Here is a 113,712-nt window from a genome sequence, read left to right as displayed (position 1 = left end):
GGGCGGCGAGGTGCGCGTCGTTGCTGCAGCCGCAGCCCTTGATCGGCGTGAGCGTGCCCGCCAGCACCCGGATGTGGGCGGCGTGCAGTTCGGCGGCGATCTCCTTCAGCCCGGCGATGACGTCGTCGGCGCTCGCGTCGCTGTTGATGTCGTTGATGCCCTCGAGCACGATCGCGGTGCGCGCCCCGGTCTGGCTGATCAGGTCGTGGTTCAGCCGGGCCAGCCCGCTCACGCCGGCCGTGCGGCCGTCGGGGAAACCGCTGAACGCGTCCTGCAGGATCCGGTTGCCCGCGATGCCCTCGTCGACCACCCCGGGCACCGCGGCCTGTCCACTGGTGAGGAGGCGCTGGGCGAGGAAGTTCGGCCAGCGGCTGTTGGTGTTCGGGGTCGACGAATAGCCGTCGGTGATCGAATCGCCGAAGGCCACGACGGAACCGGCCGTGTCCGCGTCGGCCACGTCGATTCCACTGAGGATGGTCCAGAACCCGAAGGTGCCCGCCGACGGGAAGTCGCCGACGTCGGCCGTGTGGTCGCCGGTGCCGTCGGCGGTGGTGTACATGTCCTGCAACCCGATGCTGTGCGCGGGCGCGTTGGTCACGGTCCCCTTCAGGTACAGGCTCACCAGCAGGTCCGCGTCGGCCGGCACCGCGAACGGCAGCGGGTCGCTGACGGCCTGGCCGCCCGCGGGCAACCCGGCTTCCGGCTGCCCGCCGAAGGTCAGGGTGACCGGCGTGCTCACCGGCGTCGCCCCCGCCTGCCGCACCGCGACGGTGGCGTGGCCGACGACCAGCGGCCCGGGGTCGTAGGCGTTGTCGAGCCGGACGCGCACCTGGGCGCCGCCGCGGCTGGTGTGCTCGACCATCCGCAGGGTGCGCTCGGTCCACGGCCCGGCGTCGAGGCCGTCGTCCGTCGCCGCGGCCCACGTCCCGGCCCAGGGGCCCGGGGCGGGCCGGGTGCCGAGGGCGAACACGTGCAGAGCCGCGCCGTTGGTGATCACGGGCAGCGTGACGGCGGTGGCCGGGACGCCCGGGTCGAGCGGGATCGAAACGGTGTAGAGCTTGGCGGAGAACGGGTTCGGCCCGCTTGGGGTGTTCCAGCGCGGGAACGATACGGTCATCCGGTCGCCCGGCCCGAAGTACCAGTCGGGTGCGCCGAGCTGGAAGGTCCGGACGTGCCCGTCGGCGTACTCGATCGTCCCGCTCCCGGTGGACGCCGTGCCCGTGCTCGTCACCAGGAACGACAGCGCCGCACCGGAAAAGGACCCCTCGATCCGCTGGCCGTCGGCGACGACGTTGTCCCGGGTGCCGGGCGCGTAGGCGGGAAACTGCAGCGGTGCGCCGTCGACGGTGACCGTGCGCCCGGGATCCCAGCCCGCGGCGGCCAGGTCTTCGGCGATGAGGCTGTGCCCGCTCCCGTCGAGATCGGCCGCGGCCGGCTGGGCAGCGGTGCTGACGCCGACGTTGTCGAAGGCGGCGGCCAGGTTCGGGTAGCTGACGGCCGCGTCGGCCGCACCGGCCGGAGTGACGAGACCGGCGACCACCAAGGCGGCCAAGAGAATGCGCTTCACGGAGGACTCCCAGTCAGTCGCAGTGGCGGGCGGTGAACGTCCAGGTGCCGGAGCCCACGGAGAACCGGTTCGTGCCGGACAGCCGCGATGCGCCCTTCGGCGCCGTCACGCCCGTGCCCGGAACGGTCACCGTGGCCGTCGTGTTGGCGGGCACCGTGACCGTCAGGTCCAGGCGGCACCCGGACTGCGTCCACGCCGACGAAACCGGGCCGCGGACCGTGTCGATCGACGCCGACACGTGGCCGAGCCCGGCCGGAACCTGCGGTGTGAAGGCAATCGCGGAGTACCCGGGCGCGGCCGGGGTGATCCCGGCGAACTGCGTGTACAGCGCGGCGTTGACACCGGCGAACATGGCGTGGTCGTGGGTTTCCATGCCGGACTCGTACGTCCACTCCTCCCACGGGGTGGTCGCGCCGCGGCCGATCTCGTACCCGAATCCCGGATAGGTCTTCTGGTCGAGCACGGTCAGCGCGACGTCGATCCGGCCGGCCTTGGCCAGCGCCTCGGGCAGGTAGCGGGTGCCGAAGATGCCGGTGTCGAGGTGGCCGCCGTTCTTCGCCAGGATCGTGTCGGCGAGCTGCGCGCCGACGGCCGCGACCTTGTCCGGCGGCACGATGCCGAAGGCCAGCGGGAGGATGCTGGTCGTCTGGCGGCCGTCGCCGTAGGTGGTGCCGGCCGCGTTGAGGAAGTGCGTGTTGAACGCGTCGGCGATCGACGTCGCCAGCCCGGCGAAGTGGGCCGCGTCGGCGGTGTTCCCCAGGGCCCGCGCGGCTTTCGCGACGTCGCCGGCCTGCCGGAACGACAGGGCCGTGTTGACGACGGACCGCTCACTGAAGCAGTCGCCCGCCGACGGGTTTCCCTGGCCCCCGTTGGCGTTCGGGCCGCGGTCGGGCGGGCACCAGTCGCCGAAGCCGCGGTCGTCCGGCCAGATGCGGCCGGGGTAGGCTGCCGCGTTGGTGTCCACGAACGCCTTCATCTTCGGGTAGGCCGCGGCGAGGCGCGCGAGGTCGCCGTACTGCTCGTAGAGCGACCAGGCGAGGTCGACCGATCCCCCGCCCATGTCCGGCAGCTGGGCGTTGCCCGCGTCGCTGGGCAGCGCCGTGCCGGGCGGCAGGTCGAGCAGGTACTTGCCGTAGAAGCCGTCCATGCCGAAGTCGAGGACGGACGCGTCGTGGTAGGCCTGCACGTCCATGCCCGGCGGCGTCCGCTCGTCGCGGACGGGGTTGTCGGTCGGCAGGCTCATCGAGTTGTTCAGCACGGCGCGCCGGTTGTTCGCCCAGATCGTGTTCAGCAGCGGATCGGACGTCTCGACGTGGCCGGTCGCGGCGACGTCGGCGTGCGCGACCCGGCCGGCGACACTGCCGAGGTCCGGTGTGCCCGGGAAGCCGGTCAGCTCGAGGTAGCGGAAGCCGTGGTAGGTGAACCGCGGCTCGTAGACCTGTGTCCCCGCAGCCGGTCCGAGGGTGTAGGAGTCGGTGGACGCGGCGTTGCGGTTGGTGGTGGTGTCGAGCGTCCCGTCGGTCGTGAGTTCCTCCGCCGTGCGCATCCGGACGGTCGTCCCGGCCGGCCCGGCGACGCGGAGCTGCGCCCAGCCCGCGAAGTTCTGCCCGAAGTCGTAGACGTAGACGCCGGGGCGAGGCTGCTTCACCGACACCGCGCGCAAGGTCTGCACCACGCGGACCGGCGGCGCGGTGGTCGCGGTCAGAGTGGGGCTGGGCGCCGGGACCGTGCGCACCGGGTGCCAGGACGCGTCGTCGAAGCCCGGCCGGTCCCAGCCGTCCTGCTGCAGGCGCGCGTCGTAGCTCTCCCCCGCGTACAGGTCGTTGGCCGTCACCGGGCCGTCGGACCACCGCCACGTGTCGTCGGTGGTGACGGTCCGGGTCGTCCCGTCGGTGAAGGTGACGGCGAGCGCGAGGATCCCCTGTTTCGGGCCGGTCCAGCGGAAGCCGTACTGGCTGAACCGCGGGCCGTACCCGTTGCCCAGCCACAGGCCCACCGCGTTGTGTCCGATGTGGACCTGGCTTGTGACGTCGAAGGAGTCGTAGAGGTTCCGTTGGTCGTACGGCGTGCTCGCGGGCGAGAGGACCTGGTCGCCGGTCTTCTCGCCGTTGAGCCGCAGCTCGTAGAACCCGAGGCCGTAGACGTACGCCCGTGCCGACGCGACCTTCTTGTCCAGGACGAATTCGTGGCGCAGCAACGGCGCGTCCGGCGACTGGGCCAGCAGGACCGGGTCACCCTGCGGTTCCAGCTGCCCGTCGGTGACGGTGACGCCGGGGAAGCGCGGGTCCGGTGTGGACGAGAAGTCGTCGGAAAACAGTGGTGTGCCGTCAAGAGCGTGCACGGCGACGTTGTCGTAGCGGGCGACCTCGGCCGTGCCCTGGCTGACCGACGTCCGGAACCCGAGCGTTCCGGTGGTCACCCCGCCGACGGAACGGGAGTCGACCTGCGTGCCGTCGATCGACGTGACGACGGTGTCACCGTGGGCTTCGAGGCGCAGGTGGTGCGGCAGGCCCACGGTGGCCGGGGTGATGACGGCGCTCAGGTCGACCTCGCCGAGGAGCGAGAAGGCGCCGTGGCTCTTCACGTGGGGCCGCAGCAGGACCTTGCCCGGTGTCGTGGCCGCGTTCACCTGCCACATCAGGAAGTCGTCGGGGTCCGCGGCGCGGAAGAGGACGCTCGCGGCGGCGGCCTTGATCGTGAAGTCCAGGTCCAGGTCGAAGTCCTGCCACGTGTACGCGCTGCCCGCGTCCGGGCTGATCCAGCTCGCGCCCGCCCAGTCCGACGGCCCGCTCTCCCACCACGCGGACGCGGCCGTGCTCGGCGCGCCGCCACGGACGTCCCAGACCTGCACGGTCCAGTAGGTCCGCTTCCCCGCGGTGGCCGGGCCGCGGTAGGGCACGGCGACCGAGTCCCCGCTCGCGACCTTCCCGCTGTCCCAGACGTCGGCCCGGTTCGCGGCAAGGAGACCGGGACTGCCGGCGACGAGGATCCGGTACGCCGCCTGCCGGGTGTCGGACCGGCCGGAGCGCAGCTTCCAGCTCAGCGACGGCGTCCCGGACGTGGCGAGCGGGTTGACAACGTTGTCGACGCGCAGGTCGTAGGCCTCGATGCTCGCGTCGCGGTGCCCCGCGAGGGCGGCCGTGTCCGTGAACAACGTCGCCAGCAAGGCGCAGAGGAGAGCGAGCAGAACGCGTGCGGGACGACCGGACATGGGTGCTCCACTCGCTGGACAGGCAGTGTTTTTCCGACTTGAAACGTTTCAAGTCATCTTATCACCGCGACTGTGACGCACACAACAGTCCGGCTCAGTGGCCGAGCAGGCGGGCGCTCTCCTCGGCTCGCCGAAGCGCGGTCAACAACGCGGCCCGCCCGGTGTGGTCGATGTCCTCGGTCAAGGCGTCCGTTGCGGCCTCCCCGCCCAGCCGCAGCTTCTCGACCAGCTCGCGATGCACGGCCGCCAGGCTCGCGGCGTCGAAGTCCGGCCGGACGAACGTGAGCAGCAGCCGCACCTCGTCCTCGCAGCGGCGGTAGCTGTCGAGCACGTGCTGGTTGCCGGCGGCCGCGACGATCGCCCGGTGGATCGCGCTGTGCACCCCGGTCAGCTCCCGCCACGACGGCTTCGGCGTCCGCTCGGCCAGCGCCTCGAGACGTTCCACCTCGGCGAGCACCGGCCCGAGGTCCGCGCCGGCCGCCAGCGCCATGCGCAGCGCGCCGAGCTCCAGCACCTTGCGGTAGTCGAAGACCTCGTCGATCCGTGCCTTGCTCAGCGGCGCGACGACCGCGCCGCGATGCCGTTCGTGCACCACCAGGCCGCGTTCGACCAGCAGCCGCAGCGCCGAGCGGATCGTGTGCCTGCCGACGTCGAAGCGTTCCGCCAGGTCCTCTTCGCGGAAGCGGGTGCCGACCGGGTGCGCGCCGTCGAGCAGCTCGGCGCGGATCGCCGCGGCGATCCGCTCGGGCGCGGCCTGCGCAGCCATGGCTCCCCTTCGCAGATTGTGTCACAATGTACGGCAGATTGTTGCACGAAGCAGTGAGGGGCGCTCATGGAGATCGACGGGGTCCGGGTGCACGGCGAGTCCGGCCCGCCGGTGCTGCTCCTGCCCGGAGGCGCCGAGTCCTGCGACGGCTTCTTCCCCGGGCTGGTCGAAGGCCTCACCCCCACCGCGCGCGCGATCGTGCACGACCGCCCGGGCACCGGCACGTCCACTGTGGACGGTTCACTGGCAGGCGCCGCGGCCCACCTGAGCGCGCTCGTCGACCGCCTGGGCCGCGGCCCGGTCGTCGTGGTCGGGCAGAGCCTCGGCGGTGCGGTGGGAGTGCTGCTCGCCCGCGACCACCCCGAGCAGGTCGCGGGCCTGGTCCTGCTCGACCCGACCCCGATCAACGACGCCCGCACGTGCGCGAGCCTGGAACGCATGACGGTCGCGCTCGGCAGGCTGGCGTCCGTGCCCGGGCTGCGCCGCCCGTTCGCCGCGGCCTTCCGCGCCGCCGCGCTGCGCAGCGGTCGGCGGCAAGAGTTACGGCCCGACTGCGCGGCCGCGCTCGCACGCACCGCCGAACTCGACATCCCGACGCTGGCCCGTTCGGTCCGCGGCATCACCGACCTCGCCCGCGGCCTGCGGGAGACGGATCTCCCCCGGCTCTCGGCCGTGGTGGTGACGGCCGACCGCAAACCGGGCCACGCGGTACGGCGCGCCCACGACCGGCTCGCGACCGCGTTCGGCGCGTCCATCGTGAGCTGGCCGGGCGCGACGCACAGCGTGCACCTCGACCACCCCGACGAGGTCCTCACCACCGTGCGCGAGCTGGTCGCTCGCGTGGGTTCGGCGACCTGAACCACGGTCCTGGCCGCGTTCGGCGCCCCACCGCCGCGCGCGACCCACAGCGCACGAACTGCTCACCCGCGCCAGGTCCGCAACCTGAACCGCAGTCCCGGCCACATCCCGCGCCCCACCACCGACCGGCCGCACGCCACCACAGCACGAACTCGCCATCCGCGTCAGTTCGCGACCTGAACCGCGATCCTGACCGCATCCCGCGCCCCACCGCCACGCACGACCCACAGCGCTCGAGCTGCTCACCCGCGCCAGGTCCGCAACCTGAACCGCAGTCCCGGCCACATCCCACGCCCCACCGCCACGCACGACCCACAGCGCACGAACACCCATCCTCGCCCGATCCGCAACCTGAACCGCAGTCCCGGCCACATCCCACGCCCCACCGCCGCGCGACCCACAGCGCACGAACACTCATCCCCGCCGGATCCGCGACTGCGGCCCCGACCGCGTCCGGCGCCCCCGCCGTCCACCGGCCGCGCCGCGCTAGCTGCTCACCCGCGTCAGTTCCGAGACCCGAACCGCGGTCCTGACCGCATCCGGCGCCCTGCCATCAACCGGCCGCGCGCGACCCACGGCGCGCGAACACCCATCCCCAATCGGATCCGCGACCCGAGACCTTCAGGCGATCTCCAGCCGCCGCCACGTCCCCAGGAAGACCAGCGCCGCGGCCACCGAGAACGCCGAGGCGAGCGAACTCGCGGCCAGGTAGACGACCCAGGTGTTGTCGCTCAGCGTCGCGTCCAGGCCCTCCTGCGACAGGGTGGCCACGATCAGGAACCCGCCCAGGGCCAGGAACACTAGCCCGGTCAGCGCGGCGAAGGTCACGACCAGCACCCGCGGGATCTTGCGCGGGCCCTCGTACCGGCGCACGACGCCCCGGCGTGCGAGCCACCACGACGCCAGGCAGGCGAGCCCGAGGGCGATCGCGTCCGCGGCGACGGTGTCGGAGAGGCGGTGCCACTTCGCCGTCACCGTGTACGCGCCGATGCCGACCGCCCAGAACAGCACGAAGAACATCGTCACGCCGCGCCAGCGGTACGGGACCACGAGCAGGGCGGCGAACAGCACCGTCATCGCGATCGTGGTGTGCCCGCTGGGAAAGCTGTTGCCCGCGTAGTGGCCGGTGAGCGGCACGAGTGACGGCCGCGGCAGCACCCACCGCTTGAGCACCTGCGTCACGACCTGCCCGGCGACGATCACGCCCACCGCCGCGACGGCCAGGTCCGGGCGGCGGCGCAACAGGCCGACCAATGCGACCAGCACGACGGCCACGCCCAGGGAGTACACGGTGATCCGCGACAGGCTCTGGTCGGCCACGTCCTGGTCGCGAGCGGCGGCCTGGTCGGCCCCGCGCAGAGCCGCGTTCTCCAGCTCCTGCCCGGACACCGTCCAGACCGCGAGCACGTAGACCAGCACCAGGACGGCGAGACAGGCGACGGCGACGATCAGCCAGCGGCGAGCCGGGACTCCGGGCAGCAAGACACCTCCAGCGACGACGTCGCCCTTACTCTAAATGGCGTAACGACTCGTCGCCAGCCGCGTATCGCTGACCGGAACGATTTCCCCGGACAGTGTTATAGTCCCAGGGAAATCGTTCCTTCCAGCGAAACAATCCGGAATCAGGGGACCTCCAGCTTGGCCGTCAACAGTACCGCCGGGCGCAAGCCCGCCGCCCCGTCGGAGAACGCCGGCACCGAGGCCGCCGCGCGGGTCGCCGACGTGCTGCTGCTCTTCACCGGTGGCCCCCGCTATCTGGGCGTCAGCGCCATCAGCCGGGAGCTCGACCTGTCGAAGGCGGTCGTCTACCGGATCCTGCAGTCGCTCGTCTCGCGCGAGATGCTGGCCGTCGACCCCGGGGTGGCCGGGTACCGGCTCGGCCCCGCGGCCGTCGCGCTCGGGGCGAGCGCGCTGCGGCGGTTCGACGCCCGGATCGCCGCGACCCCCGTGCTGCGGCGGCTGCGGGAGGCGACCGGGGAAACGACCACACTCTCCGGCCTGGTCGGCGACGAACGCGTGTACCTCGACCAGTTCGAGAGCACCCGCGAGATCAAGATGACCGTGGAGCTGGGGCGGCGGTTCCCGCTGCACGCCGGCTCGTCCGGCAAGGTGATCCTCGCGTCCCTTCCCGAGGACCGACGGGAAGCGTTGCTGCACCAGGAACTCCCCGCGCTGACCGAGCACACGATCACCACCGCCGAGCGGCTGCGCGAGGTCCTCGGCGAGGTGGCCCGCGACGGCGTCGCGGTGTCGCTCGGGGAACGCCAGCCCGGCGCGGGGTCCGTCGCCGCTCCCCTGTTCGGGCCGGACGGCGAGGTGCACGGCTCGATCAGCATCTGCGGCCCGCAGTACCGCTTCACCCCGGACGCCGTGAGCCGCTACCGCGACCTCGTGCGCGAGGCCGCGGCGGAGATCCGGCAGAGCTGGGCCTGGCTGCAGGAGTCCGGCGGCCGGTAGGGAACCCCACCGGCCGCCCCCGGGTCACCGGCCGCGCTTGAGGTAGCGGCCCACCGGGTCGCCGGCGATCTTGCCGTCGGCGAACACGTGGTGGCCGCGGACGAACGTGTCGGTCACCTTCGCCGTCATGTCGAAGCCCTCGAACGGCGTGTACTCCTGCGTCGACTCCGACTCCGCCGCGCGCACCGTCCACCGGACGTCCGGGTCGACCAGCGCGAAGTCGGCATCGAAGCCCTCGGCGATCGTGCCCTTCTTGAGCAGGCCATAACGGCGAGCCGGGTTCTGCGACGTCAGCTGCGCGATCCGCTGCAGCGAAAGGCCGCGCTTGGTGCCCTCCCCGACCAGGCCGGGCAGCAGGTACTCGGCGCCGCCGAAGCCGGACTTGGCCAGGAAGACGTCCTCGCGGTCCGCACCGAACTTCAGCTCGTCGCGGCAGCACGCGTGGTCGCTGACGACCCAGTCGACGTCACCGGCGAGCACGTGCCGCCACAGCGCCTCGACGTCGTCACGCTCGCGCAGCGGCGGGTTGACCTTGCCGCCGATGCCCGACGCGGTGTCGACGTCGGCCAGCAGGTGCCCGATCGTCACCTCGCGCCGGAAGTCGATGTGCGGGAACGCCTTCCCCATCGTCAGCGCGGCGGACAGCGCCTTCTCCGACGACAGGTGCAGCAGGTTGATGTTGGGCAGCCCGGTCTCGTGCGCCAGGTAGGAGGCGATAGTGACGGCCAGGCCTTCGGAGTGCGGCGGCCGCGACGCGCTGTAGGCCCGCAGGCCCGACAGGGAACCGTCCTGCTCCACCAGTTTCGTGTAGGCCGTCATGATCTCCGCGGTCTCGCAGTGCAGCGAGAGCGACAGGTGCGGCGCGTACTCGGTCAGCACCTCGCGCGCCTGCTGGACCCCGCGCATCACGAACTCGAAGTGCGCGATGTCGTAGCGCTCGTCCGGCGGGATCATCAGGAAGTCGCTCTGGCTGGTGGAGCGCCCGTGCAGGCCGTGGCTGCCGTAGAACATGAAGATCTTGAACGACGTGACGCCGAATTCCTCGACCAGGTAAGGGATCTCGGAGATGTGCTGCGAGCTCATCGGCGCGAGGTGGAAGGCGTAGTCGACGTAGGCGTTGCCCTCCGACGCGCTGAGCACCTCGGGGAAGAAGTCGCGGTAGCTGCCGCCCCTGTTCAGGTAGTACTGCCCGGTGCGCATGTACGTCAGCGACGTCGTGACGCCGCCTTGGGCGCTCGCGCGGCTTTCGGTGCGGGTGTCGATGGCCAGCTCGTTGTAGATGCCCCAGTGCTGGTGCGCGTCGACCACGCCGGGGAAGGCCAGCAGGCCGCGGCCGTCGACGACGTGAGCGGCGTCGGCCGCGGGCAGGTCCGGCGCCACCCGCGTGATGGTGCCGTCGTTCACGGCGATGTCCAGCAGTTCCGGCTCGGCCCCGTCGGCGTCGTCGGGCCGCACGACCCGGACGTTCTTCACGAGCAGTTCCGTCGTTGCCATTTCTCTCCTCAGCTTGCGGGGTCGGTGGTGCGGCGCCGGGCGACGTCGCCGGCGGCCAGGTAGGCCAGCCCGAAGGCGGGCAGCAGGCCGTTGCCGGGCAGGTAGCCCGCGGCGCCGTGGCCGGAGATGCTCGCCGCGGCGCCACCGGCGGCGTACAGCCCGGGGATCGGGCGGTCCTGGGTGTCGACGACGTTCGCGTGCTCGTCAACCAGCAGGCCGCCCTGGGTGTGGAACAGCGCGGGCACCACGCGCACCGCGGCGTACCGGCCCGACAACGGACGTTCCCAGTTCGTGCGGCCGTACTCGTCTTCGCGCTCACCGCGGGCGATGGCGGACGCGGTGGCGAGTTCCTCGGCCAGCGCTTCCGGTGGCAGGCCGGTCGCCTTCGCGAGCCCGGCGACGTCGTCGGCCCAGACCAGCGCGCCGGAGGCGACCGTGTCGCGGAAGTCCTGGAACGGCCGGCACTGCTCGAAGATCGTCTCGTCGAGCACGATCCAGCCGGTCGAGCCGGGCCGTGCGGCCAGTTCGGCGGCGTACTCGGAGTAGCCGCGGGTTTCGTTGCCGAAGCGGCGGCCGTCGAGGTCGACGAGGATCGCGCCGTGGATGATCGTCGCCCAGCCGACGAGCGTCCCCGCGTTGGCCGCGACGGCGCCGTGGCCCTGGTAGGCGTCGAGGAACCCGGTGGCGGCGCCCAGTTTCTCGCCGATGCGCAGCGCGTCGCCGAGGGACTGGTCACTCCCCTGGTAGAGCGACCCGGAAATCTCCGGCAGGTGCTTGGCGACCAGGTCGGTATCGGCGCCGAACCCGTTGGTGGCCAGCAGAACCGCGCGGGTCGGGATCTCCTCCTCGGTCCCGTCGGGGTACCGGACGACGGCCGCGCGGACACCGTCCACATCGGACAGGACGTCGACCAGCTTGGCGGGGGCGAGCAGCTCGACGTTCTCGTGCTCGGTCACGCGACGGGCGAGGTGGTCGATGACGCCGGAGCCGTGGCGGCCGGGAATCGAATGGCACCGGGGCACGGCGTGGCCGGGGTAGTTGAAGTCCGTGACCAGCGACAACGGCAGCCCGGCCGAGTCCGCGAGCCATTCGACGAGCGGCCCGCTCACCTCGGCCAGAGTGCGGGCCAGCCGCGGGTCGGCCTGCCCGTGCGTCTTGGCCATGATGTCGGCGACGAACCGCTCGGGCGAGTCGCCGACACCGGCGTCGGCCTGCCAGCGGGAACCGGCGCCGGGGAACATCGCCGTGGACATCGAGGTGTTGTTGCCGCGCCGGAAGTGCTCGCTCGCCTCGACCACGAGAACGGAGAGCCCGAGTTCGGCCGCGCGCAGGGCCCCGGCGAGCCCGCCGCCCGCGCCGGCGACGACCAGGTCGGGTCCGCCGGTCACGCCTGCTCCTCGACGGCCAGCAGCCGCATCGCCAGCGCCGTCGGGTCGACGATCCGCGCGGGGAGATCGGCGGGTTCGACGTCGACGGCCGAGCAGCCGTTGATCACCGCCGTCGCGCCCAGCTCGGCCAGTTCGCGCACGGCGGTGCCGAGCGCGGCGTTCCACGTCTCGGTCTCGGCGATGGCGGAGAACGGCAGGTCCAGCACGCGGATCCCGGCGAGGTACTCGGTCAGCCGGTAGGCGGCGATGCGCTTCGAGAACTCCTCGGCGATCGCTTCGTTGCGCACGACCGCGCCGAACCGCACGCCCTTCGCGGCGAGGTAGGTGGCCGACAGCTTGAGCAGGCCGTGCACCGGCAACGACGGCTCGGCGACGGCGTCGGGCACCGCCGGGTCCAGCACGCAGTCGGGGAAGGCCAGGTCCCAGCCGTCACCGGCCTCTTTGAGCACCGCAGCGACGGCGTTCTCCGAGACACGCATGGACTCGTCGGTGTCCAGGGTCTTCGGCGCCGACGGGCCGACGTCCCGCAGCTCGATCTGCAGGCCCGGCGGCGCGAGCCGGTCGTAGCGCTCCTGGCGCCGCCGGATCTCCTCGGGCGGCAGGTGGATGGGCGTCACCGCGAGGGCACGCATCAGTTCAGCTCCTTCTCATCGGTACCGGCCAGCTCGCGCAGCGCCGCGCCCACGCGGGGCAGGCCGGGCAGGTCGTGGCCGAACGCGGCGGCCCGCTCCACGATTTGCGCAGGCAGCCACTTCCCGAGCATCTCGACCAGGTCGGACTCGGTCAGCGGGTGGTGGTCGGCGTCGCCGACCGGGTTGGGGACTTCGCGGGTGAGCGACGTGCCGTCGTCGAAGGCGACGGTCACGCGGGCCGCACGCTCGGCCGGGAGGCGGGTGGTGAGGTCGCCGGCCTCGACGAGCCGCACCCGGCTCGCGAGCGCCTGGACGTCCGGGTCGTCGAGCGGGCTGTCCGGCCCGACCTGGCCGTTCAGCGCCGCGGTCGCCACCACGAACGGCGTCGAGAACATCGCCGAGAGCCGGTTCGACCAGTCCACATCGGACAGTCCGGCCCCCAGGACGTGGGTCTCCACCAGAACGTGCGTGATCCCGTCGAGCCGGAACGCCGGGTGCGCGCGCAGGTCGAGCACGGCGTCGGCGGCCGGGTGGGTGAACGAGCACGACGCGTGCCGCTTGAAGTAGCCGCGTGTGATGTCCCAGCGCGTGCCCAGCTCCGCGGTCAGCTCCTCCGGTTCGAACTCGCCGAGCACGGTCCCGAGCGAGAGCGCGGCCGTGCCGGTGGTGCGGGCCATCCCGGCCACGGCCATCCGGGCGGCGGCGAGCCCGGACGTCGCCGAGGCACCGAGCCAGGCGTTGCGCACCGGGTTGCCCTGGGTCGCGGAGTCGAAGTGCCCGGCGATGCCCATCCCGGCCGCGGTGTCGATGGCGGCGGCGGCCGCGCCCGGCGGGAGGCCGAGCAGGCGCGCGCAGCCCGCGGCCGCACCGGGCACGCCCCAGCTGCCGTGCGGGTGCGCGCCCGCGCGCAGGGTCGTCGCGCGGCCGAACCGGGCGGCCACCTCGTAGGCGGCCAGCAGCGCCGCCGCCGTGTCCGCGCCGGCGCTGTCCAGCTCGGCGGCCAGCGCCAGCACCGCGGGGAAGCCGTGGGCGGCGGGGTGGCCCTTCGCGTACTTGTGGCCCTCGTCCAGCTCCAGCGAAACGAGCGCCACGCCGTTGAGCCAGGCGGCCGCGTCGGTCGTGACCAGCCGGCCGCCGCCGATCAGCGGCGCCGGCCCGGGAGGCGCGTTCCACGCGTCGGCCAGCGCCCGCTGCTCCGGCAGCGAAGCACCCAATGCGGTGACACCGACGACGTCCAGCACCACCAGGGCGAGCCGGTCCAGTACCGCCGCCGGGACGCTCGCGACGTCCAGTTCGGACACCCACGCGCCCAGCACGCCGGTGGCTTCGGCCGCTCGTTCGCGTTTCACAGTCCCAGGTACGCCTTCCTGACGCGGTTGTCGCCGGCCAGCTCGGCGCCGGTGCCTTCCAGCACGGTCGACCCGCTCTCGAGCACGTACGCCCGGTCGGCGATGGCCAGCGCCTGCTTCGCGTTCTGCTCGACCAGCAGCACCGCCACCCCGCTGTCGCGAATCCGCCGCACCGCCTCCAGCACGGTCCAGGTCAGTTTCGGGGAAAGCCCGGTCGACGGCTCGTCGAGCATCAGCAGCCGCGGCCCGGCCATCAGCGCCCGGCCGATCGCGAGCATCTGCTGCTGACCGCCGCTGAACGTCTGCGCGACCTGCGTCCGGCGCTCGGCGAGCACCGGGAACAGCTCGTAGACCTCCTTCAGCGACTTCGCGGCCTGCTCGGGCGTGCGGGTCCACGCGCCCATCCGCAGGTTCTCCTCGACGGTGAGCGTGCCGAACAGCGCCCGGTCCTCGGGCACGTGCACCAGGCCGTCGCGCACCAGCTGGTCCGGGCGGCGGCCGGCGGTCGGGGAGCCGTCGAGCGTGATGGTGCCCGACAGCGGCTTGAGCTGACCGCAGATGCTGCGCAGGGTCGTGGTCTTGCCGGCGCCGTTCGCGCCGACCAGCGCGACGATCTCCCCGGCGTCGAGGCGCAGGTCGACGTCGTGCAGGATCCGCATCCGGCCGTACCCGGCGCACACCTTCTCAAGCGTCAGCATGGGTCGGCTCCTCACCGAGGTAGGCGTCGATGACCCGCGGGTCGCTGGTGACCGCTTCGGGTGAGCCGACGGCCAGCACCCGCCCCTGGTCGAGCACGAGCACCCGGTCGGCCAGCCGCATGACCGCGGCCATGATGTGCTCGATGAACACGAGCGTGACGCCCTCCTGCTCGCGCAGGCCGGCCAGCAGGTCGAGCACCGGTTCGCGCTCGGCCGGGACCAGCCCGGCCAGCACCTCGTCGAGCAGCAGCACCTTCGGCCGGGTCGCCAGCGCCCGGGCCAGCTCGAGGCGCTTGAGCCCGGCGGTCGGCAGGTCGGTCGCGGCGCGGTGGGCCCACGGCCCGAGCCCGACCCGCTCGACGACGTCGAGCGCGTGCTCCCGCAAGGCCTTCGCACCCAGCCGGTGGTGCTGCGCGGCGAGGCTGACGTTCTGCGCCACCGTCATGCTCGCGAACGGCCGCATCAGCTGGAAGGTGCGGACCATGCCGGCGCGGGCGATCCGGTCGGGCGCGCGGCCGGTGACGTCCTCGCCGGCCAGCCGGACCCGGCCGGTGTCCGGGCTCAGCGCGCCCGAAATCACGTTGAACAACGTGGTCTTGCCCGCGCCGTTGGGCCCGATGACGCCGAGGATCTCGCCTTCGGCCACCTCGACGTCCACATCGGACAGTGCGTGCACGCCGCGGAACGCCTTGCCGACGCCGCTCACCTCGACGATGCTCATCGACGCCACCTCGCAGCGAGAGTTCCGACGATCCCCTTGGGCAGCAACCGCACGATGAGGATCACGAGCACGGCGTACAGCACGACGTCCAGGCCGCTGCGGCCCTGCAGGAAGCCCAGGAAGCCCGGTGGGGTCCGCAGCAGCGTCGCCGTGACGTCGGTGAGCGAGCCGATGATGATCGCGCCGACCACCGGGCCCCACACCGTGCCGATGCCGCCGATCACCACGGGCACGATCGCCTGGATCGAGATGGCCGAGCCGAACCCCAGATCGGGGTTCACGAACAGGTAGTACTGCGTGTAGAAGGCGCCGGCCACGGCGGTGATCGCCGCCGACAGCGCGACCGTCATCAGCTTGTGCCGCAGCACCGGGGCGCCCAAGGACGCGGCGGCCAGTTCGTCGTCGCGGATCGCCGTGACGTAGCGGCCGGCGCGGGAGTGCAGGAAGCCGATGCTGATCGCGACCGCCGCCCCGGCCAGCACCAGCGCCACCCAGAAGTACGCGGGCGAATCGGCCGGGAACTGGATCTGCCACAGCGACGAGCCCTGGATCAGCGGCACGCTGTAGCCGACGGACTTGTTGGCGAACGCGCTGCTCGTGACGATCAGCCGCAGCATCTCCGCGAACGCGAAGGTGGCCAGCGCGAAGTAGGCACCCTGCAGCTTGTAGCGGAAGGAGAAGTAACCGATGACCACCGCGACCGCGGCGGCCACCGCCATCCCGGCCAGCATCCCGATCCACGGCGACACGTTGTGCTTCACCAGCAGGTACGCGCTGGTGTAGGCACCGAGGCCGAAGTAGGCGGCGTGGCCGAAGCTGAACATCCCGCCGAACCCGCTCATGATGTTCCAGCCGACGGCCATCAGCAGGAAGATCAGGATCCGCACGGCGACCGCGCCCTGGGCGGCGGGCAGGATCAGCGGCAGCGGGATCGCGACGATCACGAGGATCGCGAGAATGGCCAGCTGCCGGTTCTGCGGCCGCAACGGCGGCGTCTTGACGGTCTCTTCGGAACCGGTCGGCGCCGCGATGGTGATGGTGCTCATGCGCGCCTCCCGAACAGACCCTGCGGACGGAGGAAGAGCACCAGCACGAACACCACGAACACGCCGAGCAGGGAGCTCTGGCCACCGAGGTAGATCGTCGTGAGCTGCTCGACCAGACCGATCAGCAGGCCGCCGACGAGCGCGCCGGCGACGTTGCCCATCCCGCCGAGCACCACGACCACGAACGCCGTGATGTTGAACTGCTCCCCCAGCGTCGGGGTCACCGTGACGAGCGGGCCGGCGAGCACCGCCGCGGCCCCCGCGCACGCCGTGCCGATCGCGAAGGTCAGCGTGTGCATCCGGCGGACGTTGATGCCGACCAGCGCCGCGCCCGGGGCGTTCGCGGCCACCGCGCGGATCGCCGTGCCCAGCCGGGTGCGCCGCAGCAGCCAGAACAGCAGCCCGCCGAGCACGACGGCGCCGAGGAACGCGTACAGCCGCGAGCCCGCGACCACCGCGCCCAGCAACGGGAACTGGAAGTCACCGGGCAGCGTGATCGTCTTGGGCTCGGCGCCGAAGAACATCAGCAAACCGTTCTCCAGCAGCAGTGACAGGCCGAGCGTGATCAGCAGCTGGTTCTCCAGCGACCGGCCGCCCGCCCCGGACAGCAGCCCGCGGTGCACGGCCGCGCCGAGCAGGAACAGCACCGGGACGGCCACGACGAGCGTCAGGTACGGGTGCAGCCCGGTGGCCTGCACCATGCCGAAGGAAATGAACATCGCGACCGCGAGGAACGCGCCGTGGGCGAAGTTCACGATGTCGAGCACGCCGAAGATCAGCGTGAGCCCCATCGCGATCAGGCCGTAGAGACCGCCGGTCAGCAGGCCGGTGACGACCGACTGCCAGACCACCAGGCCGCTGCCGGACTGCAGCAGCGCGACCACGATCGCCACGACGAGGACGGCGGCCACGATGCCGGCGCGGCCGAGGAAACCCTTGCGTTCCTGGGCTTTCCGGTCGGGTGGTGCGGTTTCGGGGACGACGGGCGCCCCGGTGTCGAGTTCGGTCATGGTCGCCACGCCACCCTGTAGTCGGGCCGGGATTCGGCTTTTTCGGGGGGATACACCTGCTGGACCCGCCCGTCCCGGACCTGCATCAGCACCGGGAAGGCGTTGCGGTTGTCGCCGTTCGGCGCGAACTGGATCGGCCCGCGGCCGACCGCCAGGGGCGCGACCTGGGCCGCGGCGATCGCGTCCCGCACCTTCTCCGGGTCGGTGCTCGCGGCCTGCTCGACGCCGTGCGCGATCACCTGGACCGCGTCGTAGGACAGCACCGCGCCGGTGCGCATCGGGTCGCCGTACTGCTGTTGGTACTTCTCACGCAGCGCGACGGTCTCCGGGTTGGTCGCGTCGTAGTGGTAGTTGGCGCTGAAGTACAGGTTGCCGAGCGCGGCCGCGTCGGCGACGAACTTCGGCTGGTCGTACGCGCCGTTCGAGACGCCCCAGACCGCGTTGAGGTCCGGCTTCACCGACGCGATCGCCTTGGCCGCCAGCAGGCTGTCGCGGTAGTAGCCGGCGACGGCCAGCACGTCCGCGCCGGACGCCTTGACCTGGGTGATCTGGGCGGTCAGGTCGCTGACGGTGGTGGCGTCGTAGCTGATGTTCGGCCCGATCGCGATGCCTAGCTGCTTCGCGGCCGCGTTGAAGGCGTCGGCCGCGCCGCTGCCGAAGTCGCTCTGCTCGTGCAGGAACGCGACCTTCCGGACGGGCTTGCCCGCCTGGTCCGAAACCGCTTTCAGGTACTGGGCGGCGGCCGTCGCGATCGCCTTGCTGCCGGGCTGCACGCGGAACGAGTACTTGTAGCCGTGGGCGAAGATCGCGTCCGAGGCGGTCACGTCCATCACGAACGGGACGCGGTTGCGTTCGGCCACGACGGCGACGTTGGTACTCACCGCGCTCTGGTAGGTGCCGACCAGGCTGACCGCACCGGCCGAGATCAGCCGCTGGGCCTCGCTCTGCCCGATGTCGGCCTTGCCCTGGGTGTCGCCGGTGACCAGCTCGACCTTGCGCCCGCCGAGCGACTTGATGCCGCCCGCCGCGTTGATCGCGTCGACCGCCAGCTGCGCGCCGCGGCGCATCTGCAGGCCGTCGGCCGCGTTCGAGCCGCTGACCGGGTGCAGCGCGCCGATCTTCACCGGGCCCTCGTCCCGCCCCGCGGCCGCGCCGCCGGCCCCCATCGGCGCCGAGCCCCCGCACCCGGTCGCGAGCAGGGCGCACGCGCCGAGCGCCGCGACGAGTTTTCGTGCGGTCATGTCACCTCTTCCCACTGGAAGGGCTGTCGTTCCGCTAAGCGAAACGCCAGATTTGTTGTCGGCCATCGTGACACCCGGCCCGACGTCAGGTCAACATCTGCGCATAACTTGACGGACACGCGTGATCAGTGCGAACTTGGGGAACACGGAGAGACGTCACCACGAAACACGACGTTCACAGTTGTTCCCCCCGGCGAAACGGGCAGCGATTCCCGGGCCGCCGGACGAGAAAGGCAGGTACGCCCCATGACGGGCGCTTTGTCCGGGATCCGGGTGCTCGACACCGCCACCCTGTTCGCCGGCCCGCTGGCCGCGACGCTGCTGGGCGACTTCGGCGCCGAGGTGATCAAGATCGAGCACCCGAAGGGCGACCCCGTCCGCAGCCACGGCGCGCAGCGGGACGGCGTCGGCCTCTGGTGGAAGATGCTCGGCCGCGGCAAGAAGGCGATCACCCTCTACCTCGGCTCCCCCGAGGGCCAGGAGATCTTCAAGAAGCTCGTGGCCGACGCCGACGTCGTCGTGGAGAACTTCCGCCCCGGCACGCTGGAGCGCTGGGGCCTCGGGTACGACGTGCTGCGCGAGATCAACCCCGGCCTGGTGCTCACGCGGGTGACCGGGTTCGGCCAGGTCGGCCCGTACGCCAAGCGGCCCGGCTTCGGCACGCTCGCCGAAGCGATGAGCGGGTTCGCCGCGATCACGGGCGAGCCGGACGGCCCGCCGACGTTGCCGCCGTTCGGCCTCGCCGACGGGATCGCCGCGCTGACCACCGCCTACGCCGTGATGACGGCGCTGCGGGCGCGGGACCAGACCGGGCGCGGGCAGGTCGTCGACCTGGCCATCATCGAGCCGATCCTGACCCTGCTCGGGCCGCAGATCATCGCCTACGACCAGCTCGGCACGCTGCAGCCGCGCACCGGCAACCGCTCCACGAACAACGCGCCGCGCAACACCTACCGCACCCGCGACGGCAGCTGGGTGGCCATCTCCACCAGCGCCCAGTCGATCGCCGAACGCGTGATGCGGCTGGTCGGGCGCCCGGAGCTGATCGACGAGCCGTGGTTCGCCAGCGGCTCGGAGCGCGCGCAGCACGCCGACCTGCTCGACGACGCCGTCGGCTCGTGGATCGCCGACCGCGATCGCGACGACGTCGTCAAGGCGTTCGAAGAGGCCCAGGCCGCCGTCGCGCCGATCTACACCGCCGCCGACGTCATGACCGACCCGCAGTTCGCCGCGCTGAACAGCATCACCACCGTCGAGGACGACGAGCTCGGGCCGGTGAAGATGCAGAACGTGCTGTTCCGGCTGTCGGAGACGCCCGGGCACCTCACCACGGCCGGGGCACCGCTCGGCGCGCACACCGCCGAGGTTCTCGGCCGCTACGGCCTCGGTGAGCCGGAACTGGCCGCACTGCGCGAAAAAGGCGTCATCAAGTGATCCGCAGCTGGCTCTACGTCCCGGGCGACCGGCCGGACCGGATCACGAAGGCCCTGGCCGGGCCGGCGGACGCCGTCATCATCGACCTCGAGGACGCCGTCGCCGCGGCCGCGAAGGACGACGCCCGGCGAGGGGTGCTGGACGCGCTGGGCAACGGCGCGAGCGCGTTCGTCCGGATCAACGCGCCGGGCACCCCGGCCGGTGAAGCCGACATCGCAGCGCTGGCTGGGTCCGCGCCCGCCGGCGTCCGGGTGCCCAAGTGCGAGGACCCCGGCGAGCTGCGGCGGGTCGCCGACGCGCTCGGCGTGCCGGTGTACCCGGTGCTCGAATCGGCACTGGGCGTGGAGAACGCGCTGGTGATCGCCACCGCGCACCCGCTCGTCGCCGGGATCTCGCTGGGCGAGGCCGACCTCGCCGCGGACCTGCGGGTGGCCGGGGGCGACGCGCTGACCTGGCCGCGGTCCCGGGTGGTCGTCGCCGCACGCGCGGCCGGGCTGCCGAGCCCGGTGCAGAGCGTCTGGACCGCCGTGCGCGACCTCGACGGCCTGCGCGCGAGCACCGAAGCCGGGCGGCGGGCCGGGTTCTTCGGCCGGTCGCTGATCCACCCGGCCCAGATCCCCGTGGTGCACGAGGTCTGCGCGCCCGACCCGGCCGAGACGGCGTGGGCGAGCGAGTTGCTCGACCGGCTCTCGGCGGACGAGCAGGCCGCCTGGATCGACCACAACGGACAGTTCGTCGACGCCGCGATCGTGGCGCGCGCCCGGTGGGTGCTCGCGCTCGCGGAGTCCGAAGAAAAGGAAGGCCAGCACTCATGACACGTCCCCAGGATCCGCTGCTGTCGGCGATCGCCGGCGGGGTCCGGCTGATCGAGCTCGGGCAGCCGTTCTTCACCGGCATGCCCTGCTCGCCGAACCACCCCGGGTTCCGGATGACGCTGATCCGCCGTCACGGCGACATGCGCCGCCCGGACGGCGGCTCGGCCGCCAACGAGATCATCGTGACCGGCGGGCACGTCGGCACCCACATCGACGCGCTCTCGCACGTCAGCCACGACGGCAAGCTGCACGGCGACGTCGACGCCGCCGTTGCCCAGCAGGGCGGCGTGTTCCGCACCCACGGCGCGGAAAACCTGCCCGGCCTGCTGCGGCGCGCGGTGCTGCTGGACGTCGCCGCGGTGCACGACGTCCCGACACTGGAGCCGGGCTACGGCGTCACGGCCGACGACCTGGACGCGGCCGCGAAGCTGGCCGGCACCGAACCCGGCGAGGGCGACGTCGCGCTGATCCGCACCGGCTGGGCGCGGAACTTCGACGACGCCACGACGTACATGGGCAAGGAAACCGGTGTCCCCGGCGCGACGACGTCGGCGGCGGAGTGGCTGGCGGCCCGCCGGGTCGTCGCGACCGGCGCGGACACCACCGCCTACGAGCAGATCCCGGCCGGGGCCGGGCACGCCGTGCTGCCGGTGCACCGGATCCTGCTCGTGGAGTCGGGCATCTTCATCCTGGAGCACCTGAACCTGGAGGCCGTCGCGGCCGAAGGCGTGCACGAGTTCGTGTTCGTGCTGGCACCGCTGCGGATCGTCGGCGGCACCGGCTCCCCCGTGCGTCCCCTCGCGGCGGTGACCGCATGACCGCCACGATCGTGCAGCAGCTGGCCGCGTTCGCGACGTCCGTGCGGGCCAAGGGCCTGCCGCCGGAGCTGCGGGACGACGCCGCGCGGCGCGTGCTCGACGTCTTCGGCAACAGCCTCGCCGCCACGTCGGAGCGTCCTGCCGCGGCCGTCGGCGCGCTGGTCCGGGAGTGGGGCGGCACCGGCCGCGCCACCGCGATCGGCACCGGCGACCGGCGGCCCGAGCCGAGTGCCGCCCTGCTGAACGGCACCCTCGCGCACTCGCTCGACTTCGACGACACGCACCTGCCCTCGGTGCTGCACCCGTCGGCGTCGGTGGTGCCGGCCGCGCTGGCCGTCGCGGAGTCCCGCGGCGCGACCGGGGCCCAGCTGCTGGACGCGATCGGTGTCGGCGTCGAGATCACCGTCCGGCTCGGGATGGCGGGCTACGACGAGGAACTGGGCAACTCCGTGTTCTTCGAACGCGGCCTGCACGCGACGGCGATCTGCGGCGCCCTCGGCGCGGCGGCGGCCGCGGCGATGCTGTCCGATGTGGACTCCGAGGGGATCGCCGACGCCATCGGCATCGCGGCCAGCATGGGCTCCGGGCTGCTGGAGGCGAACCGCACCGGCGGCACGGTGAAGCGGATCCACTGCGGCTGGGCGGCCCACGGCGCGGTGACGGCGGCGGGTATGGCCCGCCACGGCATCACCGGCCCGCCCACGGTCCTGGAGGGCCGGTTCGGTCTGCTGCAGGCGTTCTGCGGCGACCAGTCCGATGTGGACGCGATCGTCGACGGTCTCGGTGAGCGCTGGGAGCTGCCGGGGATCTTCTTCAAGCCGTATCCCTGCAACCACTTCACGCACGCGGGCATCGACGCGGCGCGGCGGCTGCGTTCCCGGGGTGTCGACCCGGCGGAGATCGCCGAGCTGGAGCTGGGCGCGCCGACGTCGGTGCTGCGCACGATCGCCGAGCCGCGCGAGGACAAGATCCGGCCGAAGTCCGGCTACCACGCGGCGTTCTCGGGGCCGTACACGGTCGCAGCCGGCCTGCTGGGCGGTGGCGGGCTCGGCGTCTTCCACGACGACTTCACCGACGAGGCCGCGGCGGACCCGGCCCGCCTGGAGCTGGCGGCGAAGGTCCGCTGCGTCCCGGACGCCCGGTGCGACGAGATCTTCCCCCACCAGTTCCCGGCGGTCCTGCGCGTGCGCCTGAAGGACGGCCGTGAGCTGGAGGAACGCGTCGACGCCAACCGCGGCGGCCCGCAGAACCCGCTCTCGGCCGGCGAGCTGGCGACGAAGTTCCGCCTGAACGCCGCGCGCGTCCTCCCGGACGAGGTCAGCGCGCGGATCACGGAGCTGACCTACGGCCTCGCCGAGCTGGGCGACCTCACGGAGCTGACCGGGTTGCTGCGCACCTGACGATCTACGCTGGACCGGACGCGAGTCCTGCGGCGAAGGTGGGGGAAACGTGACCCGGTTCGGCAAAACGGTCGTCGAAGGCGCTTTGGGGCGCACGAAGCCGGTGATCAGGTGGGGCCTGGGGCACGCGCTGCCGCGGGCCGTGCTGCTGCGCCAGGCCCGGCGCGGCGACCTGCAGGGCCGGCTGGTGGACGACGCCGCGGCCGGGCGGGACCTGACCGGGCTGTTCGACGAGATCCGCGCCGCCGGGCCGGTCGCCCACACCCGGTTCGGCTGGATCACGACCCACCACCCGGCCGTCCGGGAGGTGCTCGCCAGCGACGACTTCCGCACCGGCGTGCTCGGCTCCGACGGCTCCGCGCTGGGGCGGCTGATGGAGTGGTCGGCCGGGGAGTACCTGCACCCGGTCCGGCCGCCGTCGCTGCTGGCCGTCAACCCGCCCGAGCACACCCGCTACCGCAAGCTCGTCACCGGCGTGTTCACCGCGCGCGCCGTCGAGCAGCTGCGCGGGCGCGTCCAGGCGATCGCGGACGAGGTGCTCGGCCGGATCGACCCCGCCGGGCCGGTCGACCTCGTGGAGTCCTACTGCGGGCTGCTCCCGGTGACGGTGATCAGCGAGATCCTCGGCGTCCCGGCCACCGACGTGGGCAAGGTGCTGTCCCTGGGTGCCGCGGCGGCGCCGAGTCTCGACCTCGGCCTGGGCTGGCGCACGTTCCGCGAGGTCGAGACCGCGCTGGCCGAGTTCGACACCTGGCTCGGCGAGCACCTGGACCACCTGCGCCGCCACCCCGGCGACGACCTGTTCAGCCGGCTCGTCGCGGCCCGCGACAACGGCGTCGGCCTCACCGAGGCCGAGCTGAAGTCGACGGCGGGGCTGGTCCTGGCGGCCGGCTTCGAGACGACGGTCAACCTGCTCGGCAGCGGCATCGCCCTGCTCACCGAGCACCCGGACCAGCTCGCGGTGCTGCGCGAGCGGCCGGAGCTGTGGGGCAACGCGGTCGAGGAGGTGCTGCGCCACGACCCGCCGGTGCTGCTGACCGGCCGGGTGGCGGTACGCGCGACCGAGGTCGCCGGCGTGCCCGTGCCGCGCGGGGCGGTGGTGACCACGGTGCTGGCCGGCGCGAACCGCGACCCCGGCGTCTTCACCGACCCGGCGACGTTCGACGTCACCCGGGCGGGCGCCCGCGACCACGTCTCGTTCGGCGCGGGCCGCCACCACTGCCTGGGCGCCGCCCTGGCCCGGATGGAAGGCGAGATCGGGCTGCGGACGATCTTCGAGCGGTTCCCGGACTTGAGCCTGCGGCCGGGCAGCCGCCGCCGCGACACCCGCATCCTGCGCGGTTACGAGTACCTGCCGGCCACACTCGCCTAGGCGCCCCAAGGTGGCCTTCGGTGCGTCGGACGCAACCAAGGCCGCCTTCGGTGCGTGAGACGCAACCAAGGCCGCCTTGGGGCGCAGTGCCGGGGCGCGGGGCGGCCGACCTCGGACGCGCGGCGCTAGGCGCCGCTCAGTGCCTGTTCGATCTCGTCCTGGGCGAGGGCGCGGGAGCTGACGTAGTAGACCACCGCGCCGGGTGGGAGGTCGCCGTCCCAGGCCGGGTTCACGGTCAGGCCGCGCTCGCCGCGGACGGCCAGCACGGTGGCGCCGAAGACCTGCCCCAGCGTCGCGCGGCAGTGCTCGGCCGACAGCGCGCCGAGGCGTTCCGGGAGGGTGACCGAGTAGGTGCCCGCACCGCCGCTGGTCATCAGCTCGGTGTAGACCTCGGCGATCCCGGGTGACACCACCTCCTCGGTGATCATCCGCGGGGTGTGCCACTGGACGCAGGTGATCCGCGGGTCGACGTAGCCGATCAGCTCGGCCCGTTCCATGTCGCGCATCGTGACCACCACGTGCGCCGCGGTGGTGGCGTGGTCGACGAGGACCGCGACGGCGAGCGCCTCGTTGTCGTCCCGGACGTCCACGAGGACCGTGGCGGCCCGCTCGATCCCGGCCCGCGCCAGCACCTCCGGCGCGGTCAGCTCGCCGCGGACGAACTCCACGGGCTGGGCCGGCATGGGGTGCACCGTGACGTCCTCCCCCGCGCAGAGCGCCAGCCCGGTGACGCCGTCGGCCAGCAGCTGCGCCACGATCCGCTCGGTGCGCCCGGCGAGGTAGCCGACGAGCACGACGTGGCCGCTCAGCCGCACCGGTTCCATCCCCTGCATCCGCCGTCCCTTCGCTTGCTCGAGCAGCGTCGCGAGCCGGGTGAAGACCGTGGTGAGGGTCGCGATCCCGCCGACGATCACGTACGCCCCGACGAAGTGCCCGGCCACCGTGTCCGGTGAGAAGTCGCCGTACCCGACCGTCGAAGCGGTCACGACGAAGTACCACCAGTAGTTCCCCGGCTGGACGAGCTCACTGCCGGCCGGCTCGGCCAGCACCATCAACGGCCAGCTCGTCACGAAGACGAACACGACGACGGCGACCGGCAGCGCCCACCCGGCACGCAGGATCCAGCGGGCGAGGAGGCGGGACAGGATGAAGGACACGCCCCTCCTCCCGCCGCGCCGAACGTCCCTTGAGGACAGTTCCCGATCACGACATCACACGCCGGGAGCAGGCACAACGGGCTTTACCGGACCGTGACGACCACGGTCCACTGTGTCCGGACCCCTTTCACTGCCGGGTGCCGGGGCGCGCCAGCCCCAGGTGATCGCGCAGGGTCGGGCCCGCGTACTCGGTGCGGAACCGGCCCTTGCGCTGCAGGATGGGTACGACGTGGTCGACGAACGCTGTCAGCTCGTAGGGCAGGGTCGAGCCCATGATGGTGAAGCCGTCGACCGCGCCGGCGTCCTGCCACTCCATCACGTGCGTCGCCAGCTGCTCGGGCGTCCCGACGAAGTGGGACTGGCCCGCGCCGCTCTTGAGCTGCAGGGCCACCTCACGCAGGGACGCCTCCGGCTGCGCACGCGAGAGGGCGAACAGCTCCCCCGCGCGGCTCGACACGTTCGCCGTGCCGCTCCACAGCTCCGCGGGCAGTGGGACGTCCGGATCGAACCCGTCCGGGTCGAGACCCGCCGTGTACAGGATGTTCTGCCAGCGGAACTCCGGGCTCGCCAGCTCTTCCAGCCGCCGGGCCTTCTCCTGCGCCTCGGCCTCGGTGCCACCCAGCGTCACCATCAGGGCGGGGAGGACGAGCACGTGCGCGGGGTCGCGGCCCGCGGCGGCTGCCTGCGCGTGGAGCTCGGCCCGGAACGCGGCCGCCGCCTCCAGCGACGGCGGCCCGGAGAACACCAGCTCGGCGTACCGCGCGGCCAGCGCGATGCCGGCCGGCGACTGCCCGGCCTGGACCAGCACCGGCCGCCCCTGCGGCGAGCGCGGGAACGGCAGGACGCCTTCGACGTCGTAGAACTCGCCGTGGAAGCGGGGCGCGTGCAGCTTGGCGCGATCCGCCCACACCCCGCGCTCACGGTCACCGACCACCGCGTCGTCGCCCCAGCTGTCCCACGCGCGGGTCACGACGTCGACGAACTCGTGGGCCCGCGTGTAGCGGTCGGCGTGGTCCGGGTGGGCCTTCTCGCCGAAGTTCGCCGCGGCCAGCGGCGTGATCGTGGTGACGATGTTCCAGCCCGCGCGGCCGCCGCTGAGGTGGTCGAGCGTCGCGAACCGGCGGGCCAGCTCCCACGGTTTGTTGTAGGTCGTGGAGCCGGTGCCGATCAGCCCGATGTGGCTGGTGACCGCGGCCAGGGCTGAGAGCACCGAGATCGGGTCGAACTGCGTCTGCGGCAGGTGCGTGGCCCGGTACTCGGCGATGGCGATGTTGTCGGCCAGGAAGATCGTGTCCATCAGGCCGCGCTCGGCCGTGCGCGCGATGTCCGCGTAGTACGGCAGCCCGAGCACACCGCGGACGTCGTCCTCGACGACGCGCCAGGCGGACTCGTGGTAGCCGTTCGGCCAGATGAAGGCGTTGAAGTGCAGCTGTCCCGTGTTGTCCGCCATGTCAGGCCAGCCCCTGCTGCGACAGCCAGTCTTTCGCGACGTCCGCGGCTGGTTCGCCGTCGGAGTCGACGCGCTTGTTCAGCTCGCGCATGCCGTCGGTCGAGAGCTTCGCGCTCACGGCGTTGACGACGGCCGCGAAGTCCGCGCCTCGTGCGTCGAGCACCTTCTTGCTCACGGCCGGCACGACGTTCTCCGTGGGCACCATGTTCAGGTCGTCCTTGAGCGCGACGTACTTGGGGTCACCGGCCGACGGGCTCACCGAGTCCACCGGGATCACCGTGACGGCGCCGGAGTTCAGCTGCTGCACGCGCGGCCCGATCTCCTGGACGGTCTGGAACGACGCGTTCGTCAGCTTGTAGATGTCGGTGAAGCCCTTGAAGCAGGTCAGCCGCTTCTCGCACTCCGGGCCGCCGGCCAGGACGACCTTGTCGAGCTTCTTCAGGTCGCCGATGGTCGCGATGCCTTTCGACTGGGCGAGGTCGGCCTTGACGATGTAGGTGTTCTTGTCTTCGGCCGGCGCGTAGTCCAGCAGGCCGATACCGTCGGGCTCGAACAGCTTCGCCAGTTGGTCGTGCTCGCCCTTCGCGTCCTTGACCGGTTCCTTGCCGAAGCCGGTCGTGATCGCCGAGCCCTGGTACTCCGGGATGAACTGCAGCTCACCGGACTTGAGCGACGGGTAGATCAGCTCACGCGAGCCCAGGTTGAGCTTCCGGGTGACCGGATAGCCCTTCGCCTCCAGGGCGCCGGCGTAGATCTCGGCCAGGATCTGGCTGTCGGTGAAGTTGAACGACGCCACGACGATCGGCGCCCCGCCCTTGCCCGGCGCGGCCGGCTGATCGGTGCCCCCGCCCCCGCACGCGGTCAGCCCGAGGACGGCCACCGCCGCCGCGGTGATTCGGATGGTCCGGCTCCAGCGCACGTGCCCACACTCCTCTTTCCATGATCGAGACGAACGAACCCTAACCAGGGGGTACGACGAAACCCAGATGCTGGGACTTTGCCGGTCGCATAACCACCTTGGCCCGGTTTCGAAGGTTAGACGATCCGTGCTAACCTGTCAACACGGTCATGGGAGGTTAGGATCGTCGCCAACACCGGGCCGGGGCGCCCGCAGTTCACCTCACCATGACTTCGACTCTGCTACGAGCACATTGGTCCACAGTGGACAGTGAGCCGGTTTTGCTTGGGTGATGGGTGTTTTCGCCGTCGAAGGGGAATCTGTCTGAACCACTCGGAGTGATCTCCCGTGTGCAGTGGTGAGGTGGCGACCCGAGAGGAGGGGCTGATGCCCCACGTGCGCACGACCGGACGACACCGCAAACCGGCGACGATCGGACTCGTCGCCCTGCTGGGAGTCGCGGGGGCGACCGCCACGGCGATCGCCCTGAGCAGCCCGGCGAGCAACGCGGCGACCGAGAACTGCGCCGGCTTGGACACGGCGTTGCAGAACAACCTGGGCTTCATCGCGAGCCAGCAGGCGGCACCGGACGCCCAGTCCGCGGCCCGGATAGCCAACCGCAAGGCGGTGGTCGACCAGATCGAGCAACGGCGCCAGGCCGCGGGCTGTGAAGGAGCGGTGGCGGCGAACCAGGCGGCGGTCGACTGCGCGGCGGTGGCCGGAGCCGCCGACGGCACCGAGGTGGCCGAGCAGAAGGGCATGGCCGCGGACCAGAAGGGCGCGGCGGCGGACCAGGGCGCAGCCCAGAACGGCATGGGCGGCAAGAAGAACGGTGCCGCCAAGCAGAACGGCATGGCCGGGGCCGCCGAGCAGAACGGCATGGCGGACCAGAACGGCGCGGCCGCGAACGGCATGGCCAACGAGAACGGCGCCGCCGACCAGAACGGCGCGGCCGCGAAGAACGGTATGGCTGCCCAGAACGGCGCCGCTGAGAACGGGATGGCCGACCAGAAGGGTATGGCGGGCAAGAACAAGGCCGCGGATCAGAACGGCGCGGCCCAGAACGGTATGGCTGCCAAGAAGAACGGCATGGCCGAGAAGCAGGACGGCGCCGGTGCGGCCGACCAGAACGGCATGGCCGATCAGAACGGCGCCGCCGCGAACGGGATGGCCGACCAGCAGAACGTGGCGGACCAGAACGCCGCGGCCGACCAGAACGCGGCGGCCTGCGCGGTCGTCCAGCAGTGCCTGGCGCAGGAAGCCGCCGCCGTGGACGCCAACGGCATGGCCGGCCAGGAAGCGGTGACCGGCGAGGCCGGGGCCGCCGGCCAGAACGGCGCGGCTCAGAACGGCATGGCCAACGAGAACGGCATGGCGGACCAGAAGGGTGCGGCCGCGAAGAACGGTATGGCCGACCAAAACGGTGCCGCCGAGAACGGTATGGCCGACCAGCAGGGCATGGCGGGCAAGAACAAGGCCGCGGACCAGAACGGCGCGGCACAGAACGGCATGGCCGACAAGAACAACGCCGCCCAGAACGGCACGGCCGACAAGAACGGTGCGGCCGACCAGGACAGCGCGGCTCAGAACGGCATGGCCAACGAGAAGAACGGCAAGCAGAACGGCGCCGCCGCACAGAACGGCATGGCGGACCAGAACAACGCCGCCGACGAGAACGGTGCGGCCGACCCGAACGCGGCCGAGCAGCAGGGTATGGCGGCTCAGGACCTCGCCGCCGGGCAGGATTGTGCGGCTATTCTGCAGTGTGTTGCCGCTGCCGATCCCAACGCCGCCGCTGCCGAGCAGCAGCAGGGTATGGCGACCGGGCAGAACGGGGCCGGTGAGCAGCAGCAGGGCATGGCCGCCGAGCAGAACGGCGCGGCGGCGGACCAGGGCAAGGCGGCCGACCAGCAGGCAGTGGACCAGGCTGCGGCCGTTGCGGCCGACTGCGTCGCGCAAGCCGCCGGCGCCCAGGGCACAGGTGAACAGGCCACGGGTGACCAGGCCACCGACACCCAAGCCGCCGGTGACCAGGCTGCGGGGGACGTCGTCTGCCCCGGCTCGACCGTCACCCTCTCCGGTGAAGGCGGCACGCCCTCGGCGTCCAGCAACCAGTTCCCGGTCGGCACCATGCTGAAGGTCACCAACCTGGACAACGACAAGGCCATCACCGTCCCGGTGACCTCGACGTCCGGCAGCTGCGCGCTGCTGAACAACTCGGCGTTCAACCAGATCCACGAAGCCGGCAAGCAGCTCATCCGCAACGCGAAGATCCAGAAGGTCGGCTGACCAAAAACAACCAAGGGTGGGCACCGACCGAGGTGCCCACCCCGAGTTGTACGTCTCTTGTACGGCCACCTCCGACGATCAAGCCATGAAAACCACACTCAAGGCGGCGGTGGCCACCGTCGGGCTGGCCCTCACCGTCACCGGGCTGGCCGCACCCGCGGCGCAGGCCGCGTCGGCCTATCCGGTCACGACCACAGTGGACGGCCGGACCGTCAAGGACCCGGACGTCGCGGTCGGCGCGCAGCGGGTCGCGAACATGTACTCCGCCGGCACCTCGGTGACGCTGGCCTGCCAGGACACCGGCCCGGCCTACGGCGGCAGCAGCGTATGGGACCTCACCACCGACGGCCTGTGGATCCCCGACGCATACGTCAAGACCGGCTCGACGTCGATGGTCGCGCCGCAGTGCACGACACCGCACGCGTTCCCGGCGAAGGCGGACCTCAACGGCCGCGCGCACAAGGGTGACGCGTCGGACGCGGCGGGCAGCGTGGCGAACAAGTACCTGACCGGCGCTTCGGTGCCGGTGGTCTGCCAGGCCACCGCGTCGGACGAGATCTGGGACTTCACCACCGACAACCTGTGGGTGCCGGACCAGTACGTCAAGACCGGGACCGAGGGCTTCGTCGCCGGGGTGCCGCACTGCGACACCGACGGCCTCAAGCCAGGCGGCTCGGCGAACCCCGCGGACCCGCGGGCCGACAGCGCGATCGCGTTCGCCAAGGCGCGGCTGGGCCACACGGACTGGAACAACCAGTGCGAGCTGTTCGTCGAACGCGCCTTCGGCACCAGCGGCCGGTTCGCCTCCGCCACCACGCACTACCAGTGGCAGAAGAGCAACGGCCGGATCCACACCGGCTCGGTCGCGCCGGCCGGTGCCGCGGTCTTCTTCACGAGCACCACCAGCAACGGGCACATCATGCTCGCGCTGGGCGGCGGGGTCGCGATCAGCACCGGTCCGTCGGTCTACCAGACCAGCACCTACGCCCAGCGGTCCGACTACCTCGGCTGGGCCTACGTCCCGTCCAGCTGGTGACGGCGGTGCCGCGGCGGCCGGACGAGCCGCCGCGGCACACCCGGCGTTGACTTCCGGCGGTCCCGGTGGTTCGCTTTCTGGGAGCGCTCTCAGCCATCTGCATTCCGTTCGATCCAGGACGAGTGAGGATGGGTTCCATGACAGCTCCGCCACTTCGCCGCGCCACCCTGGCGGCGGTCGCCGTGCTCCTCGGGGCGCTGCCCGGGGTCACCCCGGCCGCGGCCGCCGAGCCGGACGTCACCGTCACCGTGAACGCGCGGGCGGGCCTGGCCACCGTGCCGGACACCGCGCTCGGGGCCAACCACGCCGTCTGGGACAGCCAGCTCGGCACCGACACCGTGGCGGACCTGCTCGGCGCCGCCGGCGTCCGGATGCTGCGCTACCCCGGCGGCTCCTACGGCGACATCTACCACTGGAAGGACAACACCGCGCCGGGCGGCTACGTCGCACCGGACACCGATTTCGACACCTTCATGGGCGGCGTGCGGCGGGCCGGTGCCCAGCCGATCATCATCGCCAACTACGGCACCGGCACCCCGCAGGAAGCCGCCGACTGGGTCCGGTACGCCAACGTCACCAAGGGCTACGGCGCCCGGTACTGGGAAATCGGCAACGAGCTCTACGGCAACGGCCACTACGGCGCGAACTGGGAAGCCGACGACCACGCCGACAAGAGCCCCACGGCCTACGCCAACGGTGTCGTCGCGTACGCCGAGGCCATGAAGGCCGTCGACCCGTCGGTCAAGATCGGCGCGGTGCTCACGACCCCGGCGAACTGGCCGGACGGCATCGTCGGTGACGGTGACGCCGCGTCCTGGAACCAGACGGTCCTGTCGATCGCCGGCCCGCACGTCGACTTCGCCGTGCTGCACTGGTACCCGAGCGGCGCGACGGCGGCGGACGCGCTGACCAGGACCGAGCAGGTCGGCGACATGATGTACGAGGTCCGGCGCCAGATCGGGCAGTACGCCGGCGCGGACTCGGCGCGGATCGGGATCGCGCTGACCGAGACCAACACCCCGGTCGGCATGAACACCCAGCCGGGCGCGCTGTTCGCCGCGGACACCTACGGCGCGATGCTGGAAAACGGCGTGTTCACCGTCGACTGGTGGGACACGCACAACGGCGCGACCCAGGTGTCCACTGTGGAGGGACAGACCGACTACGGCGACATGGGCCTGCTCTCCAGCGCGACGTGCCTGGGTGACGTCTGCGAACCGGCGCTCAACACGCCGTTCGCGCCCTACCACGGCTTGGCGATGTTCGGCCGTTTCGCCCGCCCCGGTGACCAGCTGGTGCGGACCGGGACGAGCGATCCGCTGGTCGCCGCGCACGCCGCCCGCCGACCCAATGGTGATCTTTCCGTGCTGCTGCTCAACAAGGACCCCGGGAACGCCCACACGGTCGCGCTCGACTGCGCCGGCTACACCCCGGCGGCCACGGCGTCGCAGGTGCTCACGTTCACCAACGGCGCGACGTCGATCGCGGGGACCGCGGGCGGCAGCAGCGCGAGCCGGACGCTGCCGCCGTATTCCCTGACCACCCTGGTGCTGCACCCGGCGACCGCGGTCACCGGCGCCCCGGCCGCCCCCGGCGCGGTGACGGCAAGCTCGGTCACCGACCGGACGGCGACGCTCACCTGGCCCGCGGCCGCGCCCGGCGGCCACCCGGTCGCGAAGTACGAGGTCTACCGGACCACCGGCGCGACCAGCGAAGAATGGGGCGAGACGCCCGGAACGTCGTTCACCGCGGGCAACCTGGTCCCGGGCAGCCGGTACACGGTCAACGTGCTGGCGAGGGACACCGCGGGCAAGGTCTCCTGGGCCTCGCCGCCGCTGACGTTCACCACGGGCACCCCGGCGCGCAGCGACTGCGCGGCGCGGATGTCCGACGTCACCGACTGGTCGAGCGGGTTCGTCGGCGGGGTGCACGTCACGAACACGGGCACCAAACCGGCACCGAACTGGACGCTGACCTTCACCTGGCCGACCGGGCGCCAGCACCTCACCGGCGGCTGGAACGGGACGTGGACGCAGACCGGGACCACCGTCACGGTCACCTCGGCCACGGCTTTGGCCCCGGGTGAGAGCGCCGACCCGGGCTTCACGGCCGACTACGGCGGCCCGAACATCCTGCCGACGTCGTTCACCCTGAACGGCGTCCTCTGCAGCACGTCCTGAGGACCCGGTGCCGGGCGGCGCGACCGCCCGGCACCGGTATCTCCGCGGCCGCTCACCGCCTCCTCCACCCGCCGGGGCTGTAACCACGGGAAAGATCGACGCGACTCCCCCAGCATCCCGAGCGGATCGAAGGTGGTCGGATGAGCGGGCCGGATACCCCGAAGCGGCATCTCGTCGTCTGCTGCGACGGCACGTGGAACACGCCTGACCAGCAGCAACAGGGCCAGCCCGCGCCGACGAACGTCGCGCGGATCCACAACGCCGTGGCCCGCGGGGACACGCAGGTGCGGTACTACCACCCCGGCGTCGGCACCGGGCCCGGGATGCTCGACCACCTCCAGGGCGGGCTGGTGGGCAAGGGCCTCTCGGAGAACGTCAAAGGCGCCTACGCCTGGCTCGCGCGCACCTACGAACCCGGTGACGCGATCTACCTCTTCGGCTTCAGCCGCGGCGCGTTCACCGTCCGCAGCCTCGGCGGGATGCTCGGCAAGTGCGGCCTGCCGCCGTCGCTCAAGACGGCCGGGCCGAACCGGTTCTGGGCCAAGGTCGGCGAGCTGTTCGACGAGGACTACCGCGCGGGCGCCGCCGCGGCGGCCGATGTCGTCCCGATCGAGTTCCTCGGGGTCTGGGACACGGTCGGCTCCCTCGGCATCCCCGACTGGCTGGGCCCGCTGAAGTTCTTCGAAGACCGGGCCGGGCACCTCCCCCGGTTCCACGACACCAAGCTCGGCGACCACGTCAAGCACGCCCGCCAGGCGCTCGCGATCGACGAGATGCGCGGCCCGTTCGCGCCGACCCTGTGGACGAACCTGGCCGGGATCGGGCCCGGGCGTACCGCGAAGCAGGTCTGGTTCCCGGGCGACCACAGCGACGTCGGCGGCGGGCACGACCGCACCGGGCTGTCCGACGGCGCGCTGAAGTGGATGATCGACGAGGTCGAGTCCGTGACGGAGCTGACCTTCGACAAGGCCATGGTCGACCAGATCAAGCCGGATCCCCAGGACGTGCTGCACAACTCGCTCCGGAGCGTGTACACGGTCCTGTGCCCGGCGCCGCGGGCCTTCCCGTTCATCACCCCCGGCTCCCCCGACCTCGCCCCGTCCGCCTGGGAGCGGCAGGCGGCACCGCCGATCACCGCAGGCCCCTACCGCGAGGGCCGCCGGCTCGCGGTCGGCGACTGCGCGACCGTCGACGTCTACGCCGGCAAGCCGTGGAACTGGACCGGCCTCTACCTGGAGCCCGGCGAGTACACGTTCAGCGCCGAAGGGACCTGGCTGGACGGGAAGGTCGCGCACCGCCCCGACGGCGGCGAAGCAACGTCCCGGCTCGACCTGCAGGACCTGCTGCACGCGCTGGCCACGACCTCGGCCTGGCTGCAGGCGCGGCTGGCCCAGCTCGACGAGAACGGCAAGGTGCGCTCGTTCGGCGGCCGCCGCTGCGAGGCCGAGCCGTGGATGGCGCTGATCGGCGCGGTGGCGGCCCAGCACCTCGACGAGCAGGACGTGCAGCAGCCCCACGACCCGTTCCTGATCGGCGGCGGCCTGGCGAGCTGGACCAACGGCAAACCGGGGTACTTCCACGCCTTCGCCAACGACAGCTGGCTCGGCTACACGGGCAACCGCGGCTCGGTCCGCCTGACGGTCCGGCGGCTCTCCTAGAACCGGCCGGTATCAGGGAAGTCCCCGATGCCGGCGCCGGCCCGGATCCCTAACTTCGGGGCATGATCCGACGGATGGTGCTGGTGTTCCTCGGCGCGGCGGCCGTGTGCCTGGTCCCGTGGACGGTCTACCTCGCCCACACGCTGCCCGACCGGTACGACACCGGCCAGTGGCGGACGACCTGGGTGGGCTTCGACGTCGCGTTGCTGTGCTGTTTCGCGAGCGGCGCCTGGCTGGGGCTGCACCGCCGCCGGGCCGCGGTGCCACTGCTCTCCGCGACCGCCGCGCTGCTGTGCTGCGACGCCTGGTTCGACGTCCTGCTCGACTGGGCCTCGCCCGACCGGTGGACGAGCGTGCTCCTGGCCGTGTTCGGCGAGCTGCCGGTCGCCGTGGTGCTGCTGGTCGCGGCGCGACGGCTGCTGGCCGGGACACCGCGGCGCGCGGTGTCCCCCCGGGACGTCGAGGTGCACACCGACCCGGGCACGGGCGGGTGCTGCGGGCACTGCCCGCCTCGGCGGACGGCCTGACCACCGCCACCGGCCGTCCGGCGGCCGAGATCGCGGCGTCGCTCGAGGTCCTGGCTGCGGGCGGTTACGCCGAGCGGCACGGGGACGGCGTCTGGCACGCGACCCCGCAGTACCTGCGCGAACCCCGGCCCGACGAGTTCGACGAGCCGCACCGCTCGCTGGTCGCGGCCTACCTCGACGACATGTACGAGCGGGAGCTGGGCCTGCTGACCTGGGCCGTGGCCCACCGCGAGGAGTTCGGCTCGTGGGCCAGGGCGCAGCGGGCGTCGGTCCGGGTGACCGAACCGCAGCTGCGGGAACTCGAAGCGGCGTACCGGGAAATGCTCGCGCCGTACTGCCACCAGCCGCGACGATCCGCGCCCGGCACCCGCGAAGTCGCCCTGCGGTTCTACGCGTTCCCCAGCCAGCGGTGATACGCGGGCAGGTCGACGTTGCTGCCGCAGACCAGGACGACCACGTGCCGCCCGGCGAACCGCTCGCGGTCCTCCAGGATCGCCGCGACGCCGAGGGCCGCCGACGGCTCGACGACCAGGCCGGCGTGCTCCAGCAGCAGCCGCATCCCGGCGATGATCGACTCCTCCCGCACCAGCAGCGCGTCGTCGGCGACGAGGAGCAGGTCGTCCAGGACTTCCGGCAGCGGCAGCCGGCCTGCGACGCCGTCGGCGATGGTGCTGGTCGAGTCCGTGGTGACGACCCGCCGTTCACGCCAGGACAGCGTCATCGCCGGCGCGCCCGCCGGCTGGACGCAGAGCACGTCCACCGCGGGGGCGCGGTCCTTCAGGACGTGGCCGACGCCGGTGGCGAGCGCCCCGCCGCCGAGGGCGATCAGCACGGCGTCGAACGACGGCGTGGTGTCGGTCAGCTCCAGGCCGATGGTCGCCGCGCCTTCGCACGTCTCGATGTCCAGGCTGTCCTCGACCAGCCGGATCCCGCGCTCCCCCGCGATGGCCACCGCCCGCTCGCGGGCCGTGTCGAAGTCGCCGTCCACCAACTCCAGCTCGGCGCCCAGGGCGCGGATGCGGTCGAGCTTGGCCGCGGGCGCCGACCGCGACGCCACGACGGTGACGGCCACGTCCCGGTCCCGGGCGGACCAGGCGAGGGCCTGGCCGAGGTTGCCCGCGCTGGCGCACACCGCGGCCGGCTCGGCCAGGCCGTTCACGACCAGCTCGGTGCCACGGCCCTTGAAGCTGCGCACCGGGTTCGCCGTCTCCAGCTTGACGCTGACCCGGCAGCCGAGCGCGCGCCCGAGCGCGTCGCAGGGGTAGAGCGGGGTGTCGAGGAAGACCGGGTCGATCACCCCGCGGGCGGCTTCGATCCGGGCACTGTCGAAGCGGGTTTCCGGCGGCATGGACGAGCCTCCTACGGCCGGGGCCGTTGCTTGGTCCCGGCCGCGAGCAGGCCGGTCACCTCCGCGATCCGGGCCGCGCGGACGTCCGGGCGGCCCTTCGTCCCGTCGATCCAGCGCAGGTACGCCTTGCGGTAGAACTGGGCCAGCGTGTCGAAGAACGCGCCGGCCGCCGGGTCGGCCTCCAGGGCCGCCGCGATGTCGTCGGCGAGGTCACCGCGCTGCGGGCCTTCCGGGGCCAGCACGACCGTCACCTCGTCGCCGACCGCCGTGGCCGTGTCGCGCAGCCACAACGGCGTCACGGTCAGCTCCCAACCGCCGTCGCGCGAGGTCAGGCGCCCGCGGACGCGGCGGTCCCCGATCGTGCCGCCGACCGGGTGGTCGGCCTTCGCGCCCCACTCCACGTCCGGGTCGAACGGCACCGTGATGACGCCGGCATCGCGTGGACCAGCGGTGATGACGGCCTCGAACCGCTGCGCACCCATGCCCCGATCGTCGCACACGACGAGCCTTTAGCAGCGGCGCAACAACCGCGTCGCCGGGATTCATCACCTCACCTCAGCCCGGACCGCCCGGTTTGCGTCGTCGCGATACCCATGAGTCCATGGCCGGGGAAGGAGCTCCGGCATGAGCGAACCGGCGGAGACGGGCAGCCAGGCCCGGACGCTGTGGGTGTCCCTGCCGGGCGAGGTCGCCCGGCGGTTCCGCCCGCACGCGGACAACCTCGGCAAGAAGATCCTCGAAGCCATCCAGCGTGAGGTGCCCGAGTACGCCAAGCCCCTCGAAGGCGGGTTCGGCACGGTCATCATCAAGGCGATCGAAGAGGCCGTCATCGGCTCCATCGACAGCATCGGCGGCCGCCCACCCGGCCGGCACAAGTGGGACGAGCTCTTCCGCGAGGTGGGCCGGGGCGTCCACAAGGGCGGCGGCAGCCTCGACTCGCTGCAGGCCTCCTACCGCGTCGGCGGCCAGGCCGCCTGGCGCTACATCGCGGCGTGGGGCCAGCGCACCGGCATGCCCACTCCGATGCTGTGCGTCTGCGCCGAAGCCATCTTCGCGGTGATCGAGGAGATCTCCTCGTATTCGGTCGAGGGCTACACGGTGGCCCAGACGCAGGCCGCGGGCACCCTCGAACGCCGTCGCCGCCGGCTGCTCGACCTGCTCCTGGCCACCCCGCCCTCACCCCCGAAGACCGTCGCCGCGACGGCGGAGGCCGCGGGCTGGCCGCTCCCGGAGCGGGTCAACGCCGTGGCCCTGCAGTCCCCCGCCGACCGGCACCACGACGACGAGCCGGGCCCTTCGCTGCCCGCGGACGTCCTGGTCGACCTCGAGAGCACGCAGCCGTGTCTCCTCTCCGCCAACCTGGAACGCGACCTGCGGCTCCTGCAGCCGGCGTTGCGCGGCTGGCACCTGGCGGTCGGGCCGCGGGTGCCGCTGGCCGACGCGGCGACGTCGCTGCGGTGGGCGTCCCGGACGCTGCAGCTGGTGCGGGAGGGCGTCATCGACCCGGCGCCGGTCGTGCACAGCGCCGACCACCTCAGCACGGTGTGGCTGATGCACGACGACTTCCTGCTCGCCGAGCTCACCCGCACGGCCCTCGGCCCGTTCACCGGCCTCACCGCGAAGCAGCAGGACCGGCTCGGCGAGACGCTGATGGCGTGGCTGGAGGGGCGCGGCAGCACCCCCGAGATCGCCGAGGTCCTCAAGGTCCACCCGCAGACCGTGCGGTACCGGCTCAACCAGCTGACCGAGCTGTTCGGCGACCGGCTCAACGACCCGGCGCAGCGGCTGGACATGCAGCTCGCGCTGCACGCCCACCGCCTGCGGGGCACCCGGCCGCTCGACGTCGCGTGAACGGGCCGTGGGGGGGGGGGGGGGGGGGCACCCCCCCCCCCCCCCCCCCCCCCCCGCCCCCCCCCCGCGCGGGGGGGGGGGGGGGGGGGGGGGGGGGGGGGGGGGGCGCCCCCCCCCCCCCCCCCCCGGGCCCCGAACCGGTCAGCCGATCGTCGTGGTGGTGAAGATCGGGCTGGGGTTGGGGAAGCAGGCGGTCGGGGCGGAGATGTCGAAGATCTGGTTGACCACCGAGGTGAACGTGAGCCCCGGGTCGCTGTAGCTCGTGCCCGCCAGCTTCGTCTGGATGGTGCCCGACGTGCCGGCCTTCAGGTGGAACGTGATGGTCGGCAGCTCGAACGCGGCACCACCGGCGATCGGGCCCGCGAAGCTGAGCGTCGCGACCCCGCCGGAGACCGAGATCGTCGGCGTGCCGGAACCCAGGCCCGAGCCGCCGGACAGCGCCGAGCTGACGTACGTCGAGTTCGCCGGCACCGGCAGCTTCAGCGCGAAGTTCTTGACCTGCTTGAGCTTGAACCCCGCGACCGTGGCCGGCACGGTGTTCGGCGCCGGGTCGACCACGATGTCGAAGGCGGCGCCCGGCGCGACCGTGGCCGGCGCGGTGACGTCGGTGCCCTGGGTCAGGTTCGCCTGCTGCGGGCCGACGATCGGCGCGTTCGCCTGGCAGTCCAGGTTGACCGGGACGACCGCGGCGGACGCCGGTGCCGCGAGCGCCGCGGCGGCCGCGCCGGCGACCGCCAGCACGCCGAGGGAACGCCGGGCTGTGGTGGACTTCGTCATGGTGACCACTCCTTTGTGGATGGTGACGGAACCTAACGAACGGAGAAACGTCTTGCCGTGCGGGCGATCTCGAGCAGTTCGGCGTACTCGACCAGCCGGGTGCGGTCCACCTCGGCCAGGCACTGGTAGAGCCGGAGCAGCCGCGCGGGCTCGGACGGCGACCCGGCCGGCTCCTCGAGGAAGTAGCCGACCGGGCGCCGGTAGAGCGCGGCGAGGGCCTTCAGCTCCAGGCTGTCGACCTTGCGCGTGCCCGCTTCGATCCCGGAGATCGCCGACCGGGGCACGCCGAGCCGGCCGGCGACGGCGCGCTGGGTCAGCCCGTGGCTTTCGCGGCACGCGCGCAGCCGCGCGGCCAGGTCCTGCTGCTGCTCGTCGTGCACGTGCGGCCGGTCAGCAGTTGGACGGGGCTGCGTCGCCGTTGAACCGCTTGACGATCCACTGGTGCGCGTCCCCGTTGCCGGCGAAGATGCCGGACAGGTGGTCGGAGACGTAGGTGTTCCACTGCTCGCGCACCCCGGCGGCGCAGTAGGTCTTGTGCAGCGCGTCGGCCTGCGGGGTGTTGACGATCTCGTCGGTGCTCGCGTGGTACTGGAACACCGGCACGCGCGGCGGGTTCGCGCCGAGCTTGTTCTGCGCCAGCCGCGCCTTCCACTGCGGGGTGTCCAGCGGGTTGGTCGTCGTGTAGTCGCTGATCTTCTTGAACGGGTAGTTGGTCAGCAGCTCGACGACGCAGGCGTTCTGCTTGGCGTCGTTCAGCTGCTGGCGGCCGGTGTCGTTGAGGTAGGAGTCGAGCTTCAGGTCCGGGTACGCGGCGTCGAGCCCGACCGCGGCGAAGGCGAGGAAGCCGAAGCCGACGAAGCCGTCGAGGCCCTTGGCGACCTCGGTCAGATCGGCCGGGACACCGCCCGCCGCGACGCCGACCAGGTTCAGCTCGGGTGCGTAGTCAGGCTGCTTCTCCCCCGCCCACATGGCACCGCCGCCGCCCTGCGAGTAGCCCTGGAAGATGACCTTGGCGGTCTTCGAGAGCTTCGTCGGCGTGAGCCGCTGCGCGGCGCGGACCGAGTCGATCACGGCCGGGCCCATCGACTGCCCGGTGATGTAGGTGGGCACGGTCGTCGGCGAGTAACCCTCGTAGTCGGTGACCGCGACGGCGTACCCGCTGGCGAGCGAGTCGTTGATGGCCGGCTGGTCGTACAGCGTGCCGCGCTCGATCGCCTTGGACGGCGTGCACTTGAACGCCGGGCCCTGCGTGCCGACGCCGTAGCCGATGATCGGCGCCTTCGCCGGGTCGACGCCCTTCGGGACCAGGATGGTGCCGGTCACCGCGTCCGGCCGGCCCTGCCCGTTGGTCGAGAGGTACATGACCTCCCAGGCGTCGGCGTTGGCGGCGTTCATCAGCGGCACCGACGGGCGCCAGCGGATGACGTCACCGGGCTGCCCGGCCGGCAGCGGGGCCGGGGCCTTGTAGAAGGAGTCGTCGAACGGCCCGGGCAGGCCGACGGCGGCGGGAGCGGCGGCCGGGGCCGCGGTCGCCGGGGAGCCGACGATCGCCACGCCCGCCGCCAGCAGCGACAGGCTCAGCAGAGCGAGGAGTACTTTGCGTTTCACCGAAACCTCCATCGGGAAAGGGTTTTCACGCGGGCAGGCCGAGCGCGTTCGCGAGGATCGGCCAGGAGTTGTGCAGGGCGCGCTGCCAGTACGGCCAGCTGTGGGTGCCGGGGCCGTAGTAGTCGACGGTCGCCGGGATCCCCTGCGACTTCAGCTTGTCCGTGAAGCTCTGGGACGTCAGCAGCGCCGACGGTTCCAGCGGGTCGGACTGCCCGGGCGGGTCGAGCGGGCCGGTCTGGCCGTTGCCGCACGAGAGGTAGAGCGCGGTACCGCGCAATGCGTCGGTGTGGTCGTAGGGGTTGTGCGCCGACCAGATCGGCCAGGTCGCCACCTCGTCACCCCAGAGGTCGAAGAAGTTGTAGAACCCCGCCCGCGCCAGGATTCCCTTGATGAAGCCGGCGGTGCCCGGGAAGAGCGTGTTGGGCACACCGCTGTAGGACGCCGCGGCGCCGAACATTCCCTTGTGCTGGAAGGCGTACGCGAGCGCGCCGTACCCGCCGATCGACACGCCGGCGACCGCCCGGCGCGTGCCGCCGTGGTAACCGCGCTCGACGATCTGGCGGACCTCGGCGGTGTGGAACGTGTCCCAGTCGGGGGTGCTCTTCAGGCCGAAGTTCCACCACTTGGTGTACATCCCGGCCGCGCCGTCGGTCGGCATGACCACGATCGCGTCCTTGTCCGCGGTGAACGCCTTGACGTCGGTGAACTGGTCCCAGGACTTGTAGTCCACCGGCTCGCAGCAGCCGTGCAGCAGGTAGAGCGTCGGCCAGGTGCGCGTGGGCTGCGCCTGCCAGCCCGCCGGCACGATCAGCCGGACCATGCCGGTGGTGCCCAGCGCCGGTGAGCTGATCTTGAGGTCGACGGTGCGCGCGTCCAGCCACGTCTCCTGGGTGACCTTAGCGCCGTCGTCGGCGGTGACCGGGGCCGCGGCGGCCACCGACGCCGTGCTCGCGCCGATCAGCACGGCCGTGAGCAGGGCCGCCAGTCCGGCCCGCTGAAGCTTCATCGGTACTCCGTTCTCACAGGGGGATGTTCCCGTGCTTCTTCGCCGGCAGGGTCTGCCGCTTGTTCCGCAAGGTGCGCAGCGCGCGGGCCACCTGCAGCCGGGTCTGCGACGGCGCGACGACCTGGTCGACGTAACCGCGTTCCGCGGCCAGGTAAGGACTTGCGTGGCGCTCGCGGTACTCCTCGGTGAGGCGGCGACGAGCGGTGGCCTGCTCCGCCTCGGGCAGCCCGGCGAGTTCGCGCCGGTGCAGCACCTGCACCGCGCCTTCCGCGCCCATCACCGCGATCTCCGCGGTCGGCCAGGCCATGTTGACGTCGGCGCCGAGGTGCTTGGAGCCCATCACGGCGTACCCGCCGCCGTAGGCCTTGCGCGTCACCACGGTCACCTTCGGCACGGTCGCCTCGGCGTAGGCGTAGATCAGCTTCGCGCCGCGGCGGATGATGCCGCCGCGTTCCTGGTCCGCGCCGGGCAGGTAACCGGGGACGTCGGCGAGGGTGAGCAGCGGGATGCCGAAGGCGTCGCAGAACCGCACGAACCGCGCGGCTTTTTCGGACGCGTCGATGTCGATCACGCCGGCCTGGTGGCGGGGCTGGTTGGCGACGACCCCGACCGAGCGGCCCTGGATCCGGGCGAACGCGCAGATCATGTTGGGCGCGAAGGCACTGTGGATCTCGGTGTAGTCGCCGTCGTCGACCAGCCGGGTGATCACCTCGGTCATGTCGTAGGCCTGGTTGAGCGAGTCCGGGACGATCCGGTCGAGCTCCAGATCCGACGTGGTGAGCTCGGGTGCGGTGTCGTCGGCGTATTCCGGGGCGGGGTCGAGGTTGTTCGAGGGCAGGTAACCGAGCAGGGTCTGGACCCACTCGATCGCGTCGTGCTCGTCGACGGCCCGGTGGTGGGCGTTGCCGGCGACCTCGCTGTTGGTCGCCGCGCCGCCGAGCTGTTGCGCGGTCACGCGTTCGCCGGTCACGGCGTGCACGACGTCCGGGCCGGTGACGAACATGTGCGAGGTCTCGTCGACCATCACGGTGAAGTCGGTGATGGCGGGCGAGTAGACCGCGCCGCCCGCACACGGGCCCATGATCATCGAGATCTGCGGGATCACGCCGGACGCGTGGGCGTTGCGGCGGCCCAGTTCCGCGTAGTAGGCCAGCGAGACGACGCCCTCCTGGATCCGCGCGCCGCCGGAGTCGTTGATGCCGACGACCGGGCAGCCGAGCGTCATGGCCAGGTCCATCACCTTGAGGACCTTCTCGCCGAAGACCTCGCCCATGCTGCCGCCGAAGACGCTGAAGTCCTGGGAAAACAGGCAGATCTGGCGTCCGTCCACAGTGGCGTTCCCGGTGACGACGCCGTCGCCGTACGGGCGGTTGGCGTCCATCCCGAACTCGGTGCAGCGGTGCCGGGCGAACTGGTCGAGCTCGACGAACGAGCCCGGGTCGACCAGCAGGTCGATCCGTTCGCGGGCGGTCAGCTTGCCCTTGGCGTGCTGCCGGTCGATCGCGCGCTTCTCGGCGATCCGGACGACCTCGTCCTGGCGTGAGGCCAGGTCGGCGATCCGGAAGGACGTCGTCGGCGCGAAGGAGAGGTCTTCGAGCGTCATCGTCATCCCTTTCCTGCGTGCAGTCCGGTGAGCACGGCGGACAGGGCGTCCGCGATCACCGACACGTGCGGCGGGTCGATCATCGAGAGGTGGTCGCCGGGGACGCGGACGATCTCCAGGTCCGCGCAGTGCGCGTCCCACCCGAGGGGGTCGTCGGTCCGCAGGTACCGCGGGTCGAGCGTGGTCGTCAGCGGGTGCGGTTCCTGCGCGCGCAGCAGCAGGACCTTCCCGGCGTACGGTCCGGGTTCGTAGCGTTCGGCGACCCGGGCGTCCACATAGGACGTGTACTGGTGGTGCAGGACCCCCTGGCCCATGCCGGGCACCTGGGCGGCCAACCGGCTCATCACGAGCCGGATCTGGTCGTGCTCGCCGAGCTGCTCGAGTTCGGTCCGGGGGATCTCCAGCGGTACGCCGTAGGTCAGCTCGATGTGTTCGGCGAACCGGTCGAAGCGATCGAGGAGCAGGTCTTTGGTCTCGGGCGCGGGCAGCGGCAGGATGGTGTCGATCATGAAGACGACGTCGACGCTCTCCCCCGCCGCGGTCAGGCGCTTGGCCGTCTCGTAGGCGAGGCAGCCGCCGAAGGACCAGCCGCCCAGCCGGTACGGCCCGTGCGGCTGGATCTCGCGCAGGAGCTCGACGTAGCAGGCCGCCTTGCCCTCGACGGTGTCCTCTTCGTCGATCCGCTCGAGACCGTAGGCCGGTTGTCCTTCGGGCAGCAGGCGGACGAGCTCCTGGTAGACGCTCGTCGGGCCGCCGGCCGGGTGGAACAGGAAGACGGGGTCGGCCGCGACGCCGTCGCGCAGCAGCCGCACCGGGCCGCCGCCGAAGCCCTCGACCTCCGCGCGCACCAGGTCGGCCATCGCGGCGACGGTGGGCGTGGCGAACAGCCGGTCGGCGTCGGGGACGTCGTCGAGGTCCTCGGCGAAGGCTTCCCGCAGCCTTTTCGCTTGGTCTTGGTTGCCTTTGAATTCGTCGTAGACCCCCGGTTCCGGCCCGCCGAGCACGGCCTGCCAGTGCCGGGCGACCCACCGTTCGGCGGGGTCCCGCGGCCCGAGCACGGCGTGCCGCGGCTCGGCCGGTGCCCCCGCGCCGAACCCGGCCTGCTCGGCGAGGTGCCCGGCGATCTCGGTGAGGCTCGCACCGCGCAGCAGCAGGGGGACGGGCAGCGGCAGGCCGAAGTCGCGTTCCACCGCGCCGCGGGCCCGCATCGCCATCAGTGAGTCCAGCCCGAGACTGGTGAGCGGCGCGTGCCGGTCGACCTCACCCTGGGGGAACCCCATCAGCCCGGCGACGAGGGCCGCCAGGTGGTCGGTCATGGCTTTTCGTGCCTGCTCGGGCTTTTCCGCTCGCAGCGCGGCCATGCCGTCCCAGGTGGACGGTTCGCTGGTCTTTTCGGCCGGGACGAACAGCCCGAAGAACGGGCGCTCGGCGAGCCGGGGGAACAGCGCCAGCACGGTGTCGATGTCCACGCGGGCGACGCCGGTCGCTTCGCGATCGCTGCCGAGGATCACTTCCAGGGCGTCGAGGGCTTCGGCGGTCCCGAGCGGTTCGAGCACGGGATTCCGGCTGCCGACGGCGGCGCCGGCTTCGCCCCAGGCCCCCCAGTTGATCGTCGCGGCGGGCAGCCCCCGCCCCCGGCGCCAGGCGACGAGGGCGTCGACCCAGGCGTTGGCGGTGGCGTAGGCGGCTTGGCCCGGGGAGCCGAACAGCGCGGCGGCGGAGGAGTAGACGAGCCACCAGTCGAGGTCGTGACCCGCGGTCGCTTCGTGCAGCCGCCAGGCACCGAGGGCCTTGGGACGCCAGACACTCTCGACGGCTTCCTTTTCGAGGGCGATCGCGGCCCCGTCGGCGAGGGTTCCCGCTGCGTGCAGCACCCCGCGCAGGGGCAGGTCCCCGGCCGCGGCGACGAGTTCTTCGGCGGTGCCGGGTTCGGCGATGTCTCCGGTGACGATCCGGATGTCGACGCCGAGGTCGCGCAGGAAGTCTTCGGTGCCGGGGGTGGGGCCGCGACGTCCGGACAGGATCAGCCGGGTGGCGCCGCGCTCGGCGAGCCACTTCGCGGCGACCAGGCCGAGGCCGCCCAGGCCGCCGGTGATGAGGTAGGCGCCCTCACGAACGACCAGACTCCGCAGCGTCTCGGCGGAGGCCGGGCAGTCACCATCCCGCTCCGCGACGCCGGCACCGGCCGAACTCCGCAGCACCTCAGCGGAGCCCGGGCGGTCGCCATCGCGCTCCGCGTCACCACCGACCAGACTCCGCCGCGCCTCAGCGGACGCCGGACGGCCGCCATCCCGCTCCGCAGCCCCACCGACCAGACTCCGCAGCACCTCGCCGGACGCCGGGCTGTCGCCATCCCGCTCCGCAGCCCCACCGACCAGACTCCGCAGCACCTCGCCAGACGCCGAGCGGCCGCCATCCTGCTCCGCGACGCCACCGGCCGAACTCCGTGGCATCGAGGCGATCGCCGGGCGGGTGCCGTTCCGGGCGCTCGAAGTCCGCGGTATCTCGGCGAGGGTCGGGCGCACCAAGCGGCGGGTGTGGCGGATGCCTTCGCGCCAGGCGATCTCGTCGTCCGGGGCGTCCGCGCGGACCTCGTCCCGCAGCTGGGCCACCCACAGGCGCGCGGGGTCCGGCTCGGCGTCGAAGTCCAGGTGGGTTGCCCTCAGCTCCGGGTGCTCGAACGCCAGTACCCGCACCAAGCCCCGCAGCGCGGCCAGCTCCGGGTGACCTGTTTCGCCCGGCTCGACCGCTGCCGCGCCTGCGCTGACCAGCCACAACCGTGGTGGCGTCGGCATGGACGCCAGCTCGGCGGCCACCCCCGAGAGGGTCAGGACCAACGCACCGGCCCGCGACGGATCCGGCGTGCCCAGCTCGGCCGCGCAGCCGACCATGGCCAGTACGCCGGTCACCTCGCCGGAGCGGAGCACCTTCGCCAGGCCATCGCGGTCGCCCAGGGCAACCGTGTGAGCGGAGTTGCGCAAGCTGGCCAGCCACGGCTGCTCGGTGTCCAGGAGCACGACCCAGCGGTGCGTCCCGTCCACGTCGGCGGGCGGCAGCTCGGACTGCTCCCATCCGGCCTCGAAGACCAGGCTCGGCAACGTCGGGCGCTGGAACCGCCGGCAGTAGACGTCCCGGAACTCGACCAGCACCGCACCCCCGGCGTCGACGAGCTGGACGCTGCCCAGCAGCCCGTCACCCGACTCGTCGACCGAGTCGAGGACGGCGTCCACCCGGACGCCACCGCGAGGGTCACCGGCGAGCGTGACCTCGCCGATCGTCAGCGGCAGGTACAGGCCCACGGCGTCGCCCAAGGCCTCGCCGGTCGTGGCGGCCAGTGCGTGCAGGCAGGCGTCGGCGAGCGCCGGGTGCAGCCGGTACGCGGGGTGGTCCCGCGCCTCCGGCGGCAGCGCGATCGACGCCGACGCGCGGCCGGGTGCGGCCACGACTCGCCGCAGGCCGCGGAACGCCGGGCCGTAGCTCTGGCCCAGGTCCTCCAGCGCCCGGTAGAGGTCGACGGCTTCTCCGGTCACAGCGCCGAATGGGGTCAGGGAGGGTGAACCGTCGAGGACCCGCGCCGTGGCGTGGCGGACCCAGCCGTGCGCGGACTCGGCGTGGATGCTGATCTCCCCGCCGGCCAGGCTCGTGGTCACCTCGGTGTGCTCGTCCAGCGACAGCACCTGGTGCAGTTCCAGGTCACCGATCCGGTCGCCCGCGGCGAGCGCGAGTTCGAGGAAGCCGGTCGCCGGGAACAGCGGCACGCCCATCGCCGCGTGGTCGGCCAGCCACGGCAGCTGCGCCGTGCCGACGTCGCCGCGCCACAGGTGCAGGTCGCCGCCGGGTTGTTCGATGTGGACGCCGAGCAGCGGATGGGCGCCCGCGGCGGGCCGGCGCGAAGGCCAGAACCGCTCATGCCGCCAGACCGGGCCGGGCAGGTCGACCGGCGCCGTGCGCGGGCCGTGGTCCAGCACGCCGGGCCGGCCGAGGACGTGCAGCCGGGCGAGGCTGGTCAGGAACGCGACGCGCTCGTTGATCTTGCGGCTGCCGGTGGGCAGGCCGATCGCCGCGCCGCCGGTGGTCTGCTCGACCGCGGCGAGCGCGATCGGGTGCGGCGAGATCTCGACGAACACGGTGTGGCCGTCGTCCGTCGCCGCCGCCAGGGCCTGGGTGAACCGCACCGGACGGCGCAGGTTCGCCGCCCAGTACTCGACGTCGAACGACGGCGTCTCATGGGGATCGTCGAGAACGCTGCTGTAACAGGGGATCTCGGCCTGACCGGGCTTCAACCCGGCCAGGTCGGCGCGGAACCGGTCGAGCACGGCGTCGACGGCGGCCGAGTGCCCGGCCCCGCGGACCGGGAGCCGCCGGGCGAGCCTGCCGAGCTGCTCGACGTGCGCGACCAGCGCGTCGACCTGGTCGGCGTCCCCGCTGACCGTGCACTGAGTCGGCGACGCGTACACCGCGACCGTGACGTCGGGGAACTCGGCCAGCTCCGCCGGGGACAGCTCGACGACGGCCATCGCGCCGGTGCCGGCCGCGTCGACCTCGGCAAGGAGTCGCGCGCGGGTGGCCATCACGCGCAGCCCGTCCGTCACGTCCAGCGCGCCCGCGACGACGGCCGCGGCGACCTCACCCATCGAATGCCCCAGCACGGCGGCGGGGACGACCCCGTGCGCCCGCCACAGCCCGGCCAGCGCGGTCTGGATGCCGAACAGCGCCAGTTGCGTCGCCCCCAGGTCGGGCAGATCCTGTTCCCCCGCAAGGACTTCGCGCAGCGAGAACCCCGCTTCGGCGCGGAAGGCGGGGTCGAGCGCGTCGATCTCGGCGCGGAACGCGGGTTCGGTCCGCAGCAGCTCACGGCCCATCTCCGGCCACTGCGAGCCGTAACCGGAGAAGACGAACACGACGTCGGTGCGTCGCCGGGCTTCGCCGGGGGTGACATCGCGCAGTGCGGCCACGAGAGCTCCGCGGTCCTCGGCGACGACGGCGGCCCGGACGGGCAGGTGCTCACGCCGGGTCGCGAGCGTCGACGCGACGGCGCCCAGCGGCACGGACCCTCCCTCGGACGACTCCAGCCAGTCCGCCAGCTCAAGAGCGCGGGCGCACAGGACGTCGGCCGAACGGGCCGAGAGTGCGAAGATCCGCGGGCCGTCGGCGCCGGCGCGAGGCGGGAACGCCGCGGCGGGCCACTCCTCCAGCACCACGTGGGCGTTGGTCCCGCCGAACCCGAAGGCCGAGACGCCGGCGCGCGCGGTGCCCGGGTACCGCGGCCAGCCGGTGCCCGCCGCCACCACGCGCAGGCCGAGGCCGTCGAAGTCGATGTGCGGGTTGGGCTCGTGGTAGTTCAGGCTCGGCGGCAGCCGCCGGTGCACCAGGGCCAGCACCACCTTGATCAGTCCGGCGATCCCGGCCGCGCCTTCGAGGTGCCCCAGGTTGCTCTTGACCGAGCCGACCAGCAGCGGGCGGCCGGGTTCGCGCCCGGCGCCGAGGACCTCGCCCAGCGCCCCGGCTTCGATCGGGTCGCCGAGCAGCGTGCCAGTACCGTGCGCCTCGACGTAGTCCACGGAGGACGGATCGACACCCGCGACGGCGTAGGCGTCCCGCAGCAACGCCGCCTGGGCGTCCGGGTTGGGGGCCATCATGCCGTTGGAACGGCCGTCCGAGTTGACGGCGCTGCCGCGGATCACCGCCAGCACGCGGTCGCCGGCCGCCCGGGCGGCTTTCAGCGGCTTGAGCACGACCACGCCGCAGCCCTCACCGCGGGCGATCCCGTCGGCGCCGGCGTCGAACGGCTTGCAGTGCCCGTCCGGCGCCAGCACCCCGGCGCGGTGGAAGTTCGCGGTGATGCCCGGTGACAGCAGCAGGTTCACGCCCGCGACCAGCGCGGTCTCGCTCTCGCCGCGGCGCAGGCTCTGCACCGCCTGGTGCACCGCGACCAGCGACGACGAACACGCCGTGTCGAGGGTGAGGCTCGGGCCGCGCAGGTCGAGCAGGTACGACAGCCGGTTCGCGGTGATGCTCGCCGCCGCGCCCGTGCCCGACCAGGCGTCGATGCCGGTGACGTCGGTCATCGTGAGGTAGCCGTACTCGCTGGCCGACAGGCCGACGAACACGCCGGTCCGGGTGCCGCGCAGCGAGCCGGGCGGGATGCCCGCGTGTTCCAGGGCCGCCCAGGTCACCTCCAGGAGCGTCCGCTGCTGCGGGTCCATCGCCTCGGCTTCGCGGGGCGTGATGCCGAAGAACGCGGCGTCGAACCCGGCGACGTCACCCAGGAACCCGCCGCGACGCGGCAGTCCGGCGAGGGCTTCGGCCGGGGCGAAGGACTCCCAGCGGCCCTCGGGGACCTCGCCGATGCCGTCGGCGCCCGCGTCGAGGAACCGCCAGAACTGCGCGGGCGACTCGACACCGCCGGGCAGGCGGCAGCCGACGCCGACGATCGCGATCGGCTCCCCCGCCGCCATCGGCACCGGCGCGGCCTGGACAGCGTCCACTGTGGACAACGACGCGACGAGTGCGGTGATGCTCGGGTGCTGCCACACGAAGGTCGCCGGGAGGGAGCGGCCGAGGAACCGGCCCAGGTCGCCGGTCAGGGTCATCGCGTCCCGTGAGGACAGTCCGGCTTCCTGCAACGGCCGATCGGGATCCACCGGCCCGGAGGTGATCTCGGCGACTCGCTCGACGAGCCACGCCCGGATGGCGTCCGGAGTCATCGCGGCCACCGGCCGTCCAGGTAGGACGTCCGGCACAGCGCCCGGCTGATCTTGCCGCTGGAGGTGCGCGGCACCTCACCGGGCGACAGGACGACGACGTCGTGCAGCCGCAGGCCGTGTTCGGCCGACACCGCCGCGCGCAGCTCGCCGACGGCGACCTCCGCGTCGGAGTTCTTGGCCTGTTCCAGCACGACGACGGCGACTTCGCCTTCCTCGTGCGAGATCGCGAACGCCGCGGCCGAGTGCAGCCGGACGGCGGGGTGCGCTTCGACGGTCTGCTCGATGTCCTGCGGGTAGTGGTTGCGGCCGTCGACGATCACGAGGTCCTTCAAGCGGCCGGTCATGTACAACTCACCTTCGAACCACACGCCGAGGTCGCCGGTGGCCAGCCAGCCGTCGCCGAACGTCGCCGCGGACGCGCCGGGACGCCGCCAGTAGCCCTGGCCGACGTTCGGCCCGCTCACCCGGATCTCGCCGACTTCGCCGTCCGCGACCGGTTCGCCGTTGGTGTCGACGATCCGGATCCGCTGGTCCACCGGCCGGCCACAGGCGACGAGCGTCGTGCCGGTGGCGGCCGGCACCGCGAACCCCTCGGCCAGGCGGTCGCGGTCGAACGTGACCTGGCGCGAGGGCGTGCCCGCGTCGGTCACCGAGACGAGCACCGTCGCCTCGGCCAGTCCGTAGGACGCCCGCTGGACCTCCGGCCGCAGCCCGCACTCGCCGAACGCGTCCTGGAACTTCGCGATCGTCGCGGGCAGGACCGGTTCGCTGCCGTTGATCAGCGAGACGACCCGGCTCAGCTCGAGGTAGCTCTTCTCGTCTTCCGTGACGCGGGAAGCGCTGTAGGCGTAAGCAAAGTTGGGGGCCGCGCTGATCCCGCCGGGGCTGGCCGAGAGCGCCCGCAGCCACCGGCCGGGCCGCTCCAGGAAGGCGAGCGGGTCCATCAGCACCGAGGTCAGGCCGCCGAACATCGGCGCGCCGATGCCGAGGATCAGGCCCATGTCGTGGAAGAGCGGCAGCCAGCTGATCGTCGACGTCGTGCCGGACTCGGCGCCGTAGGCGGTGCAGCACTGCCGGGCGTTGGACAGGACGTTGTGGTGGGTCAGCATGACCCCGGCCGGCGAGCGCGTGGAACCGGACGTGTACTGCAGGTACGCCAGCTCGTCCGGCGCCGGGCGGTGCCACTCGTGCTCGCCGGTGACCGGCGGCAGGGTGTCGACGGCCACGAGGGCGGCGTCGACGTCGAGGGTGCCGAGGAAGCCGGTGACCTCGCCGGTCAGGTCGGCGGTGGTGAGCACGACCTGCGGCGCGCAGTCGGTGAGGGTCGCGGCGAGGCGGCCCGCGTGCCCGGGCAGGTTCGGCGTGAACAGCGGAACGGCGACCAGGCCGGCGCGGATGGCGCCGAGGAAGGCGACCACGTAGTCGGCGGACTGCGCGGCCAGGACCGCCGCGCGCTCCCCCGGCGCGGCGAGGGTGCCCAGGTGCGCGGCGACGGCGCCGACCCGGTCGTCCAGCTCGCGCCAGGTGAGGCTCACCGCGCGGCCGCCGGGGCTCGTGCGGTAGTCCAGGAAGGTCACGGCGACCTCGTCACCCAGGCGCTGGGCCCACCGGCCGAGCAGGGTGGCGAAAGAATCGCCGTCGAGTGCGTCACCGTCGGACGCGGGCAGCGCGAAAGCCGTCCCGGAAATGGTTTCCATAGCCCCTCGCCAATAGCGTCGGAGTAATTCGAGGTGATGCGCCGAAAGCGCCGATCCTCACCTTCGAGAAACTGTATTTCGGCCTAACTCGGAGTGTCAATCACCGCGAACGCGGTACTCATCGGGAAACGGAGAACCGCCGGTCGTGATTGTCACCGCGGGAAGGACTTTCCGGGCCCGGAACACCGTCAGGGCCAATACCGCCCCGGCGAGCTCGAGGCCGGCGGCGACGAGCAGCCCGGCCGTGTAGCCCGCGGCCAGCGCGGGGCCGGCGGCGGCGCCCGCGTCGAGCCGGGCGGCCCGTACCGCGGTCAGCACCGCGCCGACGAGCGCGACGCCGAGGGCGCTGGACAGCTCCCGCGACGCCGTGAGCAGGCCGGACGCGGTCCCGGCGTGCCGTTCGGCCACGACTTCCAGGGCATGCGAGGTCAGCGGCGTGGTCAGGGCCGAACCGGCGCCGATCAGCACCAGCCCGGGCGCGCGCGGCAGCACCTCGGGGATGTGGTTGACCAGCGCGACGGCGAGCAGCCCGAGGGCCACGACGACGAGCCCGGCCCCGACCGTCCGATGCGGACCGAAGCGGGTCACCGCCCAGGGCACCAACGGTGTCGCGGCCATGATCGCGACGGCCACCAGCACCAGCGGGAGCCCGGCCTGCACCGGGCTGAGCCCGAGGGACTCCTGGTGCAGCAACGGGGTGAAGAAGAAGACGCCCGAGACGCCCAGGCCCCACAGCAGCTGCACGGCCAGCGCGCCGACGAACACCCGCTGCCCGGTCAGGTCCGGCGCGACCAGGCGTTCGCGGGCGCGGCGCTCCCGGACGGCGAACCAGGCGAGGAACCCGAGCCCGCCCGCGGCCAGCACCGACGGGACGACGTCACCGGTGCGCGTGTCGTCACCGAACTCGACCAGCGCCACGGTGAGCAGCACGAGCCCGGCCGTCACCAGCGTCATCGACCCGATCGCCGGGCGGCCGCCACCGGTGCCGCGGCGGGCGCGGGCCGTCACCGGCAGCAGCGCCAGCATCACGGCCACGAACGGCAGGTTGACGAAGAAGATCCAGCCCCAGCCGAGGTATTCGCTGAGCAGCCCGCCCAGCGTCGGGCCGAGCGCCAGGGCGATGGCCAGGCTCGCCGTCCAGATCGTGGCGCCGACGGCCCGCCCGCGCGCGTCCAGGTTGGTCCGGAGCAGGCTCAGCAGGCCGGGCACCAGGAACGCGGCCGCCAGGCCCTGCAGCACCCGCGCGCCGACCAGCACCCACGCGGACCCGGCCAGCCCGCCGACCGCCGCGCCGAAACCGAACGCGAGCAGCCCGGCCGACAGCGTCCGGCGCTGGCCCCAGCGGTCGACGAGCGTGCCCGCGACCAGCAGGAGGCTCGCGAACGGGAGCATGTAGCCGATGCTCACCCACTGCAGGGCGGAGAGGCCCAGCGAGAGGTCCCGGGCGATGGACGGCACCCCGGCCGCGACGATGTTGTTGTCCAGGGTGGTGACGAACGCGCCCAGCGCGACCACGACCAGCGTCGCGCCTTTCACGACTCGGCCGCGTTGTCCTCGTCGAGGAAGTCCTCCTCGAGCCGTTCCGGGCTGTAGTCGAGGTCGATGGACGCGACCGGCATCCCGCGGGCCGCTTCGATCGCGCGCAGGCGGCGCATCGCGTGGTCGGCGGCGTACTCCATGACGCCGTCCAGCCGCAGGTCGAACGGGTCGCCGTCGAGCCGGGCGGTCGTCCACTCGATCTGCGCGATGGCGTGCGGCAGCAGGGCCTGCATCTCGTCCTGCACGATCTGCCAGTTGCGGTCGTCGGCCGCGACGTGGCGGCGGCAGGTGAACGTGCCCCAGGCCATGTGCCGCCGTTCGTCGTCACCGATCCGGCGGATCAGCTCCTGCATGCCGGGCAGGATCCCGTGCGCCCGGCAGGCCCGGTTCCACACGAAGTACCCGGTCAGCGCGAGCACGCCTTCGACGACGTGGTTGTAGACGACGGACGCGCGGATCTGGTTGGCGGGACTGGGATCCTCCCGCAGCCGGCCGAGCGCGGTGGGCAGCGCGTCGTAGAAGATCGCGCGGTAGCCCGGGTTGTCCTCGACGTGCTCGTGCAGGTTGCCGGTGACGCCCACGGCGTCGAGCCAGAGCCGGAACACCTGCGTGTGCTTGGCTTCCTCGAAGCAGAACTGCGTCAGGTACATCTCGTCGGCGAAGCGGCCCTCGGCGCCCATCGCGGCGAGGAACGGCTGGATGTCGTGCGTGACGGCCTCCTCGCCGCCGGCGAACTGCGCGCACAGCATGGTCGCGGCGAAGCGCTGCTGGTCCGACAGCGCGGCCCAGTCCACGGCGTCCTGGGTGAAGTCCAGGTCGGCGGGGTTCCAGAACTTCGCGTTGCCCTTGGCGAACAGCCGCAGCGGCAGGACTTCCCAGTTGAGCCCGCCCGCGCGCAGCGCGGTGAACTCCTCGCGGGTGCCGGGCATGGTTCCGGTCACGGCGTCACTCCAGTCTTCCGCACGGGTACGTCCAGCCACGACGGGTCGGCCGCCGTCGAGACGAAGCCGAGCCGTCCGTCGCCGGTGTTCCAGTCCAGGAACAGCGGATCCTTCGAGTCGACGACCAAAGCCAGGTGGTGGCCGGCGGCGACGGTGTAGGCGGTCGGCGAGAAGTCCAGGTCGACCGGCTGCGGCTGCCCCGGCGTCGCGTGTTTCCAGCTGTAGGGCAGGTAGTTGACGAGGCTGCCGGTGCCGAGCGGGTCGACGTCGTAGACGTAGGCGACGACCGTTCCGGCGGCGGCGGGCGGCACCACCGTGAGGTGGGCACGCAGTGACCCGCGCAGCTGGGTGGCCGCCTTGACCGGCGGCTGGGTCCAGACCGCGCCGCTGCCCCGGTCGACCTGCCACAGGAACGCCGTCGGCGGGTTCCCGCTCAGCGCCTCGAGACTGTAGGTGGCCAGCGGGATCCCGCCGTTCGCGACGGTGTCGCGGTTCGCCGCGATGCTGCCGGTCCAGGCGGCGGGAGCGGTCTGGAGCGTGTCGCGGCCGAGGTAGGACCGCGTCGGCGGCGCGGCGAACGACGGCCAGTCCGGCTGGTACTCCGGGCGTTGCATGCCGGGACGGGCCCGGGTGACGACCGGCGGCTCGCTCTCGATCGACGTGTCGGTGCCGGCGACGTGGGCGTCGAACCAGCGGTAGACCGACGTCCAGGTGTCGCTGGGCAGGCCCAGCAGACCGCCGGACTCGGACGCGGCGTGGTCGCCCGGCACGAACTCGGCGCGCTTCGGGCCGACGAGTCTTTGGTAGAAATCGGCCAGCTGGCCGGGCTGGAAGACCGTCTCGCTCCAGGTCTGGATGGCCAGCACGGCCGGGTGGTTCGCGTTGATGCGGTCCACGTAGGACAACGGTGAGCGCGGCCGGGACCAGTCGATCACGGCCTGCGAGTCGGCGTCGGAGATCGCCGGTTCGAGGAACTTGTTCAGCATGGTGTCGGTCTCGGGGCTGAGCGTGCCGTTGGCCTTGCCCGACAGGTAGAGCACGAGCCCGGCGAGGCCGTGGCGGGTGTCGTTCTGGGTCAGCGAGGCGACCAGGTCCGCCCAGCCGCTGAGCGAGGCGACGGCCTTGATCCGGGCGTCGAACCCGGCCGCGATCAGGCCGATCCCGGCGCCGTAGGACACCCCGCCGACGCCGATCCGGGCCGGGTCGGCGGCCGTGTGGGCCAGCGTCCAGTCGATGACCGTGGAGACGTCGGTGATGTCGTCCGGCCCGGCCACCTCGACCGCTCCCCCGGACTCGCCGAACCCGCGGGCGCCGTAGGAGATCACCACGTAACCGCGGTTCGCCAGGTCACGGGCCGGGATGATGTTCTGCGTGCGGCCGCCGCCCCAGGCGCCGATCAGGACGGCGAGCGGGTGCGGCCCCGGCGACGACGGCTGCATCACCATGGCGCCGAGGGTGATGCCCCCGGTCGCGGGCACGTCGGCGAAACTGGTGGCGAATCCCTCGCTCGCCGCGACGCCCGGGAAAAGAGCGGCGGTCACGGCGATGACCATGGCGGCCGCACCGGCGCGAATCATTTCGGTGGTCTCCTTTCACCGGGTGGTTTCCGGAAACTAACAACGGCGCGGAATCGGATCAATGGTCGCTCGAGGTCAGGACTTCGCGCTTGTCATCCGGCACAGGAATTGTGCGGGAACGGTGCTCACGCGGACGCAACCGCCGCGGGAACCACCAGTTCGCCTCACCGAACCGGACCATCACCGCGGGCACGAGCAGGCAGCGGATCAGCACGGCGTCCAGGAGCACGGCGGCCGTCAGCCCGACCCCGGCTTCGCGCACCACCCGCGCGTCCACGAACGCGAACGAGACGAACACCAGCGCCATGATCAGCGCGGCGGCGGTGATGGTCCGCCCGGTCGACACGAGCCCTTCGACGATCGCCCCGCGGGTGTCCGCTCCGCGGCGCCACTCCTCCTGGATCCGCGCGATGAGGAAGACCTCGTAGTCCATCGACAGCCCGAACAGGCCCGCGAACAGGAACACCGGCAGGTACGGCTCGACGGGCGCGCCGAACACCCACACCACCACGCCGGTGGTCGCGGCGGCGGTGAGCAGGTTCATCACCGCCGCGGTCAGCGGGATCAGGACACTGCGGAACACCCAGGCGAGCACCAGCACCGAGATGCCGACGACGCTGAGCAGGAACAGCGGCAGGCGGCCGGTGATCGCGGCGGCGAAGTCGGCCTGGGTGGCCACGACGCCGCCGAGGTGGACGTCCGGCCCGGCGACCGCGCGCAGCCAGCCGAGCAGGTCGGCGGTGGCGGGGTCGTCCGGCGCGGTCCGCGGCACGGCCGTCAGCACCGTGACGGATCCGGGCAGGTAACCCGGCGGGCCGACGTCGGCGCGGGTGAGCACGGTCTGGCGCAGTGTCTCCGCCGCGGCGTGGTCGAGGTGGCCGACCAGGAGGATCGGCCCGTTCGCGCCCGGCCCGAAGCCGTCTTCGAGCAGTTCCGCGGCGAGCTCGGTGACGCTGCCCGGCGGGTCCAGCTCCGCGCCCGGCACACCGAGCCGCAGGCCGGTCATCGGCAGCGAGAGCACGGCGACGGCCAGGACGGCGGCCGCCGCGTAGGGCGCCGGCCGGGCGGTCACCGACTTCGCCAGCCGCGTCCAGAGCCCGCCGGGACGCGCCGGGCGGACGCGCATCCGCCGTCCGAGCAGCCGCAGCAACGCGGGGAACAACGTCAGGGCGGCGAACATCGTCAGCAGCACGGAAACCGCGGCGGCGACGGCGATCCCGTCCAGGAACGCCATCCCCACGGTGAACATGCCGAACAGGGACACGCACACCGTCACCCCGGCGAAGACCACGCTGCGGCACGACGTCCTCGCGGCGGCCGCCAGCGCCTGTTCGGCGACCAGGCCGTCCTGGATCCCCTGCCGGTAGCGGGTGAGCACGAACAGCGCGTAGTCCACGCCGACGCCGAGCCCGAGCAGCGCGGCGATCTCGGTGCTGATCTTCGGGACGGTCATGACGTGCGACAGCAGCGCGACGACCGCGAGCGCGCAGCCCACCGACGCCGACGCCGTGAGGACCGGGAGCAGCACGCAGGTCAGCGAGCCAAACGCCACCAGCAGCACGACCGCGGCGGCGACCAGCCCGATCCCGGCGTTGCCGAGGTCCGGCGCGGCCGCGGTCATCGCGGCGAGCGGCCCGGACGCCCCGGCCGGCACCCCGGCGTCCCGCACGACGCCGGCGAAGTCGTCGGCCACCGCCTGGCCCAGCGCCTCGGCCCCGGCGTCGAACCGGACGTCCAGCACCGTGACGCGGTGGTCCTCCGAAACCGGGCCGGGATCGACCGAGACCACGTGCGGCACGGTCCGCAGCCGGCTCGCGAGCGCGCCGACCCGGGTGTGGTCGACCGACCGGACCACAACGCGCTCCTGGTCCCCGGTCACGCGCAGCAGGTCCGCCGCCACCGAGCTGTCCGCGGCGGGCAGGGCGACCGTGTCCCGGTAGGCGACCCCGGTGTGCAGCGCGCCGAAGACGAGCCCGCCGAGCGCCACCAGCCACAGGGCCACGACCCACGGCGCCCGCCGGAAACACCACGCCACGAGCGCCGTCATCCTGTTCTCCCCGGTCGTGAACAGCGGAAACAGCTGATCACGCTAACAACCGGGGCGCGGGCGAAGATACCGTCCGAGCTCACAAATCGGCCCGGCAAACCCCGTCCGTAGGTGAGTGTCCACTTGTCCGGGGACTTTGTCGGATGGTGACAAGTTCCGCCGTCCGGGCGTTCGCGTTGCGACAGGGCCTCACCCGCACACAAGATCAACGGTTGCCAAATCGGACCGCGTGTGAGTACATGGCGTGCGCGTCTGGTGTCGGAGCGTCAGGCGCCACGTGAGCACGCGGTGTGTCACGCGGACTTCACCGGGGAAGTCGCCGCCGTCGTGCGTCAAGGGGTGACCAGTGACGCGGACGACCGGAGAGCGGACGGTTTCGCACGGCGTGGAGCACCTGGTCCCGCAGCCGCGCAACGCCGGTCAGGCGCGGCGGCTCTGGGGCTCCCTGCCTCCCGAGATCGCGCGGCGGTTCCGGCCGCACGCCGACCCGGTCGCCCGGCGGATCCTCGAAGAGATCCAGCGGGCCGTGCCCGAGTACGCCAAGCCCCTCGAAGGCGAGTTCGGCAAGGTGATCGTGCTCGCGATCGAGCGGGCGGTCGTCAGCTGCATCGACACCGTCGAAGAGCGGGAGTCCACACAGGACGACTGGCCGCGGCTGTTCGTCGAGGTCGGCAAGCGGGTGTACCACGACGGCGGGAGCCTGAACTCGCTGCAGGCCGCCTACCGCGCCGGCGGGCGCGCGGCGTGGCGCTACGTCTCGCAGTTCGGTCAGGTGCACCGGCTCCCGGCGGCGATCCTCTGCGTCGGCGCGGAGGCCATCTTCGCTTACGTGGACGAGATTTCGTCGTACTCGGTGCACGGTTACACCCTCGCCCAGGCGCGGGCGACGGGCACGCTCGAACGCCGGCGCAGACGGCTGCTCGAACTGCTCCTGGCCACCCCGGCGTCCGCACCGGCCACGGTGGCGACGACGGCGAAGGCCGCGAAGTGGGAGATCCCGGAGTGGGTCACCGTCGTCGTGCTCGAACCCCGTGACGAGCAGCACCTGCCGGCCGCGCCCCAGCTGCCGGACGACGTGCTGCTCGACCTCGAAGGCAGCGAGCCCTGCCTGCTGACCCCGGACCCGGACCGCGACCTGCCCGCCCTCGAAGGCCGGCTGCCGGGCTGGCGCGCCGCGGCCGGCCCGCGCGTCCGGCCGGCCGAGGCGGCGACGTCCCGGCGCTGGGCCCGCAGCACCCTCGACCTCGTCCGGCGCGGCCTCGTCGAGGACCGGGCGGTGACCCACAGCTCGGACCACCTCTCGACGCTCTGGCTGCTGCTGGACCGGTTCCTGCTCGACCGGCTCTCCGACAAGGTGCTCGCGCCGTTCGCGTCCCTCACGGTCAAGCAGCAGCTCAGGCTGGCCGAGACGCTGCTGAGCTGGCTGGAGCACAACGGGAGCACCCCGGACATCGCGCAGGCGCTCGGCATCCACCCGCAGACGGTGCGCTACCGCGTCGGGCAGCTCACGGGCCTGTTCGGCGACCGCCTCGCGGACCCGTTGCAGCGGCTGGAGATGCAGATGGCGCTGCGCGCCCACCAGCTCCTCGGCACGCGGCCGCCGGAGGAGTCCTCCGACGACGAAGCGTGATCGGCCCGGCCCTTGCGCCATTCGGCGCAGCCGCTCGTTTACGCTCCAGGGCATGCCTGACACGCAGTACGAAGACCTGCTCCGCCACGTGCTCGCCACCGGCGCCCGCAAAGCGGACCGCACCGGCACCGGCACGCGGTCGATCTTCGGCCACCAGCTGCGTTACCGGCTGTCCGACGGTTTCCCGCTGATCACCACGAAGAAGGTCCACTTCCGCTCGATCGCCTACGAGCTGCTGTGGTTCCTGCGCGGCGACTCGAACGTCAAGTGGCTGCAGGAGAACGGCGTCACGATCTGGGACGAGTGGGCCGCGCCGGACGGCGAGCTCGGCCCGGTCTACGGCGTCCAGTGGCGGTCGTGGCCGACCCCGGACGGCGGGCACGTCGACCAGATCGCCGAGGTGCTGCGCACGCTGCGCGAGAACCCCGACTCGCGGCGGATCATCGTGTCCGCGTGGAACGTCGCCGACATCCCGCGGATGGCGCTGCCGCCGTGCCACGCGTTCTTCCAGTTCTACGTCGCCGACGGCGAGCTCTCCTGCCAGCTCTACCAGCGCAGCGCGGACCTGTTCCTCGGCGTGCCGTTCAACATCGCGAGCTACGCCCTGCTGACGCACATGATCGCCGAGCAGGCCGGCCTCGGTGTCGGCGACTTCGTGTGGACGGGCGGCGACTGCCACGTCTACGACAACCACGTCGAGCAGGTCCGAACGCAGCTTTCCCGTGAGGCGCGGCCGTTCCCCGCGCTGAGCCTGCGGCCGGCGGACAGCCTGTTCGACTACACCTACGACGACATCACGGTCGAGGGCTACGACCCGCATCCCGGCATCAAGGCGCCGGTGGCGGTGTGATCGGGCTCGTCTGGGCCCAGTCGGCCGGGGGTGTCATCGGCCGCGACGGCACGCTCCCCTGGCACCTGCCGGAGGACCTGAAGCACTTCCGCACCCTGACCGCGGGCGCGACCGTCCTCATGGGACGCCGGACGTGGGAGTCGCTGCCGCCGCGGTTCCGGCCGCTGCCGGGCCGGCGCAACCTCGTGCTTTCGGGCACGCCGCAGGACGGTGCCGAGACGTTCCCCGACCTGGCGCAGGCTCTCGCCGCGGCGGCCGGGGACGTCTGGGTGATCGGCGGCGCGGCGGTGTACCGGGCCGCGCTGCCGTTCGCGGACCGGATCGTCGTCACCGAGCTCCGGGAGTCCTTCGACGGCGACACGCACGCCCCGGACATGGCCCGGCCGCCGGACTCTGCCGGGGCGTGGCTGGAGTCCTCGACCGGGCTGCACTACCGGTTCCTGACCTGGGGCTAGCGGAGCCGGCCCGCACCGCCGCTCGCGCACCAGAGCGCGGTCGGCTTGACGAGCGCGAGGGTCAGCGTCGCCCCGGCCGGAACGAGGACCAGCAGGAGGCCGACGATCGCGCCGCCAAGGTACACACCGCCGACGCCGCTGCCCAGGTGCCAGAGGCCGGCCGCGTTGAGCACGACCGACAGGACGGTCACCAGGATGGCGAGCCCGCTGCCGACGATGGTGAGCATGCGCCCCGCCGGCTTGCGCAGGAACAGCAGGATGCCGCCCGGCAGCAGCGTCCCCGCGACCAGCACGACCTCGACCAGGTCGAGGATGTTCTGCCAGTACAGGCCGGGGATCTCCACCAGCACCACGATGCTGCCGATCAGGGCGAGCAGGTTGAACAGCCCGCCCAGCACCGCGAGCACCCCCGCGGTGATCGCGGTGGCCCCGCTCGGCTTCGGCTGCTGCATCCCGTACCCCGGCGCCGGGTAGGGCGCCTGCGGGTAGGGCTGACCGGGGTACGGCTGCGCCGGGAAGCCGCCCGACGGCGCCGGGTACGGCTGCTGCCCCGGATAAGGCTGTTGTCCCGGATAAGGCTGTTCCCCCTGGTAGGGCTGCTGGCCGGGATAGGGTTGCTGGCCCGGGTACGGCGGCTGGCCGGGGTTCGGCGGGTACGTCATGGCGGCCTCGGTTTCGACGTTTCGACGGACCGCCCCCCAACGGTGCGCCACCTCGCGTCGGCGGCTACGGCCGTGGTCAAGCCTCTCATGCGCGGCCCGGCCGCCGAAGCCGGTCGTCAGCCGGGGAGCTGCCGGTTGGAGAAGTACGGCTTCCGGAACGGGAGGTCCGCGGCCAGCCAGTGCGTCAAAGCCGCGTGGGCCTTCGGGTAGAAGCCGCGGTCGTACGCGCCCGGGGTCACCCACCAGCTGACGTCGACGTCGTGGTCCAGCAGGTCTTCCGTGAGCTTCGTGCGGCCGCCCATCGGGTACAGGTAGCAGCACCCCAGGTAGCCGCCCGCCGGGTCGCGCAGGACGTAGGTGTACGAGCCGCCGTCGCGGAACTCGCACTCGTGCCACACCAGGTCGACGTAGTTGTAGTCCTCGGTGACCGGTCCGGTCGGCCAGCCGCCGCCCCGGGTCCGCCGGATGAGGTCCAGGCTCGCGTTGATGCCCGCCACGTCGTCGGCCAGGTCGGCGCGGGTGATCGCCCGGGCGGTCACGTCGCCGTGCTTCAGCTCCGCCGGGACCGTGACGCCGTCGGGCACCGTCAGTCTTTTGACGAACTCGCGGAGGTCCATCAGCGGACCTGGTAGCCCAGGATCACGATGCCCGAGTCGAGCTTGGTCACCGTGTCCAGTTCGAGCCGGGTCAGGGAGCCTTCGCGGAACAGCAGGTCCGACACGCCGCCGCCGCGGACGAGCAGGGGGTGGAACCACAGGCGGATCTCGTCGACCAGGCCGTGGTCCAGCAGCGCGTGCGTGAGCTGCCCGAAGCCGTACTGCAGGATGGTCTCCCCCGGCTCGTTCTTCAGCTTCTCGATCGCGGCCACCGGATCCGTCCCGATGACCGTCGTGTTGTTCCACTCCGGGTCGGTGAGGGTCGACGAAACCACGTACTTGGCCATGGCGTTGATCCGGTCGCTCGCCGGGTCGCCCGACCGGGTCGGCCACACCGGGGCGAACCCGTCGTAGGTGCGCCGGCCCATGACGAGGGCGTCGGAGGCGAGCAGCAGCTCGGTCTGGACGGCCTCGCCCTGACCGCCGTCGGGGCCGCTCGCAGGCCAGTGGTGCGGGTTCTCGATCACGCCGTCGAGCGAGATGTAGGTCGAGTTGACGAGACGTCGCATGGTGTTCCTCCTGGTGGTCGGCTTGTCCGATGGGAAGAGCCTGCGCCACGCGGCACCTGCGGTCATCCGTGGTCACCACGGATCGGGTACGGAATCATGTGCGGGATGAGCACGCTGCCGCGGGGAGACGTCTCGGCCCGGGAGGCCGAGGTGCTCGCGGCGGTCGGCGAGCACCTGACGAACGCGCAGATCGCCCTCCGGCTGCACATCTCGGCCCGCACGGTGGAAAGCCACGTGTCGGCATTGCTGCGCAAATGCGGCGCGAGCGACCGGCGTCAGCTGGCCGTGCTCGCCGCCGAGGCGGCCGAGCTGGGGGCGCGGGCCGAGGACGCGGTGCTGCCGGAGGCCCGGACCAGCTTCGTCGGGCGCGCCGAGGAGCTCGAGGCCGTGCGGACGGCGCTGGACACCGCCCGGCTGGTGACCCTCACCGGGCCGGGCGGGGTGGGCAAGACCCGGCTCGCCGTCACCGCGGCCGCCGCCGTGGCCCCGCGGTTCCCGGCCGGCGTGGTGTACCTCGACCTCGTGCCGGTGCCGCCCGGGCAGGTGGTCGCCGCCGTGGCCGCCGCGCTGGGCGTCACCGAACGCCCGCCGCGGCCGCTGCCCGACAGCGTGGCCGACCGGGTGCGCGGCCGGGTCATGCTGCTGGTGCTGGACAACTGCGAGCACGTGCTCGACGAGGCGAGCGGGCTCGTCGAGGCCCTGCTGCGCACGGGCGGGCGGCTGCGGATCCTCGCGACCAGCCGGGAGCGGCTCGGCGTCGCGGGCGAGGAGGCCCACGCGGTGCCGCCCTTGCCGCTCGGCTCGGCCGCCGAGACGCTGTTCCTCGACCGCGCCCGCGGGGTCGACCGCGGATTCGCCGCCGCTCCCGCACTGGTCACCGAGGCGTGCGCCCGGCTCGACGGGCTGCCGCTGGCCATCGAGCTGGCGGCCGCGCGAGCCGCCGCCATCGGCGTCGACGGGCTGCTCACCGCCCTCGACGACCGGCTGCGCGCGGTGGCGGGCGGCCGCGGCGGCGAGGCGCGGCACCACTCGCTGAGCGACGTGCTCGGCTGGAGCTACGACCTGCTGGAGCCCGCGGAACGTGCGTTGTTCCGGCGGCTCGCGGTGTTCGCTTCGGGCTTCGACCTCGACGCCGCGGCGGCCGTCTCCCCCGGCGAGCGGCCGAGCACCGTCGCGCACCTGCTCGGCCGGCTGGTGGAGAAGAGCCTGGTGGTGCGGCGCGGCACCGACCGCACGCGGTACCGGCTGCTGGAGACGGTCCGGGCGTTCGCGCAGGCGCACTTCGCCGGTGACGACGACCGTGACGAGGTACTGCGGGCGCACCTGGAGTGGGCCAGCCGGGTCGCCGTGGAGCTGGAAACCCGGCTCGACGAGGACGACCTCGCGTCACGCTACGACGAGGTCGTCGACGACCTGCGGGCCGCGTTCGCCAGGACCGGTGAGGAGCCGGATCCGGTGGCGCACCGGCTGGGCCGGGCGCTGGCCCACCTCACGTTCGCCCGCGGTTCGTTCGTCGAGTCCCGCGCGCACTACCGCGCCGCGGCCGGGCGGGCGGTCACGCCCGGCGACGCCGTCCGGGACCTGCGCAGCGCGTCGGAAGCCGCGCAGTCGCTGGCCGACGGCGACGACGCGTTCGCCCTGCTGCTCGCCGGCGCCGACCGCGCGGGTGACGAGCGCGACCGGGCCGTGCTGCTGGCCCTGGCCGTCACCCTCGCGACCCGCTTCGTCGGGGACTTCCGCCACCCGGTGCCCGCCGCCCGCCGCGCGGACCTGCTGGCCCGGGCCGGACGGGCGCCGGCCGAGGACCGGGAGCACGCGGCGGTGCTCGCCACCGCCCGGGCCTGGGCGGGCGGGGCCGACCCGGCCGCCGCCGTCGAGGCCGCGCACGAGGCGGACGATCCGACGTTGCTGCAGGGTGCCCTGGACAGCGCCAACTCGGCCGCCGCGCGCCAGGGCCGGCTGCGCGAGGCCTACCGCATCGCCCGCGAGCGGCTGGACCTGCTGCCGACGCTCACCCGGCACCGGCCGGCCGACGGCATCGAGATGTTCGACCTGTTCCACTCCGTCTCGGTGGCCGCGCTGGCGGTGGGTGACCTGCCGGGGGCGCTGGCCATCGCCGCCCGCGCCACCGAGCAGGACCCGGTCAACGGCGACTACCCGTTCGTCTCGCTGCTGAAGTACCTGGCGCCGCTCACGCTGTCCGGCCGGTTCGACGAGGCCGTCGAGCTCGGCGAGCGGGCGTTCGCCGAGTGGCGCGCCGCGGGGGCCCCGCTCCTGGCGTGGCTGACGCCGTCGGTGCAGGTGCTGGAGCTGGCGACCGGCCTGCGCGGCGACCACGGGCTCTGGCGGGCACGCACGCTGGAGTTCGCCGGTCACCCCGACCCGCGCTCACGGCGCCTCGCGGCCACCACGGCGTTCGTGGAGGCTCGGCTGGCCGTCCACACCGGACACCTGAGCGACGCGGATCGCCTGGTGCGCAACGCTTTCCAGGAGTTCTCACAGCCGTGGTACCGGGCGTACGCGAACGCGGCGGGCGCCGAGCTGGCCGTGCTCGCCGAGCTGCCCGACGCGGAGAAACGGCTGGAGCAGGCCGAGCGCACGGCCGAGGAGAACGACTGGGCGGCCGCGTGCGTCGCGCGGGCGCGGGGCCGGTTCACCGGTGACACCCACGCTTTCCGCCGGTCACTGGAGATCTGGGACCGCATCGGCGCGCGGTTCGAGCTGGCGCGCACGGAAGAGGCCGCAGGCTAAAGCGATTCAGCTCAGGAGCGGCAGGAAGATCGTGTCGACGATCTCTTCGAGGACGTGGTCGGGCGCGGGGGCGAAGGTCACCAGGATTTCGTGGCGCAGCAGGTCGAAGGGCAGCGACTTGATGCGTTCGCTGAGGCGCTCCGGGTCGATCTCGCCGCGGGCGACGGCGCGCTCGAAGAGCACGTCGGCGCCCTTCCGGTGCCGCGCGGCGAGCAGGTCGCCGGGGCCGGTGCCGGTCTCCTGGTAGTAGCCGGCCAGGTGCGCGTTCATGACGGTGACGAACCGGGCGCGCGTGCGGTTGATCTCCCGCATCAGGGTGAGGACGTCCTCGCGCAGGCTCCCGGTGTCCGGGACGTCGATCCGGGCCTGCTCCAGGACGTGCGCGATGGCCGCCCGGGCGAGCTCGTCACGCCCGGACCAGCGGCGGTAGAGCACCGGCGGGCTGGTGCCGGCGCGCTGGACGACGGCGTCCATCGTGAACTTGGCGTAGCCGTGGGCAGCGAGCTCTTCCCAGGCCGCGTCGAGAATCGCCTTCTCCAGGGCCGCTCCGCGGCGTCGCTCGGGCACCGTCACCTCTTCCTTTGGATAGAGTAGTCTATCTTATATGACGACGGAATACGACGTGCTCGTGGCCGGTGCCGGGCCGGTCGGCCTGCTGCTCGCCACCGAACTGGCCCTCGGCGGAACCCGGGTCGTGGTGGTCGAACGGCGCACCGAGCCCGACACCGCACCCAAGGCGGCGGGGATCAACACCGCGTCCGCCGAGATCTTCGAGCGGCGCGGGCTGCTCCCGGCGATCGAGGCGGCGCAGGGGCAGTTGCCGTTCCAGGCCAAGGGAAAACGGGCGCCGTTCGCCGGGCACTTCGGCGGGATCCAGGTGCCCGCGAGCGCCGTCGACGAGCAGGATCCCCTTCTGCTCGGCCGCGGCCCCGCGTGGTACGTCCCCGTCGAGCAGGTCGAGGTGGAGCGGATCCTCGGCGAGCGCGCGGCGGAGCTGGGGGTCGAGGTCCGGCGCGGGGTCGAGGTGAGCGGGTTCGACGCGGACGAGGACGGCGTCACCGTGCACCTGCGGGACAGCGGTGACGTGCGCGTGGCCTGGCTCGCCGGCTGCGACGGCGGCCGCAGCCTGGTCCGGCGCCTGGCCGGGTTCGACTTCCCCGGCACGGACCCGACGATCACCGTCCGCCAGGCGACGGGCACCGTCGAAGGCGCGGAGCTGCTGGGGCGGGGCTGGCAGCACACCGCGACCGGCCTCTACGTCTACGGACCACGGCCCGGCTGGATCCGCACGGTCGAGCTGGACGGCCCGCCGTCGGACCGGGACGCGCCGGTCACGGCGGCCGAGATGGACACGAGCCTCCGGCACGTCAGCGGCCTCGACGTCCACGTGACGGCCGTCGCCGACGGCGGCACCCGCTTCACCGACCACGCGCGCCAGGCGAGCACCTATCGCCGCGGCCGGGTGCTGCTCTGCGGCGACGCCGCCCACGTGCACTCGCCGTTCAGCGGCCAGGGCCTGAACCTCGGGCTCGGTGACGCCGTCAACCTGGGCTGGAAACTCGCCGCCACCGTGCGGGGCTGGGCTCCGGACGGCCTGCTCGACACCTACACCGAAGAGCGGCACCCGATCGGCGCCGGCGTCCTCGACTGGACCCGCGCCCAGGTGGCCGCCATGCGCGGCGACGCCTACAGCAGCGCACTCCGGGACGTGGTCACCCGGTTCCTCGGCACTCGGGACGGCGCGACCCTTTACGCGAAGCGGATCTCCGGCTTGGACCAGCATTACGACTTCGGGAGCGGCCACCCGATCGTCGGCTCGGTGGTACCCCGGCTGGATGACGGCACGTCGCCGGCCTTCTTTGGGGGTCGGGCGGTGCTGCTCGATCTCGCCGGGGACGACGAGGTCGCGGTGCTGGCCAAGCCGTACGCCGGACGCCTGGAGCTGGTCCGGGGCCGCCCGGAGGGGGCCGGGTTGAGCGGGTTACTGGTGCGGCCAGACGGTTTCGTGGCCTGGGCTGCAGCCGAGGGAATCGACGGTCTGGAAACCGCCCTGACGCGGTGGTTGGGACACGAGTAGCGCCGATGAGCGGCCGAGCGCCGGTCACCGGGATGAGGGGGCCAACAAGGGGGAATCCCGGCGGCCGGTGAGCAGCCACGCGCCGGTCAACAGGATCAGCCGAAACGACGAGGCGGCAATCCCGGCAACCGCGGCCCGAGCAGCCGGGCATCAGTCAGCCGCATCGGCGGAAACAGCAAGGCAGTAGCCCCGGGCAACCGGAGGCCTCGAGCGGCTGCCCGCTAGGCAGCCACGCGCCGGTCAACAGCATCAGCCGAAACCACAAGGCGGCAATCCCGGCAACCGCGGCCCGAGCAGCCGGGCATCAGTCAGCCGCATCGGCGGAACAGCTAGGCAGTAGCCCGGGCAACCGGGGACCTCGAGCGGCCGCCCGCTAGGCAGCCACGCCTCGGTCAGCAGCGTCGGCGGCAACCCAGGCGACCACGGCCACGAGTAACCAGCAGCCAGGCGCCGGTCAGCGGGGGTCGAGGCGGCTCAGCAGGTGGTCCACCAGCCCGGGCAGCGGCTGGTCCCCCGGCCCCTCCAGCCAGCGCACGTTCGCCGTGCGGACCGCCGTCAAGAACGTCGCCGCCATCAGGTGGGCCAGTTCGTCCTCCAGGCCGTGGCCCCTCGCGACCAGCACCGCCGCCAGGTCGCGCTCCAGGGTGAACTGGTCGCTGGCCTGCCGCGCGAGCAGCGACGGGTGCCGCCGGAGCAGGCGCAGCTGGGCCGCCCACTCGCGGTCCGGGATGGTTTGCGCCCGGTACAGCTCGGCGCAGGCCGCGCGCAGGGCCGGCCACGGCTGCTCGCCGAGCGGCCGGTTCTCGACCAGTGACACCAGCACGCCGGTGCGCTCGCGGTCGGCGTGCAGGATCGCGTCTTCCTTGTTCGCGAAGTAGTTGGAGAACGTCCGCCGCGATACCCCCACCACGTCGGCGATGTCCTCGACCGTCACGCCGTCGAGCCCGCGCTCCATCGCCAGCCGCAGTGCCGCCTCGTGCAGCGACTGCCGGGTCGCCGCCTTCTTGCGGGTGCGCAGCGTGTCGAGCGTCTCCATGCCCCCAGCCTACCGACCGGGCCTACAGTGCCCATTGCGCAAGTTTGCACAGTGGGCAATAATTTACGGAGACGTGAAGGGGTCCTGTGAAAACGGAAAGAAACACCGCGGAGGGCGCCATGCGCCACCGCGAGGTGCTGGAGTCGCTGTCCGGGCTGCTGCTCGCCCTGTTCGTGGCCATGATCAGCTCGACGGTCGTGTCGACGTCGCTGCCGCTGATCATCGGCTCGCTGAACGGCACCCAGACGCAGTACACGTGGGTGGTCACGGCCACCCTGCTGGCGGCGACGGCGACCACGCCGATCTGGGGCAAGCTCGCCGACCTGTTCAACAAGAAGACGCTCGTCCAGGTCGCGATCGTGATCTTCGTGGCCGGCTCGATGATCAGCGGGTTCAGCCAGGACACCGGGCAGCTGATCGCCGCCCGCGCGTTCCAGGGCATCGGCGTCGGCGGCCTGCAGGCGCTGGTCCAGGTCGTGATCGCGGCGATCATCCCGCCGCGCGAACGAGGCCGGTACAACGGTTACCTCGGCGCCGTGATGGCCGTCGCCACCGTCGGCGGCCCGCTGCTGGGCGGCCTCATCGTGGACGTGCCGTGGCTGGGCTGGCGCTGGTGCTTCTTCGTCGGCGTGCCGATCGCGGTGCTCGCGTTCGTCGTGCTGCAGCGCACCCTCAAGCTGGTGACCGTGCGCCGGGACGACGTCCAGGTCGACTACGCCGGCGCCACGCTCATCGCCGCCGGGGTCAGTGTGCTGCTGATCTGGGTTTCGTTCGTCGGCAACACGTTCGACTGGATCTCGTGGCCGACCGGGGTCATGGTGGCCGGCGGCCTGGTGCTCCTCGGGCTCGCCCTGGTGGTGGAGAAGAAGGTGCGGGAACCCGTCGTGCCGCTGAAGATCGTCGTGCAGCGGACGCCCGCGCTGGCGATCATCGCGAGCCTCGCCGTCGGCATGGCGATGTTCGGCGGCGCGGTGTTCCTCGGCCAGTACTTCCAGATCGGCCGCGGCTACTCCCCCACCGAGGCCGGCCTGCTGACCATGCCGCTGATGGCGGGCGTGCTCGTGTCCTCGACCGTCTCCGGGCGCCTGATCAGCCGCACCGGGAAGATCAAGCCCTACATCGTGTCCGGCACGGTGATCCTGGTGCTCGGCTTCCTCGGGCTCGGCACGGTCGACCACGACTCGCCGCTGTGGATCATCGGCATCGCGATGGCCGTCGTCGGCATCGGGGTCGGCATGACCATGCAGAACCTCGTGCTCGCGGTCCAGAACGACGTGCCGCTGCGGGACCTCGGCGCGGCGAGCGCGTCCGTCACGTTCTTCCGGTCCCTCGGCGGCACCATCGGCGTCTCGGTACTGGGCGCGGTCCTGGCCAACCGCGTCACCGCCGACCTGGCCACCGCGCTGCACGTGCCCGCGGGCCAGGCCTCGACCGGCAGCGTCAGCGCGCTGAACCTCAAGGCCCTGCCGCCGCAGGTGCAGACCGTCGTGCACACCGTCTACGGCGACGCGACCGCGCACATCTTCCTCATCTCCGCGGCGGTGGCCGTCGTCGGCGTGATCGCGGCAGTGCTGCTCAAGCCGATCACCCTGCGCACCACGATCGACCTGGAGCAGAAGAAGGACGACAGCGTCGCGTCGGACTCGATCGCGGGGTAGGGGAACGACGATGAGCGGTGGCGCGGCCGAACTCAACGCCTTCGAGTCCACTGTGGAGCAGTTCGGCCCGCGCCCGGACCCGGCGACCCGGGCCATCCTGGCCGGCGCCGACGGGACCGACACGGCCATGCGGGCGACGGCGTTCGCCTTCGGCCTGGCCCGGCGCCAGGGCGGCCGGCTGATCGTCGCCTTCGTCGCGTACCGCTCGGCCCTGACGACGCTGGGGCCGGCGGTCGCGTCGGCGGTCGAACACGACACGACCCTGCAGCTGTACGCCGAACTGCGTGACCAGATGCGGTCGGCGGCCGAGGAGCTGGCGGTCCCGGTCACGTTCGTGAAGACGCACGGCGACCCGTACACGACCCTTCGCGACACCGCCGACCGCTGCCAGGTCGACACGGTGGTGGTCGGCGCGTCGCAGAAAGCGGGCCACCGCTTCGCGGGCTCGGTCGCGACGAAGCTCATCCGGTCCGGCCACTGGCCGGTGCTGGTGGTGCCCTGACGACCGGGACGCTCAGCCCGGCGGGGTGCGCAGGAGCGCGTCGACGCCGTAGCCGAAGCGGGCGTCGAAGGAGTCCGCGACCATCAGCTGCGCGCCGACCTTGGCCAGCGCCGGGTAGGCACCGGTTTCGAGCAGCTGCCCGAACTCCCGCGTCGGCGTGCCGGCCGGGGTCTGCTCCTCCTGGGTCAGGCCGAGCGTGAAGTAGACGATCGCCCAGCACAACCGCGCCGCGTCGGGCTCGGGGTAACCCGCTTCGAGCAGGGCGCCGACGATCGTGTCGGCGAGGTGCAGGGTCTTCCCCGTGCCGGCGTAGGTGCCCGCGACCAGCCGGCCGCCGTCGCGGTGCGCCAGCATCGCCGCGCGGTAGCGATGGGCCACGGTGCGGACGCGCTCGACGGCGTCCGCCGGCAGGTCGTCGGTCGCGACGGTGCCGACGATCGTGTCGGCCATGGTTTCGATCAGCGTCTGCTTGGTCTTGACGTACCAGCTGACGGAGTTGAGGTGGGCGCCCAGCGTGCGGGCGACACCGCGCAGCGACAGCTTTTCGAGCCCCTCGGCCTCGAGCGTCGCGAACGCGGCGTCGAGCACGTCGTCCGGTGTCCAGCGCATCTTGGTCATCGTACAAGTCAGGGGGACACCCCGAAGGCGGCCTGGGAAACCTCGTCCCAGCGCTCCCATTCCTCGAGCCGGGCCGCGTACTCCTGCTTCATCAGCGGCAGCGGGCCCGGACCGAAGAAGATCCGCAGGGGCGGCTCGTCGGCGTCGACGACCCGCAGGATCGCGGTGCGGGTGGCGCTCGGCTCGCCCCGCTTCGACGCCGGACGGCTCATGGCCGCGCGGAACCCGTCGTAGACCGGTGATCGTTCGGCGTGCACCGCCGACGGGCCGGCCCAGTCGGTGGCGTAACCGGCGGGTTCGACCAGCGTGACCTTGATCCCGAAGTCCTTCACCTCGGCCGCGAGGCTGGCGGTGAAGCCCTCCAGGCCGAACTTCGACGCGTGGTAGATCCCCAGGCCGGGCAGGGAGTAGACCCCGGCGACCGACGACACCTGGACGAGGTGGCCACCGCCGCGGGCGCGCAGGTGCGGCAGCGCCGCCTGGGTGACCCACAGCGGGCCGAACAGGTTCACCTCGACCTGGTCGCGCGCCTGCCGCTCGGTGACCTCCTCGACCATGCCGAACAGGCCGTAGCCGGCGTTGTTGACCACGATGTCGAGCCCGCCGAAGTGGTCGGCGGCCCGCTGCACGGCCTCGGTGACGCCCTCGCGGTCGGTGACGTCGGCCTTCAGCGGCAGGATCGCTTCGCCGTGACGCTCGACAAGGTCGTCGAAAGCGCCGTCGGACCGGCTCAGCGCCGCCACCCGGTCGCCGCGCTCGAGGGCGGCTTCGGTCCATTCCCGGCCGAAGCCCCTCGACGCGCCGGTGATGATCCAGGTCTTGCCGGACATGGTGTCCTCCTTCGTTTTTGGTCACTGACCAAGTGCTTCCAGTAGTACTTGGTCAGTGACCAAAATGTCAAGCGCACCGGACGGCCGGTAGGTTGGGGTGGTGTCCCAGTCACGCGCATCCGGTCCGAGCGCCGCGGCCCGCCCGGGGCCGTCGCGGCGGGACGCGAAGGAGAACCTCGCGCGGATCCTGACCGCGGCGGCGGACGTCTTCGCCGAGCAGGGCTGCAACGCCACGCTGGCCGACGTCGCCAAGGCCGCGGACGTCGGCGTCGCCACGGTCTACCGCACGTTCGCAACCAAGGACGACCTGATCCACGAGGTGTACGAGCCGCAGTTCGCGCGCGCGGAGCAGCAGGCGCTCGACGCCAGCCTCGCCGCGGACCCGTGGGCCGGCATCGGCGGGTTCCTCGAGGACTGCATCACGACCATCGCCCCCGACCGCGGCTTCCGCGAGCTGCTGACCGGGTCCTACAGCGAGACGCTCGGCTGGTCGCGTCCCCGCACCCCGCACCGGCTGGCGAAACTGGTGGAGGACAGCCACAACCGCACCGGCAAGCACCTGGAGACGCTCGTCCAGCGGGCCCGCGAGGCCGGCCTGGTGCGCGACGACCTGGTGGCCGGGGACCTGCTGCTGCTGTCGATGGCGGTGCAGACGTCGGTCGAGTTCGGCGGGCCGAGCCACCCCCGCCTGTACCGGCGGATGATCGGCTTCCTGATGGACAGCCTGCAGCCCGCCCGCGACGCCCCCACCCCGCTGCCCGAGCCGGGGCTGACCAACCGGCAGATCGCCGCTCTGGAGCGGCAGCGGCGCAAGCGGATGTCCGGCCCCGCGAGTCCCTGACCGTCCGCGAGGGCCTCGATTTCCCGCCGTGGCGTGGTAACCTCCGGTGACCGGAACTGCTATTCCGGTAGCCGTGGTCCCCGCCGCCGAGGGGGTGGCGGGGACCACGAGCACGGTCAGACGGCCGACGCCGCCTGCTTGATGAGCTCGGCCACCGCCTGCGGCTGCGACTCGTAGATGGCGTGGCTGCCCGCGACCTCGGTCACCGTCGCGCCCGCCCGCTCGGCCATCGCGCGCTGCGCGGGCGGCGGGATCATGTGGTCGTCGGTGGCCACGAGGTACCAGCTCGGCGTGACCCGCCACGCGGGCTCGCTCACCGGGCCGCCGAGGGCTTCGACGCCCCACGGGACCTGGGCGTCGGCCAGGAACTTCGCCCGCTCCGGGCTGAGGTCACCGGCGAAGGAGGCGTGGAACTTCTCCTTGTCCAGGAACAGGAACCCGTCCTGCGGCGGCAGGATCGGCGGCACCGGGGCGCCGGGCGCCGGGTCGGAGACCAGGGTGCCGACCGACTCGCCCTTGTCCGGCGCAAAGGCGGCGATGTAGACGAGTGCGGCGACGCCGTCGTGGGTGCCGGCCTCGCTGATCACAGCACCGCCGTAGGAGTGCCCGACCAGCACGGCGGGGCCGTCCAGCCGGTCGAGGGCCTGCCGGGTGACGGTCGCGTCGCCCTCCAGCGAAAGGGTCGGGTTCTGCACGACGCTGACCGTGTAGCCGTCCTGGGTGAGGAGGGCGTGGACCTGCTCCCAGCCCCCTCCGTCGACGAAACCGCCGTGGACGAGGACGACGTTGCGCACACCTGTGCTCATGCGGATCTCCTGCGGTGACCGGGTTTCTGGCTGACGGACGAACACTAGGACGCGCTCCCCCGGCACCGATTCGGTCAAATGACTGTCACCGCGGCGCGTCCTCGAGGGCGGTCAGTGCGTCGCGCAACGCGGCCCGGGAGGTGACGCCCAGTTTCGGGAACAGCTGGTACAGATGGGCGCCGACCGTCCGCGGCGACAGGAAGAGCTGTTCGCCGATCTGCTTGTTGGTGAGCCCTTCCGCGGCGAGCGTCGCGATCTGCCGCTGTTGGGGAGTCAGGACGACCACGGCGGCCGGCCGGGCCCGCGCCCCGACGGCCCTGAGCTCGGCGCTCGCCCGCACCGCCCAGGGCTCGGCTCCCAGCCGTTCGAACCGCTCCCAGGTCGCGGTGAGGTACGCGCGGGCCTGCGGAGCGGCCTTCGCCTTCCGCAGCCGTTCGCCGTAGTACAGCTCGGCCCGGGCCAGTTCGAAGGGCCAGCGGTCCAGCCCCGGCGCGTCGAGGGCTTCGGCGAACAACCGGCCGTCGTCCCCCTCGGGCGCCGTCAGCGCCGCCGCGACCCGGGTGACCAAGGCCAGGCGCGGCGAGAGCGTGCCGAGGCCGGTGGCACGGGCGGCGGCCGCGTGCGCCTTCGCCTCGGCGTGCCGTCCCGTGCGTTCCGCGGCCTCGACCAGGTCCAGCACCGTGCCCAGGGCGTGCGGGACGTGGGAGGCGAACTCGCCGGCCGGGGTGATCGACGTGGCCAAGCGGTACGCGGCCTCGAAGTCTCCCCGGCCGAGCGCGTCGAGCGCGCCGACCTGGAAGGCGTGGTGCCGGACGAGACCCGAGTGCCGGGGATCCGCCCAGGCGGTCATCTCCGCCACCGCCGCGGCCGCCGCGTCGTGGTCACCCCGGGCGGCGGCGATCAGCCCGCGCAGGAACCTCCCGTGCCAGGCCTGGAGCCGGTACCCGTGCCGCACGCAGAGGCCGAGTCCCTCGGCCACCCGCTCGAGCGTGTCGTCCCACTGTCCACTGTGGAACGACGCGGCACCCAGCAGGGACAGCGCTTCGATGGCGGAGGCGATCGGGCCGCCCTCCCGGCCGTACCCGATGACGCGGGTGAGCGCGTCCCGGCACGGCGTCAAACGGTCCACATAGGACGCGGCCATGGCGACGCGGACGACCCGGGCGGGGCTGATTTCGTGCTGCAGCCCGTTGATGGCGGTGTCGAGCCGGTCCAGGATCGCCCGGGACGCGCGGGCCGGGTCGGCGAACGTCTCCTCCAGGATCGCGAGCAGCTCCGGCGGGCGGGGCCGCAGCCGCGCCATCGCGGCGTGGAGCTCGGCCCACTGTGCCGGGTCCGCGCCGCCGAAGGACGACACGAGCAGCAGGTTGTAGAGGGTCTCCAGCAGGGTCTTGTCGGAGGCGTCGGCCGGGTCGGGCGCGGCCCGGATCGCGGCGGCGAGCAGGCGGTGCGCCCCGTCGACGTCCCCGTCGCGGTTGAGCACGTGGTTGGCGCTCGCCAGGGCGAGGCCCAGCGACGGCTCGGTGGCGGCCCGCTGCGCGGACTCCAGCAGGCGCGCGGCGTCGCGGAAGTCGCCGGTGACGACGGTGCCGAGGTAGGCCGCCTCGGCCAGCCGCGTGCTGCGCCCGGCCGGCGCCGGGCTCAGCTCGGCGGCGCGCAGCAGTTCGCTGACGGCGTGCACGGGCGAACCACGCCGGAAGTTCGTGTGGGCGGACCGCTGCAGCAGGGCCGCCACGTGCTCGTCGGGCTCGGTCGCCGCCTCCGCGAGGTGCCAGGCGTGCCGGCCGGGGTGGCCGCGGTGCGCCTCGGCGAGCCGCCGGTGGACGCGGCGGCGCTCGGCCTCGGTCGCCTCGTGCACGACCGCGGCGCGGATCAGCGGGTGGGCGAAGGAGATCCGGTCGCCCGAGCCGTCGGCCCGGACGAGGCCCAGCCGCTCGGCGGCGGCGAGCGGGGCGGGATCCCGCCCGACCGCCCGCAGCGTCCGCAGATCCCCCTCCCCGTCGAGCGCCGCGATGAGCAGCAGTTCCCGGGTCCGGGCCGGCAGGCCGCCGATCCGCGTGGCGAACGCCTCGTGCAGCCGGTCGGTCAGCGGCAGCACGGCCGGGAGCGCGCCCGTCCCGGCGCGCTGCCACCGGCTGAGGGTGGTGGGCAGTTCCAGCAGGGCCAGCGGATTGCCCTGCGCCTGCTCGACCAGCCGGTGCCGCACCCGGACGGGCATCGCCGGGAACCGGTGCGCGAGCAGGGCCTTCGCCGCGTCGTCGCCGAGCGCCGCCACCTCACGCACGGGCAGGCCCGCCGGCGTCGCACCGTCCCCGGTCCGGGAGGCGGCGAGGACGCCGATGCCGGTCCCGGCCAGCCGGCGCGCGACGAACCCGAGGATCTGCGTGCTCGCCCGGTCGATCCACTGCAGGTCGTCCACGACCAGCAGCAGCGGGCCGGCCGCCTGGGTGAGCAGGGTGAGCGCGGCGTGCGACACGGCCAGCTGGTTGGCCGCGCCGCCCCCGCCCAGGCCGAGTGCCACGGTGAGCGCGGTGGCGTGCACCGCGGGCAGCCGGCCGAGACCGCCGACGAACGGGTGCAGGATCGCGCCGAGCGCACCGAAGCTGACCTCGACGTCGAACTCGGTCCCCGCGATGCGCACGACGGTGGTGCCGCTCGCGTGCGCCACGGCCGCGTCCAGCAGCGCGGTCTTGCCGACCCCGGGCTCCCCGCGCAGCACCAGCGCGCCACCGTTGGCGGCGGCGTCGTCGACGAAACGCAGGACGTGCGCGAGGTCGCCGTCCCGGCCGAACAGCGACAACGGATCATTGCGGCTCATGTCCGCTCCCCCAGATCGGGCGCCGGCGCACGGCCGCTCACGTCTCGTCCTCCGGACCGGGCAGCTGGCGCAGCGCGTCGCGCAGGCCGGCCCGCGAGGTGACACCGAGCTTCGGGAACGCCTGGTAGAGGTGCGTGCCCACGGTCCGCGCCGACAGGAACAGCCGCTGCGCGATCTGCTTGTTGGTCAGGCCTTCCGCGGCCAGCCGGACGATCGTGCGCTGCTGGGTGGTGAGCAGCTCCGCGCGGTGCGGGCCCGCCGCCTGTAGTTCGCGGCTCGTGCGTGCCAGCCACGCGGTCGCCCCGAGGCCGTCGAAGACCTCGCGGGCCTGCTCCAGCCGCACCCGCGCCTGCCGGTTCAGCCGGGCCCGCCGCAGCCGCTCGCCGTGCGCCAGCAGGACGCGCCCACGTTCGTACGGCCACTGCCGCACTTCCGGGCGCGCCAGCACGTCGTCGAACGCCGGCATGGCCTCCTCGTCCGGGGCGGCCATCGCCGCGGCGGCGTCCACGAGCAGGCGGTAGCGCGGCGAGATCTCGTCCAGCCGGGCCTCGCGCGCGGCGGCGACGTGCGCCGCCGCCTCCGCACGGCGGCCGGTGCGCACCGCGGACTCGGTGAGGTCGAGGACGAACCACATCGCATGGGGCACATGGGAAGCGAAGACCCCCGGCGGCGACACGGTGCTCGCGTGCCGGAAGGCGGCGTCGTAGTCGCCGCGGCCGAGCGCGGCCAGCGTCCGGGCCTGCGCGGCCAGCCGCGACACCAGCGTGGCGCCGCGCGGGGCGGCCCAGCCGACCATGCGGTCGGCCAGGTCGAGCACCGCGGCGTCGTCACCCCGGCCCGCCGCGACCATCGCCCGCAGGTACAGCCCGAGGCAGCGCAGGAGCTGGTAGCCGCCGTCGTCCGCGAGCCGGACGTGCTCGTCGGCGAACACCTCGGCCTGTGCCCAGTCACCGGCGTGGAAGCGTTCCAGACCCAGCAACGTCAGGGCGTGCAGCTGGACGGTGACCGCGTGGCCGGCGTCCGGCCGGTTCCGCAGCCGCAGCAGGGGTTCCCGGCACGCGGCCAGCCGGTCGACGAAGATGCCGGCCAGGCTGGTGCGCACCACGTCGATCGGGGCGGCCCGGTCGTCCAGTGCCGCGATGGCCTCGTCGAGCGCGCCCAGCGCGGGCCGCGCCGTGCGGGCCGGGTCGCCGAAGAACGCGCGCACGAACGCCACCGGCGCGGGGACGTCCGGGCGCAGCCGCGCGACGACGCTGTGGAACGCGTCCCACAGATCGGCGCGGCCCCCGAAGTAGCACACCCAGCCGAGGGTGGTGACGGCTTCGACGACGGTGCTGTCCAGCGGGCCGTCCCTCAGCTCCAGCGCGCCCGTCAGCAGCCGGTGCGCGGTCTCGATGTCGCCTTCCCCGCTGAGCAGCAGGTAGTGCGCCGCGGCCACCGCGCTGCCCAGGTCCGGCGCCGGGTCGTCGTCCCACCGCTGCGCGTCGTCGAGCAGGCGGGGGACGCGGCGCAGCTGGCCCCCGGCGACCGCGCCGAGGTAGGCGGCCTCGACGAGCCGCCGGCCGCGGTCGGCGCCGGCCGGGCTCAGGTCCGCCGCGCGCAGCAGCGCGGCGACCGCCCCGGCCGCGTCACCCCGCCGGTGCGTCCGGCCGGCGGCCTGTTCCAGCAGGCCGGCGATGTGCTCGTCCGGCTCGGCCGCGGTGTGGCCCAGGTGCCAGGCGTACCGGTCGGGGTGGTCCCGCAGCCGGCGGGCGAGCACGGCGTGCGCCCGCCGGCGTTCGTCGCTCGTCGACAGCGCCACGACCGCCGAGCGGGTCAGCGGGTGCCGGAAGCTCACCCGGCCGTGCTCGCGGTCGACCTCGACCAGGCCCGCGCGCTCGGCCCGCGCGAGATCCCGCCGTCCGGCCGCCGCCTCGACCAGGTCCAGGCGCACGCGGTCTTCCAGCGCCGGCAACAGGAGCGTCCGCCGGACCGACGCGGGCAGCGCGCTCACCCGCGCCGCGAACACGCCGCTCAGCCGCTCGTTCAAGGAAAGCGTCTCCGGCAGCGCGCTGCTCCCCCGCTGCTGCGCGGAGGTCAGGGAGACCGGCAGTTCGAGCAGGGCCAGCGGGTTGCCCTGCGCGTCCCCCACCAGCCGGCCGACGACCTGGCGCGCCATCGCCGGGAACCGGGCCCGCAGGATCGCCGCGGCCGCCGCGTCGGTGAGCGGGCGCACCACGTGGACGTCGGCGCCGTCGAGCGGGTTGGCGTACTCGGCGCGCACCGTGACGAGGAACCCGATGCGGTGCAGGGAAGGGCGCCGCACGACGTCGGCCAGGACCATCGTGCTGGGCCGGTCGACCCAGTGCAGGTCGTCGACGGTCACGAGCACGGGCTGGTCCGAAGCCGACGCCGTGAGCACTTCGACGACGGCGTCGGTCACCTGCGCCCGGCTGGGCGGCGGCCCCTCGCGCATGCCCAGCGCGACGCCGAGGGCCGTGGCCGCGCCGTCGTCCGGCACCAGCGGGCTCAGCAGCTGGTGCAGGCCGGCGAACGCGATCCCGGCTTCGAACTCGGCACCGGACGCCGACAGCACCCGCGTGCCCCGGGCGCGGGCGTAGGCGACGGCCGCGTCCAGCAGCGCCGTCTTGCCCACCCCGGCGTCACCGGACAACGCCAGTGCCGCCGTGCCCGCCGCCGCGCGGTCGGCGAAGGCGTGCAGGACGGCCAGATCGGCGTCCCGGCCCACGATCCCGGAGTCACGCATGACCCTGTCCCTTCCCCGGAGCGCGCGGGCGCGCCGCGGGACCCGGTTCCGAGTGTGCGCCGCGGTGCCCGAAGACGGTAGCCACCGCGGCCGCGGCCTCGATTCGGTCATTCGACCTAGCGGGCGATTCCCGGGCCCGCACGGCTTTTCGTGAACGAGTACCGCTCATCCGGCGGTGTCCCGCACGAAGTCCGTCACGGCACGGGCGAACTCGGCCGGCTGCTCGAGGTGCCCGAAGTGACCGCTGCGTTCCAGGACCACCAGCCGGGCACCGGGGATGCCCGTGCGCAGGTCCTCGGCCCACCGCGGCCCGCAGATGAAGTCGTGCCGTCCGACGATCACCAGGGTGTCCACGGTGATCGAGCCCAGTGCGTCCCGGTCGTCGATCCGGTCGGGCACGCCGTGCTCGTCCAGGCCGGAGACGTAGCTCCCGGCGACGGCGTGCGCGAAGCCGAAGAACTCCTCGGCACGGCCCCAGAAATCGGCGAAGTACACGGGCAGCAACGCGCGGGCGACGGCGGTGAAGCCCTCGTCGTCGGCCACCTCCGGGATGGACCGCCACGCCTCGACGACCGCGTCCACGCCGGGGTGGCCGTGGTGCCGCCGCGCGAACTCGGTGAGGTTCCGGTCGGCTTCGGCGAAGTGGTCCGGGCCGAGCGCGGGTGCGCTTTCGTACAGCACCACGCCCGACAGCCGGTCCGCGAGGTGCAGCGCGCAGTACTGGGCGACGAACCCGCCGTGCGAATGGCCGAGCAGAGCGGCCTTCGCGACGCCGAGGTCGTCGAGCACCGCCTCGACCGCGCGCGCGTAGCGTTCGCGCGTGTAGCCGTGCGGGTGCGCGGGCAGGCGTCCCGAACCGCCGGTGCCGATCGGCTCGAGGTACACGGTGGTCAGGTGCTCTTCGAGGGCCGGCGCGCGCAGGTATCGCCAGGCGAACCCGGGCCCGCCGGGGTGGACCAGGCAGACCGGGCCTTCGCCGGTGATGTGGTAGTTCACGGTGGTGCCGTCGACGTCGACGCTGGGCATCACGTTCTCCGATCTCGTCATGGGTGGACCTGGACGAGATGCGACGGCGGCGGGGAAGTTCGCTCGATTTCCGTGACCTGGGTCACGGCGCAACCGGGTGGAACAGGCGCAGCCGGTCCACCCGGCCGTCACGGGTGCGCATCAGCCAGACCACGGACGGCGGGCAGTGCGCGGGGTCGTCGCGCGGGTTGCTCAGGTCCATCTCCCAGACGGTGACGCCGGCGCCGGCGACCGCGTGCACCGGGCGCTGCCGCACCCCGGCGGCGAGGTCGGCGTCCATCGCGGCGAGCAGGAGGTCCCGCCCGCCGGTCCGCCCCTGACCGGTCAGGGTCACGTGCGGCGACCAGCGGTCCGCGACGACGTCGGCGAAGCGCCCGGCCTCCGCGGCGGCCAGGGTGTCGACGGCTTCGCGGTGCGACGCCCGGTGCCGCAGCGCGGCGCTGTCGTGCTCGCGCTCGGCGGTCGTGAGCAGGGCCGTGGCCAGCTTGGCCCGGGCCTGGTGCAGCCGGCTGCGCACGGTGCCGACCGGCAGCCCGCACGCCGCGGCGATCTGGTCGTAGGTCGTCACGTCGCTGAAGTGCCGCAGCATCAGCACGAGCTGCAGCGGCGGGGTGAGGGTGCCCAGTGCCGTCCAGATCCAGTCGCGCAGCGCGTGCGTCTCGAGGACGGCGTCGGGGCGCTCGTCGGCGCGCGGCGAGACGAGGTCGCCGGGCAGGACGTCCGTGCTGCCCCGGCGAAACCGCATCCGGCAGGTGTTGCGCACGACCGCGCGCAGCCACGCACCCACGGCCGCCGGATCGCGCACGTCACCGATCCGCCGCAGGGCGGTGAGCGCGGAGTCCTGGAGCGCGTCCTCGGCGTCGGGCCCGTGCCCGAGGACGCTCAGCGCGACCGCGCGCATCGGCGCCTGGTGCCGCTGCAGGAGCACGCCCAGGGCCGCGACGTCGCCACTTTGCGCGCACCGCAGCAGCTCGGCGTCGGGGAGCCCGTCGTCCATCGGCGCACCGCCTTGATCGGAACTGCTATTCCGATTCACCCTAGCGTGCCCGTCCCACCCTGAAAACGGCCTGGCCACGCCGGGGCCCGCGGGTGCTACTATCCGGAATAGCTATTCCGATACGGAGGTCCGGATGCCGTCAGATCGCCGCCGCGTGCTCGTGGTGGTCGCGCTCGCCCAGCTCATGGTGGTGCTGGACGCGACCATCGTGAACATCGCGCTGCCCGCCGCCCAGGCGGACCTCGGCTTCGGCGACGCCGACCGGCAGTGGGTCGTGACGGCGTACTCGCTCGCGTTCGGGAGCCTGCTGCTCGTCGGCGGCCGCCTCAACGACCGGGTCGGCGCGCGGACCGGCTTCGTCACCGGGCTCGCCGGGTTCGCCGTCGCCTCGGCCGTCGGCGGCTGGGCGCCGGACTTCGCCGTGCTGGTCACCGCGCGGGCCGCGCAAGGACTGTTCGGCGCATTGCTGGCGCCGGCCGCGCTGGCGATCCTGTCGACGACGTTCCGCGGCACGAGCGACCAGGGCCGCGCGTTCGGCGTGTACGGCGCCGTCGCGGGTGGTGGCGGCGCGGTCGGGTTGCTGCTCGGCGGGGTCCTCACCGGCACGCTGTCCTGGCGGTGGTGCCTGTTCGTCAACGTCGTGATCGCGGCCGCCGTCATCGCCGGTGCCCTGGTCACGCTGCCACCCGCGCAGCCGCGCGCGAGTGCCGGGCGGACGGACTGGTGGGGCACGGGCCTGGTCGTCACCGGGCTGTTCGCGCTCGTCCTCGGCTTCGGGCGCTCCGAAGTGCTCGGCTGGACCCATCCGGCGACGCTGGTCTCCCTCGCCGCCGGTGTCGTCCTCCTGGTGGCGTTCGTCTTCGTCGAAACCCGCGCGGCCGCCCCGCTGCTGCCGCCGCCGATCGTGCGTTCCCGCACCCGGGGCACGTCCTACCTGGTCATGCTGCTCGCCGCCGTCGGGATGTTCTCGATGTACCTGTTCCTGGCCTACTACCTGCAGCGGACGCTCGGCTTCTCCCCCGTGCTCGCCGGCGTGGCGTTCCTGCCGATGGCCGTGTCGGTCGCCGTCGGCTCCGCGGCCTCCGGCGCCGCGCTCGTCCCCCGGTTCGGCATCCGGCTGCCGGTGACGGCGGGGTCCGCCCTCGCCGCGGCCGGATTCGTGTACCTGACCGGGATCGGCGCCGAAGACGCGTACGCGACGTCCGTCCTGCCGGGGCTGCTGCTGGCCGGGTTCGGCCTGGGCGCGGTCTTCGGCTCGGCGATGAGCTCGGCGGCCGACGGCGTCTCCCCGGCGCAGGCGGGGATCGCGTCGGCCACCGTCAACACCACCCAGCAGATCGGCGGCTCGATCGGGATCGCGCTGCTCACCGGCCTGTCCCTGGCCGCGTCCGGGACGGGCGGGGAGATCGCCGGGTACCACGCCGCGTTCTGGGGCGCGGCCGTGGCGCTGGCGGCGGCCGCGGTGGTCGCCGGCGTGCTGTACCCGCGGCCGGTCCGCACGCCCGCGGGCGAAGTCCGGTTCCAGAAGGAGAAGTCATGACGAAGACCCGGCGCGCAGGCGTCGTCAGCGCCATCCAGCGGAAGGTGTTCGGCCTGCCGCCGGCCACCACGGCGTACACGGTCGAACGCGGCATCCGCGTTCCCACCGCCGACGGCGCCCAGCTGCTCACCGACGTCTACCTCCCGGCCGGGGAAGCGCACGGCACGGTCCTGATCCGGTCGCCGTACGGGCGTGGGCTACCGGAGAGCCTGCTCCACGGACGCGCCTTCGCCGAGCGCGGCTACCAAGTCGTCCTGCAGAGCGTCCGGGGCACGGGTGGCTCGACCGGGACGTTCCGGCCGATGGCGCAGGAGGCGTCGGACGGCCAGGACACCGTCGCCTGGCTGCGGACCCAGCCGTGGTTCGGCGGCCGGCTCGCCACCATCGGCGGCTCCTACCTCGGCTGGGCCCAGTGGGCGCTGCTGCGGGACCCGCCGCCGGAGCTGCGGGCGTCGGTCGTCGTGGTCGGCCCGCACGACTTCGCCCGGGCGCTGCGCGGCTCGGGATCCTTCGCCCTGGCCGACTTCCTGGTCTGGAGCGCGACGATCCGGGCCGGGCTGCCCGAGATGCTCGCCGCGCGCCGCCGCGTCAAGGCGGCGCTGCGGGAACCGACCGCCGAAGCGGCGGCGGAAAGCGCGCTGGGCACCAAGGCGCCGTGGTTCGGCGAATGGCTCGGTCACCCGGACCTCGACGATCCTTTTTGGACGGACTACGACGCGACGTCCGCTCTCGGCACGTCCCGGGTTCCGACGCTGCTGATCGGCGGCTGGCACGACGTCTTCGTCGACCAGACGCTCGAGCAGTTCCAGGCCCTGAACGACCGCGGCGTCGACGTGGCCATGACGATCGGCCCCTGGACCCACCTGGACACGACGTTCAAGGCAGCCCGCGTCGCCGATCCCGAGGCGCTGGCGTGGTTCGACCGGCACCTGCGTGGCACCGCGTCCGACCGGCCCGCGCCCGTCCGGATCCACCTGACCGGCGCCGGAACTTGGCGGTCGTTGCCGTCCTGGCCACCGAAAACCGGCGAGCACACGCTCAGCCTGCACGGGAACGGGCAGCTCCGGGACGAGCCGGCCGGCGTTCCGGGCACGGTCGAGTTCGCCTACGACCCGGCCGACCCGACACCCGCCGTCGGCGGGCGGCACATGTCCGCCAAGGCGGGCCGCCAAGACAACGGCCCGCTCGAAAACCGCGAGGACGTCGTCACCTTCACCTCGGCGCCGCTCGAGGCCGACCTCGACGTCGTCGGGGCGCCCCACCTCGAACTCCGGCTCGAGGTGGACTCCACCGCCCGGCCCGATCTGTTCGCCCGGCTGTGCGACGTCGACGACCGCGGCCGGTCGTGGAACGTGACCGAGTCGTTCACCCGGCTCACCACGACGTCCGGCGAGGTGAGCCTGCGGCTCGGTTCGTGCGCCCACCGCTTCCCGGCCGGGCACCGGATCCGGCTGCAGGTCTCGGGCGGCGCCTACCCGCGCTTCGCCCGCAACCCCGCGCCGGCCCGCTACACGCTCGTCTGCACCGGTTCTTCCCTGTCCCTGCCTGTCGAACAGGAGTCCGCATGAAGAAAGTCCGTCGGCTGGCCGGAGCCGCGCTGCTCGCGCTGGCCGCGGTCACCGTCGTCCCGGCACCGGCCGAGGCGTCGTGGCTGCCGAAGCCGGAGCCCGCGACCTACGGGCAGAGCGAGGCGGTGCCCGCGTCCGTCACGATGGACGACGGTGTCGTGCTGTCCGCGAACGTCGTCTACCCGACGGATCCGGTGACCGGGGCGCGTGCACCGGGCACCTTCCCCGTCCTGCTTTCCCAGACGCCGTACGGCATGGCGGGCCCCGATCCCCGGGCCGGCGGCGCCTACTTCGTCGAACGCGGGTACATCTACGTCACGGCTTCGGTCCGGGGCACCGGCGCCTCGGGCGGGCAGCTGGACTGGTTCGGCAAGCGGCAGGGCGAGGACGGCGCCACGCTCGTGAACTGGGCCGCGCACGCTCTTCCGGGCTCCGACGGCGCGGTCGGCCTCGACGGCTGCTCGTACCTCGGCGTCGACCAGTGGTACACCGCCGCCGAGGCCGGCCCGCACTCGGCGCTCAAGGCGATCGCCCCGTTCTGCACGGATTCCGAGATGTACAACGATCTCGCGACGGTGGGTGGCGTCCCGACGACGTTCATCCCGTCGATCTCGCGGGCCTTCCCGCGCGGGCCGGAGGACGACCCGACGACCGATCCGCTGTCGGTCACGGCCGGCGACCTGACGACCGGCGGCGCCCGGTCGTACAACAACGCCTACTGGCACGGGATCGACGTCCAGGAGTTCATGCCACGGATCGTCGCGAACGGCGTTCCCGCGCTGAGCGAGGCGGGCTGGCAGGACCTCTTCCCCGGCGGCAACATCGGCGCGTACGTGGCCGCGCAGAACGCGTACTTCGGCCGTCCGGTGACCGCGCCCATCGCGGCCGGCGAGCGCGTGACCGGGCGGTACCAGGCGATCGTGGGCCCGTGGACGCACGGCGAGCACGTGAACGAGGACGTGCTCTCGAACATCCGCAAGGAGTGGTTCGACACGTGGCTGAAGGGCCGGCCGACCGGCATGGCGAACACCGCGAAACCGTTGCACCTGTTCGAAAACGGCGGCGATCGCTGGGTCGACACCGCCGCGTGGCCGCCGTCCGCCGGCACCGGTACGTACTACCTCGGCAGTGGCGGCACCTTGACGACGACCCGGCCTGCCACCGCGGGGAACGACGAACTGACCGCCGCACCCACCTACACGACCGCGCCGCTGGCCAGGGACGCCGTGCTGGACGGCCCGATCGACGTCAGCGTCCAGCTGAAGTCCACCGCACCCGACGCGTACGTGGCGGCGACCGTCAACCTCGTGTCGCCCTCCGGCACGGTGACCAAGGTGTCGGACGGCGGGCTCCTGGCGAGCATGCGCGAGCTGGACACCCGGCGGAGCTGGTACGGCGCCGGCCACACGCTGATCCAGCCCAGCCACCCGTTCACCCGGGCGAGCCAGCGGCTGCTCACCCCGGGCGAGACCGTGCGGCTGGACATCGCGGTGCTGCCGAACCTGACCGTGCTCCCGGCCGGCTCCCGGCTCCAGGTCGTGCTGACCGCTCAGGCACCGGCCGGCTTCCACCAGCAGCTGGCCCCGACCCCGCAGCAGAGCGCGCACCTCGCCGCCGGGCGATCCGCCATCGGCCGGGCGCCGTGGGCGCCCTCGTCGATCACGGTGCCGCTCGCCGCGCCGAACTCGTTCACGACCAGCCCGGTCACCTGGGGCCCGACCTCCTGAGAACCCGCGCACCGCACCGGAAGGACGACGATGACCTCCGAACCCGCCGCCACCACGCCCGCACTGAGACCCGCCGACCAGGACAAGGACCAGGCCCGCCGGCTGAGGCGGGTCGTCTCCGCCAGCCTCGTCGGGACCACGATCGAGTGGTACGACTTCTTCGTCTACGCCTCGGCCGCCGGCCTGGTGTTCAGCCAGCAGTTCTTCCCGGCGCTGGACGCCACGGCCGCGCTGCTCGCCTCGTTCGCGACGTTCGGCGTCAGCTTCGCCGCCCGCCCGATCGGCGGGGTCGTCGCGGGGCACCTCGGGGACCGGTTCGGCCGCAAGGGCGTCCTGGTCGTCACGCTCGTGCTGATGGGCGTGTCCACGGTCGGCGTCGGCCTGCTGCCCGGCTACGACACCATCGGCGTCGCCGCGCCGATCCTGCTCGTCCTGCTCCGCCTGCTGCAGGGCTTGTCGGCCGGGGGCGAGTGGGGTGGCGCGGCGCTGCTGTCGGTCGAGCACGCCCCACCCGGGCGGCGCGGCTACTTCGGCTCGTTCCCGCAGATCGGCGTGCCGATCGGCCTGCTGCTGGCCAACTTCGCCTTCTTCACGGTGTCGGCGTCGACGACGAAGGACCAGTTCCAGGCGTGGGGGTGGCGCATCCCGTTCCTGCTCTCGATCGTCCTGGTCGGGGTCGGGTTCTTCGTCCGCGCGCGGGTGGCCGAGAGCCCGGTCTTCACCGAGCTGCAGGAGCGGCGCAGCCGCCGCTCGGCGCCGTTGAAGGTGCTGTTCAAGACCCACTCGCGCGAGCTGGTCGTCGCCATCGGGCTGTTCATCGCGAACAACATGATCGGCTACATCCTGATCGCCTTCATCACCTCCTACGGCACGCGGACGCTGAAGCTGTCCAGCACGACGATGCTGCTGGTCGGCATGGCCGGCGCCGTCGCGTGGGGGGTGTTCACGCTCCTGGCCGGGCGCTGGTCGGACACCTGGGGCCGGCGGCGGACCTACCTCGTCGGCACGCTCGCCCTCGCCGTGTGGACGTTCCCGTTCTTCCTGCTGTTCGACACCCGGTCCGTGCCGCTGCTGGTGCTGGCCGTCGTCGTGCTCGCGTTCGGTCTCGGCCTGACGTACGGGCCGCAGGCCGCGACCTACGCCGAGCTGTTCCCGGCCGCGGTCCGCTACAGCGGCGTCTCGTTCGCCTACGCCTTCGGCGCCGTGCTCGGCGGCGGCTTCGCCCCGCTGATCGCGACGTGGCTGGTCGGGCTGACCGGCACGTCCCTGTCCGTCTCGGCCTACATGCTCGTGGCCTGCCTGGTCACGCTGGCCGCGGTGCTCGCGCTCAAGGAGCGTTCCACCGCGGAACGGGAGGCCTTCGTCGTCGCGACGGGCTGACAAAGGTGTCGATCGAGACCGGTGGTGGCCGCCCCGATCCGGGCACACAACCGAGATCGCCCACGAGCCGGCCTCGACCTGGTGCTCGTGGTGCTCTGCCAGCGCCGGCTCCTGCACACCGGCCCCCGGCCGAAAACTACGCCGACGCGCCGGCCGCGATCACGCTGAACGCTTCCGCCCGTGGTCGCGCCGGGCTCCCGGGGCGACCCGGAAATTGACCCGATCCAATTCCCGCCCATTCCTGGACCTATTCCAGACTCCTCGAGAACGGTTTCCGCACGTCACCGAGGGTCGAGTTCGTCCGCCAGCGCCGCGTCGACCTTCGCCGCGGCCCGGCGCAGCGCGCGGCGCGCCACGGCGAACAGGGCCACCGCGGCCACGGTGGCGACCATCGCCCAGGTGCTGCCGCCGTCGTCGGCCGGGACCACGGCGAACGTGACCAAAACGAGGAGCAGCCAGCGGTTCCGGTCGTCCACCCGGATCCGGAGGCGGCGGGAAGCGCGGCTCCCCGTGATCGGGAACGCATGGTCAGGAACACCCATCGGCTCTCGGCCTCCCGTCGATGATCCGCTCAGACTCCCGATGTCACGGATCGCAGCTAGCTGATGCCCGAACAGTCGATCTGTTCACCAAGAGAGTTACAAATTTTGCACCCAATAACGCAAAGCAATCACTGATCCACACGAAAGAGTGATGCTTTCGACGTATTCGACGTTTCTTATCCGCCAGCCAAAAACGGATTCACATTCAGTCCGTCAGCACGCTCACGTCGTAGTGGCGGGCGACAGCCTGGTTGTACCGGGCGAACGACTCCCCGATCACCCGCAGGTCCTCCTCCGGCACGCCCGCGAACATCGCGGCCAGGTTGTCCCGGCGGCGGTCGTGGACCCGGCGGGCGCGCACGCGGCCCTCCTCCGTCGCCACGACGATGCTCCGGCGGCGGTCCTCCGGCGCCGGGGTCCGCTCGACCAGGCCGGTGAGGGTCATCGCCGACACCTGGCGGCCCACCGTGGACGGATCCAGGCCGAGCTTCATCGCCAGGGTGGTGATGTCCGCCGGCCCCGTCACCTCCAGGGTGCGCAGCAGCAGGTACCCGGCGCGGTCGACCTCGTCGTAGATGTCGGTGCGGCGGCTGAGCAGCTCGAAGTTGCGCACCATGACCGCGGTGTGCGCCTCGATGAGGTCGAGCGCGTCCATCCGCAGAACCTACCTTCCGGCCGATTGCCCGGCCGCCCGGCATATCGGTATCATACCGGTAATTATCGGCATGATACCGATATCCACGACCGGGGGTAGGAGAAGTCACTCGGATGGGACGCGCGTCGGCGGCGGTGCACCGGATCAGGGACAAGGCGATCGGCTCCGACCCGGGGATGACCCGGCTGCGGAGCGCGGTTTCGGCGGCCGTCGCGATGACGACCGGGCTGGGGGTCGAGTACGTCTTCGCGACGCTGACCGGGGCCGCGCCCCAGGCCACGCTGGTCGCGGTGCTGCTCGGCGCGATCACCGCGATGATGGGCTCGATGGCGCTGACCGGCGGCGGCGCGTGGCTCAAGGTCCGCACCGCCGCGCTGTTCCCCGTCGCGATGGGGCTCGGGATGGCGCTCGGCATCGCGGTCGCGCCGCACACCGACCTGATGCTCGGCGTGTTCGTCGTCGTGATGTTCACCGCGGTGTTCGTCCGGCGGTTCGGCATCCCGTTCTTCTTCTACGGCTTCATGGTCTGGATGGGTTACTTCTTCGCCGCGTTCCTGCACGCGACGCTCCAGGGGCTGCCGGCCATGCTGCTCGCCGTCGTGATCGCGAGCGCCTGGGTGCTGCTGCTGTGCTTGACCGTCCTGCGCGGCCACCCCGGCCGGACGCTCGGCCGCACGCGCCGCGCGTTCGGCGCCCGGGCCCGCGCGGTCGTCCGGCTCTGCGCGACGCTGCTGGCGGACGGCCCGACCGAGCAGCTCACCCGGCGGATCCACGCGGCGCAGGCCCGGCTCGCCGAGTCCGCGCTGATGGTCGAGGCGTGGTCGGCCGAGGTCACGGTGCTGCCGGGTGACGTCTCGGCGGCGGCGATCCGGCGCACGACGATGGACGCGCAGCTCGCGATCGACCTGCTCGTCACCGCCTGCGCGCAGCTCGGCGCCGAGCCGGAGCTGGTCGGCCGCGCGGCGAGCGTGCTCGACCTGTTCGCCCGCCACGACTACGCCGCCGCCGGGCAGGCCGCCCGGACGCTCCTCGCGCGGGCGGGCACCTCCCCCGTGCGGCTGGTGGCCGTGGCCGTCACCGACTACCTCGACGTCGTCCGCCGCGCCGACCGCGACGGCCTCGCCGACACCGGCGAGTTCGAGCCCGCGGTGACGATCGCGATGGGCGCGCTGCCCGGCACCGCCGCCGCGGCCGGCGACGTCGAACCCCGCGGCCGCGCGTGGAACCCGTTGCGGCGCCTCGACTTCACCACCCGCCAGGCCGTGCAGGTGGCCGTGGCGGGCGGGCTCGCGATCGTGCTCGGGCGGCTGCTGTCCGAGCAGCGCTACTACTGGGCGGTGATCGCCGCGTTCGTCGCGTTCACCGGTACCGCGACCCGCTCGGAGGTGTTCCTCAAGTCGGCCAACCGCGTCGTGGGCACCCTGGTCGGGCTGGGTGCCGGCATCGGGCTCGCGCACCTGACGGCCGGGCACCCGGCGGCGGTCGTCGCGGTGATCATCGGCAGCATGTTCTGCGGCTTCTACCTGCAGCGGCTGTCCTACGCCTACATGATCTTCTTCGTCACGATCATGGTGAGCCAGCTCTACAGCGTGCTCAACGAGTTCTCGGCCGGCCTGCTCGTCCTGCGGCTGGAGGAGACGGCGATCGGCGCGGCCATCGGCGTCGGCGTCGGCCTGGTGCTGACGCCGCTGAGCACCCGCGACACGGTCCGCACCACCGAACGCGCCCTCGCCCGCACCTTCGGCGAGCTGCTGAACGCCGCGGCGGACCGGTTCGAAGGCCACGCCGGACCCGCCGACCTGGACGCCAAGGTCCGGGTCCTGGACAACGACCTCCGCCAGCTGCGGCTCGTGGCCGCGCCGCTCGTGGCCGCCGTGCCGTGGGGCGGCGGTTCCCGCACCACGCGCCACCGGCTGACGCTGGCCGCCACGCTGGTCCAGCACACCCACCGGCTGGTCGCCGTCCTGCGCCGCGGCCGCGCGAACGACCGGTCCCTGGCCGGGCCCGCCCGGGCGCTGGCCGACGTCGCGACCGCCGTCGCCGAACCCGGCGAGACGGACCCGGCCACCCTGCTGGGCCTGGCGGAAACCGCCCTCACGCAGCACTGCTCCCCCGCGGACGAGCCGATCGTGATCGAGCTGATCCACCTGCGCCGGCTGCTGCACGAGATCGCCACCGGCGACGAGCCGGGCCTGCTCGCCGAGCCGGCCGCGCCGTGCGTCACCGAGATCCGCGGCCACGTCCACGGCGCGACCGGGTCACCGCTGTCCGGGGCCACCCTGACCCTGGTCGACGCGCACGGCCACCAGACCGCGCGGGCGACGTCGGCGACCGACGGCGCCTTCACGCTGCAGGCCCCGCGGGCGGGTTCCTACGTCCTGATCACGGCGGCGGACCGGCACGGGCCGTCGGCCTCGACGGTCCTGGCGCACCGCGGGCACGGCGTGGTGCAGGACATCTGGCTCACGGCCCGCCGGCAGTGCCACCGTCGCGACGTCCGGCTCCGCTGAGGGCCGGGCCGATCCACCGGCGGACGAGCGCCCGCAGTTCGTCGTCGCTCAGCTCCGGTGTCGTGGGGAACTGCAGGAAGGACATGAAGAGCCGCATCAGGATCTCGGCGAGCCCCTGGAGGTCCTCGTCGGTGGTGACACCGGCGGCGGCCCAGTCGACCGGCACGTGGGCCAGGATCCGCGCACCGAAGGAGAAGGCCAGCGGCGAGATCACGCCGTCGGTGAAGAAGTTCGCCTCACCCGCCTGCAGGAGCAGGCCGAGGTAGGGCTCACCGGGCACGGTCCGGACGGCGAACACGACGGACTCCACCGCGGCTTCGGCGGGGCTGCCGAACGACGCGAGGTGCCGTTCCATCCGCCCGGCGAACTCCTCGACACCGGCCAGGCCGACCGCGCGCAGGATGTCCTTCAGGCCCGGGAAGTAGCGGTACACGGTCTGCCGGGTCACCCCGGCCTCGGCGGCGACGTCGGAGAGGCTGGTCTTGGCGAGCCCGGCGCGGTCGAGGCACGCCGTCGCCGCCTCGACGATCCGGCGGCGCGCCTCCTCCTCGGTACCGGGCGGGTTGCCCTGCCAGCCGTGAAACCCCATGCGGTCCATCTTCCCCGAGCCCGCTCAGACGGGAGCAGGGACCTCGCGCCGGGCGCGGTGGAGCGCGGCCAGCACCAGACCCGCCCCGGCGAAGCAGGCCAGCGCGTACAGCCCGCTGCCGATCGGCGTGCCGTCCCGGGTGACGCCGTGGTCCGCGCCGAAGTACGCGGGCAGCGCGCCGATCCAGCACACCGCCAGCACTCCCAGGTAGACCGCCGGGTAGAGCCGCACGAAGGCGGACAGCGGCTCGGGATCCCGCCGTCGCACCAGGAGGATCCCGGCCAGCCAGACCAGGCCCAGCTCCACCCCGAGGATCCAGGCCTGCGCGGTGGTGTTCGTGCCGGCCAGGCTCGACGGGACGCCCGCGATCGCCATCGTGGGCGGGGTGAGCACGCCCGCCACCAGGACACGCCACACCAGCGACCAGCCGCGTCGCGGGCCGCCGCCGACCAGCTTCACGACGAGCCAGGTCATGGCCGCCATCGAGACGGACGCGAACAGCAGCATGCTGTTCATCGGCACCGAAGCCAGCGCCGGGTGGTTGACGAGCTGATTGCCGGGGTTCCAGGCCCACCACCTCAGCTGCGGGCCGAGCTGGTCGAACACCTCGTAGAACACCTGGCACACGAAGGCGACGGCCACCGAGGCGGCCAGCGGGCCGCGGGCGCGGAAGACCCCGAGCGTCCGCACGAGCTCGTAGGCGAGCTGGCTGATCATCGGGTAGAACGCGACGATGTAGAGCGGCAGCCGGTCCCCCATGAACTGCACGGTGAACAGGTTGTGGGCGAAGATGAAGCCGTACAGCTCGTCGAGGCCGAACCACTCCGGGAAGTACAGCGGCGGCTCGGTCACGAAGAGGTAGACGAGCGAGGTGAACCACAGCGCCAGGTTGACCGGGTCACCCGCGCGGTGACGGCGGATCGCGTGCACCAGAGCGAAAATCGCGCCGGCGATGACGAGCACCTCGAGCAGCGGCATCGTCCAGTGCGCGAGGTCCCACGGCCAGCGGACCGAGACCACCGGAGAGACGTCGTGACAGTCGAAGCCGAGACCACGGGTGACGGCCTCGGCGTCCGGCCCGCACCCGTCGCTCATCGCGCGGCGGCGGTGGTCGCGGCCGTCGAGTAGTCCGTGGCCGGCGGCTCGGCGCGGGGGTCGAACCCGTACGGCACGCGGTGCTTCCCCAGCGCCGCGCGGAGGCGGTAGCGCACCAGCCCGGCGAGCACCCGCGGGTTGCGCAGCATCTCCCCCAGCGACTCGTCGAGGTTGAACACCTTCGCGAAGTGCTCGTCGACCACGTCGTACTCCCGTGCGGCGCCGACGACGAGGCTGAACGCCGGGCCGGACACGGCCGCGAGCAGCCGGCGCCGCCACTCGGGCGGCTTCTCCGTGCCCACCGCGCATTCGTAACCCTGGTCCCGGGCCATCGCCAGGGACCAGGGCACGCCGAGCAGCTTGCGCTGCGCCTTGAAGAACCGCGCGGAGAACGCCGCGTCGAGCCCGCTCGCGCGGCCGAGGTGCTCGCGCAGCAGCAGCGCCGACCCCGCCGCGGAGCTGATGCCCTGGGCGTAGAACGGGTTGAACGCGCAGATCGAGTCGCCGACGAACACCAGTCCCCGCGGCGGGCTCGCCCAGCGGTCGTAGCGGCGCCACTTGTTGCCGGTCGACCGGGTCAGGTGGACCTCCGAGGTGGGCGCGCACCGGTCCATCGCCTCCGCGAACAACGGCGTCCGCACCCGGCGGGCCGTCTCGACGAAGGTGTCGGCGGTGCGCGGCATTTCCAGGCCCCACGAGCCCATGCAGGCGATGACGCGGTCGCCCTCGATGGGGAAGAAGTTGACCAGGAACTCGTGCTCGGCGGGGTGCTCACCCTTGTCCGGGGTCGGCATGATCACCAGGTGCCGCCACCACCACGACGCGGGCCGCTCCGGCGGCAGGTCGTACCAGCGTGAGGTGTAGGTGACCTTGGCGTCGAGCGTGCGCACCTCGGGTTCGGGCCAGCCCGCCGCGACCAGCCAGCCGCCGACGCCGGACCCGCGGCCCATCGCGTCCACCACGAAGTCGGCGTCGAGGTGCTCGCCGCCGTCCGGAGTCGAGAAGTCGACACCGGCGACCCGGCCGTCCCGCACGGTCAGGCCGGTCACCGCGACCCCCTCGCGGATGACGACGTTCGCCAGCTCCCGCACCTTGTCGCGCAGCACTCGCTCGATGAGGATCCGTGAGCCGTAGATCATCGTCATCGCGCTGCGCTTGCGCGCCGACCAGCCTTCCCCGTCCAGGTAGGCGGCGTCCATGGACGGCATCAGGTCCAGCCCGCCCGCAGCGACGAGGTCGTCCTCGAAACCCGGGAACAGCGCCCCGATCGCCCGGCGGCCCGAGTTCAGCAGGAAGTGCGGGTGCTTGCTCTGCGGCACCCCGCGGCGGTGCGCGGCCCCGGCCGGGAGCTCGTCGCGTTCCAGCACCAGCACCTCGTCGAAGTGCGGGGCGAGCGCCCCGGCGGTGCACAGGCCGGCGGCGCTGCCGCCCAGGACGACGGCGGTCTTGCCGAGCCGCATGCGGACCAACTCCCCTGCGTCATTCATACAACAAGACGACAAATGTATGAATGAGGCGGGGAGCGTGTCAAGGACGGCGGCGGCCCCTAGAGTGATCGGATGGTGCGCACGGTCGGCCGGGCCGAAGGGACGCTGCTGGTCTCGGTGGTGCTCGCGGTCCTGGTGGTGACCGGGGTCCAGGCGAAGTCGACGGGCACCTGGTTCATGGAGGTCGTCTGGGTGCTCGCCGGGCTGCCGCTGGTACTGATCGTGCGCAAGAGGTTTCCGTTGACGCGCCTGCTGTGCTGGCTGCTGGTGCTGCACGCGATCGTGCTCTGCTACGGCGGGCAGTACACCTACGCCGAGACCCCGCTCGGCGAGTGGGCCCAGGACCTGATGGGCACGCAGCGCAACAACTACGACCGGCTCGCCCACTTCGTCCAGGGTTTCGTCCCCGCGGTGGCCGTGCGCGAGGTGCTGCTGCGCCGGACGCCGCTGCGCCCCGGCGGCTGGGTCTCGTTCCTGACCGTGAGCGTGTGCCTGGCGATCAGCGCCTGCTTCGAGTTCGTCGAGTGGGCCAGCGCGCTCGTGGCCGGCTCGGGCGCGGACGACTTCCTCGCCACGCAAGGAGATGTCTGGGACACGCAGTGGGACATGTTCCTCTGCCTGTGCGGGGCGCTCGTCTCCGTGCTGCTCTGGCGCCGGCTGCACGACCGCCAGCTCCGGCTGGGCGGCGTCGCCGCCACCCAGCCGGGCTGAACCGGGTCAGCTCCCCGGCGTCACCGGGGTCTTCGACACCCCCTTGCCACCGGTCGAGGTGTTCGACGCGCCGATCACGTTCGGCTTCTTCTGGGCGACGCAGTCGCTCTGGTTGGTCGAGTTGATCCCCCAGCCCGCGGAGTTCGTCACCACGAAGGTGTTCTTGGTGAAGGTGTTGCCGCAGCCGGACTTCTCCCACACGTTGTGCGTCTGGATGCCGTCGAGGTACCCGTGGCTCACCTTGTTGCCGGTGATCGTGTAGTTGTCCCCCTTGACGTCGATGGTGGAGTCGGCCGAGTTCTCGTTCTTCTCCCCCGTGCCGTCCAGGGTGTTGCCGGAGATCACGCCGTCGTGGGTGCCCTCCTTGATGTCGATGCCTTCGGCCGCCACGTTCGGGCCGATCTTGTTGTTCAGCACCTGGATGTAGTTACCCGCGTCGGGGGCGTTACCGTCGTTCGTGCCGTAGCACTCCCAGTTGCTGTTCGCCGAGCCGAGGTAGATGCCCTCGCCGTAGCCGGGCTGCTCCTTGCCGGTGTTGTAGACGTTCGAGTTCTTGATCACGCCGTAGGAGCTGCTCTTGCGGAAGTGCACGGCCTCGGCGCCGATGTCGTGCACGGTCACGCCGTCGAGCGTGACATGCGTGGCGCCGTCGAGGACGATGCCCTTCTTCGAGTTGGTGACCGAGATGCCCTTGACGTTCCAGTAGCTCGCGCCCTGCAGCCACAGGCCGTACCCGGTCTGCCCGGACGGGCAGTCGGTGTCGCCGGGGTTGAACAGCGGGTCGTGCAGCACGGCCTTCGCGCTGCCGGTCAGGGTGATCGGCGACGACGCCGTGCCCGGCTTGGTCGCCACGAACGCGCCGCTGTAGTCGCCGTCGGCCAGCGAGATCGTGTCACCCGGCTTGGCCGCCGACAGCGCGGCGGTCAGCTGGGTCGCCGTGGAGACGGTGATGGTCGTCGCCGCGGGGTGCACGAGCTGGCCGACCAGGCTCAGCGCGGTCAGTGTCTTGATCATCGGATTGTCCTTTCCGGACGGTCAGCTCGCCGGGACGTTCTTGAGGAACAACGACTTCGCGGTGCTGGTCTTCGAGTCGTCGACGCCATGCCCGCCGGTGTAGTCCTTCTGCTCGTTGTGGGCCCAGTCCACGATCGGCTTGCCGCCCACGTCCAGGTGGTGGAAGGCGGAGCCGTCCCAGCCGAACTGGTAGATCTTGCTGTGGTCGGCGTAGTACGGCGTGTAGGCCGCGCCGGCGGTGACCTGCTTGGTCATCGTGTTGTTGAAGAACACGTTGCGGGGACCAGAAGATCCGGACCATTTGACCGCCTTCTGCCCGGTCGACCAGTAGATCGGGAACCACGTCGAGTCGTCCGGCGCGTCACCGCCCTCGTCACCGCAGTGCGCGGTGCAGCTGCCCGAGCGGTGGGCGTAGGAGACCTTGTTGGTGTTGAGCTCGAACAGGTTGTTGCGCTCGTAACCGCCGTGGATGTTGAAGTCCGAGTCGATGTCGTTGCCGATCACGACGTTGCCCGAAGCCGACCACTGGAAGGTGAAGTGCCGCAGGTCGCGAGTGGTGTTGCCGGCGTAGAGCGAGTCCCAGACGCGGGAGCCGCGGAAGTAGCCGTTGCCGCCCTTGCCCTTGTTCCACGAGCCGTCCAGCTCGTTGTTCACGATCTGCAGGTTCTTGGCCTCCTCGGTGACGATCGGGTGTGAGCCGGTCATCATCGAGTGGATGCCGGTGACCCAGGAGTTCGCGGCCCACTTGAACACGATGCCCTGCATGGCCAGCGAGGGCGCCAGGTTGCCGTAGTTGTCCTTCGCCTGCGCCTCGGTGATGCCGGCCGGGGCCGACTGCGTGAAGGAGAAGTTCTCGAAGCCGACCCCGACGATCGGGTCCACGATCGGCGAGGCCTTGGACGCGTAGGCACTGCCGTCGATGGCCGCCGAACCGTCCGAAGTGGAGTCGACCGGGACGTCGTACTCGAGCGGCTTGTCGATGGAGACGGTGTGGTTCTTGGTGTCGATCGCGGTGATGGTGAACCACTGCTGGCGCATGTGGAGGTTCTGCAGCGGCCAGGTCGTGGGGTAGGCGTTCATCGACTTGTAGAAGTTGATCGAGTTCGCGGCCCGGATGTTGATGAACCCGCCGACCTTCATGTTCGTGGTCTTGGCGCTGGTGGCCAGGTACACGGTCTTGTCGCCGGTGCGCGCCGCGAAGCCCTTGTCACCGGGCTTTTCGCGCAGCTTGGCGCCCGCCTTCCAGTGCACGTTGATCGTGCCCTCGAAGATGTCCTTCCGGTTGGCCGGGGCGGACTTGTATTCGCTGGCGTAGCTGGGGTCCACACCGCGCGACTGCACGCGGAACAGGCCGCGGCCCGGCCACAGCCAGCCGCCGGAGCCGTCCTCGTAGTTCATCTCGTGCTGGTCCCACTGGTCGCCGTCCGGCGTCACGACGTCGTACTCGGTGTTCTTGTCCGGTGTGAAGACGAACTTCGTCTGGTCGGTACCGGCGCCGCGCAGGATCAGGTAGTTCGCGTCGACGTGGATTTCATGGGTGACGTTCAGCGTCCCGGCCGGGAACGTGATCAGGCTCAGCTTGGTGTAGCTGCCCGACGGTGAGCAGGAAGCGTGGATCTTGTCGATGGCCGCCTGGATGCCGGTCGTGTCGTCGGCACCGTCGTCCGGCTTGACCTTGTACGTGCTCGCGAGCTGGGCCGGGGTGATCTGGCAGCTCGCGCTCGGGTTGACGGCACTGGCACCGGGCAGGTTCTGGCCGCCGCGGAAGCCGGCCTTGCTCCAGTCGTACAGCCCGGCCACCGGGGCGGCCCGGTTGCCGGCCGAGGTGTCCAGCGTGGTGAGCGCACCGGGCCCGGGCGGGACGGCGGTGGCCGGAGACGGATACATCGCAACGAGGCCGGCCGCGACGAACGCGGCCGCGGCGACGCCCGCGACATTTTTCTTTCGTGACAAGGTGAACCCTCCGGATGAGTGGGTGGCGGAGAAGGCGGCGGGGGCACCGGGGACGACCCGGCTCAGCCCGGCTGAGGACGCGCCGGAACCCGGTCGGGGATTTCCGGAGCGAGAGGGAGCTCAGGCGGCAGCGGGGATTCCGGCGTCCGGAATCGGCTGTCTCACCTCGGGCGATGTGACACCACGGGCACGGGTAGCCGGGATCATCGCGTGCATGGACAAGGCTCCTCCGTAGCTGACTGGTTCGCACCAGGACTGCATGAAGGCGGCGTTGCCAACGAACGGTACATCCTCGACTGCGGTTAGTAAAGATACCTTCTTAACAAAGTCCTCAAGGACGGCCGACGTCCGCGCCCGCCAGGGCCTGCACGACCCGGGCACGGGACGCGTCGCCGTCTCGCACCGTGCGGCTCATTTCGACGTGCAGGAAGGCGGTACCGGCGGTTTCGGCGAGCCGGCCCTGGACGTTCGTCGCCCCCTCCAGGCCCGCGCACACCAGCAGCCACGCCCGGCAGACCGCGAACCCGGCCTTCCCGAAACCGGCCCCGAGCCGGACGGCCGCACCCCCGGCCCGGCCGGCCCCGGCGGACAGCACGATGTCGTACCCCGGCGCCGATTCGTCGTCGAAACCGTGCAGCTGCACCTGAGCCAGGCCGCGGCCGGCCAGGTCCGCGGCCACGACCTGGAAGACCGAACCGGCCTCGTGGGCGACGTCGGCCCGGTCGCCACCGGCCCGGCGGTGCGCGCCGGCGATCATCAGCACCGCACCCGGCGTGCGGCGGAACAGGTCCAGCCCGAACAGCTCCGTCCGCAGGTCGAACGCGGGATGGGGGACTTCGACGGCGAGCGAGGGCGGGGCCGAGCGGTCGACGAGGAACATCCCCCACGCGCGGGCGGTGCCCGGTTCGTTCCGCACGAGCGTGTACGGCCGGCGCGTCACCGGGTCGACGAGGTCCTCGACCGTGAACCCCAGCTTCGCGAGGCTCGATTTGCCCGTCTTGGCAACGGAAATCAGGTCCGCGAAGCCACGGGCCGCGGTGGCCCGCTCGGACGCGTCCGGCGGCCGGTAGGGCTGGCTCGCGGACAGCGCGCCCGTGAAGGCCTCGACCCGGGCGCTCAGCGTGTCGGGCGTCCCGGTCTTCGGAACCGGGTGACAGACGAGGACCAGCACCGGCACGACCAGCAGGGCGAGGGCGGACAACACCGCCTGCTTGCAGCTCACCGCACCGGAGGGTACACGGATTCGTTGCGCTGCTTGCCTTTCCCGGCGGTCACACCCCGAATGGCGGCTCCGGTGACGTTGGGTCTTGACAGCTCGGCGGGTGCGGATCATCCTGGTCCCGTTCGGAAAGAAACTTTCCTAATAAAGGCCCTGGTCGTTGTCACCGGCCCGGGTTTCCTCCCCCAGTCGAACCGCCGCCCGGTCCGCTCTAGGAGCGTGCATGCGCACTCGCAGTGCGAAGCCGTTTTCGTCTCTGGTGCCCGGCGCGCGGCCGGCCGATCGGCTCCGGGAACGGTTGCCCGAGGCCGGGTTCCCGCGCGGCGTGGGTGTCCCTTCAGCCGCCGCCCTCGTGGCCGCGTTCCTTGTCGCCTGCTTCTGCGCGCTGGGCTTCGGCACGCTCCCGGTGTTCGACGGCGGAGCACCCGGCGTGCCGCCGGGTGTCGTCGCGGCGCAGCGCCGCGACGCCGAGACGCTCGCCAAGACCGTCGCCACGTCGGCCACCGCGACCGCCCACGACCTCCGGCTCGCGGCCGGCTCACCGGCGTTCGACGACCCGGACGACAACCGGCTGCTGACGTCCCTCGGCGCCGTCTACCCGTCGTGGCGCGGAGTCGCCCTGATCGACGGCGCGTCCCGCGCGCTGCTGGCCGCGCACGGCGAGCCGGTCGCGCTGGACTCGCTGTCCGGGGTCGACCTCGGCCGCCTCACGGTCCGCCCGGCCGCCCGTCCCGGCGACGTGCCCCTGGTGCTGAGCGCGGTCCCCCTGGACGGCGCCCGCGCCGGGCAGGTGCTGGTGGTCTCCACCGCCCTGCGCCTGGCGAGCCCGTCCGCACCCCGGCACCTCCGGCTGGTCGCGGCCGGCGGCACGGTCCTCGGCAGCACGGGCGCGGACGTCCCCGCCGAGGTACGCCCGCTGCTGGACACCGCCGGCCGCGCGCCGGGTTCCGGAGCGCTGACGGGCGCGGTGTCACCGGGCCCGAACCCGACGGCTCCGGTGGTCGCGTACGCCCCGGTCGGCACCGGAGCCACGGCGGGCGGCCTCGGGCTCGCGGTGGTCACGCTGACCTGGCTCCCGGCCGACCCGCCTCCCGCCCCATGGCCGGCGCTCACCGCGGCGGCAGCACTGCTGGCTCTCGCCGTGGGCGGCACTTTCCTGCTGCGCCGCGGCCTGGTCGCACCGATCAGACGACTAAGGGCCGACGCTCTCGCGGTCGCTTCCGGAGACCACGTCACGCGGGTACGCCCGTCCCGCCTCGCCGAGGTACGACGGACTGCGGCGGCGTTGGAAACCTGCCGACGACGACTGCGCGGTGACGCGGGCACGGAACTCCTGGCCCCCACTCCCCGCCAAACCGCGAAAGTCCCCTCCGCAGCAGCAAAAACCACCCGCCGAGGCGTGCCCGCGCGGCTCCTCGTCGGCCTGGTGACCGTCGCCCTCCTGGGCTGGTCCGCGGCCGTCTTCTGCACCCTCGGCCAGCAGCGCGCCGACGTGCCCGCCGCGCTCGTCGCCGAGCAGGGACTCCGGCTCGACCGCTCCGCCGACGCTCTCCGCTCCGGCCTCACCGGCAGCCTCGCCGAACTGCGGGCGGCGGCCCAGCTGACGTCGGGCCAGGCAGGCGAGATGCAGCCGATGGTGGACCGGCTGTCCGCCGATCCCGCGTTCCGCAGTGTGTACGTCACCGACACCGCCGGCACCGCGCAGCAGCGCGCCGGCCGGGAACCCCTGCGTGACGGACCACGACCCCAGGGCGACGGGCTGCGGCAGCACAACACCAGCGGCCGGGTGCCCGTGGTGTACGCCTACGCCGGGCTCGTCGGCGGGCACACGCTCGTCGGGGAACTCGACGTCACCCGGCTCGTCGCGCCGCTCCAGGCCGCGGGCTCGCGCGTCCGGGTGGTCGACGACGGCGACCGCACCATCGCCGACACCCGGGGGTACCTCGCGTTCGACCGGCTCGGTGACCCCGCGCTGCTCGCGGCGACGGCCGCGGCGAGAGCAGGCCAGGCACCCGGCCGGGTCGACGGCCGCACGCTGGTGACCGCCCGGCTCTTCGCGCGGACCGGCACCGCCGCCTCGCTGAACTGGGTCGTCGTGGCGGAGCAGCCGGCCGGCGCGGACGGTTCCGTGCGCGAAGGGGCCCGGGCCGCCGCGCTGGTCACCGCGGTGCTCGCGCTCCTGCTGTGCGGCTGGCACGAGCTGATCGTCGTGCGGCCGCTGCGCCGGGTCGCCGCCACCGCGGAGCTCGTCGCCGCGGGTGGGGCGGCCGAGCCGGGGTATCCCCAGCGGCAGGACGAGATCGGCACCGTCGCGTCCTGTGTGGAGCTTTGCCGACTGGAGCTCCACAAAGGACAACCGGTCGAAAGTCCCCCGGAGCCGGTGCTCGCCGGGAGCAGGTCCTGACATGGTCTTCCTCTACTGCGTGCTGCTGCTGGGCTCGGGTGCCCTGCTGGCCGGCGGGATCGTCGAGCAGCGCCACCACTACGCCCGGCTGCGCGCCATCCCGCACCGCGTCCTCGTCAACGGGATCCGTGGCAAGAGCTCCATCACCCGCCTGTGTGCCGGCGCGCTGCGCAGCGGCGGCGTGGTGACGGTGGCGAAGACCACCGGCTCCGCGGCCCGGTTCATCCACCCCGACGGCAGTGAGGAACCGGTGTACCGCAAGTTCGGCATCGCCAACGTCGTCGAGCAGATCGGCATCGTCCGCCGCGCGGCCGCGCACCGGCCCGGCGCGCTGGTGATCGAGTGCATGGCCGTGCTGCCGGAACTGCAGGAGATCAACCAGCGCAAGCTGATCCGCTCGACCATCGGCGTGCTGTGCAACGTCCGCGAGGACCACCTGGCCGAGATGGGACCGACCCTCGACGACGTCGCGCGGTCGCTGTGCCGGTCCATGCCGGTCGGCGGGGTGTGCGTGACGGCCGAGCGCGACCGGCTCGCGATCCTGCGCGCCGAGGCCGGAAAACGGGACTGCGCCCTGATTGCGATCGACCCGGAGTCGGTGTCGGACGCCGAGATGAGCGGGTTCGGCTGGATCACGTTCAAGGAGAACGTCGCGATCGCGCTGGCCGTCGCCGAGCTGGTGGGGGTGCCGCGCCGGGCCGCGCTCGAAGGGATGTGGGCGGCCCCGCCCGACCCCGGGGTGCTGCGGGTGCACCACTACCGCGCCGGGCGGGGCCGGCTGCGGTTCGCGAACGTCTTCGCCGCCAACGACCCGGAGTCGACCTTGCTGAACATCGGACGGCTGCGCGGGCAGGGCGCCATCGGCGACCCGCTGCACGTCGTGATCAACTGCCGCCCGGACCGCGTCGAGCGCAACGGCCAGATGGGCGCGCTCGTGCCGGAGATCGCGCCCGAGCGCGTGGTGCTCATCGGCGAGCCCACCCGCAGCGCGCGGGCGGCGATCCCGGCCGGCTGGCACGACCGCGTGGTCGACCTCGGCGGCCACCGGCCGGGCCGGGATCTGGTGCGGGACCTGCTTTCCGGCCGGGACGGCGACTGGTCGCTGGTCGCGATCGGCAACATCCACGGGCAAGGCGAGCTGCTGATCGACGAGCTCGCGAAGCTGCCGGGCGTGCCCGCGGAGGCCCGCGGATGAGCACCGCCGAACTGGCGCCGGAGATCGCGACCGTCGGGCTGGCCATCGGCCTGCTGCTGTCGCTGGTCTGCTACCTGGCCACGAACCTGTCCCCCGGCGGCATGATCACCCCCGGCTGGCTGGCGCTGACGCTGGTCGAGGACTACCGCCGCGCCGCGGTCATCGTGCTGATGACCGCGCTCACCTACGCCGGCACGAAAGCGTTGCAGCGCCTGGTGATCCTCTACGGCAAGCGGCTGTTCGCGGCGGTGGTGCTGCTGGGCGTGGTGCTGCAGGTGTCCCTGGTGGTCTTCGTGCAGGCCGACTACCCGCTGCTGTTCGTCCACCAGACCCTCGGGTTCGTGGTGCCCGGGCTGATCGCCTACCAGCTGGTGCGCCAGCGGCCCGGTCCGACGCTGCTGGCGACCGGCGGGGTGAGCCTGGTCAGTTACGCCGTGCTCGCCAGCGGTGTCCTCATCGGGCTCGTCCCGGCGGTGTGACGCGGTGAAAGCGACGATGGTGCGGCGGTGGGTGCTGGCCGTGGTGATCGCGGTGTCGGGCGTGGCTTCCGTGCACTACGCGAACCAGGAACGCGACGAAGCGGCGATCGCCGCGGTAGCGGCATCGACGGGTCCGACCGCGGACCAGGGCGGCTACCGCTTCGCGCGGCTCACCGACCCGCCCCGCACGGTGGTCACCGCCGCCTCCGGCGCGGTGGTGGCGACGCTGACCGACGGCTCCCGCACCGTCGTGCTGGTCGGGCCCGCGCGCACCTTCCGCGACGCGAAGGCGACGGTGACGAGCACCGCGTGGGTCAGGCTCGCGCCCCAGCCGTGGTCGGCGGGAGCCGAGCGGGCGGCCTGGTTCGGCCCGTGGCTGGCCGGCACCGCGGGCAGCACCACCCCGGACGTACTCGCCGTCGCACTGCAGTACACCGACGGCGCGCCCCCGGTCCGGGACGGCACCGGCCTGCGGATCGCCGGCGACGCCGCATTCGCCGAAGGTGCCGACTTCGACCGCTACCTGGGCATCGCCTGGCACTTCCCCGACGGCGTCCGCCACCGGGCCGACCCCGGCCGGGCCGGCTCCCTCGACAGCGCCGGTTTCGTGCGTTTGGTCTACGGCTACCGCGAGGGCTATCCGTTGCAGGGCAAGGACATCGCGGGCACCGGCCTCCCCCGCGGCGCGGCGGCGATGGCGGCGCTCGGCCCCGGCACCCCGATCGTGACCGACACCGGGCAGCGGGCCACCGGCCTCACCCGCCTCCAGCCGGGCGACCTGCTGTTCTTCGGCCCGGCGGACCGTCCCGGCTCACCGGTTTCCCAGGTCGGCCTCTTCCTGGGCCTCGACGGCGACGGCCACCGCCGCGTGCTGGCTAGCCGCAGGAGCGCGGACGGGCCGGCGTTCGGCGGCGCGTCGTGCCTCGACGGGACCGGCAAGTACGCACAGGGTTTCCGAGCAGCGAAACGGCTCTGAGCCCGCCGCGCTCACAGCCCGGGGCCGGGCAGGGTGTAGTGCACGGTCGGGAAGACCCGGGACGACCCGACCGGGACGGCGATCCTCGTGCCGTCGGCGCGCACCTTGAAGACGATCTTCGTGACGATCAGGCCCGTCGGCCGTTCGCTGCGGACGACCCGGCCCGCCCGAGCGGCGGCTCCGCCTGCGGCCGCGGTGGCGGGCGCGGCCAGCGTCGTGGCCATCGTGAGCGTGATCCCGGCGACCGCCGCTCCGGCCCGCAGGGCCCTGCACGTGAACGCCATCAGCGTTCCCCTCTTCGCTGGTTCCCACCGCGAAACAGCCGGTTCCCCCCTGGAACCCGCAGGATTCACCATAGTTGATGAGTCCAGCGGACAACATAAACAGAGAAAAATCCGGCTGTCAACTGGCGTTGATCGCCGTCCCGTTGTTGGCTTCACGCCAGTTAACGGGCTGCGTATAGTTCCCGGCATGGCTGAGCACACCCTCGCCGCGAAGCTGGACCACCTGTTCGGCGTGGTCCGCCCGGCCGGGGGCGACGAGTACTCGTTCGAGCAGGTCGCGGACGCGATCCGGGCGCGAGGCGGCCCGACCGTCTCGGCGACCTACCTCTGGCAGCTGCGCAAAGGCCTGCGGGACAATCCCACCAAACGGCACCTCGAGGCCTTGGCGGGGTTCTTCGGCGTGCCGGCCGCCTATTTCTTCGACGACGGCGAAGCCGAGCGCATCGACGCCGAGCTCACACTGCTCAGCGCGCTGCGGGAGGCGCCGGTCCGGCAGATCGCGCTGCGGGCCCGCGGGCTGTCGCCGAAGAGCTTGGAGACGATCAGCGACATGGTCGACCGGGTCCGCGAGCTCGAAGGCCTGCCCGAGCCGCCGGAGGACGCGGACCGATGAGCCGGTCCGGCCGGCGACGGGTCCGGCGCCGCTGTGACGCGGTGCTGCGGCAGCTGTCGCTGCCCACGCCGTTCGACGTGCGCGCGCTCTGCGACGGGCTCGCCGCCCAGCGCGGCCGCCCGATCCGGCTGGTGCCGCTGCCCGGGCTGACCGACGTGTGCGGGCTCTGGATCGCCACCGACACCACCGACTTCATCGCCTACGAGCAGCACACGACCCCGCCGCACCAGGACCACATCGTGCTGCACGAGATCGGCCACATGCTGTGCGAGCACTACCCGGCCTCGGTCACCCCGGCCGAGCAGGCCCGGCTGCTGCTGCCCAGCCTGGACCCCGCCATGGTGCGCCGGGTGCTGGGCCGGACCGGCTACACGAGCGTCGAGGAGCAGGAGGCGGAGATCTTCGCCTCCCTGGTCGGCGGGCGCGCGGAGTTCGCGCGCACGAGCGACCCGCTCACCGACCGGCTCCGCTCGGCCCTCGACGACGGTGGCGCCCATGGCTGAGCTCGTCCGCCGCTACGGCCCCGCGCTGCTGGCGTGGATCGTGGTCCTCTGCCTGCGCCCCGGCCCCGCGCCCGGCCGGCGGCTGGTGCGGCTGTGCGTGCTCGGGCTGGCGGTGTCCCAGACCGCGCTGACCCCCGGGTTCGACGCCCTCGTAAACGTGGTCGGTTACGACGACCTCGAGCGGCTGATCGGCCACCTCGGCATGCTCGCCGCCGTCTGGGCCGGCGCCGAAGCCATGCTGCGGCTGCACGGCTTCGACGTCCAGGCCCGCTGGCAGACCGCGTGGTCCGCCTTCTCGGGCGTGGCGATGTGCGTGGTGTTCGCCGCCACGCCGGACCTGTACCCGCAGTCGCCGTGGGTGCTCGAGTACTGCGTCGTCTACGCGCTCGCCGTGCTGCCCGGGTACCTGATCGTCGCGGGGGTGTGCCTGCGGGTCGCGCGGGCGACGTCGGACCGCGTGCTGCGCACCGGCCTCGGGCTGGTCGTCGCCGGCGCCGTGGCCGCCGCGCTGTACATGGTGTCGCGGACGCTCGTCGCCTTCGACAGCTCCGACCGCACGTCCGTCACGTTCGCCTTCGGCCGCGGTTTCCTGCTGAGCAAGGCCCTGCCGACGGGCGCGCACATCCTGGTCCTGACCGGCGTCGCCCTGCCCGCGTTCGCCAGCTGGCTGCGCCGCCGGCGCCAGTACCGCCGGCTCGCGCCGCTGTGGCTCGCGCTCTACCGCGCCGAGCCCGCGATCGCGCTGGAACCGCCCGGGGTCTTCGGCTCGCTGTTCCCGTCCCGGCTCCGCGGTTACCGCCAGGTCATCGAGATCCGCGACGGCCTGCTCGCGCTGCGCCCCTACCGCCCCGGCGCCCCGCCGGAGCTGGACGGCCCGGAAGCGGAGGCGGCGACCATCGCGGCCGCCCTGCACGCCCGCGCCGCCGGCTCGCCACCGCTGTCCTCCCCCGCGCCGCTGCCCGGCGGCCACGACCTCGCCAGCGACGTCGAGTTCCTCTGTCTGCTCGCGGACGCCTTCCGGGAACACCGGACCGCCTCGCCGGCCGTGTCATGACGGCGGCACACCACATCCGGCCCTACCACCCGGACGACCGGGCCGCCCTGTTCGACGTGCGTGTCCGAACCGGACTGGAAGGCGGCGACGCGCGCGGCGTCCACCCCGACGACGACCTCCTGCCGGTCATCTTCCTGGCGCCTTACCTGGAGCTGGAGCCCGACCTCGTGTTCGTCCTGGACCGCGGCGACGGCACCGCCGTGGGGTACCTCGTCGGCACGGCGGACACCCCGGCGTTCGCGGAACGCCTGCGCCGCGACTACCTGCCGGGTGTCGCCGAACGCTTCCCGGCGCCGTCCGGGCCGCCGTCGACGCCGACGGAGGAGCTGCTCGAGGTCCTGCACACCCCGGAGGACCTGGTGCGCCCGGAGCTCGACGGCCACCCCGCCCACCTGCACATCGACATCCTGCCCGGACACCAGCGCGGCGGGCACGGCCGCGCGCTGATCACCGCGTACCTGGCGGCGCTGGCCGAGCGGGCGGTGCCGGGTGTGCACCTGGTGATGGTCACGGCCAATACGTCCGCGCGGGCGTTCTACGACCGCCTCGGTTTCCACGACCTCGGCATCGAACACCCGTCCGTCACCTACCTCGGCCGCGCCGTCGGCGGCGCCTGACACCCTCGATCGGGGGCGGCTCCACCGGCTACAGTGACGATCAGCGCGCACGTCCTGGGGAGGAAGCGAGCGGCCATGCCGGTCATCTGCCCCACCCGAGCGATGGAACGCTGGACCGTCCGGATCGACGGAACCGAAGCCGTCTTCAGCTGCGCGCCGCTCGTCGAAGACCACACCGCCGCCCGCGCGCTGCCGCGGGTGTGGGCCGGCCGCGGCCTGGGTGTCGCGGACGTCGACCTGCCCGGCCTGGTCGCCGCGCTCGGCGAGGTGATGAAGGCCCCGGCGTACTGGCGTGGCCGCACTCCCGGCAGTCACCAGACCGGCACGGCTTGGTCCGAGCCGCGGCGGGATCCCGAAGACGGGTTCGTCTACCTGAGCGGGCCGTGCGGCGATGACACCGGCGGTGCCGGCTACCGGCCCGTCTACAGCTTCTCCATCGGTGTCGCCACCCTGCGCGACCTGCGGATCCGGCTGACCGCCTACCACCACGCGAGCTGACCCTTTCGTCCATTGTGGACGAAACGGTCAGAACCAGTGCAGGCAGTGCGGGGTGCGCTCGCCGCGGAAGAGGGTGTCCGCGAGGGCGGCCGCGCCCGGGTGGTGGGCCCGGACGTGCCCGGCACGCACGAGCACGCTCGGGGTGGTGCCGCCGAGATAGACCGAACCCAGGTCGCTCACGTCCAGGGACAGGTCGGGCTCGCGGTCCGTCAGAACGCAGTCGGCTTTGCCGTCCCGGACGGTCAGCAGGTATCGGCCGCGCTCACCGAGCGCCGGGTCGTCGACGTCGAGGACCAGCTCACCGTCGGTGGACCAGCCGCGCGCGGTCAGCGCCCGCGGGACGTCCAGCAGCCGCACCCAGAGCCAGTCGGTGTCGTCGCTCACCTCGCCGGCGCGGAAGTCCGCGAGCTGCCAGCGCAGCGGGTGCCCGGGCGGGACCTGCTTGAAGACGACCTGGGTGACCAGGTCGTGCCCGAGCACGAACCGGGCCAGCGCCGTGAAGACGGCGTCGTCGGTGGTGATGGTCTCGTCGACGGTCAAGGTGCCGTCGGTGACCGAATAACTGGCGTACCCGTCCGGAACGCCGTCGGCGTCGCGGTGGAGGGCGACGAACCGCGGCGCCGGTGCGATCGGCGGCTGCCCCGCGCCCGACGCCCACCAGCGATGCGGCCGGGACAGCGCGCCGGGCTGGGCGCGGCGGTAGCGGTCGTAGACGTCTTCCAGCAGCTCGACGCACTGTTCTCGCCGCAGCAGCTCGACCGACCCGGTCACGTCTTCGCGCGCCCGGAAGGCGGCTCGGTGGCGGGGCACCGTCAGCCGGGAGGTGTAGGTCGCCGGCCCGTACCCGAACCGGCGGTAGATCAGCGCCTCGGACGCGAGCAGCACGGAGAGGAACTCCCCGCGGGCCCGCAGGTCGGCGAGCTGGTGGCGCATCATCGCGGTGAGCACGCCCTGACGCCGGTGCGAGGGCAGCACACCGACGCCGGTGACCCCCGAGACCGGGACGATGATCTCGCCGGGCAGCGTGAGTTCGAAGGAGTACGCCCCCGTGGTGCCCACCGGCCGCCCGTCCGCCGTCACGGCGAGCAGGTTGCGGTCCATTTCGTAGGCCGACCACCACGCCCCGGTGCCATCGGCCGGGGTCTCCCGGAACCGCGCGAACGCGGAGTGGAGGGTGTCGAGGTAGACGTCGAGGTCCTCGTCGGTGGTGGCACGGATCTCCATACCCGTCACCCTGCAGCGTCCCGCCGCGGCCGGGCAACCGAATTGCGCCGGGTTCGTCCCCGGCGAACGGCGAACGTCCCACCCCACGTAGGGACGGCGCGCTGAGGCCCGTCCGTCTCGGCGCCTTACGGCAGGTTTCCCAGCGCTCGTCGATGGAGGATTCTGGCCGTCCAGCGTCCACAATCCTCCATCGACACTCCGGCACGCCGACCACCGCACCATCAGGGGCCGCGGCCGGGCAACCGAATTGCGCCGGGTTCGTCCCCGGCGAACGGCTGAGGCCACAGCGCTCGTCGATCCGGCACACCGGCCGCCGCACCCCGATCAGGGGCGGCGGCCAGCGTGCCCCGGTCTCAGCCGCAGTGCTCGGCGCGTTCCTGGTCGCTCATCGCCGCGGTGTGCTGGGTGATGTCGCCGGCCGAGCCGGGCAGCGGGCCGTCGGCGTCGAAGTCCTGGTACCAGATGTAGTGGTCGTAGAACCGGTCACCGAAATGCATTTCGTAGGTGCCGTGCACCTTCTGCATCTTCGGCGCGCGCTCCACCCAGCCTTTCTCCCCCGGCCGGACGTCGACGTTCGTCGCCTGGCCTTCGGTGTGCGAGGACTCCCAGGTGTGCTGGTACGACGTCTCGATGGACACCTTGAACACTTCCGAAAAGCCGTACTCGGCCGAAAGGGAAACGCCGAAACTGTTCGACTCACCGGTCGTGTCCGACCAGTTCACCGTGCTGCGCTGCAGGTCCTGCGTGCAGTTGTAGGTGGTCTCGCCGACCTGGTGGCCGGCGCCGGTGTGCTCCTCCGGCGCCCCGGCCGGGTGGAACACGCACGAATCGGTGCCGTTGTTGCACTTGTCGAGCAGTTCCCGTGGGGTCGGCTGGCCGTCGGCCCAGGCCCCCGGGGCGGTGACGAAGAGTCCGGCGGCGGTCACGAGGCCGATTCCCGCGGCGGTCCACGCCGTGCGCTTGCTGGTCATGGTCGTTGCTCCTTCGCGTCGGGGAATCAGCTGAAGCCGATGGACTGGGTGCGGTTGTCCATGTAGGACCCGATGTTTCCGTTGTTCTCCTTGAAGGGACCGTCCCGGTCACCACCGAGGTTCGGCTCCGGGTAGAGCCAGATCCAGCAGTCACCCCACGGCTGCACGGAGGTGATCTTGTTCTTCCAGTCGTCGCCGAGGTCGAACTGCCAGTTCACCCAGCCGTCCTTTTTGCACAGTTCCGGTCCGGTGATCGTCAGCGAGTTGCCCGTGTAGTCCGGGCCGTCGAAGAACGTGCCCTGCACGACATCCCCGTTTGCCTGGGCGGCGACCTCGGAGCGCTGCGTGCCGCGTGCGGCGTACGAGAGCACCTACTGGTAGTCGGCGAAGCATTGCTGCGCACCGGTTTCCGAGTCGAGCACGCAGTGCCGCTCGGCCTGTGCATTCGCCGGTGCCGCACCGGTCAATGCCGCCGTCGCCACGGCCGCGGTCATCGCACCGATTCTCGTCCATTTGTTCGTCATGACGATTCCTCTCGTCGAATTCCGGACCGTGAAACGCCCGGAATGGTCGGGCTATCCGTGAATTCGACGTTACGTCAGCCCGATCGAGGTCGCCGACGCGCTGCCCGCCGGTACCGCCCGGTTTGCCCGTTCGACTCCGAAGTGCACTGTCCTGACCAGACTCTGCTCGTAGTGTCGACTACAACACTTGCGCAAGCTGACGGATGCGCTACACTGTAATCGATCCTACAAACCGACCATGGGGTGATATGGACACTACAGACCTGTCGCTCCAGGACCGGATCACCGGACGCCTGGCCTTGCTGACCGCCGCCGAGCGGAAGGTGGCCGAGTACCTGCGCAACCACGGTCCGGACGCCATCTTCGCGACCGCCGGGCAGATCGCGGCCGCCGCCGGGACCAGTGACGCCACCGTGGTGCGGACCGCCCGGTCGCTCGGTTACTCCGGGCTGCTGGAGCTGCGGCACAGCCTCACCCGGCAGGTCGTGCGGGCCACCGCCCCGGCGCCGCCCAGCTCGCAGGACTCCCTGCTCAGCCACGTGTTCGCCGAAGCCACTCAGCGGCTCGCCGACACCCTGCGGCTCACCACCGAAGCCGCGTTCGGCGAGGCCGTCGACGTCCTCGCCGAAGCCCGGGAGGTGCTCGCGTTCGGCATCGGGCCGTCGGAAACCGTGGCCGGTTACCTCGCGCTGCGGCTGCGGCGCATCGGCAGGCGGGCCCGCGCCACCGGCGCCACCGGCTTCCGGCTGGCCGACGACCTGCTCGACCTCGCCGGCGGCGACGTCGTCGTCCTGTACTCCCCCAGCCGGCTGCTCGCCGAGATCGACGTCGTGCTCGACCACGCCGCCGCCGTCGGCGCGCGGGCCGTGCTGATCTCCGACTCGCTGGGCCCGGTGTTCGCCGACCGCGTGCACGTCGCCCTGTCCGCCGCGCACACCCCGACCGGGGCGACCGGCGAAGGACTGCCGTCCCAGGTGCTCACCGACGCCCTGGTGCTCGGCGTCCGCGCGAAGGACGAAGCCCGCGCCACCGAACGGGCCGAGCTGCTGACCGAACTGCGCACCGAACTCAGCCAGACCGGCGGCCGCCGGCCCCGAACCCCGCACCGGAAAGAGAACCCATGAGCGCGACGACCGACGAGATCGGCCGGGTCGAAGCGAGCACCGCGCACAACTACCACCCGCTGCCCGTCGTGCTGACCGAGGGCCGCGGCGCCCGGGTCACCGACGTCGAGGGCCGGACCTACCTCGACCTGCTCGCCGGGTACAGCGCACTGAACTTCGGCCACGGCGACAAGGAACTCCTGTCCGTGGCCCACGAGCAGCTCGACCGGCTCACCCTGACCAGCCGCGCGTTCCACCACGACCGGCTCGCCACGTTCAGCACCGAGCTCGCCGAGCTGGCCGGGATGGACACGGTCCTGCCGATGAACACCGGCGCCGAAGCCGTGGAGACGGCGATCAAGGTCGCCCGGAAATGGGGCTACACGGTCAAAGGCGTCCCGGCCGGCCGGGCGCGGATCGTGGTGGCGGGCGGCAATTTCCACGGCCGCACCACGACCATCGTCAGCTTCTCCGGCGACCCTGACGCCACCGCGGACTTCGGCCCGTTCACCCCGGGCTTCGACACCGTCCCGTTCGGCGACGCCGGGGCGTTGCGCGCCGCCCTCACCGAGGACACGGTCGCCGTCCTGATCGAGCCGGTGCAAGGGGAAGCCGGGGTCGTCCTGCCTCCTGACGGCTATCTCGCCGACGTCCGCGAAGCCTGTACCGCCGGCAACGTCCTGCTGATCGCCGACGAGATCCAGTCCGGCCTCGGCCGCACCGGGCGCACCTTCGCCTGCGAGCACTACGGTGTCGTGCCGGACGTCTACCTGCTCGGGAAGGCGCTCGGCGGCGGCCTGGTCCCGCTGTCGGCGGTGGTGTCGCGCGCGGACGTCCTCGGTGTCCTGCGGCCGGGCCAGCACGGCAGCACCTTCGGCGGCAACCCGCTGGCCTGCGCCGTCGGCACGGCCGTGGTCCGCAAGCTCGCCACCGGCGAGCCGCAGCGCCGGGCCGCGGAACTGGGCACGATCTTCGCGGAGCTGCTCACCGGCCTGCCGAACGTCCGCGAGGTACGCACACTCGGCCTCTGGGCCGGGATCGACGTCGTCGGCCGCAGCGGCCGTGACGTCTGCGAAGGGCTGCTACGCCGTGGCGTGCTGGCCAAGGACGCCCACGGCTCGACGATCCGGCTCGCACCCCCGCTGGTGATCGACGAGGCGGACCTGCGCCTGGCCGTCGCCCACCTCGCCGACGAGCTCGGCTCGTGAAGGACTTCCTGCGCGGCCACGCGGAACTCGTCGAGCAGGACGGCCGGTTCGTCCCCCGCCGGCTGCCCTCGGTGCCGCTGCATCCGCGGCTCGACGACGTCGCGCGGATGACCGCCGGAGTGCGGCTGGAGTTCGAGACCGACGCCCGCGGGTTCGGCTGGGACGTGCGGACCGACGGAAACATCGACGTCGTGGTCGACGGCAAGCTGGTCAGCCGCTCCCCCACGGTCCGCGTCGACGGCCTTCCCGAAGGCCGCAAGCGGGTGCGGATCTGGCTGCCGCAGTCGCACCACGTCAGCCTGGGCGAACTCGACCTGGACGGCGCACCGGAAGCGGTGCCGGAAGGTCCGAAGTGGATCGCCTACGGCAGTTCCATCACCCAGTGCCGGCTGGCGGCCGGGCCGTCCGAGACGTGGCCCGCGCTCGTC

The 113,712-nt window shown here is 72.6% G+C and carries 94 protein-coding genes (2 of these 94 cut by a window edge); 40 read left to right on the top strand and 54 right to left on the bottom strand.

What is annotated here, in order from left to right:
• From ACIOD2_RS43220 to ACIOD2_RS43210, 3 genes are all read right to left on the bottom strand, one after another.
• Positions 1-1,567: the 5' portion of an SGNH/GDSL hydrolase family protein gene (locus ACIOD2_RS43220; RefSeq protein ID WP_400551249.1), read on the bottom strand. It extends 191 nt beyond the left edge of the window; 1,567 of the gene's 1,758 nt are visible here — the first part of the coding sequence; its start codon is at positions 1,565-1,567; its stop codon lies beyond the left edge, outside the window.
• Between the two features lie 13 nt (positions 1,568-1,580).
• Entirely contained in the window at positions 1,581-4,778 is a 3,198-nt protein-coding gene (locus ACIOD2_RS43215; protein WP_400551248.1) for a family 78 glycoside hydrolase catalytic domain, read from the bottom strand.
• A gap of 94 nt (positions 4,779-4,872) precedes the next feature.
• Positions 4,873-5,544, bottom strand: a complete 672-nt coding sequence (locus ACIOD2_RS43210; RefSeq protein ID WP_400551246.1) for a GntR family transcriptional regulator — start codon at positions 5,542-5,544, stop codon at positions 4,873-4,875.
• A gap of 66 nt (positions 5,545-5,610) precedes the next feature.
• Between ACIOD2_RS43210 and ACIOD2_RS43205 the strand changes: the two genes are divergently transcribed.
• A complete protein-coding gene (locus ACIOD2_RS43205) occupies positions 5,611-6,402 on the top strand; it encodes an alpha/beta fold hydrolase (protein ID WP_400551244.1) in 792 nt (263 codons plus the stop codon).
• Positions 6,403-7,023: 621 nt separating this feature from the next.
• Here ACIOD2_RS43205 and ACIOD2_RS43200 read toward each other — a convergent pair.
• A complete protein-coding gene (locus ACIOD2_RS43200) occupies positions 7,024-7,884 on the bottom strand; it encodes a phosphatase PAP2 family protein (RefSeq protein ID WP_400551243.1) in 861 nt (286 codons plus the stop codon).
• A gap of 156 nt (positions 7,885-8,040) precedes the next feature.
• Here ACIOD2_RS43200 and ACIOD2_RS43195 point away from each other — a divergent pair, with 156 nt between their 5' ends.
• Positions 8,041-8,859: an IclR family transcriptional regulator gene (locus ACIOD2_RS43195; protein WP_400551241.1), complete on the top strand. Its 819-nt coding sequence runs from the start codon at positions 8,041-8,043 to the stop codon at positions 8,857-8,859.
• A gap of 24 nt (positions 8,860-8,883) precedes the next feature.
• Here the strand turns inward: ACIOD2_RS43195 and ACIOD2_RS43190 are convergent, their stop codons facing one another.
• The 9 genes from ACIOD2_RS43190 to ACIOD2_RS43150 are packed head-to-tail and all read right to left on the bottom strand — an operon-like array spanning position 8,884 to position 18,438.
• Complete coding sequence (locus ACIOD2_RS43190; protein WP_400551239.1) at positions 8,884-10,353, bottom strand: dihydroorotase family protein; 1,470 nt, start codon at positions 10,351-10,353, stop codon at positions 8,884-8,886.
• An 8-nt stretch (positions 10,354-10,361) separates the two neighbouring features.
• Positions 10,362-11,741 carry an FAD-binding protein gene (locus ACIOD2_RS43185; RefSeq protein ID WP_400551238.1) on the bottom strand — a complete coding sequence of 460 codons (1,380 nt, stop codon included), beginning with the start codon at positions 11,739-11,741 and terminating at the stop codon, positions 10,362-10,364.
• Positions 11,738-12,373 (bottom strand): aspartate/glutamate racemase family protein, encoded by a 636-nt coding sequence (locus tag ACIOD2_RS43180; protein ID WP_400551237.1) that lies wholly within the window; start codon positions 12,371-12,373, stop codon positions 11,738-11,740. The genes ACIOD2_RS43185 and ACIOD2_RS43180 overlap by 4 nt, the downstream gene beginning before the upstream one ends.
• Entirely contained in the window at positions 12,373-13,722 is a 1,350-nt protein-coding gene (locus ACIOD2_RS43175; protein WP_400551235.1) for an MmgE/PrpD family protein, read from the bottom strand. The genes ACIOD2_RS43180 and ACIOD2_RS43175 overlap by 1 nt, the downstream gene beginning before the upstream one ends.
• Positions 13,719-14,420 carry an ABC transporter ATP-binding protein gene (locus tag ACIOD2_RS43170; protein ID WP_400551234.1) on the bottom strand — a complete coding sequence of 234 codons (702 nt, stop codon included), beginning with the start codon at positions 14,418-14,420 and terminating at the stop codon, positions 13,719-13,721. Before ACIOD2_RS43170 ends, ACIOD2_RS43175 begins: the two co-directional genes overlap by 4 nt.
• Complete coding sequence (locus ACIOD2_RS43165) at positions 14,407-15,141, bottom strand: ABC transporter ATP-binding protein (RefSeq protein ID WP_400551233.1); 735 nt, start codon at positions 15,139-15,141, stop codon at positions 14,407-14,409. Before ACIOD2_RS43165 ends, ACIOD2_RS43170 begins: the two co-directional genes overlap by 14 nt.
• Positions 15,138-16,187 (bottom strand): branched-chain amino acid ABC transporter permease, encoded by a 1,050-nt coding sequence (locus ACIOD2_RS43160; protein ID WP_400551232.1) that lies wholly within the window; start codon positions 16,185-16,187, stop codon positions 15,138-15,140. The genes ACIOD2_RS43165 and ACIOD2_RS43160 overlap by 4 nt, the downstream gene beginning before the upstream one ends.
• Positions 16,184-17,197 carry a branched-chain amino acid ABC transporter permease gene (locus tag ACIOD2_RS43155; protein WP_400551230.1) on the bottom strand — a complete coding sequence of 338 codons (1,014 nt, stop codon included), beginning with the start codon at positions 17,195-17,197 and terminating at the stop codon, positions 16,184-16,186. The genes ACIOD2_RS43160 and ACIOD2_RS43155 overlap by 4 nt, the downstream gene beginning before the upstream one ends.
• Positions 17,194-18,438: an ABC transporter substrate-binding protein gene (locus ACIOD2_RS43150; RefSeq protein WP_400551228.1), complete on the bottom strand. Its 1,245-nt coding sequence runs from the start codon at positions 18,436-18,438 to the stop codon at positions 17,194-17,196. The genes ACIOD2_RS43155 and ACIOD2_RS43150 overlap by 4 nt, the downstream gene beginning before the upstream one ends.
• 246 nt (positions 18,439-18,684) lie before the next feature.
• Here ACIOD2_RS43150 and ACIOD2_RS43145 point away from each other — a divergent pair, with 246 nt between their 5' ends.
• The 5 genes from ACIOD2_RS43145 to ACIOD2_RS43125 are packed head-to-tail and all read left to right on the top strand — an operon-like array spanning position 18,685 to position 24,277.
• Positions 18,685-19,872, top strand: coding sequence for a CaiB/BaiF CoA transferase family protein (locus tag ACIOD2_RS43145; protein ID WP_400551227.1), 1,188 nt, complete (start codon positions 18,685-18,687; stop codon positions 19,870-19,872).
• Positions 19,869-20,687 (top strand): HpcH/HpaI aldolase/citrate lyase family protein, encoded by an 819-nt coding sequence (locus tag ACIOD2_RS43140; RefSeq protein ID WP_400551225.1) that lies wholly within the window; start codon positions 19,869-19,871, stop codon positions 20,685-20,687. The genes ACIOD2_RS43145 and ACIOD2_RS43140 overlap by 4 nt, the downstream gene beginning before the upstream one ends.
• Positions 20,684-21,505 (top strand): cyclase family protein, encoded by an 822-nt coding sequence (locus ACIOD2_RS43135; protein ID WP_400551223.1) that lies wholly within the window; start codon positions 20,684-20,686, stop codon positions 21,503-21,505. Before ACIOD2_RS43140 ends, ACIOD2_RS43135 begins: the two co-directional genes overlap by 4 nt.
• Positions 21,502-22,905 (top strand): MmgE/PrpD family protein, encoded by a 1,404-nt coding sequence (locus ACIOD2_RS43130; RefSeq protein ID WP_400551222.1) that lies wholly within the window; start codon positions 21,502-21,504, stop codon positions 22,903-22,905. Before ACIOD2_RS43135 ends, ACIOD2_RS43130 begins: the two co-directional genes overlap by 4 nt.
• A gap of 49 nt (positions 22,906-22,954) precedes the next feature.
• Complete coding sequence (locus ACIOD2_RS43125) at positions 22,955-24,277, top strand: cytochrome P450 (protein ID WP_400551221.1); 1,323 nt, start codon at positions 22,955-22,957, stop codon at positions 24,275-24,277.
• 125 nt (positions 24,278-24,402) lie between these two features.
• On the opposite strand, the gene ACIOD2_RS43120 is transcribed toward ACIOD2_RS43125, so the two are convergent.
• The 3 genes from ACIOD2_RS43120 to ACIOD2_RS43110 all read right to left on the bottom strand — a co-directional run bounded on the left by ACIOD2_RS43120 (position 24,403) and on the right by ACIOD2_RS43110 (position 27,803).
• Positions 24,403-25,434: an ion channel gene (locus tag ACIOD2_RS43120; RefSeq protein WP_400551220.1), complete on the bottom strand. Its 1,032-nt coding sequence runs from the start codon at positions 25,432-25,434 to the stop codon at positions 24,403-24,405.
• 127 nt (positions 25,435-25,561) lie between these two features.
• A complete protein-coding gene (locus tag ACIOD2_RS43115) occupies positions 25,562-26,884 on the bottom strand; it encodes an NtaA/DmoA family FMN-dependent monooxygenase (protein ID WP_400551219.1) in 1,323 nt (440 codons plus the stop codon).
• Between the two features lies 1 nt (position 26,885).
• The gene (locus ACIOD2_RS43110) at positions 26,886-27,803 is read right to left on the bottom strand and encodes a glycine betaine ABC transporter substrate-binding protein (RefSeq protein WP_400551217.1); all 918 of its coding nucleotides are present in this window, start codon (positions 27,801-27,803) and stop codon (positions 26,886-26,888) included.
• 366 nt (positions 27,804-28,169) lie between these two features.
• On the opposite strand from ACIOD2_RS43110, the gene ACIOD2_RS43105 reads away from it, so the two are divergent.
• The 6 genes from ACIOD2_RS43105 (at position 28,170) to ACIOD2_RS43080 (ending at position 35,885) form a co-directional block, all read left to right on the top strand.
• Entirely contained in the window at positions 28,170-30,071 is a 1,902-nt protein-coding gene (locus ACIOD2_RS43105; RefSeq protein ID WP_400551215.1) for a hypothetical protein, read from the top strand.
• 85 nt (positions 30,072-30,156) lie between these two features.
• Positions 30,157-31,107, top strand: a complete 951-nt coding sequence (locus tag ACIOD2_RS43100; RefSeq protein WP_400551213.1) for a hypothetical protein — start codon at positions 30,157-30,159, stop codon at positions 31,105-31,107.
• A gap of 137 nt (positions 31,108-31,244) precedes the next feature.
• Positions 31,245-33,287: a cellulose binding domain-containing protein gene (locus ACIOD2_RS43095; RefSeq protein ID WP_400551212.1), complete on the top strand. Its 2,043-nt coding sequence runs from the start codon at positions 31,245-31,247 to the stop codon at positions 33,285-33,287.
• Positions 33,288-33,427: 140 nt separating this feature from the next.
• A complete protein-coding gene (locus tag ACIOD2_RS43090) occupies positions 33,428-34,945 on the top strand; it encodes a DUF2235 domain-containing protein (protein WP_400551210.1) in 1,518 nt (505 codons plus the stop codon).
• A 62-nt stretch (positions 34,946-35,007) separates the two neighbouring features.
• Positions 35,008-35,472 carry a hypothetical protein gene (locus ACIOD2_RS43085; RefSeq protein WP_400551208.1) on the top strand — a complete coding sequence of 155 codons (465 nt, stop codon included), beginning with the start codon at positions 35,008-35,010 and terminating at the stop codon, positions 35,470-35,472.
• Positions 35,436-35,885, top strand: a complete 450-nt coding sequence (locus tag ACIOD2_RS43080; protein WP_400551207.1) for a hypothetical protein — start codon at positions 35,436-35,438, stop codon at positions 35,883-35,885. The genes ACIOD2_RS43085 and ACIOD2_RS43080 overlap by 37 nt, the downstream gene beginning before the upstream one ends.
• Here ACIOD2_RS43080 and ACIOD2_RS43075 read toward each other — a convergent pair.
• A complete protein-coding gene (locus ACIOD2_RS43075; protein ID WP_400551206.1) occupies positions 35,861-36,820 on the bottom strand; it encodes a threonine/serine dehydratase in 960 nt (319 codons plus the stop codon). The two genes, ACIOD2_RS43080 and ACIOD2_RS43075, sit on opposite strands and share 25 nt — an antisense overlap.
• Before the next feature lie 11 nt (positions 36,821-36,831).
• On the bottom strand, positions 36,832-37,302 hold the full coding sequence (locus ACIOD2_RS43070) for a YdeI/OmpD-associated family protein (RefSeq protein WP_400551205.1): 471 nt from the start codon (positions 37,300-37,302) through the stop codon (positions 36,832-36,834).
• A 142-nt stretch (positions 37,303-37,444) separates the two neighbouring features.
• Here ACIOD2_RS43070 and ACIOD2_RS43065 point away from each other — a divergent pair, with 142 nt between their 5' ends.
• A complete protein-coding gene (locus ACIOD2_RS43065; RefSeq protein ID WP_400551204.1) occupies positions 37,445-38,671 on the top strand; it encodes a helix-turn-helix domain-containing protein in 1,227 nt (408 codons plus the stop codon).
• A gap of 141 nt (positions 38,672-38,812) precedes the next feature.
• Here ACIOD2_RS43065 and ACIOD2_RS43060 read toward each other — a convergent pair whose 3' ends face one another.
• From ACIOD2_RS43060 to ACIOD2_RS43010, 11 genes are all read right to left on the bottom strand, one after another.
• Complete coding sequence (locus tag ACIOD2_RS43060) at positions 38,813-39,448, bottom strand: cyclase (protein ID WP_400551203.1); 636 nt, start codon at positions 39,446-39,448, stop codon at positions 38,813-38,815.
• 32 nt (positions 39,449-39,480) lie between these two features.
• Positions 39,481-39,828: a helix-turn-helix domain-containing protein gene (locus tag ACIOD2_RS43055; protein WP_400551201.1), complete on the bottom strand. Its 348-nt coding sequence runs from the start codon at positions 39,826-39,828 to the stop codon at positions 39,481-39,483.
• Between the two features lie 10 nt (positions 39,829-39,838).
• On the bottom strand, positions 39,839-41,068 hold the full coding sequence (locus tag ACIOD2_RS43050; protein WP_400551200.1) for a lipase family protein: 1,230 nt from the start codon (positions 41,066-41,068) through the stop codon (positions 39,839-39,841).
• A gap of 13 nt (positions 41,069-41,081) precedes the next feature.
• A complete protein-coding gene (locus ACIOD2_RS43045) occupies positions 41,082-42,062 on the bottom strand; it encodes an alpha/beta hydrolase (protein ID WP_400551198.1) in 981 nt (326 codons plus the stop codon).
• Between the two features lie 13 nt (positions 42,063-42,075).
• Entirely contained in the window at positions 42,076-43,665 is a 1,590-nt protein-coding gene (locus ACIOD2_RS43040; RefSeq protein ID WP_400551197.1) for an acyl-CoA carboxylase subunit beta, read from the bottom strand.
• A gap of 2 nt (positions 43,666-43,667) precedes the next feature.
• Positions 43,668-50,372, bottom strand: coding sequence for a beta-ketoacyl synthase N-terminal-like domain-containing protein (locus ACIOD2_RS43035; RefSeq protein WP_400551195.1), 6,705 nt, complete (start codon positions 50,370-50,372; stop codon positions 43,668-43,670).
• A complete protein-coding gene (locus ACIOD2_RS43030; RefSeq protein WP_400551194.1) occupies positions 50,369-52,069 on the bottom strand; it encodes a fatty acyl-AMP ligase in 1,701 nt (566 codons plus the stop codon). Before ACIOD2_RS43030 ends, ACIOD2_RS43035 begins: the two co-directional genes overlap by 4 nt.
• Before the next feature lie 96 nt (positions 52,070-52,165).
• Positions 52,166-53,605: an MFS transporter gene (locus ACIOD2_RS43025; protein ID WP_400551192.1), complete on the bottom strand. Its 1,440-nt coding sequence runs from the start codon at positions 53,603-53,605 to the stop codon at positions 52,166-52,168.
• Positions 53,602-54,537 (bottom strand): R2-like ligand-binding oxidase, encoded by a 936-nt coding sequence (locus ACIOD2_RS43020; RefSeq protein WP_400551619.1) that lies wholly within the window; start codon positions 54,535-54,537, stop codon positions 53,602-53,604. Before ACIOD2_RS43020 ends, ACIOD2_RS43025 begins: the two co-directional genes overlap by 4 nt.
• An 8-nt stretch (positions 54,538-54,545) precedes the next feature.
• Entirely contained in the window at positions 54,546-56,126 is a 1,581-nt protein-coding gene (locus ACIOD2_RS43015) for a CocE/NonD family hydrolase (protein ID WP_400551190.1), read from the bottom strand.
• A 58-nt stretch (positions 56,127-56,184) separates the two neighbouring features.
• Entirely contained in the window at positions 56,185-58,173 is a 1,989-nt protein-coding gene (locus ACIOD2_RS43010; protein WP_400551189.1) for an MMPL family transporter, read from the bottom strand.
• 385 nt (positions 58,174-58,558) lie between these two features.
• Here ACIOD2_RS43010 and ACIOD2_RS43005 point away from each other — a divergent pair, with 385 nt between their 5' ends.
• From ACIOD2_RS43005 to ACIOD2_RS42995, 3 genes are read left to right on the top strand one after another with little or no spacing between them, the layout of a single operon-like run.
• Entirely contained in the window at positions 58,559-59,803 is a 1,245-nt protein-coding gene (locus tag ACIOD2_RS43005; RefSeq protein ID WP_400551618.1) for a helix-turn-helix domain-containing protein, read from the top strand.
• A gap of 52 nt (positions 59,804-59,855) precedes the next feature.
• The gene (locus ACIOD2_RS43000) at positions 59,856-60,653 is read left to right on the top strand and encodes a thymidylate synthase (protein ID WP_400551188.1); all 798 of its coding nucleotides are present in this window, start codon (positions 59,856-59,858) and stop codon (positions 60,651-60,653) included.
• The gene (locus ACIOD2_RS42995; protein ID WP_400551187.1) at positions 60,650-61,108 is read left to right on the top strand and encodes a dihydrofolate reductase; all 459 of its coding nucleotides are present in this window, start codon (positions 60,650-60,652) and stop codon (positions 61,106-61,108) included. The genes ACIOD2_RS43000 and ACIOD2_RS42995 overlap by 4 nt, the downstream gene beginning before the upstream one ends.
• On the opposite strand, the gene ACIOD2_RS42990 is transcribed toward ACIOD2_RS42995, so the two are convergent.
• The 3 genes from ACIOD2_RS42990 to ACIOD2_RS42980 all read right to left on the bottom strand — a co-directional run bounded on the left by ACIOD2_RS42990 (position 61,105) and on the right by ACIOD2_RS42980 (position 62,935).
• Positions 61,105-61,770 (bottom strand): hypothetical protein, encoded by a 666-nt coding sequence (locus tag ACIOD2_RS42990; RefSeq protein ID WP_400551185.1) that lies wholly within the window; start codon positions 61,768-61,770, stop codon positions 61,105-61,107. The two genes, ACIOD2_RS42995 and ACIOD2_RS42990, sit on opposite strands and share 4 nt — an antisense overlap.
• Positions 61,771-61,886: 116 nt before the next feature.
• The gene (locus ACIOD2_RS42985; RefSeq protein WP_400551184.1) at positions 61,887-62,387 is read right to left on the bottom strand and encodes a GNAT family N-acetyltransferase; all 501 of its coding nucleotides are present in this window, start codon (positions 62,385-62,387) and stop codon (positions 61,887-61,889) included.
• Complete coding sequence (locus ACIOD2_RS42980) at positions 62,387-62,935, bottom strand: dihydrofolate reductase family protein (protein ID WP_400551182.1); 549 nt, start codon at positions 62,933-62,935, stop codon at positions 62,387-62,389. The genes ACIOD2_RS42985 and ACIOD2_RS42980 overlap by 1 nt, the downstream gene beginning before the upstream one ends.
• A 105-nt stretch (positions 62,936-63,040) precedes the next feature.
• Here ACIOD2_RS42980 and ACIOD2_RS42975 point away from each other — a divergent pair, with 105 nt between their 5' ends.
• Entirely contained in the window at positions 63,041-65,686 is a 2,646-nt protein-coding gene (locus tag ACIOD2_RS42975) for an ATP-binding protein (protein ID WP_400551181.1), read from the top strand.
• A gap of 6 nt (positions 65,687-65,692) precedes the next feature.
• Here ACIOD2_RS42975 and ACIOD2_RS42970 read toward each other — a convergent pair whose 3' ends face one another.
• On the bottom strand, positions 65,693-66,253 hold the full coding sequence (locus ACIOD2_RS42970; RefSeq protein WP_400551180.1) for a TetR/AcrR family transcriptional regulator: 561 nt from the start codon (positions 66,251-66,253) through the stop codon (positions 65,693-65,695).
• Between the two features lie 37 nt (positions 66,254-66,290).
• On the opposite strand from ACIOD2_RS42970, the gene ACIOD2_RS42965 reads away from it, so the two are divergent.
• Positions 66,291-67,763: an FAD-dependent monooxygenase gene (locus tag ACIOD2_RS42965; protein ID WP_400551178.1), complete on the top strand. Its 1,473-nt coding sequence runs from the start codon at positions 66,291-66,293 to the stop codon at positions 67,761-67,763.
• Between the two features lie 454 nt (positions 67,764-68,217).
• Here ACIOD2_RS42965 and ACIOD2_RS42960 read toward each other — a convergent pair whose 3' ends face one another.
• Positions 68,218-68,799, bottom strand: a complete 582-nt coding sequence (locus tag ACIOD2_RS42960; RefSeq protein WP_400551176.1) for a TetR/AcrR family transcriptional regulator — start codon at positions 68,797-68,799, stop codon at positions 68,218-68,220.
• 119 nt (positions 68,800-68,918) lie between these two features.
• Between ACIOD2_RS42960 and ACIOD2_RS42955 the strand changes: the two genes are divergently transcribed.
• Together ACIOD2_RS42955 and ACIOD2_RS42950 are read left to right on the top strand one after the other, a co-directional pair.
• A complete protein-coding gene (locus tag ACIOD2_RS42955; RefSeq protein WP_400551174.1) occupies positions 68,919-70,457 on the top strand; it encodes an MDR family MFS transporter in 1,539 nt (512 codons plus the stop codon).
• Positions 70,458-70,467: 10 nt separating this feature from the next.
• Positions 70,468-70,959, top strand: coding sequence for a universal stress protein (locus ACIOD2_RS42950; protein ID WP_400551173.1), 492 nt, complete (start codon positions 70,468-70,470; stop codon positions 70,957-70,959).
• Positions 70,960-70,971: 12 nt separating this feature from the next.
• Here ACIOD2_RS42950 and ACIOD2_RS42945 read toward each other — a convergent pair whose 3' ends face one another.
• Positions 70,972-71,568, bottom strand: a complete 597-nt coding sequence (locus ACIOD2_RS42945) for a TetR/AcrR family transcriptional regulator C-terminal domain-containing protein (RefSeq protein WP_400551171.1) — start codon at positions 71,566-71,568, stop codon at positions 70,972-70,974.
• A gap of 17 nt (positions 71,569-71,585) precedes the next feature.
• The gene (locus tag ACIOD2_RS42940; RefSeq protein ID WP_400551169.1) at positions 71,586-72,407 is read right to left on the bottom strand and encodes an SDR family NAD(P)-dependent oxidoreductase; all 822 of its coding nucleotides are present in this window, start codon (positions 72,405-72,407) and stop codon (positions 71,586-71,588) included.
• Positions 72,408-72,507: 100 nt separating this feature from the next.
• On the opposite strand from ACIOD2_RS42940, the gene ACIOD2_RS42935 reads away from it, so the two are divergent.
• Positions 72,508-73,248, top strand: a complete 741-nt coding sequence (locus tag ACIOD2_RS42935; protein WP_400551167.1) for a TetR/AcrR family transcriptional regulator — start codon at positions 72,508-72,510, stop codon at positions 73,246-73,248.
• Positions 73,249-73,364: 116 nt separating this feature from the next.
• Here ACIOD2_RS42935 and ACIOD2_RS42930 read toward each other — a convergent pair whose 3' ends face one another.
• The 5 genes from ACIOD2_RS42930 to ACIOD2_RS42910 all read right to left on the bottom strand — a co-directional run bounded on the left by ACIOD2_RS42930 (position 73,365) and on the right by ACIOD2_RS42910 (position 81,641).
• A complete protein-coding gene (locus ACIOD2_RS42930) occupies positions 73,365-74,054 on the bottom strand; it encodes an alpha/beta fold hydrolase (protein ID WP_400551165.1) in 690 nt (229 codons plus the stop codon).
• 85 nt (positions 74,055-74,139) lie between these two features.
• Positions 74,140-76,872, bottom strand: coding sequence for an AAA family ATPase (locus tag ACIOD2_RS42925; protein WP_400551163.1), 2,733 nt, complete (start codon positions 76,870-76,872; stop codon positions 74,140-74,142).
• A 37-nt stretch (positions 76,873-76,909) separates the two neighbouring features.
• Positions 76,910-79,618 (bottom strand): AAA family ATPase, encoded by a 2,709-nt coding sequence (locus tag ACIOD2_RS42920; RefSeq protein WP_400551162.1) that lies wholly within the window; start codon positions 79,616-79,618, stop codon positions 76,910-76,912.
• Between the two features lie 165 nt (positions 79,619-79,783).
• Positions 79,784-80,665, bottom strand: coding sequence for an alpha/beta fold hydrolase (locus ACIOD2_RS42915; protein WP_400551160.1), 882 nt, complete (start codon positions 80,663-80,665; stop codon positions 79,784-79,786).
• 61 nt (positions 80,666-80,726) lie between these two features.
• Positions 80,727-81,641 carry an RNA polymerase sigma factor gene (locus tag ACIOD2_RS42910; protein WP_400551158.1) on the bottom strand — a complete coding sequence of 305 codons (915 nt, stop codon included), beginning with the start codon at positions 81,639-81,641 and terminating at the stop codon, positions 80,727-80,729.
• A gap of 133 nt (positions 81,642-81,774) precedes the next feature.
• Here ACIOD2_RS42910 and ACIOD2_RS42905 point away from each other — a divergent pair, with 133 nt between their 5' ends.
• Genes ACIOD2_RS42905 through ACIOD2_RS42890 form a run of 4 tightly spaced genes read left to right on the top strand, consistent with a single transcriptional unit; the run spans position 81,775 to position 87,856 of the window.
• Positions 81,775-83,181, top strand: coding sequence for an MFS transporter (locus tag ACIOD2_RS42905; RefSeq protein WP_400551157.1), 1,407 nt, complete (start codon positions 81,775-81,777; stop codon positions 83,179-83,181).
• Positions 83,178-84,749, top strand: coding sequence for a CocE/NonD family hydrolase (locus ACIOD2_RS42900; protein ID WP_400551155.1), 1,572 nt, complete (start codon positions 83,178-83,180; stop codon positions 84,747-84,749). The genes ACIOD2_RS42905 and ACIOD2_RS42900 overlap by 4 nt, the downstream gene beginning before the upstream one ends.
• Complete coding sequence (locus tag ACIOD2_RS42895; RefSeq protein WP_400551153.1) at positions 84,746-86,476, top strand: CocE/NonD family hydrolase; 1,731 nt, start codon at positions 84,746-84,748, stop codon at positions 86,474-86,476. Before ACIOD2_RS42900 ends, ACIOD2_RS42895 begins: the two co-directional genes overlap by 4 nt.
• 30 nt (positions 86,477-86,506) lie before the next feature.
• Complete coding sequence (locus ACIOD2_RS42890; RefSeq protein WP_400551151.1) at positions 86,507-87,856, top strand: MFS transporter; 1,350 nt, start codon at positions 86,507-86,509, stop codon at positions 87,854-87,856.
• Between the two features lie 281 nt (positions 87,857-88,137).
• Here ACIOD2_RS42890 and ACIOD2_RS42885 read toward each other — a convergent pair whose 3' ends face one another.
• On the bottom strand, positions 88,138-88,332 hold the full coding sequence (locus ACIOD2_RS42885; protein WP_400551149.1) for a hypothetical protein: 195 nt from the start codon (positions 88,330-88,332) through the stop codon (positions 88,138-88,140).
• 271 nt (positions 88,333-88,603) lie between these two features.
• Positions 88,604-89,053 (bottom strand): MarR family winged helix-turn-helix transcriptional regulator, encoded by a 450-nt coding sequence (locus tag ACIOD2_RS42880; RefSeq protein ID WP_400551147.1) that lies wholly within the window; start codon positions 89,051-89,053, stop codon positions 88,604-88,606.
• Positions 89,054-89,166: 113 nt separating this feature from the next.
• Between ACIOD2_RS42880 and ACIOD2_RS42875 the strand changes: the two genes are divergently transcribed.
• Positions 89,167-91,563 carry an FUSC family protein gene (locus tag ACIOD2_RS42875; RefSeq protein ID WP_400551145.1) on the top strand — a complete coding sequence of 799 codons (2,397 nt, stop codon included), beginning with the start codon at positions 89,167-89,169 and terminating at the stop codon, positions 91,561-91,563.
• Here ACIOD2_RS42875 and ACIOD2_RS42870 read toward each other — a convergent pair.
• The 3 genes from ACIOD2_RS42870 to ACIOD2_RS42860 are packed head-to-tail and all read right to left on the bottom strand — an operon-like array spanning position 91,517 to position 94,707.
• Positions 91,517-92,152 (bottom strand): TetR/AcrR family transcriptional regulator, encoded by a 636-nt coding sequence (locus ACIOD2_RS42870; protein WP_400551143.1) that lies wholly within the window; start codon positions 92,150-92,152, stop codon positions 91,517-91,519. The genes ACIOD2_RS42875 and ACIOD2_RS42870 overlap by 47 nt on opposite strands.
• Before the next feature lie 24 nt (positions 92,153-92,176).
• A complete protein-coding gene (locus tag ACIOD2_RS42865; RefSeq protein WP_400551142.1) occupies positions 92,177-93,247 on the bottom strand; it encodes a hypothetical protein in 1,071 nt (356 codons plus the stop codon).
• Entirely contained in the window at positions 93,244-94,707 is a 1,464-nt protein-coding gene (locus tag ACIOD2_RS42860; RefSeq protein ID WP_400551617.1) for an FAD-dependent oxidoreductase, read from the bottom strand. Before ACIOD2_RS42860 ends, ACIOD2_RS42865 begins: the two co-directional genes overlap by 4 nt.
• 99 nt (positions 94,708-94,806) lie before the next feature.
• Between ACIOD2_RS42860 and ACIOD2_RS42855 the strand changes: the two genes are divergently transcribed.
• Complete coding sequence (locus ACIOD2_RS42855; protein ID WP_400551141.1) at positions 94,807-95,445, top strand: DUF2238 domain-containing protein; 639 nt, start codon at positions 94,807-94,809, stop codon at positions 95,443-95,445.
• 6 nt (positions 95,446-95,451) lie between these two features.
• On the opposite strand, the gene ACIOD2_RS42850 is transcribed toward ACIOD2_RS42855, so the two are convergent.
• From ACIOD2_RS42850 to ACIOD2_RS42840, 3 genes are all read right to left on the bottom strand, one after another.
• Entirely contained in the window at positions 95,452-96,459 is a 1,008-nt protein-coding gene (locus ACIOD2_RS42850; protein WP_400551139.1) for a right-handed parallel beta-helix repeat-containing protein, read from the bottom strand.
• Between the two features lie 21 nt (positions 96,460-96,480).
• The gene (locus ACIOD2_RS42845; RefSeq protein ID WP_400551137.1) at positions 96,481-98,412 is read right to left on the bottom strand and encodes a hypothetical protein; all 1,932 of its coding nucleotides are present in this window, start codon (positions 98,410-98,412) and stop codon (positions 96,481-96,483) included.
• Positions 98,413-98,743: 331 nt separating this feature from the next.
• Positions 98,744-99,634, bottom strand: a complete 891-nt coding sequence (locus tag ACIOD2_RS42840) for a hypothetical protein (RefSeq protein WP_400551135.1) — start codon at positions 99,632-99,634, stop codon at positions 98,744-98,746.
• 220 nt (positions 99,635-99,854) lie between these two features.
• Between ACIOD2_RS42840 and ACIOD2_RS42835 the strand changes: the two genes are divergently transcribed.
• From ACIOD2_RS42835 to ACIOD2_RS42820, 4 genes are read left to right on the top strand one after another with little or no spacing between them, the layout of a single operon-like run.
• Positions 99,855-102,035 (top strand): HAMP domain-containing protein, encoded by a 2,181-nt coding sequence (locus ACIOD2_RS42835; protein ID WP_400551133.1) that lies wholly within the window; start codon positions 99,855-99,857, stop codon positions 102,033-102,035.
• Between the two features lies 1 nt (position 102,036).
• The gene (gene pgsB, locus ACIOD2_RS42830; RefSeq protein WP_400551132.1) at positions 102,037-103,230 is read left to right on the top strand and encodes a poly-gamma-glutamate synthase PgsB; all 1,194 of its coding nucleotides are present in this window, start codon (positions 102,037-102,039) and stop codon (positions 103,228-103,230) included.
• Positions 103,227-103,709: a poly-gamma-glutamate biosynthesis protein PgsC/CapC gene (locus ACIOD2_RS42825; protein WP_323336161.1), complete on the top strand. Its 483-nt coding sequence runs from the start codon at positions 103,227-103,229 to the stop codon at positions 103,707-103,709. The genes pgsB and ACIOD2_RS42825 overlap by 4 nt, the downstream gene beginning before the upstream one ends.
• Before the next feature lie 4 nt (positions 103,710-103,713).
• Positions 103,714-104,685, top strand: coding sequence for a hypothetical protein (locus ACIOD2_RS42820; protein ID WP_400551130.1), 972 nt, complete (start codon positions 103,714-103,716; stop codon positions 104,683-104,685).
• Between the two features lie 11 nt (positions 104,686-104,696).
• Here ACIOD2_RS42820 and ACIOD2_RS42815 read toward each other — a convergent pair whose 3' ends face one another.
• A complete protein-coding gene (locus ACIOD2_RS42815; protein WP_400551129.1) occupies positions 104,697-104,969 on the bottom strand; it encodes a hypothetical protein in 273 nt (90 codons plus the stop codon).
• Positions 104,970-105,156: 187 nt separating this feature from the next.
• On the opposite strand from ACIOD2_RS42815, the gene ACIOD2_RS42810 reads away from it, so the two are divergent.
• From ACIOD2_RS42810 to ACIOD2_RS42790, 5 genes are all read left to right on the top strand, one after another.
• On the top strand, positions 105,157-105,582 hold the full coding sequence (locus ACIOD2_RS42810; RefSeq protein WP_400551127.1) for an XRE family transcriptional regulator: 426 nt from the start codon (positions 105,157-105,159) through the stop codon (positions 105,580-105,582).
• A complete protein-coding gene (locus tag ACIOD2_RS42805; RefSeq protein ID WP_400551125.1) occupies positions 105,579-106,085 on the top strand; it encodes a hypothetical protein in 507 nt (168 codons plus the stop codon). Before ACIOD2_RS42810 ends, ACIOD2_RS42805 begins: the two co-directional genes overlap by 4 nt.
• Positions 106,078-107,139, top strand: a complete 1,062-nt coding sequence (locus ACIOD2_RS42800; RefSeq protein WP_400551123.1) for an MAB_1171c family putative transporter — start codon at positions 106,078-106,080, stop codon at positions 107,137-107,139. Before ACIOD2_RS42805 ends, ACIOD2_RS42800 begins: the two co-directional genes overlap by 8 nt.
• Positions 107,136-107,756: a GNAT family N-acetyltransferase gene (locus tag ACIOD2_RS42795; RefSeq protein ID WP_400551122.1), complete on the top strand. Its 621-nt coding sequence runs from the start codon at positions 107,136-107,138 to the stop codon at positions 107,754-107,756. Before ACIOD2_RS42800 ends, ACIOD2_RS42795 begins: the two co-directional genes overlap by 4 nt.
• Positions 107,757-107,831: 75 nt before the next feature.
• On the top strand, positions 107,832-108,254 hold the full coding sequence (locus ACIOD2_RS42790) for a hypothetical protein (RefSeq protein WP_400551120.1): 423 nt from the start codon (positions 107,832-107,834) through the stop codon (positions 108,252-108,254).
• Between the two features lie 27 nt (positions 108,255-108,281).
• Here ACIOD2_RS42790 and ACIOD2_RS42785 read toward each other — a convergent pair whose 3' ends face one another.
• The 4 genes from ACIOD2_RS42785 to ACIOD2_RS42770 form a co-directional block, all read right to left on the bottom strand.
• Positions 108,282-109,478 (bottom strand): GNAT family N-acetyltransferase, encoded by a 1,197-nt coding sequence (locus tag ACIOD2_RS42785; protein WP_400551119.1) that lies wholly within the window; start codon positions 109,476-109,478, stop codon positions 108,282-108,284.
• A gap of 353 nt (positions 109,479-109,831) precedes the next feature.
• Positions 109,832-110,449, bottom strand: coding sequence for a hypothetical protein (locus ACIOD2_RS42780; protein WP_400551117.1), 618 nt, complete (start codon positions 110,447-110,449; stop codon positions 109,832-109,834).
• Between the two features lie 26 nt (positions 110,450-110,475).
• Positions 110,476-110,820: a hypothetical protein gene (locus tag ACIOD2_RS42775; RefSeq protein WP_400551115.1), complete on the bottom strand. Its 345-nt coding sequence runs from the start codon at positions 110,818-110,820 to the stop codon at positions 110,476-110,478.
• A complete protein-coding gene (locus ACIOD2_RS42770) occupies positions 110,821-110,973 on the bottom strand; it encodes a hypothetical protein (protein WP_400551114.1) in 153 nt (50 codons plus the stop codon).
• A gap of 248 nt (positions 110,974-111,221) precedes the next feature.
• Between ACIOD2_RS42770 and ACIOD2_RS42765 the strand changes: the two genes are divergently transcribed.
• The 3 genes in view from ACIOD2_RS42765 to ACIOD2_RS42755 are tightly spaced (each overlapping or abutting the next) and all read left to right on the top strand, a layout consistent with a single transcriptional unit that may run on beyond the window.
• Positions 111,222-112,097, top strand: coding sequence for a MurR/RpiR family transcriptional regulator (locus tag ACIOD2_RS42765; protein ID WP_400551112.1), 876 nt, complete (start codon positions 111,222-111,224; stop codon positions 112,095-112,097).
• Complete coding sequence (gene rocD, locus ACIOD2_RS42760) at positions 112,094-113,284, top strand: ornithine--oxo-acid transaminase (protein ID WP_400551110.1); 1,191 nt, start codon at positions 112,094-112,096, stop codon at positions 113,282-113,284. The genes ACIOD2_RS42765 and rocD overlap by 4 nt, the downstream gene beginning before the upstream one ends.
• Positions 113,281-113,712, top strand: the beginning of a protein-coding gene (locus tag ACIOD2_RS42755) for a GDSL-type esterase/lipase family protein (RefSeq protein ID WP_400551108.1). It continues 477 nt past the right edge of the window; only the first 432 of its 909 coding nucleotides appear in the window; its start codon is at positions 113,281-113,283; the stop codon falls past the right edge of the window. The genes rocD and ACIOD2_RS42755 overlap by 4 nt, the downstream gene beginning before the upstream one ends.

The sequence above is a fragment of the Amycolatopsis sp. NPDC088138 genome (assembly GCF_044741685.1).
Lineage (GTDB): Bacteria > Actinomycetota > Actinomycetes > Mycobacteriales > Pseudonocardiaceae > Amycolatopsis.
Note: the sequence above shows the minus strand (reverse complement) of the source record. Positions and strands in the feature narration are given on the sequence as shown.

Excerpts from the sequence above, each read along its gene's own strand:
- ACIOD2_RS43215 (WP_400551248.1), bottom strand. The coding sequence starts at position 4,778 with ATGTCCGGTCGTCCCGCACGCGTTCTGCTCGCTCTCCTCTGCGCCTTG.
- ACIOD2_RS43210 (WP_400551246.1), bottom strand. The coding sequence starts at position 5,544 with ATGGCTGCGCAGGCCGCGCCCGAGCGGATCGCCGCGGCGATCCGCGCC.
- ACIOD2_RS43205 (WP_400551244.1), top strand. The coding sequence starts at position 5,611 with ATGGAGATCGACGGGGTCCGGGTGCACGGCGAGTCCGGCCCGCCGGTG.
- ACIOD2_RS43190 (WP_400551239.1), bottom strand. The coding sequence starts at position 10,353 with ATGGCAACGACGGAACTGCTCGTGAAGAACGTCCGGGTCGTGCGGCCC.
- ACIOD2_RS43180 (WP_400551237.1), bottom strand. The coding sequence starts at position 12,373 with ATGCGTGCCCTCGCGGTGACGCCCATCCACCTGCCGCCCGAGGAGATC.
- ACIOD2_RS43170 (WP_400551234.1), bottom strand. The coding sequence starts at position 14,420 with ATGCTGACGCTTGAGAAGGTGTGCGCCGGGTACGGCCGGATGCGGATC.
- ACIOD2_RS43165 (WP_400551233.1), bottom strand. The coding sequence starts at position 15,141 with ATGAGCATCGTCGAGGTGAGCGGCGTCGGCAAGGCGTTCCGCGGCGTG.
- ACIOD2_RS43160 (WP_400551232.1), bottom strand. The coding sequence starts at position 16,187 with ATGAGCACCATCACCATCGCGGCGCCGACCGGTTCCGAAGAGACCGTC.
- ACIOD2_RS43155 (WP_400551230.1), bottom strand. The coding sequence starts at position 17,197 with ATGACCGAACTCGACACCGGGGCGCCCGTCGTCCCCGAAACCGCACCA.
- ACIOD2_RS43150 (WP_400551228.1), bottom strand. The coding sequence starts at position 18,438 with ATGACCGCACGAAAACTCGTCGCGGCGCTCGGCGCGTGCGCCCTGCTC.
- ACIOD2_RS43145 (WP_400551227.1), top strand. The coding sequence starts at position 18,685 with ATGACGGGCGCTTTGTCCGGGATCCGGGTGCTCGACACCGCCACCCTG.
- ACIOD2_RS43135 (WP_400551223.1), top strand. The coding sequence starts at position 20,684 with ATGACACGTCCCCAGGATCCGCTGCTGTCGGCGATCGCCGGCGGGGTC.
- ACIOD2_RS43130 (WP_400551222.1), top strand. The coding sequence starts at position 21,502 with ATGACCGCCACGATCGTGCAGCAGCTGGCCGCGTTCGCGACGTCCGTG.
- ACIOD2_RS43115 (WP_400551219.1), bottom strand. The coding sequence starts at position 26,884 with ATGGCGGACAACACGGGACAGCTGCACTTCAACGCCTTCATCTGGCCG.
- ACIOD2_RS43105 (WP_400551215.1), top strand. The coding sequence starts at position 28,170 with ATGCCCCACGTGCGCACGACCGGACGACACCGCAAACCGGCGACGATC.
- ACIOD2_RS43100 (WP_400551213.1), top strand. The coding sequence starts at position 30,157 with ATGAAAACCACACTCAAGGCGGCGGTGGCCACCGTCGGGCTGGCCCTC.
- ACIOD2_RS43095 (WP_400551212.1), top strand. The coding sequence starts at position 31,245 with ATGACAGCTCCGCCACTTCGCCGCGCCACCCTGGCGGCGGTCGCCGTG.
- ACIOD2_RS43090 (WP_400551210.1), top strand. The coding sequence starts at position 33,428 with ATGAGCGGGCCGGATACCCCGAAGCGGCATCTCGTCGTCTGCTGCGAC.
- ACIOD2_RS43085 (WP_400551208.1), top strand. The coding sequence starts at position 35,008 with ATGATCCGACGGATGGTGCTGGTGTTCCTCGGCGCGGCGGCCGTGTGC.
- ACIOD2_RS43075 (WP_400551206.1), bottom strand. The coding sequence starts at position 36,820 with ATGCCGCCGGAAACCCGCTTCGACAGTGCCCGGATCGAAGCCGCCCGC.
- ACIOD2_RS43070 (WP_400551205.1), bottom strand. The coding sequence starts at position 37,302 with ATGGGTGCGCAGCGGTTCGAGGCCGTCATCACCGCTGGTCCACGCGAT.
- ACIOD2_RS43065 (WP_400551204.1), top strand. The coding sequence starts at position 37,445 with ATGAGCGAACCGGCGGAGACGGGCAGCCAGGCCCGGACGCTGTGGGTG.
- ACIOD2_RS43060 (WP_400551203.1), bottom strand. The coding sequence starts at position 39,448 with ATGACGAAGTCCACCACAGCCCGGCGTTCCCTCGGCGTGCTGGCGGTC.
- ACIOD2_RS43050 (WP_400551200.1), bottom strand. The coding sequence starts at position 41,068 with ATGGAGGTTTCGGTGAAACGCAAAGTACTCCTCGCTCTGCTGAGCCTG.
- ACIOD2_RS43045 (WP_400551198.1), bottom strand. The coding sequence starts at position 42,062 with ATGAAGCTTCAGCGGGCCGGACTGGCGGCCCTGCTCACGGCCGTGCTG.
- ACIOD2_RS43040 (WP_400551197.1), bottom strand. The coding sequence starts at position 43,665 with ATGACGCTCGAAGACCTCTCCTTCGCGCCGACGACGTCCTTCCGGATC.
- ACIOD2_RS43035 (WP_400551195.1), bottom strand. The coding sequence starts at position 50,372 with ATGACTCCGGACGCCATCCGGGCGTGGCTCGTCGAGCGAGTCGCCGAG.
- ACIOD2_RS43030 (WP_400551194.1), bottom strand. The coding sequence starts at position 52,069 with ATGGAAACCATTTCCGGGACGGCTTTCGCGCTGCCCGCGTCCGACGGT.
- ACIOD2_RS43020 (WP_400551619.1), bottom strand. The coding sequence starts at position 54,537 with ATGCCCGGCACCCGCGAGGAGTTCACCGCGCTGCGCGCGGGCGGGCTC.
- ACIOD2_RS43015 (WP_400551190.1), bottom strand. The coding sequence starts at position 56,126 with ATGATTCGCGCCGGTGCGGCCGCCATGGTCATCGCCGTGACCGCCGCT.
- ACIOD2_RS43010 (WP_400551189.1), bottom strand. The coding sequence starts at position 58,173 with ATGACGGCGCTCGTGGCGTGGTGTTTCCGGCGGGCGCCGTGGGTCGTG.
- ACIOD2_RS43000 (WP_400551188.1), top strand. The coding sequence starts at position 59,856 with ATGCCTGACACGCAGTACGAAGACCTGCTCCGCCACGTGCTCGCCACC.
- ACIOD2_RS42990 (WP_400551185.1), bottom strand. The coding sequence starts at position 61,770 with ATGACGTACCCGCCGAACCCCGGCCAGCCGCCGTACCCGGGCCAGCAA.
- ACIOD2_RS42985 (WP_400551184.1), bottom strand. The coding sequence starts at position 62,387 with ATGGACCTCCGCGAGTTCGTCAAAAGACTGACGGTGCCCGACGGCGTC.
- ACIOD2_RS42980 (WP_400551182.1), bottom strand. The coding sequence starts at position 62,935 with ATGCGACGTCTCGTCAACTCGACCTACATCTCGCTCGACGGCGTGATC.
- ACIOD2_RS42975 (WP_400551181.1), top strand. The coding sequence starts at position 63,041 with ATGAGCACGCTGCCGCGGGGAGACGTCTCGGCCCGGGAGGCCGAGGTG.
- ACIOD2_RS42965 (WP_400551178.1), top strand. The coding sequence starts at position 66,291 with ATGACGACGGAATACGACGTGCTCGTGGCCGGTGCCGGGCCGGTCGGC.
- ACIOD2_RS42960 (WP_400551176.1), bottom strand. The coding sequence starts at position 68,799 with ATGGAGACGCTCGACACGCTGCGCACCCGCAAGAAGGCGGCGACCCGG.
- ACIOD2_RS42955 (WP_400551174.1), top strand. The coding sequence starts at position 68,919 with ATGCGCCACCGCGAGGTGCTGGAGTCGCTGTCCGGGCTGCTGCTCGCC.
- ACIOD2_RS42950 (WP_400551173.1), top strand. The coding sequence starts at position 70,468 with ATGAGCGGTGGCGCGGCCGAACTCAACGCCTTCGAGTCCACTGTGGAG.
- ACIOD2_RS42945 (WP_400551171.1), bottom strand. The coding sequence starts at position 71,568 with ATGCGCTGGACACCGGACGACGTGCTCGACGCCGCGTTCGCGACGCTC.
- ACIOD2_RS42940 (WP_400551169.1), bottom strand. The coding sequence starts at position 72,407 with ATGTCCGGCAAGACCTGGATCATCACCGGCGCGTCGAGGGGCTTCGGC.
- ACIOD2_RS42930 (WP_400551165.1), bottom strand. The coding sequence starts at position 74,054 with ATGAGCACAGGTGTGCGCAACGTCGTCCTCGTCCACGGCGGTTTCGTC.
- ACIOD2_RS42925 (WP_400551163.1), bottom strand. The coding sequence starts at position 76,872 with ATGAGCCGCAATGATCCGTTGTCGCTGTTCGGCCGGGACGGCGACCTC.
- ACIOD2_RS42920 (WP_400551162.1), bottom strand. The coding sequence starts at position 79,618 with ATGCGTGACTCCGGGATCGTGGGCCGGGACGCCGATCTGGCCGTCCTG.
- ACIOD2_RS42915 (WP_400551160.1), bottom strand. The coding sequence starts at position 80,665 with ATGACGAGATCGGAGAACGTGATGCCCAGCGTCGACGTCGACGGCACC.
- ACIOD2_RS42910 (WP_400551158.1), bottom strand. The coding sequence starts at position 81,641 with ATGGACGACGGGCTCCCCGACGCCGAGCTGCTGCGGTGCGCGCAAAGT.
- ACIOD2_RS42905 (WP_400551157.1), top strand. The coding sequence starts at position 81,775 with ATGCCGTCAGATCGCCGCCGCGTGCTCGTGGTGGTCGCGCTCGCCCAG.
- ACIOD2_RS42900 (WP_400551155.1), top strand. The coding sequence starts at position 83,178 with ATGACGAAGACCCGGCGCGCAGGCGTCGTCAGCGCCATCCAGCGGAAG.
- ACIOD2_RS42895 (WP_400551153.1), top strand. The coding sequence starts at position 84,746 with ATGAAGAAAGTCCGTCGGCTGGCCGGAGCCGCGCTGCTCGCGCTGGCC.
- ACIOD2_RS42890 (WP_400551151.1), top strand. The coding sequence starts at position 86,507 with ATGACCTCCGAACCCGCCGCCACCACGCCCGCACTGAGACCCGCCGAC.
- ACIOD2_RS42880 (WP_400551147.1), bottom strand. The coding sequence starts at position 89,053 with ATGGACGCGCTCGACCTCATCGAGGCGCACACCGCGGTCATGGTGCGC.
- ACIOD2_RS42875 (WP_400551145.1), top strand. The coding sequence starts at position 89,167 with ATGGGACGCGCGTCGGCGGCGGTGCACCGGATCAGGGACAAGGCGATC.
- ACIOD2_RS42870 (WP_400551143.1), bottom strand. The coding sequence starts at position 92,152 with ATGGGGTTTCACGGCTGGCAGGGCAACCCGCCCGGTACCGAGGAGGAG.
- ACIOD2_RS42865 (WP_400551142.1), bottom strand. The coding sequence starts at position 93,247 with ATGAGCGACGGGTGCGGGCCGGACGCCGAGGCCGTCACCCGTGGTCTC.
- ACIOD2_RS42860 (WP_400551617.1), bottom strand. The coding sequence starts at position 94,707 with ATGCGGCTCGGCAAGACCGCCGTCGTCCTGGGCGGCAGCGCCGCCGGC.
- ACIOD2_RS42855 (WP_400551141.1), top strand. The coding sequence starts at position 94,807 with ATGGTGCGCACGGTCGGCCGGGCCGAAGGGACGCTGCTGGTCTCGGTG.
- ACIOD2_RS42850 (WP_400551139.1), bottom strand. The coding sequence starts at position 96,459 with ATGATCAAGACACTGACCGCGCTGAGCCTGGTCGGCCAGCTCGTGCAC.
- ACIOD2_RS42835 (WP_400551133.1), top strand. The coding sequence starts at position 99,855 with ATGCGCACTCGCAGTGCGAAGCCGTTTTCGTCTCTGGTGCCCGGCGCG.
- pgsB (WP_400551132.1), top strand. The coding sequence starts at position 102,037 with ATGGTCTTCCTCTACTGCGTGCTGCTGCTGGGCTCGGGTGCCCTGCTG.
- ACIOD2_RS42825 (WP_323336161.1), top strand. The coding sequence starts at position 103,227 with ATGAGCACCGCCGAACTGGCGCCGGAGATCGCGACCGTCGGGCTGGCC.
- ACIOD2_RS42815 (WP_400551129.1), bottom strand. The coding sequence starts at position 104,969 with ATGGCGTTCACGTGCAGGGCCCTGCGGGCCGGAGCGGCGGTCGCCGGG.
- ACIOD2_RS42810 (WP_400551127.1), top strand. The coding sequence starts at position 105,157 with ATGGCTGAGCACACCCTCGCCGCGAAGCTGGACCACCTGTTCGGCGTG.
- ACIOD2_RS42805 (WP_400551125.1), top strand. The coding sequence starts at position 105,579 with ATGAGCCGGTCCGGCCGGCGACGGGTCCGGCGCCGCTGTGACGCGGTG.
- ACIOD2_RS42800 (WP_400551123.1), top strand. The coding sequence starts at position 106,078 with ATGGCTGAGCTCGTCCGCCGCTACGGCCCCGCGCTGCTGGCGTGGATC.
- ACIOD2_RS42795 (WP_400551122.1), top strand. The coding sequence starts at position 107,136 with ATGACGGCGGCACACCACATCCGGCCCTACCACCCGGACGACCGGGCC.
- ACIOD2_RS42790 (WP_400551120.1), top strand. The coding sequence starts at position 107,832 with ATGCCGGTCATCTGCCCCACCCGAGCGATGGAACGCTGGACCGTCCGG.
- ACIOD2_RS42785 (WP_400551119.1), bottom strand. The coding sequence starts at position 109,478 with ATGGAGATCCGTGCCACCACCGACGAGGACCTCGACGTCTACCTCGAC.
- ACIOD2_RS42780 (WP_400551117.1), bottom strand. The coding sequence starts at position 110,449 with ATGACCAGCAAGCGCACGGCGTGGACCGCCGCGGGAATCGGCCTCGTG.
- ACIOD2_RS42770 (WP_400551114.1), bottom strand. The coding sequence starts at position 110,973 with ATGACGAACAAATGGACGAGAATCGGTGCGATGACCGCGGCCGTGGCG.
- ACIOD2_RS42765 (WP_400551112.1), top strand. The coding sequence starts at position 111,222 with ATGGACACTACAGACCTGTCGCTCCAGGACCGGATCACCGGACGCCTG.
- rocD (WP_400551110.1), top strand. The coding sequence starts at position 112,094 with ATGAGCGCGACGACCGACGAGATCGGCCGGGTCGAAGCGAGCACCGCG.